Source organism: Streptomyces sp. AgN23 (assembly GCF_001598115.1).
In the GTDB taxonomy this organism is placed as follows: domain Bacteria; phylum Actinomycetota; class Actinomycetes; order Streptomycetales; family Streptomycetaceae; genus Streptomyces; species Streptomyces antimycoticus.
Map to the genome: position 1 here is coordinate 2,983,227 of NZ_CP007153.1, position 114,068 is coordinate 3,097,294.

Genomic DNA, 114,068 nt, shown 5'->3' on the forward strand with positions numbered 1-114,068 from the left:
GAACAGGACCTCAAGCAGCTGGACGCACAGCTGGACCGGCGCGAGCGGGCCTGGGAGGCGGGCGATCCGGACGCGTTCGTCGAGGCGGACGCCACCTTGCACATGGCGGTCGTCGCCGCCTCGCACAACGATGTGCTGGCGGAGCTGTACGCGGATCTGGGCGCGGTCGTACGGGACTTCCTGCGCGCGGACGTGGGCAGCGGGATGGGCCCGGACACGTATGTGGACCACGGACGGCTGGTGGAGGCGATCCGGAAGGGCGACGGGGAACAGGCGGCGGCCGAGGCCAGCACCCACCCGTTCGGCTGCCGCTTCCGCGCGCGCTGAGCGACCGGCAGCCGCTGAGCGACCGGCGGCCACTGACGGCCGGCAGCCGCTGAGCGACCGGCGGCCACTGACGACCGGCAGCCGCCAAGGCGCCCGCCAAAGGCAGGCGGCAGCCTTGGGGTGTGGGGCCCGGCGCTCAGCGGTGGTGGCTCACCCACGCCTTCCGTATCTCCTTCCAGCAGCGCTCGGCGAGGTCCACGTGCTGGGCCGGGCCGACCTCCACCGGGCGGGCGTCCATGTCCGGGTCCCACCAGCGGGCGCATTCGACATGCAGCTGCACCCGGTCCGCGTTGGGGTTGGGGTTGAAACAGCTGGCCGTGGCGTGCGAGCCGCGCACCGAGGTGCTGCAGGCGGCCTCGCGCCTCTTGGGCCGTTCCTGCGCGGCGGAGCTGGAGGCGGCTATGACCAGACCCACCGTGGCCAGGAGCAGCAGCGCGGCCGCGACACGGCGGGTCGTACGCATGCGGGACCTCCTCGGCCGTGCCGCTGGCGCTGGCGCTCCGGTGAGTCGGTTCGTCGTATGACTCCACAGTGCCGGTGCCCACCACCCGGACGCGCGTCCTGTTCCCCCGGACGGGTGAACGCGCACGCGGAACGGCCGCCGCCCCGGCCCCCCGGTGCACGGGGGCAGGACGGCGGCCGTCGCGCGGAAACGCCGTGGGCTCAGGCACCCATCATGTGCACACCGCCGTCGACATGCACGATCTCGCCCGTGGTGCGCGGGAACCAGTCGGACAGCAGGGCGACGACGCCGCGCCCGGCCGGCTCCGGGTCGGTCAGGTCCCAGCCGATCGGGGCCCGGTGGTTCCACACGTCCGCGAGTTCCTCGAAGCCGGGGATGGACTTCGCGGCCATGGACTTGATCGGCCCGGCGGAGACCAGGTTGCAGCGCACGTTCTTCTCGCCGAGGTCGCGGGCGAGGTAGCGGCTGGTGGACTCCAGCGCGGCCTTGGCCACGCCCATCCAGTCGTACTTCGGCCAGGCGAACTGGGCGTCGAAGGTCAGGCCGACGATCGAGCCGCCGCGCGGCATCACCGGCAGGCACGCCATGGTGAGCGCCTTGAGGGAGTAGGCCGAGACGTGCACGGCGGTGCCGACGTCCTCCCAGCTGCCCTCGAGGAAGTTGAACGCGCCCTGCGGGCCGAAGGCGATGGAGTGCACCACGCCGTCGAGGTCGACACCCTCGCCCAGGTGCTCGCGCACCTTGTCGGCCAGGCCGTCCAGCTGCTCCTGGTTCTGCACGTCCAGCTCGATGACCGGGGCGGGCTTGGGCAGCCGCTTGGCGATCCGCTCGACGAGGGAGACCCGGCCGAAGCCGGTGAGGATGACCTCGGCGCCCTCCTCCTGGGCCAGCCTGGCGGTGTGGAAGGCGATGGAGGCCTCGGTGATGACGCCCGTGACCAGGATGCGCTTGCCGGCGAGAATTCCACTCATGACGTTCAGTGACCCATGCCCAATCCGCCGTCGACAGGGATGACGGCTCCAGTGATGTACGCGGCCTCGTCGGAGGCCAGGAAGCGGACCGAGGCGGCGATCTCCTCGGGCTGCGCGTAACGCGCGAGCGGTACCTGCTTCACGATGTTCTCGCGCTGGTCGTCGCTGAGCGCGCGCGTCATGTCCGTGTCGACGAAACCGGGCGCGACCACATTGACGGTGATGTTGCGCGAGCCCAGCTCACGGGCGAGGGAGCGGGCGAAGCCCACCAGGCCCGCCTTGGACGCGGCATAGTTCGCCTGACCGGCCGACCCCATCAGCCCGACGACCGACGAGATCAGCACCACGCGCCCCTTACGGGCCCGCAGCATCCCCCGGTTGGCCCGCTTGACCACGCGGAACGTGCCGGTGAGGTTGGTCTCGAGGACGGTGGCGAAGTCCTCCTCGGACATCCGCATCAGCAGCTGGTCGCGGGTGACCCCGGCGTTGGCCACCAGGACCTCGACCGCGCCGTGCTTCTCCTCGATCTCCTTGTACGCCTGCTCGACCTGCTCCGGCTCGGTGATGTCGCATTTGACCGCGAGCAGGTCGGCCGGCGGCTCGCCGGACCGGTAGGTGATGGCGACCTTGTCGCCAGCGTCGGCGAAGGCACGGGCGATGGCGAGGCCGATGCCGCGGTTGCCTCCGGTGACGAGAACCGAGCGGCTCAAGGGACCACCTTCTCTTGTCGATCTCTGTCGATTGTTCCTGCGGGACTGTTCCTGCGGGACGTCACAGCGCGTGCCGACCCCTACCCCCGCAAACTATCGGTCCGAGGCCCTCGAGGAGGAATCGGGCACCCACAGGGGCGGGTGTCCCTCCCTGTCGACTTCCTACAGAAACCCAGTGGTCACCGTCCTGCGGAGACGCGGTGGTCACCGACCCCCGCCGGGCTCGATCCCGGCCTCTCCCCCAGCCGGGCCCGCCCTCACCACCGGACGGCCGTGAAGTCGATCGGCCGGGGGCGCAGCAGCCCCGTGCGCTCCGCCAGCGCCCGCAGCCGCCGGGACATCTCCTCGGCGTCCAGATGGCACCGGTCCCCATGGCCCGGCAGGATCCACTCGAACCGCAGCCGTCCGGCCACCCTCGCGAGTGAGGCGGCCAGCTCCTCGATGGAGTGCCAGGTCACGCTCTCCGCCACGGCCAGATCTCCGAGCGCGCGCGACCAGTAGACGCTGTCACCGCTGAAGCAGTACCGGTCGTCCGCGAGGTAGAGCACGCTGCCCAGGGTGTGACCCGGCAGCGGATGGGCGGTGACTCCCGGGCCGATCTCCACGGGCTCCAGGCCCCGGATCACCTGGTCCGCGTCGGGCGCCGCGTCCAGGTCACCCTCGTGGATCCACAGCCGGGCGCCGAAGTGATCGGCGTAACGGCGGCCGTGTGCGGCGTGGTCGCGGTGGGTCAGCAGCACATCGGTGACGGGGCCCGAGGCCACGTAACGCCCGGCCAGCTCCCGGCTCCAGCGCGGTGTGTCGATCATCATCGCCGTGCCGGACGGCCGCGGCAGCAGATAGGAGTTGGCCCCAGCGGTGTGTTGGGAGTTGTGGCCGCAGATCAGTACACCGTCGTCCAGGGCCATGGGGAACGGGTCGAGCGCCCGGTCCGGCTGCCCGGACGCGGGGCGGATCGAGCGGGTGGGGCAGGCGAACGCGGCGGCGTGCAGGCGCCGCGCCTCCGCCTCGTCGCGCGGCTGGCGCACGACCTCCGACCGCCCGCCGACCTCGCTGATCAGCTCGGGCGCCAACTGCCGGGCGACATCGCAGTTGGTACAGCGGTCGTCCACGTACCAGTCGTCCATGACCGGACTCCTTCCGAGAATGCGGCCCCGACCAGGACCGCCCTTTCAGGGATAGCCAGCCGCGGACAAAACCGGTAGGCCCTGCCGATCTTGTACTTTCGGGCCCGAGCCTCTCTCACAGGCCCGAAAGCTCCCGAGCGACCTGTCATCACGCCGTGTCGCGTGGCGGTCACCAATGGTGTCAGTCACCTGTGCGAAGATGGCCCGCATGTTTGGGGGAGGGGACAGCAGACCGCCTGGTCAGGCTGGCAGAACGACGCTGGCGGACCTCATCCACCAGGAGACCGCCTCGCGGATGCCGGAGCGGGAGAAGTGGGCGGCGCTGCGGAAGGCGCGGCTGTACTTCCAGCGCCCGGAGGAGCCCGGCTTCCTGGTCTCGGAGACCGCCGAAGGCGGCCCGCTCGTGCCGGTCTTCACCTCGGTCGAGGGGCTCGCGCGCTTCGCGGGGGCGTGCGGATGGGCGTCCACGACCGTCGAGGACCTGGTGGGCCTGTTGCCCGAGGGTGTACGGGCGCTGGTGGACCCGCTGGGTGAGCGCCCGTTCCTGCTGGACGCGCGGACGCTGCGCGACGCGGACGGCCAGGGCGCGGAAAGCCAGGAGGCGGACGGCCAGGAAGCGGACGGCCAGGAAGCGGACGGCCGCGAGGAGAGGGCTGACGGTGGCTGATCCCGACGCGCGGAATGTGAACCGGGCCCCCAGCGAGGGCGGCGAACACGGCAAGTACGGCGGCAACGAGGGTGCCGACGGCTACAAGATCGAGATCGAGTCGGTCAAGGGTCTGATCAGACCTCTGGAGGAGTCGGTCGTCGGTGCCCGCTCGGTGAAGAACGGCCAGGAGAAGCTCGCGGCCTACCTCCAGCACTGCGGCGCGCCCGAACTCCTGGAATCCGGCAAGGGATTCCTCAAGGAGTGGGGCTTCGGCATGGGGGAACTGGCCGATCACGCGGACGCGGTGGTGGAGCGGCTGTACGAGGCGATAGCCGGGTACATGCTGGCGGATCTGATGCGGATCAAGGACTTCTGGCCCTCGGACGAGAACATGGCCAAGCTCCCCTCGGGCGCGGCGGCCAAGTGGTCCTGGGAGCACGTGGGCGCGCCGGAGATGGAGAAGCGCCCGGAGGACACGGCGTTGTCGAAGTTCGCGCGCAAACTGCAGAGTGAGTACGGGGACGAGTCCTGATGGGCGATCCGGACGCGGGGCGGGCCCCGCAGATACGGATTCCGGTGGACGCGGTGCCCAAGGACCTGATCCCCGGCAATCCGGATGACATCGACGACCTGGTGCTGGAGCTGCGCGCGTACGCGGGCGCCTTCCAGGACGGCAAGGACAAGCTGCGGCCGCTGGAGCTGGCGGACTGGTCGGGCAAGGGCGCGAGCGAGTTCCGGAAGTCGGTCGACCGGCTGCCGAAGGAACTGACCTCGGGACACGACCAGTTCACCCATGCGGCGAGCGCACTGGCGGCGTACGCCACCAAGCTGCGGTCGGTGCAGAAGCGGTGTGAGGCGATCATCGAGGACGCGGACGCGGCGCGGGCGGCGTCCAAGGCGTACGGCAAGAAGGTCGAGTCGTACAACGACGCGGTGACGCGCGGCGACGAGCAGTTGCCGGAGAAGCCCTCGGAGACCGATCCGGGCATCGCCGCGATGGAGGGGTGTGTCGGTCGGCTGGACAAGCTGATCGAGGAGTTGCAGCTCGTCGTCGACGCGTCGAAGAAGAAGATCGACAAGGCGGCGGAGAAGGCCCCGAACAAGCCGAGCAACTGGCACAAGCTCGGCGACAGCTTCAAGGACGGGCTGTGGAAGGTCCACCACGGCATCCTGGGCCTGGGCGAGATCCCCGCCTCGATCGCCAAGGGCGACGGCAAGGGCCTGGCGATGCAGCTGGCCGGTATGGCGGACGGCGCGGCGTACGCGGCCCAGCACCCCAAGGAGTTCGCCAAGGCGGTCACGAACTGGGACCTGTGGTCCAAGGATCCGCTGCGCGCGGCGGGCGAGATCACCCCGTCGCTGCTGCTGGCCCTGGCCACGGGCGGCGCGAGCGCGCTGCGCAAGGAGCTCCGGACGGGCCAGACCGCCGCCCAGCGGCTGGCGCTCCGCAAGAGGGCCCTGGGCCGGGACGGCGAGGCATCCGGCCGGGCGGACAGCGAGGGGACGCACGACCGGCATACGCACGACAGGGACTGCGAGGACGACCCGGTCGACGTCGCCACCGGCGAGATGGTCATGTCGGCCACGGACGTGTCCCTGCCCGGGGCGCTCCCCCTGGTCCTGGAGCGCACCTTCGTCTCCGGGCACACCTGCGGAGGCTGGTTCGGCCGCACCTGGGCGGCCACGCTCGACCAGCGGCTGGAGCTGGACGCGGACGGGATCGTGTTCGTCACGGCCGACGGCATGGTGCTGCGCTACGGGGTGCCGACGCCCGGGGAGGACACGTTTCCGGCACGGGGCCCGCGCTGGCCACTGCGCTGGGACGGCGCGGCGGGCGGCACGATGCGGATCGAGATACCGGAGCAGGGCCGCACACTGCACTTCGACCCGTTGATGGGCAACGAACTCCCCCTGACGGTGATCGAAGACCGCAACGGCCGGTCGATCACCTTCACTTATGAAGAGGACGGCACCCCGAGCGAGGTGGCGCACTCCGGCGGGTACCGCATCGCGATCGACACCGATCCGGAGCTGATGCGCGTCACCGGGCTGCGACTGCTGGGCGTGGGTGACGCCGAGGAAGGGACCTTACTGGTCTCCTTCGGCTACAACGGCGCGGGCGACCTGACCGAGGTCTTCAACTCCACGGGCGAGCCGATGCGGTTCACCTACGACGACCAGCACCGCGTCACGTCGTGGACCGACCGCAACGGCACCAGCTTCGGGTACGTCTACGACCACCGGGGCCGGGTGCTGCGCACCATCGGCTCGGACGACATGATGACCGGCCGCTTCCACTACGACGAGGCGTCCCGCACCACCGTCTACACGGACTCGCTCGGCCACCGCGTCACGTACGTCTTCGACGAGGCGTACCGGGCGGTGTCCCGTACCGATGCCCTGGGCCACACCACGCACACCGAGTGGGACCCGGAGACGCGCCGCTTACCGCTGTCGGTGACGGACCCGCTGGGCCACACCACACGCTACGCGTACGACGACTCCGGCAACCTGATACGCGTCGACCGCCCGGACGGCACGGCGGCCATGGCCACGTACGACGCGTACGGCAGGCCGCTGGAGGTCCGGGAGCCGGACGGGGCCGTGTGGCGCCACGCCTACGACGACCGGGGCAACCGCGTCCGGACGACGGACCCCGCAGGCGCGGAGACGCGCTACACGTACGACGAGTCGGGGAACCTGACCTCGGTCACGGACGCGCTGGGCCACACCACGCATGTCGTATGCGACGCGGCGGGCCTGCCGGTGGAAATCACCGACGCCTTGGGCAACACGACACGGGTCCGCCGGGGCACCCACGGCCGCATCACCCGCGTCACCGATCCCCTGGGCCATGTCACCCGCCAAGGCTGGACGATCGAGGGCAAGCCCGCCTGGCGCACCCGGCCGGACGGCAGCCGCGAGACCTGGGCCTGGGACGCCGAGGGCAACCTCACCGAGCACACTGATCCGGCGGGCAACACCACCCGCCACACCCACACCCACTTCGACCTCCCGGCGACGCGCACGGAGCCGGACGGGGCGACGTACGCCTTCCGTTACGACACCGAGCTGCGCCTGACCGGGGTCACGAACCCGCAGGGCCTGACGTGGACGTACACGTACGACGGGGCGGGGCAGGTCGTCTCGGAAACAGACTTCAACGGCCGCACCCTCAGCTACCAGCACGACGCGGCGGGCCGCCTGATATCCCGGGAGAACGGCGCGGGCGAGGCACTGGCCTACGCGCGTGACGCGCTGGGCCGCACGGTCGCCACGCACACGGCGGACGGCACGGAGACGACGTTCGCGTACGACGCGGCGAGCCGCCTGACGCGGGCGGCGAACCCGGACACGGATCTGAGCCGCACGTATGACGTGCGGGGCCGGGTTCTGACGGAGACGGTGGGCGGTCGTACGACGTCGTACGCGTACGACGCGGCGGGCAACCGCACCGAGCGGATCACCCCGAGCGGCCTGCGGTCGGCATGGACGTACGACGCGGCAGGCCGCCCGCTGTCCCTCACCACGGCGGACAACGCGCTGCACTTCGCGTACGACGCGGCGGGCCGGGAGACGGCACGCACGTTCGGCGACGATGTGACCCTGACCCAGGCGTGGGACGCCCTGGACCGCATGACGGGCCAGACCGTCACCGGCCCGGCCAACGCCCTAATCCAGCACCGGGCGTACGCCTACCGCCCGGACGACCACCTCACGGAGATCCGCGAGCTGACGTCCGGCACCCGCCGCTTCGACCTCGACCCGGTCGGCCGCGTGACGGCGGTCCACGCCCATGGCTGGACCGAGACCTACGCCTACGACGCGGCGGGCAACCTGACCCATGCCACGGCCCCGGGCCATGAGGCCACCGGGGACCGCGAGTTCACCGGCACGGTGATCCATCGCGCGGGCCGCACGACGTACGAACACGACGCCCAGGGCCGCCTGACCCGCCGCACCCGCAAACTCCTGAACGGCCAGACCCGCACCTGGACCTACACCTGGAACGCGGAAGACCGCCTGACGGACGCGACAACCCCGGACGGCGACCACTGGCACTACACCTACGACCCGCTGGGCCGCCGCACCGCGAAACAACGCGTCGCGAAGGATGGCACGGCCGCCGACCGAATCGACTTCACCTGGGACGGCACTCGCCTGGCGGAGCAGACGACGGCCGAGGGCACGACGCTGACGTGGGACTACGCCCCGGACACCCACCGCCCGCTGACCCAGACCGAGCACCACACGCCGCGTGAGCCGGCGGCGGAAACATCACCGGTCCTCCGTCGCCTGACCGATACGACCCCGCAATCGGAATACGACGTCCGCTTTCACGCCATCATCACCGACCTGGTCGGCACCCCCACCGAACTGGTCACCCCCGACGGGGATGTGGCCTGGCAACACCGAACCACCCTCTGGGGCACTCCCCTCCCCGCCCCACCCGGCTCGGCCGACTGCCCCCTCCGCTTCCCCGGCCAATACGCCGACCCGGAAACCGGTCTCCACTACAACTACTTCCGCCACTACGACCCGGAAACGGCGCGGTACGCCTCACCCGACCCTCTGGGTCTAGAACCTGCTCCCAACCACCACAGCTACGTCCGCAGCCCTCACCATTGGACAGACCCTCTGGGGCTAAACGCCTGCGAGGACGCAAGTAAGATCGATGTCGACAACCTCAAGATGACGCGCACAGTGGAACGTCACCTTGACGATGTCCACGAGATAAAGAACGACAAGGACGGCGGCAGAGCATTCGTCCAATCCCGTCCGTTCACAGATTCAACCCTGACGGTTCGGGAAGTGATGGAGGGAAGCGAACCCTACGCCGATCCGCGTGGCACTGAAGGAGCGGTCCGGTGGGACACTCCCGGTAAATTCCACGGACGAGAAGGAAAATGGGAGCTGGTGATTGACACGAATACCAACACCATCCTGCATTTCAACTTCACGAGAGAGTGATGATAATCAAGGCGCTGTGGCAACCTTCCGACTCCCTCCCGGGTGAACTTCTGTACAGCAGGTCAGAGTACGGCTTCCGTTTCCGGACCGCAGATGCGAAAAATCTCGCGGCAAGCGAGGGCGACAAAGGATTTGCCAGCGTGTCGATTGACACCCTGCAAATCGAAGTCAGCGTACAAACAGGCCGTGCCCTCTACGTATGGGGATACGAGCCCTACACTAGCTGGCGCAACGAAAATTTCAATGAACCCGAGGCGCAACCCGGATTGGTTCTTCTGCAGCCAAGCGAACCATTCGAAGAGGGCATCTCTCTGTCAATCTCGGCCCAGCACTGGGGTCGGCGATATGACCAATCCACTGGCTGGTTCGTGACGAGCCCACTTGATCGCGATGGTGCCGAGTGGCATGTCGAAATCGCCAAGGGCATTGTGCTGGGTGGATCGATACAGGGAATTCAGTCAGTCTATCTGAGGCCGACTTTCGAAGATTGAAACACGGCAGGGCGCTCGCCGACGCGGCGCTCGCGCGCTCGGGGCTGGGCATGCCGACTTCCGGTTCGAGCGGGTGCGCACTGCGGCCTGGCGGTTGCGGGATGGCAGGCCGTCCGGGGCCCGGACACCACCGAGGTCAACCCCTTCGATGTGGCCGACTCCGGCAAGAACCGACTGCTCGCCGAGTGGAGCGAGCGGCTGCTGGCCGCCGACGGCGGTCAGCGGTCCTCGGGATAGGTCCGCAGGTCCGTGGTGGCGAGGGTCCAGTCACCGATGGTCACCTCGTCACCGAAGGCGTAATCGCTGCGGGTGCGGTAACGGGGGCCCTCACCGCCGAGCCCGGGGCCCGGATCGGACAGGGCCGCGATGGTGCCCTTCCGTGGATCGACGAGAAGGTAGAGAGGGATGCCCATCGCCGGGTAGTCGTGCATCTTCTCGACGTAGTCGGTGGAGTGATTCGACGGCGAGACGACCTCGGCGACCAGGGCGACATCACGAGGATGGAACGGCGCCATCGTATTCTCGGCGAACACCGCGTCTGGAACGACGATCAGATCAGGGCGCCGAAGTTTCCCGAGAGAGGCATCCTCCACCTCACCGCCCGTGTGAGCGACCAGAAAAGACGGGATTTGCCGGTCAAGCTGCTGGCGGATACGCAGAGCGATGAACTCGTGCGGACGCGAGGGCGACATCATCATGACGATCTCGTCACCACTGATCTCATAGCCCCGGAACGGGTCCGGCGCATGCTCGGCGAGCCGCTCCGCGATTTCCCGTAGACGCCCGTACTCCACGGCCGACGCTCCTTCACCACGGTGAACCTGCTCGTCTGTGCCTCCATCATCGCGCATCGCCGACTCCGGTGTCTCCCGTGACCTGCTGCGACCCGCACCCCTCGGGAGCGATGGCGTATTCGCACCACACCGTCTTGCCGACGCCCCGCTCCGCCACCCCCCACTTCGACGCGAGCGCGTCCACGAGCAGCAGCCCGCGCCCGCACTCCGCCTCGTCGTCCCGGTCCCGGAGCACCGGGCGCCGCTCGTCGCGGGCGTCGGACACCTCGATACGAGCCGAGGCAGGGGCCCGACGGCCATCGGGACCGGGCGGCGGCTGCACGCTGAGCCGCAGATGGAAGCGGCGGCCGGGCACGTGCCCGTGGCTCACGGCGTTCGCCGCGAGTTCGCCCGCGATCAGCGCGAGGCTCTGCGAGGCTCCGCTGTCCCGGGGGATGCCCCACTCCTCCAGTCTGCGGACGACGATGCGCCGGGCGAGCCGGGCACCGCGCCGCGAAGAGGTGAAGAACATCTCGAACGTACCGCTAGGGGGATTTTCGCCAGTCACGTCACCGAGCGTGGCGAAGCGCGCCTAGCCTGACCAGACGGGCGGCGGGTACGCAGGGTCGCGGTACGGGCACGGGCAGTGCCCGTACGGGAGGACTGCCGTGACGCCGAGGGGAAGCGGGGCGTTCTCGCGCAAGGAGGTGGGTGGGCCATGGCGGGTGACATCGTCAAATGCATCGGCAGGCAGGTGAAGCTCTTCCGCGAACGGGCGGGGCTCACGCAGGCACAGTTGGGTGAGGCGATCGGATACAGCGAGGAGCAGGTCTCATCGGTCGAGCAGGGACGCCGGGTGCCACAGCCGGACTTCCTGGACGCGGCGGACGAGGCACTGGAGGCGTTCGGGGTGCTGCGCGCGGCCAGGGAGGAAGTCGCCAACGTACAGCTCCCGGCGTTCTTCCGGGGCGCGGCACGGCTGGAGGCGCAGGCGGTCGAGTTCCACGCGTACGAGAACCAGGTGATCAACGGGTTGCTCCAGACCGGCGATTACGCCCGAGCTGTCTTCACGATGCAACGCCCGATGCTGGGCGAGGAAACCATCGAGCAGCGGGTCACCGCCCGGTTGGCCCGGCAGGAACTCATCACTCGGCAACCCCCGCCCATCATGAGCTTCGTGACCGAGGAGGCGGTGTTGCGCCGACCATGCGGCGGAACACCGGTGATGCGTGCGCAGTTGGAACACCTGCTACACGTCGGCCAGATGCGGAACGTGGACCTTCAGGTCATGCCGACGAGGGTGGACGAACATGCCGGAGCGGGCGGCCCATTTGCCTTGCTGGAGCCCAAGGGGCGCCAGATGATGGCTTACGTAGAGGTCCAGGACATCAGCAGATTGCTGACGGATCGCAAAGCGGTCCGCACGCTGGAACAGCGCTACGGGATCATCAGAGCCCAGGCTCTCACTCCACGGGAGTCGCTGGCTTTCATCGAGAAACTGCGGGGAGAAACGTGAACAACAACGACATCGAACTGTCGTGGTTCAAGAGCAGCTACAGCAGCGGTGAGGGCGGCATGTGCGTCGAGGTGGCCGCCACCGCCGACACCGTCCACGTACGGGACTCCAAGAACCGCCACGGATCACGACTCGCCTTCTCCATACGCCAGTGGGACGCGTTCATCGGCCGTCTCACGGCTGAAGAGTTCGGCGCGTAACCAGACCGTTCGGCCGCCCTGGGCAACCGGGGCGGCCGTTGTTCGCCGGTCCGTGCGCGCCGATGCCGGACCTGAGCGGCGAGCGGCGCGGCCGGAGAGGCCGAGGGTGGCGACCCCAGGCCCGGTGGTCCAGCGGCAATTACCGCGCCCCACCCCCCAGCCGCATGGTTCACTGCCGACGGACAACACCATCGACAGAACCGACGAAGGGGACTCGCCCGTGGCGCACGAGATCGATCCATCCTTCCTCGCGCTGCCCCTGAGGGCGCTCGCCGACGCGGCGCTCGCGCGGGCCCGCGCGCTCGGGGCCGCGCATGCCGACTTCCGGTTCGAGCGGGTGCGGAGTGCCGCCTGGCGGTTGCGGGATGGCAGGCCGTCCGGGGCCTCCGACATCACCGACCTGGGGTACGCCGTAAGGGTGGTGCACGGCGGGGCGTGGGGGTTCGCGTCAGGGGTGGATCTGACCATGGACGCCGCCGCCCGCGTCGCCTCGCAGGCGGTGGCGATGGCGAAGCTGTCGGCCAAGGTGATCGAGGCCGCGGGGTCCGATGAGCGGGTGGAGCTCGCGCCGGAGCCGGTGCATGCCGACAAGACCTGGGTGTCCTCGTACGAGGTCAACCCGTTCGAGGTGCCGGACGCCGAGAAGACCGGGCTGCTCGCCGAGTGGAGCGAGCGGCTGCTGCGGGCCGAGGGGGTCGCGCACGCGGACGCGTCGCTCCTCACCGTCCACGAGAACAAGTTCTACGCGGACACGGCGGGCACCACGACCACCCAGCAGCGCATCCGACTCCATCCGCAGCTGACCGCCGTGGCCGTGGATCCGGCGAGCGGGGAGTTCGACTCGATGCGCACCCTGGCCCCGCCGGTCGGGCGCGGCTGGGAGTATCTGACCGGCGGGCCCGGGGCGGGCGGCTGGGACTGGGACGCGGAGCTGGCGGAGATCCCGGAACTGCTGGCCGAGAAGATGCGGGCGCCATCCGTCGAGGCCGGGTCGTACGACCTGGTGGTGGACCCGTCCAATCTGTGGCTGACCATCCATGAGTCGATCGGCCACGCCACCGAGCTGGACCGCGCGCTCGGCTACGAGGCGGCGTACGCGGGCACGTCCTTCGCCACCTTCGACCAGCTCGGAAAGCTGAAGTACGGCTCCGAGGTGATGAATGTGACCGGGGACCGGACGGCCGAGCACGGGCTGGCCACCATCGGGTACGACGACGAGGGGGTGGCCGCGCAGTCCTGGGATCTGGTGAAGGACGGCACGCTCGTCGGGTATCAGCTGGACCGCAGGATCGCCCGGCTGACCGGTTTCGAGCGGTCGAACGGCTGCGCGTTCGCCGACTCGCCGGGCCATGTGCCGGTGCAGCGGATGGCGAACGTATCGCTCCAGCCCGCCCCCGGCGGCCCCTCGACGGAGGCGCTGATCGGGGACGTCGAGAACGGTCTGTATCTGGTCGGCGACCGCTCCTGGTCGATCGATATGCAGCGGTACAACTTCCAGTTCACGGCACAAAGGGCGTTCCGCATCAGGAACGGCGCTCTCGCCGGGCAGGTGCGCGACTTCGCCTACCAGGCCACCACCACCGACTTCTGGGGTTCGATGGCGGCCGTCGGCGGCCCGCGGACGTATGTCCTGGGCGGCGCCTTCAACTGCGGCAAGGCCCAGCCCGGGCAGATCGCGGCCGTCTCGCACGGCTGCCCGTCGGCGCTGTTCCGCGGCGTCAACATCCTCAACACCACCCAGGAGGCGGGACGATGAGCAGCAAGCCGCATGAAATCGTCGAGCGCGCCCTGGAGCTGTCCCGTGCGGACGGCTGTGTGGTGATCGCGAACGAGAACTCGACGGCCAATCTGCGCTGGGCGGGCAACGCCCTGACGACCAACGGGGTCACCCGCGGCCGCACCCTGACCGTCGTGGCCACCGTGAACGGCGGGCAGGGCACCGCCTCGGGTGTGGTGTCCCGGTCCGCGGTCACCGCCGACGAGCTGGAGCCGCTGGTCCGGGCCGCCGAGGCCGCCGCGCGGGAGGCGGAGCCGGCCGAGGACGCCCAGCCGCTGGTGGAGCGGGACGCGGGTGGGGCGGTCTCCCCCGGGTTCACCGACTCCCCCGCCGTGACCTCCTCCGAGGTGTTCGCCGACTTCGCCCCCGCCCTCGGCGAGTCCTTCGCCGCCGCCCGCGCGGGCGGCCGGGAGCTGTACGGCTTCGCCCACCATGAGCTGGTCTCCAGCTATCTGGGCACTTCCACCGGGCTGCGGCTGCGCCATGACCAGCCGACCGGCACGCTCGAGGTCAACGCCAAGTCCGCTGGTACCGGCAAGGCCGCACCGCGTTCGGCCTGGGCCGGGCGGGCCACCCGCGACTTCACCGATGTGGACCCGGCCGCGATCGACGCCGAACTCGCCCAGCGGCTCGGCTGGGCCGAGCGGAGGGTCGAGCTGCCGGCCGGCCGCTATGAGACGCTGCTGCCCCCGAGCGCCGTGGCCGATCTGCTGATCGACCAGCTGTGGTCGTCCTCGGCGCGGGACGCGGCGGAGGGCCGTACGGTCTTCAGCAAGCCGGGCGGCGGCACCCGGGTCGGCGAGAAACTGTCCGAGCTGCCCTTCACGCTGCGCAGCGACCCGGCCGAGCCGGGTCTCGAGGCGGCGCCGTTCGTGATCACGCACTCGTCCGGGGACGACGCGTCGGTCTTCGACAACGGTCTGCCGCTGTCCGCCACCGACTGGATCCGCGACGGCGTACTCCAGCAGCTGATCACCACCCGGCACACGGCCAGTCTCACCGGGCTGCCCCTCGCTCCCCCCGTCGACAACCTGATCGCGGACGCGGGCGGCACCCGCTCGCTGGCGGAGATGGTCGCCTCGACCGAGCGGGGGCTGCTGCTGACCTGCCTGTGGTACATCCGCGAGGTCGACCCGGCGACGCTGCTGCTGACCGGGCTGACCAGGGACGGCGTCTATCTCGTGGAGAACGGCGAGGTGGTCGGCGAGGTGAACAATTTCCGGTTCAACGAATCACCGGTGGATCTGCTCGCCCGCGCCACCGAGGCGGGCCGCACCGAGCGGACGCTGGCGCGGGAGTGGAGCGACTACTTCAACCGCGCCGCGGTGCCCGCGCTGCGCATCCCGGACTTCAATATGAGCTCGGTCAGCAAGGGGGTGTGAACGAGCCGAATAGACTGGTCCACGCCCGATCTGATCCGTATCCGTTTCGTCTATCCCCAGGAACGCCATGACACGCCTCGGCGAATCCGTCGCCCGCGCCACCGAGCTCCTCACCCAGGACCTCTCCTCCGACAAGACCGTCGAGCGGCTGCTCGAGGAGACGGGCTCGCGGCGCTCCATCGATCTGGCGGACCTGTCGCCGACGGAGCAGGCCGAGCTGATCGCGTCCCGTACGGTCGAGATCCTGCCCGGTGTGGCGGAGCTGGCCAAGCGGATCGAGGAGCGCCGCGGCGCGGGCCGGGGCCTGGCCATCAAGCTGGGCATCGACCCGACGGCCGCCGATGTGCATCTGGGCCATGTGGTGCCGATGATCATCCTCAGCCGCTTCCAGCGCATGGGGCATGACGTCACCCTGCTGATCGGCGACTTCACGGCCAAGATCGGCGACCCATCGGGCCGCACCGCGGAGCGCCCGCCGCTGACCGACGAGGACATCGCCCGGAACCTCGCGGGCTACCAGGACCAGGTCCGGCCCTTCTTCGACTTCGAGAAGGTCAGCTTCCGGCAGAACAGCGAGTGGCTGGCGCCGTACACCTTCCCCGAGCTGCTGGGGCTGCTCTCCCAGGTGCCGGTCTCCCAGTTGCTCCAGCGCGAGGACTTCCGCAACCGGCTGGCCGCCGGCTCGGGGCTCACCATGTCCGAGCTGCTCTACCCGATCGCGCAGGCCCTCGACTCGGTGGCGCTGGAGTGCGATGTGGAGCTGGGCGGCGCGGATCAGCTGCTCAATCTGCAGATGGGCCGCAAGCTGATGGAGCTGCGCGGGCAGCGGCCGCAACTGGTGGTCACGATGCCGCTGATCGAGGGCACGGACGGCACCGGCGCCAAGATGTCCAAGTCCAAGGGCAACTACGTCGCGCTGTCCGCGACCGCCGACGATGTCTTCGGCAAGATCATGTCGATTCCGGACCGGCTGATGAAGCCGTACCTGGAGGCATGGACCGAATGGACGGACGCGGAGATCGCCGCCGCGACCGCCCGGGTGGAGGACCGCTCGCTGCACCCGATGGATCTGAAGAAGGTCCTGGCCGGTGAGGTCGTGGCGGCGCTGTACGGCGTCGAGAAGGCGATGGCGGCCCGTGCGGGCTTCGTCGCCCAGTTCTCCAAGAAGAGCTTCACCGACGTCGAGACGCTGCCGGTGGTCGACGCCGGGGAGCACGGCGCCGAGTCCATCGCGACCGTGCTGAGCAAGGTGCTGGAGTTCCAGCCCAGCGCCTCGGCCGCCCGCCGGGTCGCCAAGCAGAACGGTCTGCGGCTGGTGATCGAGACCGAGGGCGGCCAGGAGTCGGTGGTGCTGCCCGAGGCCCAGGCGGTGCGCCCGCTGGCCGAGGTGGTCGCGGAGACCCTGGAGGCGGCCGGGGTGACGGCGGGCTCCGGCACGGTCTACCTCAAGGCCGGGCGGAAGATCGCCCAGGTGAGCGGGGTGTAACGCGCGCGCCCCGGTGGGCGGGGGGGGTGGTAACCCGCCCACCTCACCGCTGGACGCCGGCCGAAAGCGGCGGCCGGTGCGCGTCCACCACACGCACCGACCGCCGCCGTCGCATCGGCACCCGGGCGGCCCGCCATCGGCGCCGTATCGGCACCCCGGAACCCGGGCACCCGGGCACCGCCGTCGCGTCGGCGCCCCCGGGCGCGGCCCGCCGCGTTCCCGGGGGCCACCGCTCATGGTCCGCTCAGGTACGCGTCACACCACGTCTGTGCCCGCCGCCGCGGATGGAGTGCCACAGCGGGGTGCCCAGGGCCACGATCGCCACCGCGAACCCCAGCTGCAGCAGATGCCGGATCCAGTCGAAGCCCCCGGTGGTCCTGACCCCGATCCAGCCGGCCACCGCGTTCCCCAGCATGCCGCCGAGGATGCCGTAGATGCAGGTCAGCCAGAGCGGAATGGCCTGTTTGCCGGGCAGAATCGCCCTGGCGATCACACCCAGGATCAAACCCACGACGATCGCCCATAGCCAGTTCATGTCGCCTCCCTGACACGCGGCGAAGGGATGCACGGGAGATGCACATCCCCTCCAGTGTTCGGCCACTGCGGGTACGGCGCACGCCGGAGGGGCGGTACGCCTTCTGGCGCACCCCGGACGGCACCCGTCAGGGCGCCCCGGTCTCGAACCGACAGCAGACGCGGCGTAACGTTGAGTACGTCCCAGAGCGGGGGAAGCCTGCTCGGCGATCAGGTGGTGGAACGTGATGCGGAAGCATGGCGATGCGGAGGTCTTCCGGATCACCGGAGCCCGGCAGGGGCTGGCCGATGACGTCCGCGGCCGACAGCGCCGCTATGTGATCTCGATGTCGGTGCGGACCCTCGCGGTCGTGCTGGCGGCGGTGCTGTGGAACGTGGAGCGCCATGTGGCCATCGTCGCCCTGGTACTGGGCGTGGTGCTGCCCTACGTCGCGGTGGTGATCGCCAACGCGGGCCGGGAGAACACCACTTCGCTGCCCACCACCTTCATCCCGACCCCGCCCCGCCCGATGCTGATCGCCGGGCGCGGTGAGGAGCCGACCGATTCCCACCGGGCGGAATCCGTCCCGGAGGACGTCGGACATATCAGCGAGCCTGGACGGGGCGAGCGTGGCTGACCTGCCACGTTTCCGTAAGCTCAAGAAAACCTCAGATCAATAGTGCAGTACCGGTGCACCGGGCCCTATCCCTCGTGACATACTGCGTACGCGCTCCGCATCCCCCGTCGGAGCGACGGACCGACGCCGGGCGGCTCCCCCCGTGGCTGCCCGGCGTCGCCATGTCCGCCGGGCCTTCCGTAGAGTCTGCGGTGTGAACACCCGCGAGACCACCGCCGAGACCGACACCGTGATCTGCTCCGCCAAGGGCTGCCGCGCCCCCGCCGTATGGGTGCTGGCCTGGAACAATCCCAAGCTTCACACCCCGGAGCGGCGCAAGACCTGGCTGGCCTGCGAGGAACACCGCGAGTATCTGTCGGAGTTCCTCGGGATGCGGGGCTTCCTCAAGGACGTGGTGACGCTGGCGGAGTGGTCGGCCACCGAAGACTGATCACGACCCCTCGCCCCCTCGCCCCCACGACCCACGACCCCCGCGAACCGTCAGCCGCCGATCGCCGACATGGGGCGGTCGGGCTGGAGGAACGACGGGTCGTCGAGCCCGGATCCGGCCTTCTTGCCCCACATCGCCAGCCGCCACAGCCGGGCGATCTCCTCGTCCGGGGCGCCGGAGCGCAGCGCTCCGCGCAGATCCGACTCCTCGCGTGCGAACAGACAGGTGCGCACCTGTCCGTCGGCGGTCAGCCGGGTGCGGTCGCAGGCGCGGCAGAAGGGGCGGGTGACCGAAGCGATGACGCCGACCCGGGCCGGGCCGCCGTCGACCAGCCAGCGCTCGGCGGGAGCGGAGCCGCGCTCGTCGTCGCCTTCGGCGGTGAGGGTGAAGCGGGTGCGCAGGCTGGTCAGGATGTCCCCGGCGGTGATCATGCCGTCGCGCTTCCAGCCGTGCTGGGCGTCGAGCGGCATCTGCTCGATGAAGCGGAGCTCATAGTCGTTTTCCAGGGCCCAGGCGAGCAGATCGGGCGCCTCGTCGTCGTTGAGCCCGGGCATCAGCACGGTGTTGACCTTCACCGGGGTCAGCCCGGCGGTGCGCGCCGCGTCGAGGCCGCGCAGCACATCGTCATGGCGCTTGCGCCGGGTCAGGGCCTGGAAGACCTCCGGGCGCAGGGTGTCGAGCGAGACATTGACCCGGTCCAGGCCCGCGTCGCGCAGGGCCTGGGCGGTGCGCTCCAGCCCGATGCCGTTGGTGGTGAGCGACATCTGGGGGCGCGGGGTGAGGGCCGCGCAGCGCTCGACGATGCCGACCAGACCGGGGCGCAGCAGTGGCTCACCGCCCGTGAAGCGGACCTCGGTGACCCCGAGGTCGGTGACGGCGATCCCGATCAGCCGGACTATCTCGTCGTCGGTGAGCAGATCGGGTTTGGCGAGCCACTGCAGGCCCTCTTCCGGCATGCAATAGGTGCAGCGCAGATTGCAGCGGTCGGTCAGGGAGACCCGAAGGTCGGTGGCTACGCGACCATAGGTATCGATCAGCATGGTGGCGGCCCCTCCACGGTTGATGTCGCGTGCACTGTGGTCAATTGTCCCGCAGCGTACGCGACGGGTGTGACAGGGAGGGGCCGCACGGGTGGTCGGGGCAGGTCAGTGGGCGCCGTGGCCGGTGAGCGAGCGGACCTCCAGCTCGGCGTACTTGTCCTTGTCCGGCTGCTCCTTGGAGACGAGCGTGCCCAGCCAGCCGAGCAGGAAGCCCAGCGGGATGGAGATCAGTCCGGGGTTCTCCAGCGGGAACCAGTGGAAGTCCACGTCCGGGAACATCGAGGTCTCCTTGCCCGAGACGACGGGCGAGAAGAGCACCAGGAAGACCGAGGAGATCAGTCCGCCGTAGATGGACCACAGCGCGCCCTGGGTGGTGAAGCGCTTCCAGAACAGGCTGTAGAGGATGGTCGGGAGGTTGGCGGAGGCGGCGACCGCGAAGGCGAGCGCCACGAGTCCGGCGACGTTGAGATCTCGTGCGAACACCCCGAGCACGACGGCGACGGTGCCGATGCCGACGGTGGCCCAGCGCGCCGCCGAGATCTCCTCCTTCTGCGTCGCCTTGCCCTTACGGATGACATTGGCGTACAGGTCGTGGGCGAAGGAGGACGAGGAGGCGAGGGTGAGCCCGGCGACCACGGCGAGGATCGTCGCGAACGCCACCGCGGAGATCACCGCGAGCAGGATGGCGCCGCCCGTGGAGTCCGGTCCGCCGCCGATCTCCTCGGCGAGCAGCGGGGCCGCGGTGTTGCCGGATTTGTTGGAGGCGATGATGGCGTCGCGGTCGAGCAGGGCGGCGGCGCCGAAGCCCAGCGCGATGGTCATCAGGTAGAAGACGCCGATGATGCCGATGGCCCAGTTGACCGACTTACGGGCGGCCTGGGCAGTGGGCACGGTGTAGAAGCGGATCAGGATGTGCGGCAGCCCCGCGGTGCCCAGGACCAGGGCGATGCCCAGGGAGATGAAGTCGAGCTTGGTGGTGGCGTTGAGCCCGTACTTCAGCCCCGGCTCCAGGAACGACTCTCCGATGCCGCTGTTCTTGGCCGCCTCGCCCAGCAGGTCGGAGATGTTGAAGTTGAACTTCAGCAGCACCAGGAAGGTGATCAGCAGGGTGCCCGCGATCAGCAGCACGGCCTTGACCATCTGTACCCAGGTGGTGCCCTTCATGCCGCCGATGGTGACGTAGAGCATCATCACGACGCCCACGAGGACGACGATGAGGATCTTCCCGGCCTCGCTGGTGATGCCCAGCAGCAGGGAGACCAGCACACCGGCGCCCGCCATCTGGGCCAGCAGATAGAAGATGGAGACGACGATGGTGGAGACGCCCGCGGCGGTGCGCACCGGGCGCTGGCGCATCCGGTAGGCGAGGACGTCGCCCATGGTGTAGCGCCCGGAGTTGCGCAGCGGCTCGGCGACCAGCAGCAGGGCGACCAGCCAGGCGACGAGGAATCCGATCGAGTACAGGAAGCCGTCGTAGCCGGAGAGCGCGATGGCGCCGGCGATGCCGAGGAAGGACGCGGCGGACATGTAGTCGCCGGAGATGGCGAGGCCGTTCTGGAAGCCGGAGAACTGGCGGCCGCCGGCGTAGAAGTCGTTGGCGTCCTTGGTCTGCCGGCCCGCCCAGATGGTGATGCCGAGGGTCGCCAGGACGAAGACCGCGAAGAGCGTGATGATCAGCGGCCGGTTGTCCGAGGCGCTCTCGGCCGCGAGCAGATGGGGGCTCATGAACGCTCCTCCATACGGGACTTGATCGCCTCGGCGCGGGGGTCGAGCTTGGCGGCGGCGTGCCGGGAGTACCACCAGGCGATGAGGAAGGTCGTCAGGAACTGGGCGAGCCCGAACACCAGGGCCACGTTGACATGGCCGACGACCTTGGTGCCCATGAAGTCGCCCGCGTAGTTGGACAGCAGCACATAGAGCAGGTACCAGCTGACGAAGGCGATGGTGAGCGGGAAGGCGAACGAGCGGTGGGCACCGCGCAGTTCGCCGAACTCCGCGCTCGCTTGCACCTCGGCGTAGGAAGAACGGTCTCGTTGCCGCTGATCGTCGGGGCGATCATTGGCCGGTGCGGTATCCACGGTCTCTCCTGGTGAGTGGGTCCGACGGGGATGAACACGGCGGCGGAGGTGATCCAGATCACGCATGGTAGGGCGACGCCGACCCGCTACGACAGGGGCAGGTTGGTTGAGAGACGGATACGACTTCGAAGGAAGGATCGACTCCGGGTACTGTGACGGGTTTTCTTCCGGAATGCATTGATGCCCGACCTTGATCAGCGATAGCTTCCTTCGTCATGTACCCGCCCAGACGCTGACGGCGTTCGGGCGGCCCGTACGGATGAAGTGGAGACCCCATGGCTCATCTGAGATCGGCTGCTCCAAGACCCGGACGGCGGGCTGTTGACGGTCCGTCGGCTTCGCAGCACCCCATCGCCACTCCCCGCCGCCTCTGCCCCGGTCCCGCGGCGTCCCGGGGCATCGAGGCGGCGTGCGGGATCCGCGCCCCGAGGGCGCGCACATTCGCTGGTGCGGATGACTCCGGCCGTACCGCGGCCGTTGACGCGGCCCACCGGGCCGCCGCCCTCGCCCGGGGGCTCCGCGTCCCCCGAGTGGCGCGCTGAGCGCGCGTCCGCGCCCCCGGTCCGGAACGCTGTCCATCCAGCCCGGTCCGCCCGCACAGAGCCTCCTCACCCATTCGAGAGAACCGGAGTACCCATGACGCCGCGCCGCACCTCCCTGCCGCTGCGCACCGCCGCGATACCCGCCGCCATGGCGCTCACCACCGCGCTGGCCTTCCTGCCCACCACCGCCACCGCTCTCGGACGGGACGGCCACGCCTCCGCGGCCACCGCGGCCGACGGTCCGTCCCTGAGCTATGTCGTCAACACCCGCCCGGGGCAGGACCCGTCCCGGATCCGCAAGGCCATCGCTCAGGCCGGCGGCACGGTCGTCGTGTCGTACGACCGGATCGGCGTCATCGTCGTCCACTCCGCCAACGCGGACTTCGCCGAGAGCATCCGTAAGGTCCGCGGCGTCTCCTCCGCCGGCAACACCCGCACCGCACCGCTGCCCGCCCAGTCCACCGACGACATCGACACGCCGAAGCTGCTGAGCGAGAAGGAGCGGCAGGCGGTGGCGGCGAAGGCCAAGGCCGGGCAGGACCCGCTGGAGCCGCTGCAGTGGGATCTGCCGGCGATCAAGGCGGACAAGGCGCATGAGAAGAGCCTGGGCAGCCGGAATGTCACCGTCGGGGTCATCGACACCGGTGTCGACGACACCCACCCCGACCTGGCGCCGAACTTCGACCGTAAGGCGTCCGTCAACTGTGTGACGGGCAAGCCGGACACCGCCGACGGCGCCTGGCGGCCGACCGCGGAGGAGTCCCCGCACGGCACCCATGTCGCGGGGGAGATCGCCGCCGCGAAGAACGGCATCGGCGTCACCGGCGTGGCCCCGGGCGTCAAGGTCTCCGGTATCAAGGTGTCCACGACGGCCGGGTTCTTCTACACCGAGGCGGTCGTCTGCGGCTTCATCTGGGCCGCCGAGCACGGCGTGGACGTCACCAACAACAGCTATTACACCGACCCGTGGTACTTCAACTGCACCACCGACCCGGACCAGAAGGCCCTGGTCGAGGCGGTGCGCCGGGCCTCGTCGTACGCGGAGCGCAAGGGCGTGGTCAATGTGGCCGCGGCGGGCAACGAGAACTACGACCTGACCTCGGACACCATCACCGACCCCTCCAGCCCCAACGACACCACCCCCGGTGAGCGGGAGGTGGACCCGAGCGTCTGCCTGGACATCCCGACCCAGCTGCCGGGCGTCGTCACGGTCGCCTCGACCGGCGCCAAGACCCTCAAGTCCTCGTTCTCCAACTACGGCCTGGGGGTCATCGACATCGCGGCCCCCGGCGGCGACAGCACCGCCTACCAGAAGCCGGAGCCCCCGGCCACCAGCGGCCTGATCTACAACACGCTGCCGGGCGGGCAGTACGGCTACATGGCGGGCACCTCGATGGCCTCGCCGCATGTCGCCGGTGTCGCGGCGCTCATCAAGAGCACCCATCCGCACGCCTCCGCCGGGCAGGTGAAGGCGCTGCTCAAGGCCGAGGCCGATGACCTCGCCTGCCCGACGCCGTATGACATCGACGGCGACGGCACGGTCGACGCGGTGTGCGAGGGCGGCAAGCGCTACAACGGCTTCTACGGCGCCGGGCTCGCGGACGCCCTGGACGCCGTCGAGAAGTGACCGGCTGACACAATGCACGGGCCGCCGGGGCGGAACAGCCCTCGGCGGCCCGTACGCGTTCCCGCATGCAGCGGCGAGAGGACCCCATTCCCGTGCACCACGACGCCTCCTGGGGACCGCTGCCCCCGCGGTCGGCCTTCTGGCTGCTGATCCGGTTCGTGCTGACCGTGCTGCTGCTGCCGCTGTGGTGGGCGCTGATCGTGGTGATCTTCCTCGGCTTCATCGCCTTCGGGATCGTGGCCGAAATCCTTACGGTCATCCCCGGGTTCGAGAAGGGCTTCCTCGGCCTGATCGACAAGTTCGGGGACAGCGTGGCGGTGTGGCCCGCCTGGTGCGTGACGCTCCCGGAGCTGCGGCACGAGGGCGACGCGGCCTTCTACCGGGCCCGGGTCGACAACCGCATCGCCGCCTGGACCAGCAAGGAACTGGCGGCCCAGAAGGCGAAGAAGGCCCCGCCGCCGGGCCCGTACGACGTCTGCGTGCGCGTGTACCGCGGGGTGGGCGCGGGCTATGTCCTGGAGGCGGCGCGGGCCCGGGGCTGGGAGCTGAGCCATGACCGCCCCTCGGACCCGCTGCGGGTGGTCCGGCTGAGGCGGCTGCCCGTCACGTTCTGACGAGCGCCGGTTCCGGCCCGGGGCGCGGGGCCGCCTCGCGTGTCGCTCCCGCCATCAGGAGCCACTGGGCGGCGATATAGGTGGCCATGATCCAGAACTGGGGCACCGGCGGCCGTGGCCAGTCGGCGAGCCCGGCGGCGATCAGGGTGTCGGAGAGCATGAACAGCGCCCCGCCGAGCCCGGTCCGCGGGCCCGCCCCGAGCGCGGCCAGCGCCATGACCGTCAGCAGCAGGCTGTAGCCCGCGACGGGAAGCCGCAGATCCGTTTCGAGGCCGGGCCACAGCAGCGCCACCGTGCCCAGCCACGCGGCCCCGTACCCGGCGGCCACCCAGGGCGCCGTACGAGGCCACCCGTCGCGGGTGAGCAGGACGCCCCGCCCGGTGCGGGTGAACAGCGCCAGATAGCAGAGGTGCCCGGCCGCGAAGCACCCCATTCCGGCCAGGAAGGCGGTCTCGCCGCCGATCTGCAGCAGCACGTCGCCGCCACAGCCGCACACCAGCGCGGCGGGGAGCGGCCACGGCCCGCCGCGCACCAGGGCCCAGGCGGCGAGGGCGGGCATCAGGGCGGGCTTGGTGAGGTGGACGACGGTGGTGGCGTCCGCGAGCAGCGCGCCCAGGTGAACGGCGGTCAGCAGCGCGAAGAGGGCGGGCAAGGCCCTCGTCGCGCGCCCGGCGGCGGCCGTCACCGCGCGCTCTCGCCGACCGGCTCCCGCGGCCCGGCCTCCGTAGCCGACCCGGGCTCCGCAGCCGACCCGGCCTCCGGCGCCGACCCGGCCTCCGTAGCCGACCCGAGCTCCGCAGCCGACCCGGGCTCCGGGCCCGGCCCCGCCTCCGGCGCCGGGCCGGGCTGCCAGCCCGGCCCCATGAAGACCCGGCCGGCCCGCTCGCGCCAGCCCCGCGCCGCCGCGATGTCGCGGGCGATGGCCGCGTACTCGTGGGTGGCCACCCGCAGCGGGTTGTAGGTGCCGATGTTCTTCGTCAGGCCGTAGACGGGCCGCTCGATCTCGGGGACGAAGGACCCGAAGAGCCGGTCCCAGACGATGAGGATCCCCCCGAAGTTGCGGTCCAGATAGCCGCCTTGGGAGGCGTGGTGGACGCGGTGGTGCGAGGGAGTGTTGAAGACGAACTCGATGGGGCGCGGCAGGGTGCCGATCCGCTCGGTGTGGATCCAGAACTGGTAGACGAGGTTCACCGACGAGCAGAACGCCACCGCCGCGGGGTGCACCCCGAGCGCGATCATCGGCACATAGAACGGCCACACGGTCCAGGTGGTCCAGGGTTGCCGCAGGGCGGTGGTGAGGTTGAACTTCTCGCTGGAGTGGTGCACCACATGGCACGCCCACAGGATGCGGATGACATGGTGCCCGCGGTGCGACCAGTAGTAGAAGAAGTCCTGGGCGAGCAGCATCAGCGGCAGTGTCCACCACAGCACCGGGACGCGCAGCGGGGTGAGTTCGTAGATGGCGGCGTAGATCGCCACAATCGGGATCTTCCACACCAGGTCGAAGACGAGGCTCCCGAGTCCCATGGTGACGCTGGTCGCGGCGTCCTTCGCCGCGTAGCCCTCGGCACCGTCGTCGGGATGGAAGCGGTAGCTCACCATCTCCACGACGGTGAGCAGGACAAAGGCCGGTATCGACCACAGCACGGCGTTGGGCAGGTGCGGCATGTCCGCAACATAGAACCGCCCGTAAGGCCGTCGCTAGGGGTAGTTACCAACAAGTATGGTAGAGAAGATGTCAACAACAGGGGTCGCCCAGGAGCGCATGGCCGATTAAGCTCCCCGCCTGTGCGCAGAGCCAAGGAACGGTTCCGGACCGGCGGCATAGCCCTCGCCTGCTTGCTGTCGGCGCTGACCACGGGGTGTTCCTCCGGGTCGAGCGGCGATGACTCCCCCTCACCCCTGATGGCCGCGGTCGGGCAGGTATCGGTCGCGGGCGCGACGGGGGCCCAGGTCTCCTATCTCGACGCCGATCGGGTGCGCTCGCTGGAGAAGGGCGGCTCCCAGCGGTTCCGTACCATCGGCCGGCCGGGCAACCCGCTGTTGAGCGGCTACCGCTTCAACGCCCATGCCTACGGACTCGATCCGGCCATGATCGACACCGATGTGACCAATGGCTACGCCGGGCACTGGGACGGCTCCTTCGACGCGGACCGCATCGTCGCCAAGCTCAAGGCGGGCGGATTCGCCCGGAGCACCTGGCACGGCGAGACCATCTGGAAGAAGGAGGGCATAACCCTCCGGGTCAGCCAGGACGAACTCTCCTTCGGCTTCGCCGGCAAGGACCTGTCCTCGGTGCGCCCGGCCAAGGGCAAGTCCCTGGCGGACGACCCGGATTACCAGGCCCTGGACCGCTGCCTGGGCGATGTCTACCGCGTCGATTTCGGCGGGAAGAACGCCAAGAGCGCGGTGCGCCTGTCGGCCACCGGACAGCTCGCGAAGTCCGCGAAGGAGACATCCGGGGTCATCTGCGCCCTCACCGACGGCAAGCGGACGGCCGAGCGCGCCGCCGACCGGCTGAAGTCCGTCATCAAGCAGCGGGCCCCGCGCTTCGACGGCGCCAAGGTGACCGTTCTCACCGGAAATTCGCCCGGGGTGAAGGTGACGGTGCCCGACCGCCCGGAGGACAAGCGCGCCGGCCGCCTCCTCACCAGCAACATCGACCTGCAGCTGGCCCTCTCCGACCTCTGACCCGCCGCCCGGCCCCGACGCCCCGTCAACCCCGGGGCTCCGCCTGTCCCGACCGGCCCACCGGTCAGGGTTGTCGGCGGCGGCCCGTATCCTCATTGACCATGCTCGAAGACCCGACGACAGCCGCACCGCACCCCGCACCGCCGTCCTCCTGGCCGGCCACCTATCCGCAGGGTTACGCGGTCGTCGACGTGGAGACCACCGGCCTCGCCCGCGACGACCGGATCGTCTCCGCGGCGGTCTATCAGCTCGACGCCCAAGGCGCGGTGCAGGACCACTGGTACACGCTGGTCAATCCGCAGCGCGACCCGGGCCCGGTGTGGATCCACGGCCTCACCGAGGAGGTGCTCGAGGGCGCCCCGCGCTTCCCCGAGATCGCCGGGGAGCTCGCCGAGCGCCTGGCCGACCGCGTCCTGGTCGCGCACAACGCCGCCTTCGACTGGTCGATGCTCGCCCGGGAGTACGCCCGCTCCAAGAGCGCCGCGCCGGTGCGGCAGCGGCTGTGCACCATCGCCCTCTCCAAGGAGCTGGGCCTGCCGCTGCCCAACCACAAGCTGGAGACCCTCGCCGCGCACTACGGAGTGGTCCAGCGGCGCGCCCACCACGCCCTGGACGACGCGCGGGTGCTCGCCGAGACCTTCCGGCCCAGCCTCCACCGGGCCGCCGAGACCGGGCTGCGCCTGCCGCTGCTGGCCTGCCAGCCGCTCACCGAGTGGTCCGACGGCCCGTCGATCGGCCGCCAGCGGTCGTACCGGCAGACCTGGCGCCCCAGCCGCAAGCGCCCCGCCTGCCCCTACCCCAACCCCGGGCGGTACGAGCCGGGCGGGCAGCTCGTCCAGGGCATGCGGGTGGCGTTCTCCGGGGACACCTCCGTCGACCGCGAGCTGCTGGAGGACCGGGCGATCGAGGCCGGGCTGCACGTGGCCACCAGCGTCTCCCGGCTCACCAGCGTGCTGGTCACCAATGACCCCGACTCGCCCACGTCCAAGACCGCCAAGGCCCGCTCCTTCGGCACGCCCGTCATCGACGAGGCGGCCTTCATGCAGCTCCTCCAGGACGTCACCCCCGCGCCGCCGACAAACAGGTGAAGTCGGCGCGACGCGCCCGCCCGCCGCTCGCCCGCCACCGCGCGGGCCCGCAATCTGAGGCGCATGGCACGTTGCGAGGTATGCGGAAACGATTACCGGATGACATTCGAAGTGCACGCACAGGGCAATGTGCACGTCTTCGACTGTTTCCAGTGCGCCATCCACCGCATGGCGCCCATCTGCGAACACTGCCGCGCCCAGATCATCGGGCAGGGCGTGGAGGCGGACGGCCAGTTCTACTGCTGTGCGCACTGCGCGCGGGCGGAAGGGAAGGTGGGCATCGTCGACCGTGTGTGAACCCGGCCACCTGCGTGGATTGTGCCTGGGCCGCCCCCAGCGGCCGAGGGACAATCCACGCCGAGTAGGGTCAAGGACGTGTACCGCTTCCTGTTGACCCGGCAGTGGGTGATCCTCACACTTGTCGCCCTGGCGCTGATCCCGACGATGATCAGGCTGGGCTTCTGGCAGCTGCACCGCCATGAGCACCGGGTCGCGCAGAACCAGCTGATCGGGGACAGCCTCGACGCCCCGGCCGTGGCCGTCGACAAGCTCACCTCCCCCGGCCGTACGGTGGCCCGCGACGACACCTGGCGCACGGTGACCGCCACCGGCACCTATGACACCGCCCATGAGGTCGTCGTCCGCCAGCGCACCGGCTCCGACGAGCAGTCCATCGGCTACTTCGTGCTCACCCCGCTGCTGCTCCCGGACGACCGTGCGGTCCTGGTCAACCGGGGCTGGATCCCGGCCGGTGCCGACCTCACCGCGTTCCCCAAGGTTCCCGCCGCCCCCTCCGGCAAGGTCACCGTCACCGGCCGGCTCAAGGCCGACGAGACCACCGGCAACAGCGGCATCAAGGACAAACAGGGGCTGCCGCCCCGCCAGGTCTCGCTGATCAACAGCGAGCAGCAGGCGAAGGCGCTGTCCCGGCCCGTCCTCGGCGGCTACATCGAGCTCACCTCCTCCTCCCCCAAGGGCGACAAGCAGCCCCAGCCGGTCCCCGAGCCCAACCACAGCGACATCGGCCCGCATATGGCATACGCCGTCCAGTGGTGGCTGTTCTCCGCCGGTGTGCCCATCGGCTGGGTGGTCCTGGCCCGCCGCGAGCGCCGGGACCGCGCCGCCGAGGCGGCGAAGGCGGCGGCCACCCCGGAGAAGGTCCCCGCCGCGGCCACGGCGGACTGAGCGCCGTCCGGGCCTAGGATCCGGCTTCCGGGGGAAGGCGCCCGGACATGGCCCAGCACATCGACGACTACGCCCTCATCGGTGACCACCAGACGGCGGCCCTGATCAGCCGCCATGGCTCGATCGACTGGCTGTGCCTGCCCCGCTTCGACTCACCGGCCTGTTTCGCCGCGCTCCTCGGCGGCCCTGACAACGGCCACTGGCGGCTCGCCCCCAAGGGCGCGGGCGCCTGCACCCGCCGCGGCTACCTCGACGACTCCCTCGTCCTGGAGTCGGTCTGGGAGACGGAGACCGGCACCGTCAAGGTCATCGACTTCATGCCGCAGCGTGATCGCGCTCCCGACGTCGTCCGCATCGTCGAGGGCGTCTCCGGCAGCGTCGAGATGCTCGGCGTCCTCCGGCTGCGCTTCGACTACGGCCGGATCGTCCCCTGGATGCGCCGCACCGACGGCCACCGGATCGCGGTCGCCGGGCCGGACTCCGTATGGCTGCGCTCGGAACCCGAGGTCCGCACCTACGGCAAGGACTTCAGCACCCGCTCCGAGTTCACCGTCTCGGCCGGGGACCGGGTGGCCTTCGTGCTCACCTGGCACCCCTCCCACGAGCCCCGCCCCCGGCTCGTCGACCCGTACGACTCCCTCCGCTCCAGCCTCGCGGACTGGCGCGACTGGGCCGCCCGCTGCCGCTACGAGGGCCCCCACCGGGACGCCGTCATCCGCTCCCTGATCACCCTCAAGGCGCTCACCTACGCCCCGAGCGGCGGCATCGTCGCGGCCCCCACCGCCTCATTGCCCGAACAGCTCGGCGGGGTCCGCAACTGGGACTACCGCTACTGCTGGCTCCGCGACTCCACCCTCACCCTGAACTCCCTGCTCCGCGCCGGCTACCACGAGGAGGCCGCCGCCTGGCGCGACTGGCTGCTGCGCGCGATCGCCGGCGACCCGGCCGAGCTGCAGATCATGTACGGCCTCAGGGGCGAGCGCCGGCTCCCTGAGCACGAGCTGCCCTGGCTGGAGGGGTACGAGCACTCCGCCCCCGTCCGGGTCGGCAACGGCGCGGTCGACCAGCGCCAGCTCGACGTCTACGGCGAGGTGCTCGACACCCTCCACCTCGCCCGCTCCGCGGGGCTGCCCGCCGAACCGCACACCTGGAAGATCCAGACCTCGCTCATGGACTTCCTGGAGTCCGCCTGGCGCGACCCCGACGAGGGGCTGTGGGAGGTCCGCGGACCCCGCCGCCACTTCGTCCACTCCAAGGTCATGGCCTGGGTGGCCGCCGACCGCGCCGTCCGCGCCATGGAGGCCGCCCCCGAGCTGAGCGGCGACGTGAACCGCTGGCGGACCATGCGCGACGCCGTCCACCGCGAGGTCTGCGAAAAGGGCTACGACCCCGAGCGGTCCACCTTCACCCAGTCCTACGGCTCCTCCGAGCTGGACGCCGCGACCCTGCTCATCCCCCGCGTCGGCTTCCTCCCCGCCACCGACCCCCGCGTCATCGGCACCATCGACGCCGTGCGCCGCGAACTCTGCGAGGACGGCCTGATCCGCCGCTACACCGCCGTCGACCGCGTGGACGGCCTCCCCGGCTCCGAGGGCGCCTTCCTCGCCTGCTCCTTCTGGCTCGCCGACGCCCTCCACCTGGCCGGCCGCCACAAGGACGCCCGCGCGCTCTTCGAACGCCTCCTCGCGCTCCGCAACGACGTCGGGCTGCTCGCCGAGGAGTACGATCCGGCGACCGGCCGGCAGCTCGGCAACTTCCCCCAGGCGTTCAGCCATATCGGCCTCGTGGGGACCGCCCTCACCCTCGCGGAGCGGCCCAGGGCAGACTGACTCCATGGATCTTGGACTCAAAGACCGGGTGTACATCGTCACCGGAGCCACCCGCGGGCTGGGCCTCGCCGCCGCCCGTGAGCTGATCAGCGACGGTGCGAAGGCCGTCATCACCGGCCGCGACGCCGATACGGCGGCCGCCGTCGCCGCCGACCTCGGCCCGAACGCCATAGGCGTCGCCGCCGACAACGCCGACCCCGAGACCGCGGCCCGGCTCGTCGCCGCCGCCCGCGAGCGCTTCGGCGGCTTCGACGGCGTCCTCATCAGCGTCGGCGGCCCGCCGGCCGGGCTGACGGCCGACATCACCGACGCCCAGTGGCAGGCCGCCTTCGACTCCGTCTTCCTCGGCGCCGTCCGCTTCGCCCGTACGGCCGCCGAGCAGCTCCCCTCCGGCGGCGTGATCGGCTTCGTCCTCTCCGGCTCCGTCCGCGAGCCGATCCCCGGCCTCACCGTCTCCAACGGCCTGCGGCCCGGCCTCGCCGGTTTCGCCAAGTCCCTCTCCCTCGAGGTCGGCCCCCGCGGCATCCGCGTCGTGGGCCTCCTCCCGGCCCGCATCGACACCGACCGCGTCCGCGAACTCGACGCCCTCTCCGGCGACGCGGAGGCCTCGCGGGAGCGGAACGCGGCCGCGATTCCGCTGCGGCGGTACGGGACGCCCGAGGAATTCGGCAAGGCCGCCGCGTTTCTGCTGTCGCCGGCGGCGTCGTACCTCACGGGGCTGATGCTGCCGGTGGATGGCGGGGCTCTGCACAACTTCTGAGGGGGTTTGGGCGGGGCGTCCGGCGGCAGCCCGCGCCACACCGATGTGCGGCTCCCCCGCGCGGGGTGGGGCTCCGGCCCCTCGACCCCGCCGGGCTCCGCCCGGACCTGGGCCCGGCCGCACACCGAGTGCGGACCGTGGACGCCTCCGGCGGACAGCTCCCCCCGCCCCTTCCCGAAACAATGGGGCCCCACCCCTGGACCCCCACCGGGGCTCCGCCCCCGGACCCCGCTCCTCAAACGCCGGAGAAACGCCGGAGGGGCTGAAATCACGCCCCCCGGGCCGAACGCCAGACGGGCAGGCGCCCCGCGCCACCGGGGCGCGGACGCCGGCGAGACGGGAGGGGGCGGGGCCGGAGGGGTTCTGGACGCTTACGTGTAGGTGTGGCGCCGATCTCCGGCTCACCCACGTTCCCGGTCAAGGGCGCCGTGAACATACGGTCCAGGGCCCCGCCCCGGAGGCCCCGCACCCGGCACCCACCACACAACCCCACCGCGCCCCAGGGGCGCCTCCGCACCCCCCGCAGACCTACCGCGCCCGCTCCGCCCCGTGCCGGGCCACCCGCAGGCGCACCTCCGCCGGGAGTTGTTCCAGGCCCGCCGAGCTCCGTGCACGCTCCAGAGCCTCCGCCCGCAGCGCGTCCAGTGTCAGCGTCGGTTCCGCGCGCGGCTCCAGTACCAGACCCATCCGCGCCTCCGGCGTGGTCCGTCGGCCTCGTAGCAGGACGTGGGCCCGCTCCACGCCGTCCAGGGACTCCGCGTCCGCCAGGAGCACCGCCTCCAGGGCCCGTCCCCGCAGCAGGGCGCCCTCGCCGTCGCCCGTCTCCACCAGCACCTCCTGCAGCCGGCGCCGCCGCAGCTGGGCCAGGAACCAGCACAGCGCGAGCACGAACAGCACCGCCAGCGCCGCGATGACGGCCGGCCACCACCACCCGGCATCCCGCCACCGCGTCCGATCCGCCCGGCTCAGCAGCACATCACCCCGCCCGCCGAACGGCGGCCACCCGGCCAGGACCACCGCGCCCACCCCGGCCAGCACCAGACCGACGACCCCCAGCAGCACCCGGTTGACGACACTCAGCATGGCGCGCTCACCCCTTCGGCTTCGCCGACCGCCGGACACGGACGGACAGGGCGGGCCGCCGGGCCAGGCCCAGTTGCCGGATGCCCTCGTGGAGGGCGGCGTCCAGATCCGCCCGTACCTCGTCGAGATCACGGAAGTGGGCCAGCGCACGGGCCCTGACCCGCCGACGGCCGACATTCACGCGGGCGGACCGCACACCGGGCACCTCCATCGCCCGGTCCCGCAGCACCAGACCCGCCGAGGTCCGGTCGATCCCCGCCCGTACGGCGACCCCGGCTCCCGCTCCGGCCCCGGCGCCCGCCTCCACGCCCTTCCCCGGCCCCGGCTCAGCGCCCGGCCCAGCCTCCGGCGGACGCATCGGGAGCAGCCCACGAAGCCCCGGCGCCAACGCGAGGACCACCATCCACACCCCCAGCGCGGCCAACAGCGCCGCCCCGCCCATGACCCACGCGTCGTCCAGCGGCCGCGAGGCGAGTTCGTCGGCGAGCCATTCCCGCCATCGCATGGCGGGCCGACCCGAGCGCACGGCCGCCACGTCGTACAGCAGCAGCCCGCCGATGGCGGCGATGACCAGGGCGACGATCCCGGCCGGTACCCGCCGCACGGACCAGAATCTCCTGATGCGCCCGGGCGGCGGATCGCCGTCCCCGGCACCCGTCCGAGCCCTCCCGCCGTACGCCGACGCCGAGGTGGACTGACGCATCTTCTGGTCCGCGTTCATCGCACCCTGTCCCTCCCCCGACGCACCCTCCGCTCCGGGTGCTCCCACTGCGGCACATGCAGCCGTTCGACGGTCACCACGACCTCGGGCACCTCCATGCCCGTCAACTCGCCTACCCGTTCGATCACATGACGACGCACCGCACCGCAGTGCGCGCCGATGTCCGAGGGATAGCCCAGCTCGACGGCGACCCGGACGCGCGCGACGTCCCCGCGCACCACGGCGACCGCGTGCGGCCGCGCGGCGGCGAGACCGGTAAGGCCGACATCCGCGGCATCCGTGACATCCGCGTCCGCGGTATCCACGACGCCCGCCACGTCCGCCGCGCCCGCCCCGGCCGCTGCATCCGCCGCGGCGGCACCCGCGTCCACCCGCAGTGCCTCCCGCGCCGCCTGTGAGGCGATCTTCGCGACGACCCGGTCCGCGATCCGCGTCGCACCCCGCTCACCCGGCTCGACCACGGCGCGTCCTTACTGTCGTCATGGCCTTTACTGCCGCCATGGCCCCTGCCGTCGCCATGGCCCCTGCCGTCGCCATCACTCGTGTCGTCGTCACAGTGTTCACCGTGGCCGTCCGTCACCACGGCCACGGGAACGGAAGAAGTCGCCCGGTTCCAGATCCCCGTCCAGGAACCGGCCGACGATAAACCCGACGGCGCCCAACGCCGCCACCAGCAGAAAGGCCCCGAAACCACCGAAGTAACCGGCGAACGCCAGCGCCATCCCCGCGATCATCCCGACCACGGCCATGCTCATCGTGTGCTCCCCTACTGGAGCCAACCGGAACCACTGCCGGCCTACTGGAGCCGCGGCTCCGGCGATTCCTCTTCCTCGTCCGGCAACTTCACATCGCTGACCGCGATATTGACCTCGACCACTTCGAGGCCGGTCATCCGCTCGACCGCCGCGATCACGTTCTCTCGCACGGCCCGTGCGACATCGGCGATGGAGACGCCGTAGTCCACCACGATCTCCAGGTCGAGGGCCGTCTGTACCTCTCCCACCTCCGCCTTCACCCCACGGGCCACCGACCGGCTGCCGGGCACCCGGTCGCGTACGACTCCGAAGGTGCGCGCGAGGCCGCCGCCCATCGCATGGACGCCGACCACATCGCGGGCCGCCATACCCGCGATCTTCTCGACGACCCCATCGGCGATGGTGGTGCGCCCCCGTGCGCCGGGGTCGCCTCCGCCGCGCCGGGGCCGGTCGGTGGCGGCCGGGGCGCCCAGCGTCCTGGGGGTGCCCGCGGCGGGCTCTGTGGCGGGGTTCTCGGGTCGGTTCCGTGGTGCGGTCTCGGACATCACCGATCGTCCCTTCCGAGGCGAAGAGCGGTCGAAGAGGTTTCCGCTCGCTCTACTGCCAACCTTAATGGGGCCTTCCCCGAACCGCCTCGGAGATGCGGCACTCGCGCGACCTATACGGCAGGCTGTGAGCACACGGCAGGCCGAGACCAGGAGGGCTCGGTCCCGTCCGGCGCCAAGGAGTGACACGGTGGTCACAGACCGGCTCGCGCAGACCGTAAGGGAGCAGCTTCTGCTCGGACGGCTGCTGCCCCTGGGCGGGCGGGAGGACGGCTCCTGGATCACCGAACGCGCGGCGGGCGAGGTGCTCCGGCGGGCCGCCGACGAGATCCCCGACGCGCACCTGGGAGCGCTTCGGATCGCGCCCGCCGACCCCGACACCGCCGCGACGCCCGCGGTACCGCCCCCGCCGAGCGCGCTGCCGCCGGGAACGCTGCGCATCGCGGCGGAGTGCGGGGCGACGCTGGAGGAACCGCTTCCGGTGACGGCGGACCGGCTGCGCGGCGTACTCCTCGACGCGGCGACGGACCGGCTGGGCCTCTTGGTGGAGGCGGTGGACGTACGGGTGACGGACGTGCTGGACGAAATCCCGCCACCGCCCCCAGCGGCCCCACGTCCCCACCGACCCCAACCACCACCACGGCCGACGTCGGTGGAACGCCCCGACTCGGACCCCGCCGCGACTGCCGCCCGCACCGCCGCCTCCGTCCCCGGCGTCGCCCGGCTCGCACCGGTGCTGGGATCGCCCCGGCCCGTGCGGATCGAGGGTGCGCACATCCGGATCGAACTGGCCGTGGCGGCGGATCACCGCGCCATAGATGTGGCGCGGGCGGTGCGAACGGCGGTGGCACACGCCGTCTCGTTCCCGGCTCCCGGAGACCAGCCGCCTACCGTGGCCGTCCTGGTCACCGCCGTGGACCCCTGACCACAGCCCTGGTCGGCCCGGGCCGGCAACCGCCACCACCGGCCGGCCGGGGCGGATCAGCCCTCGGCGCCGTACTTCCGCAGCGCCTCAACCGTGCGCTCCAGCTCCGCGACCCGGTCGGCCAGCCGCTCGGCCCGCGCCTCGAGCTGACAGTTCTTGCGGTGCACCTCCAGGAACACATTGACCTTCGTCCGCAGCAGCCAGGGATCGAAGGGTTTGGTGAGGAAGTCGGCGGCGCCGATCGCATAGCCCCGGTAGGCGTAGTCGGAGTCGGCGTCGGTCCCGGTCAGCAGGATGATCGGGACGTCCTTGGTCTGGTCGAGCCGTTTGATGTTGGCGGCGGTCTCGAAGCCGTCCATGCCCGGCATCAGCACATCGAGCAGAACGACGGCGAAGTCCTGCCGCAGCATCGCCTTCAGGGCCTCCTCGCCGGAGCGAGCGCGAACGAGGTCCTGATCGAGCGGGCCGAGGACGGCCTCCAGCGCGATCAGGTTCTCTTCCATGTCGTCGACGATGAGGATTCCGGCCTTCTCGCATGCGCTCGTCATCACTCCCCCTGCCTCGGCCTCGGCGGACCGATCTCGTCGGGCGTGCTCCCGTCCCGGCCGGCGCCCTCACCGTCCTCCCCAGGGCCGTTGTCGACACCGCCCGGCACTCCGAGCGACGCATCGTCAAAGGCGTCACGACCAGACGTGACGGCGTCATCCCCACCCACGGGAGGGTCACCACCGGACTCGGCAGCCTCACCACCGGACTCGGCAGCGTCACCACCGGAAGCGGCAGCGTCGCCGCCCTCGCTCCCCGCCTCCCCCACCGGACTGAGCAGCTCGATGATCGCCGACATCAGCCGGTCGACGTCCACGGGTTTGGGGACATAGCCGTTCGCGCCGCTGTCGATGGCCTTCTCCCGGTCGCCGGGCATGACCTTGGCGGTCAGGGCGAGGATCGGCATATCGGCGAGGCGGGGTGTGCTCCGGATGGCCCGAATCGTCTCGTACCCGTCCATCTCGGGCATCATCACGTCCATCAGGACCAGCGAGACATCGGGGTTGCGATGGAGGACCTCCAGCCCCTCGCGGCCGTTCTCCGCGTACTTCACCGTCATGCCGACCCGGCCCAGCACATGGGTGAGCGCGAAGACGTTCCGTATGTCGTCGTCGACGATCAGGATGCGGCGGCCGTCCAGCACCCGGCCGGGGCGTCCGCGCTGCCACTCCTTGAGCTGGGTGGCCCCCGGCCAGCCGTCGTCGTGGTCCCCGGCCTCGTCGCCGCCCCCGGTCTCGGCCCCGCCGCTCGGGGCCCGGGCGGCGAACAGGCTGTCCGCCTCGCCGAAGACCCCGCTGGGGGCGTGGTCGGTGGTGTCCGGCAGCGTCTCGTCCGGGGCGGGGGCCGCCGCCGGGACGGTCGAGCCGGTGGCCCTGGGGTCCGAGGGGTCGGGCACCGGGGCGACGCCGCTGTAGTGCACGGGGACGTAGAGGGTGAAGCGGGAGCCGACACCCAGTTCGCTCTTGGCCACGATCCGGCCGCCGAGCATTCCGGCGATCTCCCGGCTGATGGACAGGCCGAGGCCGGTGCCGCCGTACTTGCGGCTGGTCGTGCCGTCGGACTGCTGGAACGCCTCGAAGATCACCGGCAGCTTCTCCGGCGGGATGCCGATACCGGTGTCGGTGACAGCGAAGGCGATCACGGCGTCCGCGGACCGCAGCGCCTCCTGCTCGAACTCCGCTCCCGGGGTGCGCTCGACGCGCAGCGTCACCCCGCCCGAGGAGGTGAACTTCAGGGCGTTGGAGAGCAGATTGCGCAGAATCTGCTGGAGCCGCTGCTCATCGGAGAACATCTCGCGCGGTACGTCCTCGCCCACCGTGATCTCGAACGACAGCCCGCGGTCGACGGCCAGCGGCCGGAACGTGGCGTTCACATAGTCCAGGATCTTGACCAGCGGCAGCTTCTTCGGACGGACGTCCATCCGGCCCGCCTCGATCTTCGACAGATCCAGGACATCGTTGATCAGTTGGAGCAGATCGGAGCCGGAGCGGTGGATGGTGGCGGCGAACTGCACCTCCTGGGGGGACAGCCGCCCTTCGGGGTTGTCGGCGAGCAGCCGGGCCAGGATGAGCAGCGAGTTCAGCGGGGTGCGCAGCTCATGCGACATATTGGCGAGGAACTCGGACTTGTACTGGGAGGCGGTCGCCAGCAGCGCGGCCTTCTCCTCCATCTCCGCGTTGGAGCGCTGCAGCTCGTTCGAGCGCTGGCGCAGCTCGGTGGTGAGCCGCTGGGACTCGGAGAGCAGCGACTCGGTGCGGGCGTTGGCGATGATGGTGTTGATCGAGACGCCGATGGTGTTCACGAACTGGTCGACGAAGGCCAGGTGGACCTCGCTGAACCGGCTGAACGAGGCCAGTTCGATCACTCCGAGCACCTGGTCCTCGTAGAGGATCGGCAGGATGACCACGCTGGCCGGGAGCGCGGAGCCCAGCCCGGAGTTGATGGCGAGGTAGTCGGGCGGGACGTCGTTGATGAGGATCCGCTTCTTCCCGACCGCCGCCTGGGCGACCAGCCCGCGGCCCGGGGGGCCGGTCCGCGGGGTCTGGCCGTCGCCCCCGATCGCGTCCTGATCGGTGCCGTATCCGGCGATGAACTCGAGCCCCTCACCGGGCTTGGCACCGGCCGCGCTGAGGAAGAACGCCCCGAACTGCGCGTTGACCAGCGGGGTCAGCTCGCTCAGGATCAGATCGGCGACCTCGACCAGATCGCGGTGGCCCTGCATCAGGGAGGCGATACGGGCCAGGTTGGACTCCAGCCAATCCTTGGCGCGAGTGGTCTCGCGGAGGTTGGCGACCATCAGGTTGACGTTGTTCTTCAGCTCGGCGACCTCGCCCTGTGCCTCGACCGAGATGGACCCGGACATATCGCCCTGGGCGACGGCGGAGGCGACCTCGGCGATCGCGCGCACCTGGGTGGTCAGGTTGAGAGCGAGTTCATTGACGCCGGTGGTCAGCCGCTTCCAGGTGCCGTAGACGCCCTCGACCCGGGCCTGGCCGCCCAGCCGGCCCTCGCTGCCGACCTCGCGGGCCACCCGGGTCACCTCGTCGGAGAACGAGGAGAGCGTGTCGACCATGGTGTTGATGGTGGTCTTCAGCTCGAGGATCTCGCCGCGCGCGTCCACGTCGATCTTCTTGCTCAGATCGCCCTCGGCCACGGCGGTGGCGACCTGGGCGATGTTGCGGACCTGCGAGGTCAGGTTGGACGCCATGAAATTGACGTTGTCCGTAAGGTCCTTCCAGACCCCGGAGACGCCCGGCACTCCGGCCCGGCCGCCCAGCTGGCCCTCGGTGCCGACGTCGCGGGCCACCCGGGTGACCTCGTTGGCGAACGAGCGCAGCTGCTGGACCATGGTGTTCACGGTCTCCTTGAGCTCCAGGATCTCGCCCCGGGCATCGACCGTGATCTGCTTCGACAGATCGCCGTTGGCGACCGCCGTGGTGACCTGGGCGATGTTGCGGACCTGGGAGGTCAGGTTCAGGGCCATGGAGTTGACGTTCTCCGTCAGGTCCTTCCAGACCCCGGACACGTCGCGGACCTGGGCCTGGCCGCCGAGGTTGCCCTCGGTGCCCACCTCGCGCGCCACCCGCGTCACCTCGTCGGCGAAGGACGACAGCCGGTCCACCATGGTGTTGATCGTCGACTTCAGCTCCAGGATCTCGCCCTTCGCCTCCACCGTGATCGTCTTGCTCAGATCGCCCTCCGCCACGGCGGTGGCGACCTGGGCGATATTGCGGACCTGCGAGGTCAGGTTGTCGGCCATGAAATTGACGTTCTCCGTCAGGTCCTTCCAGACCCCGGACACGCCCCTGACCTGGGCCCGGCCACCCAGCTCACCCTCGGTGCCCACCTCGCGCGCCACCCGCGTCACCTCGTCGGCGAAGGCGGAGAGCTGGTCGACCATGGTGTTGATCGTCGACTTGAGCTGCAGGATCTCGCCCCTGGCATCCACGGTGATCTTCTGCGAGAGATCGCCGTTGGCGACGGCGGTGGTGACCTGGGCGATATTGCGGACCTGCGAGGTCAGGTTGGAGGCCATGAAGTTGACGCTGTCCGTCAGGTCCTTCCAGACCCCGGACACGCCCCTGACCTGGGCCCGGCCACCCAGCTCACCCTCGGTGCCCACCTCGCGCGCCACCCGCGTCACCTCGTCGGCGAACGCCCCGAGCTGGTCGACCATGGTGTTCACGGTGAGCTTGAGTTCCAGCAGCTCACCGGTGGCCTCGACGGTGACCTGGCGGGTGAGGTCACCGCGGGCGACCGCGGTGGTCACCTCGGCGATGTCGCGGACCTGCGCGGTCAGCCGGGAGGCCATGGTGTTGACGGCCTCCGTCACCATGCGCCAGTCGCCGGAGAGTCCCTGCACCTTGGCGCGGCCACCCAGCCGGCCCTCGGTGCCTACCTCGCGGGCGATCCGGGTCAGCTCGCCGGTGAACAGCGACAGCTGGTCCACCGTGCGGTTCACCCCGCGCCCCAGCCGCCGCAGATCGCCGCGGAGCTGGCGGTTGCCGTCGTGCAGATCCACCCGCTGGGTCAGGTCGCCCGACGCGATCGCGTCGAGCACCCGCGTGGCATTGGACACCGGGCCGACCAGGGCGTCCAACAGGTGATTGGCCGCGTCCACGCTGGTCGTCCAGGCCCCCGGACCGGGGCTCGCGCTGATCCGCTCGTCCAGCCTGCCCTGGCGCACCACCTCTCGGCGCACCCGCTGCAGTTCCCCGGCCAGATGCGCATTGCGCAGCACGAGCTGGTTGAAGACCCCGGCCATCTCGCCGACCACACCCTCGGCCGATGGGTCGGCACGGACGGTGAAGTCACCGTCGCACAGCGCGTTCATCGCCGCGAGCAGACAGCGCAGCCCGGACGCGGCCTCCGCACCGCCCGCCGGGCCGGGCGACCCAGCAGGATCCGCACGTTCCGCGGGCCGCGCCGGGGAAGTGTCGGTCGTGATCGGGTCGAGTGCCATGGCGTCGTCCCTTAAAGATCATTCAATTCCCCCTGTCTGTCATAATATGGCACCTAGATGGCCTAAACCGCCCATATCGCCCTGGAGTCGCACGTGGGAGCTTTGTTTCCCCTCGCGCGTGAGTCCGTCTCACGGACAACGCTGCCCGGAAGCGTGCGCGCACCCGGCGCAGCGCGCACCTTCGTCCGTACGGCACTGACGGGACAAAGCGCCGCGGAGGCGTTCGCACCGGTCGCCCTCGACGAGCGGTCGATCGACGACGCGGTGCTGCTGGTGAGCGAGCTGGTCACCAATGCGGTCCTGCACGCGGGCACCCGGGTCGAGGTGGTCTGCCGGCTCCAGTCCGGTGACGGCAGCGCCGACGAGGGCGACACCATGGGCCAGCCCGACGAGCCGTCCCTCCCGGCCGATGCGCCCAGGCGGCCGGGGATCGTCGTGGAGGTGGCGGACCTCCACCCCGCCAGCACCGTGTACGGAGGGCCCGAGACCCAGCGCCGGGGCCGAGGCCGCGGGCTCCAGCTGATCGGGGCGCTCGCCGAATCCTGGGGCGTGACCTATCACCGCACCCGTAAGGAGGTCTGGTTCCGGCTGGACGCCGAGCGGGCGGTGCCCGAGTCCGACGCCATCCCCACCAGCGCGCTCGGGCGTGAGCTGCGGTTCGCCGAGACCCTCGCCCCCGTGACGCCGCGCGAGCAGCGCGATCCGACCGCCGATTGGGTCGACCGCGGCGGGCCGTCCTTCCTCGCCGAGGCCAGCGAACTGCTCACCGGCCAGCTCGACGAGAACATGGTCGCCGCCCTCGCCGGACAGCTTCTGGTGCCCCGGCTGGCCGACTGGTGCGCGGTCTGGCTGACCACTCCGAGCGGCGGGCTGCAGCTCGCCCGCGTCTGGCACAGCGATGAGCACCGTATCGGCGCGCTCCGCCTGTCGCTGGAGCGGCATCCGCCGCCCACCGGGCTCGGCTCGGCGGGCACCTCCTGGCCCTGGCCCGGGATCGCGGACAGCCAGGGCGGATCGGCGGTGTGCTTCCCGCTGATCGCACACGGCCGCAGCCACGGCGCGCTGCTCATCGGCCGGGCGGGCGTGCCGCGGATGGCACAGGGCGTGGTGCGGCTCTCGGAGGACATGGCGCGGCGGGTGGCCCAGGCGGTGGCCACGGCCCGGCAGTACACCCGGCAGGCGACGATCAGCCGGGCGCTGCAGCGTCGGCAGCTGCCCATGTCGCTCGCCCACATCCCGGGGGTGGATTCGGCGATCGTCTACGAGCCGCACGGCGAGGGACAGACCGTCGGCGGCGACTTCTACGACCTGTTCCCCATGGGCGACCGCCGCTGGTGCTTCCTGCTGGGCGACGTCCAGGGCAGCGATCCGGAGGCGATGTCGGTCACGGGGCTGGCCCGCCATCTGGTCCGGCTGCTGGCCCGCGAGGGCCATGGTGTCGAGTCGGTGCTCAACCGGCTGAACCAGGCGCTGGTGGAGGAGGACACGGAGGCAGCGGAGATCGACGGCGAGCAGTCCCGGCCGCGCTTCCTGAGCCTGCTCTACGGGGAGCTGGAACCCGACCCGGAAGGCGGCAGCGCCCGCTGCACCCTGGCGAGCGCCGGCCATCCGCTGCCGCTGCGGCTGACCACCGACGGTGCGGTGACGCCCGCCGCCAGCCCCCAGATGCTGCTCGGCATCGACCAGAACCCGGACTTCCACGCCGACACGCTGGACCTGGCGCCCGGCGAGACGCTGCTGTGCGTCACCGACGGGGTCACCGAGCGGCGCAACGGCGTCCGTCAGCTCGATGACGACGACGGCCTCTCGGACATCCTGCGGGACTGCGTCGGGCTCGGTGCCAAGGCGGTCGCGGAGCGGGTGCGGCGCGCCACGTATGACTTCAGCCCCGATCCGATCGACGACGACCTCGCGGTGCTGGTGCTGGAGGCGGTACCGACGGTGGAGTCGCCGCGGGTGCCGTGACGGCGCGTACGCCGTGGCGGCGCGGGCGGCCCCACCGGGAAGCCGCGCCGGCGGTCCACACCGGCGCAAGGTTGGTCGTCACAGCGTCGGCTAGTCCGTCAGCCCCGCCAGGTCGCGCAGCCGGCGGGCCTGGGCGGCGCGCTCGGCGACGCGCTGGTCCTCGTAGGTGCGGTCCACGGCCCCCCGCAGCAGCGCCTTGGTCTCGATCACGGCGTCGCGGGGCGCGGCGAGAAGGGCCGCCGCCAGGTCCTGTACCGCGCCGTCGAGTTCGGCGGCGGGCACCACGAGATTGGCGAGCCCGGTCCGCACGGCCTCGTCGGCATGGACGAAGCGCCCGGTCGCGCAGATCTCCAGCGCCCGGGCGTATCCCACGAGCCCGACCAGCGGATGGGTGCCGGTGAGGTCCGGCACCAGCCCGAGGCTGGTCTCGCGCATGGCGAACTGTGCGTCCTCCGCGCAGACCCGCAGATCACAGGCGAGCGCGAGCTGGAAACCGGCCCCGATGGCATGACCCTGGACGGCGGCGATCGACACGATGTCGTTCCGCCGCCACCAGGTGAACGCCTCCTGGTACTCGGCAATGGCGGCATCCAGTTCACTGTCGGAGCCGCGCCCCAGCTCGAGGAACGACGGCTCGCCGTCGAATCCCTCGGGCGTGAACGCCTGACGGTCCAGGCCCGCCGAGAAGGACTTGCCCTCGGCGCGCAGCACCACGATGCGCACGGTGCCCGGCACCAGCTTCCCCGCCTCGGCCAGCGCCCGCCACAAGGCGGGCGACTGGGCGTTGCGCTTGGCCGGGTTGGTCAGGGTCACCGTGGCGACCGTGTCATCGACGGCGAGCTGAACGCCGTCCTTGTCGAGCAGGGTCACAGAGGCCTCCGGTCGAGTGCGGTCAGTACAAGTGACTGCACAGTAACCACCCGGCCGAACCGACGATCAGCCGGGTGGCACCCCTGTCCGTACCTGCTGATGATGACGGAGCACAGCGCGTGCGATCAGGCCGTGGCGGCCTTCTTGCCTCGCGTCGCGCCGCCGCGTCCCCGGAGGGAAACTCCGGATTCACTGAGCATCCGGTGCACGAATCCGTAGGAACGGCCGGTCTCCTCGGCCAGCGCCCGGATGCTCGCCCCGGAGTCGTACTTCTTCTTCAGGTCTGCCGCGAGCTTTTCGCGCGCGGCGCCGGTCACCCGGCTGCCCTTCTTCAGAGTCTCGGCCACCCGTGCCTCCTCATGGGAAGTGCGCTCTGGACTCTCATGATCACCCCTACAGAGCTTCCTGGCCACCCATTCGGCAAGGTCTGTGGATGAAGGATTGCGGGAGATCGCGGCGCGACGGCCTTCGGAATCAAGGATTCCGGCGCTGTTCAACCTGACACTCTTTCGTGTTCATCGACGAAGAGGCAGGTCAGGGCATACGTGAGCAACGTCGCAGAGGTCCGGACCGGCGCGCGGCACGTCGCGTGCGCCGGTGGCCCGCGACGCGCCGCGATACCAGCCGCTCTCACTCAGATGATGGATCACGCCTAGGCCGAATGATCTATGAGAAGGGCGTCGGAGCGGAGGAACCGGACTCTTGGGGCGGCGGGCGGAGCACCGCCCCGGCGCCGCCATCGGCCCTCGTCAGGCGAGCGCGACGAGGTCGGCGTAGGCCTCGCCCCACAGATCCTCGACACCGTCCGGAAGCAGAATGATCCGCTCCGGCTGCAGTGCGTCGACGGCGCCCTCGTCGTGGGTCACCAGCACCACCGCACCGGCGAAGGTGCGCAGCGCGCCGAGGATCTCCTCGCGGCTGGCCGGGTCCAGGTTGTTGGTGGGCTCGTCAAGGAGCAGCACATTGGCCGAGGAGACCACCAGGGTGGCCAGCGCGAGCCGGGTCTTCTCACCGCCGGAGAGCACTCCGGCCGGCTTGTCCACGTCGTCGCCGGAGAACAGGAACGAGCCGAGCGTCTTACGGATGTCGACCAGGTCGAGATCCGGGGCGGCGGAGCGCATGTTCTCCAGGACGGTGCGGTCCGGGTCGAGCGTCTCGTGCTCCTGCGCGTAGTAGCCCAGCTTGAGCCCGTGGCCGGGGGTGACCTCGCCGGTGTCGGGCTTCTCGACCCCGGCCAGCAGCCGCAGCAGGGTCGTCTTACCGGCGCCGTTCAGCCCCAGGATGACGACCCGGGACCCCTTGTCGACGGCCAGGTTCACATCGGTGAAGATCTCCAGCGAGCCGTACGACTTCGACAGCCCCTCCGCGGTCAGCGGGGTCTTGCCGCACGGGGCCGGGTCGGGGAAGCGGAGCTTGGCGACCTTGTCGCTCTGCCGGACCTCGTCCAGTCCGGCCAGCAGCCGCTCGGCGCGGCGGGCCATGTTCTGCGCGGCCACGGTCTTGGTCGCCTTGGCGCGCATCTTGTCGGCCTGCGAGTTGAGCGCCGCGGCCTTCTTCTCGGCATTGGCGCGCTCGCGCTTGCGGCGCTTCTCGTCCGCCTCGCGCTGGGCCTGGTAGAGCTTCCAGCCCATGTTGTAGATGTCGATCACCGAGCGGTTGGCGTCCAGATAGAAGACCTTGTTGACGACCGTCTCGACGAGGTCGACATCGTGGGAGATCACGATGAAGCCGCCGCTGTAGGTCTTGAGGTAGTCCCGCAGCCAGGTGATCGAGTCGGCGTCGAGGTGGTTGGTGGGCTCGTCCAGCAGCATGATGTCGGAGTCCGAGAAGAGGATCCGGGCCAGCTCGACCCGGCGCCGCTGACCGCCGGAGAGCGTGTGGAGCGGCTGGCCGAGCACCCGGTCGGGCAGACCGAGGCTGGCGGCGAAGGTCGCGGCCTCCGCCTCGGCGGCGTATCCGCCCTTGGTGAGGAACTCGGTCTCCAGGCGCTCGTACTTCTTCATCGCGCGCTCGCGGGTGGCGCCCTTGCCGTTGGCCATCCGGTCCTCGTTCTCGCGCATCTTGCGGAGCACGGAGTCCAGGTCGCGGGCCGAGAGGATGCGGTCGCGGGCGAGGACGTCGAGATCGCCGGTGCGCGGGTCCTGCGGGAGGTAGCCGACCTGACCGGAGCGGGTGATGGTGCCGGCGGTCGGGATGCCCTCACCGGCCAGGCACTTGGTGAGCGTGGTCTTGCCCGCGCCGTTACGGCCGACCAGGCCGATGCGGTCGCCCTTGGCGATGCGGAAGGAAGCGGACTCGATGAGGACGCGAGCGCCGGCACGCAGCTCGACGCCGGAGGCGGTGATCACGGGAATTACTCCTGGGCAGGGTGGACGGCGGACGGGACGGACGAGAGCGGCCGACGCCGTCTAATGCACGAGGAGAATTGCCATGCGGCCAGTTTAGCGGTGCGGGCAAGTCGTTTTCCCCCGGCCTTACGGCCCTCGCCGCGACCTTACGGCCTCCCCCATGGTCTCGCGCGGCGGCCGCTCTCCTCTCCCCCGCGGCCGCTCCCCCTCGGGCCCGGCCGGTGTGCACCTGTCAAGCCCCGCCCGTGTGCACCTGGAAGGCCGCCCGGCGCACCGCCTTGGCAAGGGCCGGATCGGGGTGGGCTGCGGCCAGCGCCACCAGGACCTGCACGGTGCGGGGGTGCCCCACGGCCTGTACCTCCTCCAGCAGCGCGGGCACGGTGCCCTGCACGGCGGACTCCAGGTGGCGGACGAGCAGCGGGCTCTCCCCGTGGTCGGAGATGGCCGCTGCGGTGTCCACCCACAGCCAGGTGGCCTCCTCGCGGGTGAGCGCGTCCAGTGCCTCGTCCGGGTCGGCGCCCTCGTGCTCGGCGAGCCACAAAAGCGCGTACGGCCGCAGGCACGATTCGTCGACGACGGCCCGTACGGCGGGCTCGGCGGGCGCTCCGACGACGCGCAGCGCCTCGAAGGCGAGCCCGCGCAGCAGCGCGTCGTCGCCACGCGCCGCCTCGATCAGCTCGGTGACGGCGCTGCCGACGGGGCGGGCGGCCAGCCAGGCCCGGTACTCGGCGCGGGCGGGGCCCGGGGTCAGGCCCGCGCAGCCGCGCAGCATGTCGGGGGCGGGCTGCTCGATGTTCCCGGCCGGGCTCTGGGCGGCGACGCAGATCTGCTCCAGCTTGACCCACACCGCCCAGTTGCCGAGCGCGGACAGCTCGGCCTCCCGGCTGTCGCCCTTGGCCTCGTCGGCCGCGCTCCCGGCGCCCTGCGGCCCGTCCGGCCCCTCTTGGGGCTCCTCCCGCACCGTGAGCGCCCCGACGGACGAGAGGGCGTCCAGGACCCAGTCGAGCAGCCCCTCCAGCGTCGCGGTGTCCTCGGCGTCGTCGGGGCTCCCCGCACTCCCGGCGCCCTGCGCGGTCTCCTGGGGCTCCGTGGCGTCCTGGAGCCGCGCGGCGTCCTGGGGGACCTCGCACCGCTCGGTGCGCAGCTCGGCGACCCGCTGCCGGAGCATGTCCAGCAGGGCGGAGATCTGCATGGGGCCGGCCGAGAGCTGCAGCAGGGAGAGCAACTGCGGTACGGCCTCGACGACCTCCGCGACCGCCGTCGGCTCGGCCGCCGCCGGGGCGGGGCAGGCCAGGGACCATGCGTCGAGGAGCGCGACCCAGCCCCGCAGCACGGCGCTGTCGTCCCGGTCCCACGCCTGCAGCCGCCAGCCGGGGCGGGTGGTACCCGCGTGGTGCTCGATGAGGCCGATGAGGCGGGCGCGGTCCCAGTCGCTCCGCACCTCCGGTTCGCTCAGCCCGAGCGCGGCGGCGGCGCGGGCGGCGGCCTCGTCGGACAGCGCGCCGGGGGCTCCGTGCTCGGCCGCGGCCCAGTGGGCGATCGCCACGGCCCCGGTGAGCCCCGCCCTGGCCCGCCGGGCCAGCTCCGCCGGGGGCGGAGTGCCCTCCGGCGGGCGGGGCGCCGGTCTTGAGCCGCGGTTCACCGCGGGCCGGCGGGCGGTGGCCATCGGCCGGTTGCGGACGAGTCGGAGCCGGGAGTCGCGCGGAGTACGGGACGTCACGGAAGCAGTCTCGCCGCTGACGGCCCGAAAGCCCAATCGGCACCCGTCCGGCGGTCGCCGCGAACGGTTCGCGCCATCTTACGGACGCTTGCGCCACCGCCCCGCGAACGCTTCCCGCGCCGTCTCGCACGCGCTTCCGCGACCGCCTTGGGGGCGCTACAGGAGCGGTACCAGAAAGCGCCGCAGAGCCTCCTCGTACGCCTTGGGGTCCGCGTTCCACATGGCCGCATGGGGGGCCCGCCGCACCGTGTGAAGGGTGACCAGGTCGCGTCTGCGGTCGGCGAATTCGCGCGAGACGTGCCAGGGCGCGAGAGTGTCGTCGGGGCCGTGGGCGACGAGCGTGGGCACCGACAACCGCTCGGGATCGGCCACCTCCGGAAGCACGCTGTCGTGGAGCCCGGTGCGCCCCTCGGCAGCCCGCAGGGCGAGGGGGATCAGCGGCGCGGGGATGCCGCGGGCCGCGGCGAGGGCGCGCAGGGTGGCCTGCCAGTCGAGCACCGGGGAGTCCAGGACGAGGCCGAGGACGCGGTGGCGCAGCGCGGAGTTCGCGGCGGTGTGGAGGGCCATCGAGGCGCCGATGGACCAGCCGTGGAGGACGATCCCGGTCGCCCCGTACGCCATCGCGTAGCGGAGGGCCGCGTCCAGGTCGCGCCATTCGGTGTCGCCCAGGTGGGATATGCCGTCCTTGGGCCGGGGGGCGCCGGGGTCCCCGCGGTAGCCGAGGTCGAGCACCGGCACCCGCAGCTGCCGCAGGAAGGGCATGACGACCATAGGGTGCTCACGGGTGGTGCCGAGGCCATGGGTGGTGATCACCCATGTGGAGCGTTCGCCGGGGACGAACCAGGCGGGCAGCGGGCCGAGTTCGCCGGGCACGTCGACCTCTGCGTGCTCGATGCCGAGCGCGTCCCGCGGATTGCCGATGTGCACCTGGGGGGTCAGCCGTACCCGGGTGCCGGGGGTGAGGTCGCCGTGGGTGACCCGCTCCAGGCGGCGCACCACGCAGTCGGCGGGGTGCGGGGCGTCCTCGATGACGGGGCCGACGACGGCGTGACAGGAGCGGCCGGTGAGGCCGTAGACGCCGGGGCGCAGCGAGGCGAGCGAGCGGGTCAGGGTGATCTGGCCGGCCGCGGTCGCGTGCACGGTGAGCGGGGGCTCGTTCGGCAGCGGACGGTCGGGGGCCGGTTTCAGCGCAGCGCCGGTGGCGTACCGTCCGGCCGCCACCGCGGCCACGCCGGCACCGAGCAAGGTGGTGGCGGCCGCGGCCGCCGTTGTCCGCAGGCGCATCTCTCCCAGTGTGGGCGGGGAAGCGGCCCCCGGCCAGCGGGCGTGCCCGGCCGGGTGACCGTCCGGCCGGGCCCGGGCGCGTGCGGTGCGGGTTGGGGCGCGTGCCCGGCGGGCTCAGCCCGGCTGGCCGTAGCCGCTGAGCTTGTCCGCCGCGCGCCGCAGCTCGTCCGGCGGGATCAGGGTGGGGGTGCGGCCGGGGACGGAGACCGCGGTGAGCCAGACCCGGCACATCCATTCGAGCTGGGCGGTGCGGTCGAACGCCTGGTCCAGGGTGGCGCCGTGGACGACGGTGCCGTGGTTGCGCAGCAGACAGCCGCTGCGGTCGCGCAGCGCCTCGATCATGGCGTCGGCCAGTTCGTCCGTTCCGTAGAGCGCGTAGGCCGCGACGCGGACCGGCCCGCCGAGGGCGGCGGTCATGTAGTGGATCGCGGGGAGTTCGTCGACGAGCGTGGAGACGGCCGTGGCGTGGACGGCGTGGGTATGGACCACGGCCTCGGCGTCGGTCTCCCGGTAGACGGCCAGGTGCATGGGCAGCTCGCTGGTGGGCTTGAGCGTGCCGAGGACCTGTTGCCCGTCGAGGTCGACGGCGACGGCGTCCCGCGGGCCGAGCCGGTCGTAGGGGACGCCGCTCGGGGTCACCAGGACGGTGTCGCCCACCCGGGCCGAGACATTGCCCGAGGTGCCGACGACCAGGCCGTCGGCGGTGGTTCTGCGGGCCGTTCTCACCACCTGCGTCCATGCCTGGCGCAGGGGGTGGGTCAGCCGCGGCTGCGGCTGCCGCGTGGATCGCGACCGGGTCACCTGCCCTCACCTCCGGGGCCCGATCCTTCCAGGCGTCCGCCGGCCGGGCGATGGCGGGACCGGAACGGGCGCGGCCTACGTCTACGACCGCGCCTCGTGGGCAGCCGCCCCGGTGCGGGTGAACGAGGGTGAACGGCGGGCGGCCGCGGGGCCCGTCCCGTGGCCCCCTCCTGCAGTCCTCGACCGAGGCCCAACCCCCGTACGACATAGGAAAGTAGGCTTGAATTCATCAGGCTGTGGCACTCCCGCAACCACGTCACCCTGACGCCCTGCTCAGTTCACCTTCCGTTCACCCTGTTTCCTTACGTTCACCGTGCCACTAACGACCTTCGAACTGATTGACCGGGTGTATGGAACACATCACGCTTCTCATCGGGATCGTGATCGTCACGGCCTTGGTGTTCGACTTCACGAACGGCTTCCACGACACGGCTAACGCCATGGCCACCACCATCTCCACGGGAGCACTCGGTCCCAGGGTGGCGGTGGCGATGTCGGCCGTCCTCAATCTCGTCGGCGCGTTCCTGTCCGTGGAGGTGGCCAAGACCATCTCCGGCGGGATCATCGACGAGGACTCCGGTATCCGACCAGAAGTGATCTTCGCGGGGCTGGTCGGCGCGATCCTGTGGAATCTGGTGACCTGGCTCGCCGGGCTCCCGTCCAGTTCCTCGCACGCCCTGTTCGGCGGCCTGATCGGCGCCACCGTGGTCTCCGTCGGGCTGGACGGGGTCAACGGCGACGCGATCGTCATGAAGGTCCTGATCCCCGCCGTCGCCGCGCCGGTCGTGGCCGGCATCGCCACGGTGGCCGCCACCCGGCTCACCTACCGGCTCGGCCGCGGCCGAGCCGCGGAGGACACCGCGAAGGGCTACCGCGCGGGGCAGATCGCCTCGGCCGCCCTCGTCTCCCTGGCCCACGGCACCAACGACGCCCAGAAGACGATGGGCGTGATCACCCTGGCGCTGGTCACCGGGGGCGTGGTGGCACCCGACTCCGACCCGCCGCTGTGGGTCATCGTCTCGGCGGGCCTGGCCATCGCGCTCGGCACCTACCTGGGCGGCTGGCGCATCATCCGCACCATGGGCAAGGGCATCACCGACATCCAGCCGCCGCAGGGCTTCGCCGCCCAGACCGGCGCCGCGACCGTCATCCTCGCCTCCTCCCACATCGGCTTCGCGCTGTCCACCACCCAGGTCTGCTCCGGCGCCGTCATGGGTGCGGGTGTCGGCCGTAAGGGCGCGGTGGTGCGCTGGTCGACCGCCGGCCGCATGGTGGTCGCCTGGGTGCTGACCCTCCCGGCCGCGGGCCTGGTGGCGGGCGCCGCCGCGCTGCTGGCCGACCAGGGGAACGCGGGGATCACCGCGGTGGCCGTGCTCGCCGTCCTGGCCTGCGGGGCGATCTGGGCGCTGTCGCGCCGTAAGCCCGTGGACCACACCAACGTCAACGAGGTCGACGCACACGAGCCGGTGGGCGTCGTCACGGCCGCCCTGCGGTCCGTGGCCCCGCCGCCCGCGGGTGCGAAGCCCTCCGCCCCCGAGAGCGCGGTCGAGGCCGCCCCCGAGAGCGGCATCGCCGAGCACACACGCGAGCAGACCCCCACCCCCGCCGCCGCGAGCAGCACCATCCGTTAAGGAGCCACGGAACATGAGCATCGACTGGGCGGCACTCGGCCAGGTCTTCGGCGTCAGCCTCGTGGTGACGGTCGGCATGGTGGGCGTCTTCACCCTGGGCATCCTCGGTACGTCCCGTAAGGCGGCGCCGGAGCAGGGCGGCACGGCCGCCGCGTCCGGTGGCGCGGCCGGCGCCTCGGCGCTCGCGCGCACCGGCGCGTACACCTGTTTCGCGCTGTGCGCCGCGGCCGTGGCGTACGGCATCTATCTGATCGTCGCCTGAGGCTCGCGTCCTCATCGACCCACCGGCCGCCGGATGGTGGTGCTGACCAGCGCCGACCGTCCGGCGGCCGCCTCGTGTGCGGCCGCCGTCTGTGGGGCTCGGCACACTCGGGCGACTTGGGTCATATGCGAGTTGACGGCCATTCGCGGCCCATGGTGGACTTCCCGAGCCAAACGGCGGCAGGAGAGGAAGCCGGTGAGAATCCGGCGCGGTCCCGCCACTGTCACCGGGGAGCACTCTCCCATCGCCTGTATGGGGTCACGGCTCGACCGTACGGTTCGCTTCGTACGCGGGGCTGGAAGACCGGGAGGGGCGCGGATCCGGGAGCCAGGAGACTTTCACCGCCGGTCAGTCGAACCAGGGCGCGGACCCTGAGTGAGGACATACCGCCATGCCCGGCACCGCCACGTCGTCAGCCTCCTCTGTCCCCACTGGCTCTTCCGGCCCCTTCGGCCCCCCTGGCCCCTTTGGTTATGTGTCGTCGCGCCGAGGCGTGACGGCGGCCTGACGGATGCGTGCCGATCACGCCTCGTTCGCGTGCGGTGCGGCCCTCGGCTTCCTCGGCGATCTCGCCACGGGCGATCCGCGCCGCGGCCATCCGGTCGCCGCGTTCGGGCGCGCCGCCGCGGCCGCCGAGCGCCGGCTGTGGCGTGACCACCGCGGATACGGGGCCCTGCACACCGTGTTGTGCGCGGGCGGCGCGGCCGCCGGTGCCGCGCTGCTGACCCGTGTCGTACGGGCCCTCGGCGGGCGCGGCGGCGCGGAGGCCGCCCTGACCGCCGCCGCCACCTGGGCCGTGCTGGGCGGCACGACGCTGGGCCGTGAGGCACGGGCCGTCGGCGGGGCCCTCGCCGCGGGTGACCTCGACCTCGCCCGGGAGTGGCTGCCGCATCTGTGCGGCCGCGATCCGCAGGCGCTGGACGGGCCGCAGATCGCCCGCGCGGTCGTCGAATCGGTCGCCGAGAACACCTCCGACGCCGTCGTGGGCGCGCTGGTGTGGGGCGCCGTGGGCGGCGTGCCGGGGCTCATCGGCTTCCGCGCCATCAACACCCTGGACGCCATGGTGGGCCACAAGTCGCCGCGCTACCGGCGGTTCGGCTGGGCGGCGGCCCGTCTGGACGATGTGGCCGGCTGGCCCGGTGCGCGCCTTACGGCGGCCCTGGCGACACTCGCGGGCCCCGATCCGCGCGGTGCGCGGCGCGCCTGGCGGCGCGACGGCCGGCGCCATCCGAGCCCGAACGCGGGCCCTGTGGAAGCGTCGTTCGCGGGCGCGCTGGGGATACGGCTGGGCGGCACCCTCACGTACGGCGGCCGGGTCGAGCACCGGCCGGTGCTCAACTCCGGCGGGCGGCCGGTGGAGTCGGCCGACATCCAGCGGGCGATACGGCTGTCGCGGCGCGTCGGCGTCCTGGCGCTCGGGGTGTCCGTGGCGGCCCGGCCGGTCCTGAGGGCGTTGACGGGGCGGCCCCGGGCCGCTGGAAGGGGCGGTGGATGAGCGGGATACGCGGTAAGGGCGGCACGGACGGTTCCGGGGCGCGGGGCGGGGGCCTGCTCGTCGCGGGCACCACCTCCGACGCGGGCAAGAGCGTCGTGACGGCCGGGATCTGCCGGTGGCTCGCCCGTAAGGGCGTCAGCGTGGCCCCCTTCAAGGCGCAGAACATGTCGCTCAACTCCTTCGTCACCCGGGAGGGGGCGGAGATCGGGCGGGCCCAGGCCATGCAGGCCGCCGCCGCGCGCGTCGAGCCGAGCGCGCTGATGAACCCGGTCCTGCTGAAGCCGGGCAGCGACCGCAGCAGCCAAGTGGTGCTGCTGGGCAAGCCGGTGGGCGAGCTGAGCGCGCGCGGGTACTTCGGGCGATCGGGGCCCGCGGCGAACCCGCCGTCGGACGCGGACTCCCCCGGGCGGACGCGGGTCTCGGGGCGGGAGGCGCTGCTGGGGACCGTCACGGAGTGCCTGGAGGAGCTGCGACGCACCCATGACGCGGTGATCTGCGAGGGCGCGGGCAGTCCGGCCGAGATCAATCTGCGCCGCACCGACATCGTCAACATGGGGCTGGCGCGCGCCGCCGGGCTTCCGGTCGTGGTGGTCGGGGACATCGACCGCGGTGGCGTCTTCGCGTCCTTCTTCGGCACCACCGCGCTGCTGTCGGCGGCGGACCAACGGCATGTGGCCGCCTATCTGGTGAACAAGTTCCGCGGCGATGTGAGCCTTCTGGAGCCCGGTCTGGACATGCTGCGCGACCTCACCGGGCGCCCGACCGTCGGTGTGCTCCCGTTCGCCCACGGGCTGGGGATCGACGAGGAGGACGGGCTGCGGGTGTCGCTGCGCGGCACGGTGCGGGAGAGCGTCGTGGCGCCCCCTTACGGCGCGGACGTCCTGCGGATCGCGGTGGCCGCCGTGCCGCTGATGTCCAACTTCACGGACGTGGACGCGCTGGCGGCCGAACCGGGCGTGGTCGTGCGGTTCGTGGACCGGCCCGAGGAGCTGGCCGACGCCGATCTGGTGGTGCTGCCGGGCACCCGGGGCACCATAAGGGCGCTGGAGTGGTTGCGCGAGCGCGGGCTCGCCGACGCGATCGCCCGGCGGGCCGCCGAGGGCCGCCCGGTGCTGGGCGTCTGCGGCGGCTTCCAGGTGCTCGGGGAGCGCATCGAGGACGAGATCGAGTCGAAGGCCGGGACAGTCGCCGGGCTCGGGCTGCTGCCGGTGCGGGTACGGTTCGCGGCGGAGAAGACCCTGGCCCGGCCGGTGGGCGAGGCGCTCGGTGAGCGAGTTGGGGGATACGAGATCCACCACGGGGTCGCCGAGCTGCTCGACGGGGCCGAGGAGCCCTTCCTGGACGGCTGCCGGGTGGGCTCGGTGTGGGGCACCCACTGGCACGGCTCGCTGGAGAGCGACGGCTTCCGGCGGGCGTTTCTGCGCCGGGTGGCCGCCGCGGCGGGCCGGGCGTTCGTACCGGCGCCGGACACCCGCTTCGGCGAGCTGCGCGAGGAGCAACTGGACCGCCTCGGCGACCTGATCGAGGAGCACGCCGACACCGACGCACTGCTGCGGCTCATCGAGAAGGGCGTCCCGGAGGGGCTGCCGTTCGTCCCTCCGGGGGCGCCAGGGGGGACGTCGTGATGAACCCCGGCACCCACACCGACACCGGACCGCGACGCCCACGCACACCAGGAGGTACCGCCGCGTGACCACCACCTACCCCTTCAGCGCGATCGTCGGCATGGACGGTCTGCGGCTCGCCCTGCTCCTCAACGCCGTCTCACCCGCCGTGGGCGGTGTCCTGGTGCGCGGGGAGAAGGGCACGGCCAAGAGCACCGCCGTAAGAGCGATCGCGGCGCTGCTGCCGCCGGTCGACGTGGTGGCCGGGTGCCGGTTCTCCTGCGATCCGGCCGCGCCCGACCCGTCCTGCCCGGACGGGCCCCATGAGCCGGACACCGGCGAGGCGCGCCCCGCGCGGATGGTCGAACTGCCCGTGGGCGCCTCCGAGGACCGCCTGGTCGGCGCCCTCGACATCGAGCGGGCGCTGTCGGACGGGGTGAAGGCGTTCGAGCCCGGACTGCTCGCGGACGCCCACCGCGGGGTGCTCTACGTCGACGAGGTCAACCTGCTCCACGACCATCTGATCGACCTGCTGCTCGACGCGGCCGCCATGGGCGCCTCCTACGTGGAGCGCGAGGGGGTCTCCGTACGGCATGCCGCGCGCTTCCTCCTTGTCGGCACCATGAACCCGGAAGAGGGCGAGCTGCGGCCGCAGTTGCTGGACCGCTTCGGTCTCACCGTGGAGGTCGCGGCGTCCCGGGACACCGATGAGCGGGTCGAGGTGGTGCGGCGGCGACTGGCGTACGACGAGGACCCCGAGGGGTTCGCGGCGCGCTGGGCGGCGGACGAGGACGCCCTGCGGGAGCGCATCGCGGCGGCGCGCGCCCGGCTGCCACGGGTGGTGCTGGGCGACCGCGCGCTGCGGCAGATCGCGGCGGTGTGCGCCGGGTTCGAGGTGGACGGGATGCGCGCGGACATCGTGACCGCCCGTACGGCGACCGCGCTGGCCGCCTGGGCCGGGCGCACCGACGTACGGACCGAGGACGTCCGGGGGGCGGCGCTGCTGTCGCTCCCCCACCGCCGACGGCGGGCCCCGTTCGACGCGCCGGGGCTCGACGAGGACAAACTCGACGAGATCCTGCGGCAGTTCGAGGAGGACGAGCCGGAGCCGGATCCGGACCAGGGCCCGGAGGGCCCCGACAGCTCCGACGACGGGCCGGACGGCCCGGGCGGCCCCGAGAACCCCGGCGGCGGGCCCCAGGAGGACCCGGGCGACGGAGCGGGGGAGCAGGCACCGCCCACCGCACCCGAGCCGTCCGTCCCCGACCGGCGCACGGGTGAGCACGAGACGGCCGACCGCGAGACCGACTCTCCCCAGGCCGATGGCGACGGCGGGGCGGGAGAAGCGGACGGCGGTAGTGGTGGAGCCGGCGGTGACCGGGCGGCCGGGGGCGCCGCCGAACCGTTCCGGACCCGGCGGCTCGACGTCCCCGGTCTGGGCCAGGGCGCGGCCGGACGTCGGTCGCGCGCCCGCAGCGAGCACGGCCGCACCACCGGGGCGCGCCGCCCGCGAGGGACGCTCTCCGCACTGCATCTGACGGCGACCGTCCGGGCCGCCGCCCCGCACCAGCGGTCGCGCGGGCGGCGCGGTCCCGGGCTCCTGGTGCGCCGGGACGATCTGCGCGAGGCGGTGCGCGAGGGCCGGGAGGGCAATCTCGTGCTGTTCGTGGTGGACGCGTCGGGCTCGATGGCCGCGCGGACGCGGATGAGTGCGATCAAGGGCGCGGTGCTGTCGCTGCTGCTGGACGCCTACCAGCGGCGGGACAAGGTCGGGCTGATCACCTTCCGGGGGGCGGACGCCGAGTTGGCGCTGCCGCCCACCTCGTCGGTGGACGCGGCGGCCGTGCGGCTGGAACGGCTGCCGACGGGCGGCCGTACACCGCTGGCGGCCGGGCTGTTGAAGGCGCGGGAGGTGCTGCGGGTGGAGCGGCTGCGGGATCCCTCACGCCGTCCGCTGCTGGTCGTGGTGACCGACGGACGGGCCACGGAGGCGCGGCGGTCCGGCGGGCCCACGCCGGTCGAGCGGGCCGGGCGCGCGGCGCGGATGCTCGCGGGCGACGGGGTCGCCTCGGTGGTGGTGGACTGCGAGTCCGGGCTGGTGCGGCTGGGGCTGGCGGGCGCGCTCGCCCGCGAACTGCGCGCCACGCCGGTGACACTCGACGAGCTGCGCGCGGACAGCGTGACCGCGCTGGTGCGCGGTGTACGAACCGTATCGAACCCTCGGAGGGCCGCCTGATGCCGCAAGGACAACCGACCGTCGTCCCGGACGACGGGCTGACCACCCGCCAGCGCCGCAACCGCCCGCTCGTCTTCGTCCACACAGGTCAGGGCAAGGGCAAGTCGACCGCGGCGTTCGGGCTGGCGCTGCGGGCATGGAACCAAAACTGGCCGGTCGGTGTATTCCAATTTGTAAAGTCCGCGAAATGGCGGGTCGGTGAGGAGCGTGCGCTGCGCGTCCTCGGCGACTCGGGCGAAGGGGGGACCGTCGCATGGCACAAGATGGGCGAGGGCTGGTCGTGGGTCCAGCGCGACATGGCTTCCAGCGAGGAGGCCGCACGCGAGGGCTGGGAGCAGGTCAAGCGCGATCTCGCGGCGGAGACATACCGGCTCTATGTGCTGGACGAATTCGCGTATCCGATGCACTGGGGCTGGGTGGACCCCGACGAGGTGGTGTCGGTGCTGCGGGACCGGCCCGGGACGCAGCACGTCGTCATCACGGGGCGTAACGCACCGGCGCAGTTGGTGGACTTCGCCGACCTGGTCACCGACATGTCCAAGGTCAAGCATCCGATGGACACCGGTCAGAAGGGCCAGCGAGGCATCGAGTGGTGAGTGTCCCGCGTCTGGTGATCGCGGCGCCTGCCTCGGGCAGCGGGAAGACGACGGTCACCGCGGGGCTCATGGCCGCCTTCGCGGAGCGCGGTCTGGACGTGTCCCCGCACAAGGTCGGCCCGGACTACATCGACCCTGGCTATCACGCGCTCGCGATCTCCTCGGCCGCCTCCTCGGCCGGGCGATCCCGGGCCGGGGGCGCGCGCCCGGGCCGGAATCTGGATGCCTATCTGTGCGGTCCGCAGCGGATCGCCCCGCTGTTCCTGCATGGGGCGGCGGGCTGCGATCTGGCCCTGGTCGAAGGGGTGATGGGGCTGTTCGACGGGGCGGCCGGGCAGGGCGAGCTGGCCTCGACGGCGCATGTGGCCAAGCTGCTGCGGGCGCCGGTGGTGCTGGTGGTGGACGCGTCGTCGCAGTCACGGTCGGTGGCCGCGCTGGTGCATGGCTTCGCCTCCTGGGACCCCGAGGTGCGGGTCGCGGGGGTGATCCTCAACAAGGTCGGTTCGGACCGTCACGAGGCGATGCTGCGCGAGGCGCTGGAGGGGTGCGGAGTGCCGGTGTTCGGCGCGCTGCGCCGGACGCGGGAGGTGCGGGCACCGAGCCGCCATCTGGGTCTGGTGCCGGTGGCCGAGCGCCAGGCCGAGGCGGTCGATGCGGCGGCCGCGCTGGCAGCGCGGGTGCGGGAGGGCTGCGATCTCGAGGGGCTGCTGGCGCTGGCGCGCAGCGCACCGCCCCTGTCCGAGACGGCCTGGGATCCGGAGGAGGAGATGCGCCGGGCGGTGGAGGCCGTCCCCGGTGCCGCGGGCCGGGGAGACCGCGCGGCACGGCCGGTGGTCGCCGTGGCGGGCGGGGCCGCGTTCACCTTCTCGTACGCGGAGCACACCGAGCTGCTCACGGCGGCCGGGGCGCGGGTCGTCCCCTTCGATCCGCTGCGGGACGAGCGCCTCCCGGAAGGCACCGGCGGTCTGGTGATCGGCGGCGGGTTCCCGGAGGTGTACGCCCCCGAGCTGTCCGCGAACGAGCCGCTGCGGGAAGCCGTCGCCGAGCTCGCCGCGTCCGGCGCGCCCATCGCCGCCGAATGTGCCGGACTGCTGTATCTGGCGCGCTCGCTGGACGGGGAGCCGATGTGCGGGGTGCTGACCGCCGAGGCACGGATGTCGGAACGTCTGACGCTGGGCTACCGTGAGGCCGTGGCCATCTCCGACACCGCACTCGCCGCCGCGGGGACGCGGGTGCGCGGCCATGAGTTCCACCGCACGACCATCGTGCCCGGAGCGGGGGCGGAGCCCGCCTGGGGGCTCGTCCACCCGGAGCGTCGTACCGAAGGGTTCGCACAGGGAAATGTGCATGCCTCCTATCTGCATGTGCACTGGGCCTCGGTCCCAGGCGCGGCGTCCCGGTTCGCCGACAGATGTGTGTCCCCTGCCCGTTGAGCCGAGGCGGTGAGCTGACGTGGAGGTCATCGGCCGGGGCATGGTGTGTCCCCTGCCCGAGACACCGCTTGTCGTCGGGGTCGGGGCCAGCCGGGGGGTGTCCGTCGGCGAGGTGATCGGGCTGGTCGAGACGGTCCTGGCGGAGGCGGGCCTTTCACCGAGCGGCGTGGCCGAGTTGGCGACCGTGGAGGCCAAGGCCGGGGAGACCGGACTGCTGATGGCGGCCGAGCGGCTGGGGGTGCCGCTGTGCGGATACCCGGCGGCGGCGCTGGCCGCGGTGGAGGTGCCGAACCCGTCCGCGGTGCCGCTCGCGGCCGTGGGCACGGCGGGGGTCGCCGAGGCGGCCGCGCTGCTGGCCGCCGGACCTGGCGGCGAACTGCTGGTCGCCAAGCGGAAGTCCGCGCCGCGCGGCCGCCCCGGAATGGCCACCTGCGCCGTCGCTCGCCGCCCGGTTGCGGCCAAATCCGGGCAGGCCGGGCAGCGAAGACCTGCCGTCGACCGTCCCGACGCAGGTCAGTAACGTCTCGGGGCGGAACAGCCCGCCGCCCCCTGCTGACCGTGACACCCGCACCACCTGCACCAAGGAGACCTCGTGACGACCCCGCCCGCCCTGCTCCTCGCAGGCATCGGCACTCGAGACGAAGGGCATGCCACCGCCTTTCACGCATTCGTAAGGGAGTTGGCCACACGCCACCCGGACCTGCCCGTGGCGGGTGGCCTCACCGGACCGGGCAGCCACCCGCTGTCCGATGCGGTCACCCGGCTCGTCGGCGAGGGGGTGAGCCGCTTCGCGGTCGTCCCGCTGACGCTGATCCCGGCAGCTCCCCCGAGAGACGGCATCGCGGCCACGCTGGCCCAGGAGGCGGAGCGGCATGCCGACGCCTCGTTCGCCTCCGCCCGGCCGCTCGGCCCGCACCGCACACTGCTCAGCGTGCTGGAGCGGCGGCTCGACGAGGCGCTGGGCAACCGGCCCCGGCTGCCCTCGGACCGTGCGGAGACCACCGTGCTGCTGGTGGGCGACGGTTCGCCGCTCCCGGAGGCCAACGCCGAGGTGCACCGCGCCGCCCGGCTGCTGTGGGAGGGCCGTGGCTTCGCGGGCGTCGAGGTGGCCTTCTCCTCGCTCGCCGCACCGGATGTGGCCTCGGGCCTGGACCGCTGCGCCAAGCTGGGGGCCAGCCGGGTCGTGGTGCTGCCGTACTTCCTGTTCGCCGGTGACGCCCTGGAGCGGGTGCGGCAGCAGGCGGAGGGCTGGGGGCTCGCCTACCCCGAGGTCGAGGTGGTCTCCGCCGACGTCATCGGCCCGGCAAAGGAGTTGGCCGACCTCGTCATGGAGCGCTATGAGGAGGTGGCCGACACCGCCGGGCGCGCCGGATTCGGCGATGAGGCCCATGCGTTCGCGCATCCCGATACCCACGCCGATGCCCACTGATCCATCGGCGGGCCTGCCCACGAGCGGGTCCGCCACCCCGGCCGCCGATGGCGTCTCCACCGGGTTCGATCTGCGGCATCACGGGGACGCGGAGGTGCGGGGAGCCGATGCCGACCTGACGGACCTCGCGGTCAATGTCCGGGCCGGTACGCCACCGGACTGGCTCAAGGCCCGAATCGCCGACTCCCTCGACGGGCTGGCCGCCTATCCGGACGGGCGGACGGCGCGGGAGGCGGTCGCCGCGCGCCATGGGCTTCCGGTCGGCCGGGTGCTGCTGACGGCGGGCGCCGCGGAGGCGTTCGTCCTGCTCGCCCGTGCCATCCCGGCTCAGCGGCCGGTGGTGGTGCATCCGCAGTTCACCGAACCGGAGGCGGCGCTGCGGGACGCGGGGCACACCGTGGAGCGAGTGATCCTCGATGAGCGGAACGGCTTCCGGCTGACCCCGGACGCGGTGCCGGAGGACGCCGATCTGGTGGTGATCGGCAACCCGACCAACCCCACATCCGTACTGCACCCGGCCGATGCCCTGGCCGGTCTCGCCCGGCCGGGACGGACGCTGGTGGTGGACGAGGCGTTCATGGACGCCGTCCCGGGCGAGCGCGAGTCGCTGGCGGACCGCACCGATGTGCCCGGGCTCGTGGTGCTGCGCAGCCTCACCAAGACCTGGGGTCTGGCGGGGCTGCGGATCGGCTATGTGCTGGCGGAGCCGGACACCGTCACAGCGCTGGAGCGGGTCCAGCCGCTGTGGCCGGTGTCCAGCCCGGCCCTGACGGCGGCCGAGGCGTGCTGCGCCCCGCCCGCCCTCGCCGAGGCCGCGCGGGCCGCCGACCGTACGGCCGCCGACCGGGCTCATCTGGCCGACCGGCTGGCCCAGCTGGCGGAGGTGCGGGTATGCGGCCCGGCTGCAGGACCCTTTCTGCTGATCCAGCTGCCGGGCGCGGTCGCGATCCGTACCCGGCTGCGCGAGCTGGGCTTCGCCGTCCGCCGCGGTGACACGTTCCCGGGCCTCGGCCCGGACTGGCTCCGGCTCGCCGTCCGCGACCGCGCCACGACGGACCGCTTCGTCATCGCCCTGGCGAAGGTCATCGCCGAATCGGACGCCTGACCGCGCTGCCACACCGCGCACCGCGCAGCCAGATGGCGCACCGCGCTGCCTGATCGCGCCGCCAGACCGCGCACCGCGTGGAGCGGTGCGCGGTCACGCACGGCTTGCCCGAGCCCGGGCGCGGGCCCAGCGCTCGCGCCCGATGCCGAGCCCCGGCCCAACGCCCGAGCCCCGGCCCGGCATCGGAGCCCCAGCCCCTATGCCGTACCCCGGCCCGGCACCCGTGGCCGAGCCCGACGGCACGCCCCGGCCCAGCACCCGCGGCCCGGCCCTATGCCGCACCCCGGGCACCGCCCCGGGTCCGGCACCCGACACCGTTGGGCACGGCACGGGCACCGGACCCAATCGGCCGGGCCAGGTCAGGCGTCAGGCCCAACCGCCAGGCGTCAGGCGTCAGGCCCAACCGCCAGGCGTCAGGCGTCAGGCCCAACCGTCAGCCGTCAGGCGGCGTCGCCGTTGGCGGCGGCGCGCCGGCGGCGGGCCAGGACGACGGCTCCGCCGCCCACGGCGAGCAGCAGGGCTCCACCGCCCACCAGATACGGCGTGGCCGAGCTGCCACCGGTCTCGGCCAGGTGCTCCGGCTTCGGCTCGGGCGTGGTCTGCGGGCCCACGCTCGGGCTGGGCTGGACCGCCGCGGCGACGGGCGCCTCGCAGGTCGCCCGGGCGAGGGTGACCTGCCCCTCGACCTCGGAGACGTTCAGCTTGAGCGGGTTCACGGAGACCTTCAGGTTGAGGGCCGTGGCCGCCGCCGTGCGCGAGGTGGTGGCCGTCCGCGACAGATCGAGCCGGACCTGGCCGAGTGTCGGCACATCGACCGTGGTGGTGCCGCTCGTGCTCAAGGTGACCTTCCTGCCGAGCACGCTGACGCTGCCGAGCAGGTTGGACTGGGCGGTCGGCCGCTTCCCGGCGGCACACACCGCCTTCGAGGTCACCTGCTCGACCGAGATCAGCGGGACCCCGGCCAGACCCGGGACGTGGACCTTGGCGTTGACGAGGTTGGAGTACCCCTCGGCGCGCTGCTTGTCCGCGGCGGCCCGGGCGGTGGCCACATCGGCCCGCAGCACACTGAACGGCCGGCCCCCGTCCACGCCGTCCAGGGTCGCGGTGAGTGCCGTCTTGCTGGCCGTCGCGGGTGCGTGCACCTCGTTCAGCACCACCGAGAGCGGAGCCGTGACGGTCTTGTTGAGCAGGGAGACATCGAGATCGGTGCGGAGCACGACCGCACCCGCCTTACCGGCGGTGGCACCGGTGTCGGCCTGCGCGGTCGCCGCGGGCAGCAGGCCCAGGACGGAGACCGCGGCAGCGGCAGTGGCGCCCGCCAGACGGCGGGTGGGCATGCCGAAGTAGGTGTTACTGGAACAGGACACGTGAGTTGACCCCCACAGGAGACATGGAGCCGCCGGCGCCTGCCGCGGGGGACTCCACGGGCGCCGACGGCATCGACCACGCCATATTTGCGCACTGAGGGTAAACAGGCAGACACATGATGTCCGTTCACCCCAAAGGGTGTGGTTCGCCGCCGCGTTCGAGCCGTGTTCCCTTCAGGAGCCCCCTCAGGACCCCCTGCCCCACCGTCCCCGCGCCCAATCAGCCCGCGCCCGCACCCAATCAGCCCGCGCCCGCACCCAATCAGCCTGCGCCCGCGCCCAGTCAGCCTGCGTCCCGTGCCGGTCAGCCCCGTCCCCGCGCCCCGTCAGCCGACCACGCGGCCTCGCAGCACCACCCGCCGCGGCGTCGTCAGCACCCGCACATCGGCGCGCGGATCCGCGTCGTAGACGACGAGATCGGCGGAGGCCCCCTCGGTGAGCCCCGGCCGTCCGAGCCAGGACCGCGCCCCCCAGGTCGCCGCCGAGAGCGCGTCCCGCGCCGGGATGCCCGCCTTCACCAGCTCGGCGACCTCCTGCCCGACCAGCCCATGGGCCAGGCCGCCGCCCGCGTCGGTGCCGGTGTAGATCGGGATGCCCGCGTCGTAGGCCGCCCGCACCGTCTCGTACCGGCGCGCGTGCAGCCGCCGCATATGGTCGGCCCAGCGCGGGAACCTCACCTCGCCGCTCAGCGCCAGCCGGGGGAAGGTGGCGATGTTGACCAGGGTCGGGACGATCGCCACGCCCCGCTCGGCGAACAGCGGGATGGTCTCCTCGGTGAGCCCGGTGGCGTGCTCGATACAGTCGATCCCCGCCTCGACCAGCGGCGCGAGGCTCTCCTCGGCGAAACAGTGGGCCGTGACCCGCGCGCCCAGCCGGTGCGCCTCGGCGATGGCCGCCTCGACCGCGCCGCGCGGCCAGCAAGCCCCCAGGTCGCCGGTCTCCCGGTCGATCCAGTCGCCGACCAGCTTCACCCAGCCATCGCCCCGCCGCGCCTCCGCGGCCACGTAGGCGACCAGGTCCTCCGGCTCGATCTCATGCGCGTAGTTGCGGATGTACCGCTTGGTGCGGGCGATATGGCGGCCGGCCCGGATGATGCGGGGCAGATCCTCGCGGTCGTCGATCCAGCGGGTGTCGGCCGGCGATCCGGCGTCCCGCAGCAGCAGCGCCCCGGCGTCGCGGTCGGTCAGCGCCTGTTTCTCGCTCGTCGAATCGTCCACCGCCCCATGGGCGTCGAGCCCGACATGGCAGTGGGCGTCGACGAGGCCGGGCAGCACCCAGCCCTCGACCAGCCGGATGTCCCTGGCCCCGGCCGGCCGCTCGAACGTGATCCTGCCGTCGACCACCCACAGCTCGTCCCGGACGTCCCCGGCAGCGTCGCCGGTGTCCGGTCCGACCAGGACCCGGCCCTTGATGTGGAGCACCGCGCTATCCCTCATGCATCGCACTGTACGAGACCGGGGCAGGGCGTTGACCGGCCAATTCCCAGGAGCTGGAACGGCGCCACTCGAACAACATGCGCAGCGCTGCTACGCTCACGCAACCCACCGGAGGAGCGGCAGTGAGGAGGTCCTCGTGAACGCTCCCGCCGATGACGCGGCCGCCGCGGGCACCGCGCGAGCGCCCGGCACACCGGAGGACCCCGACGGCTTATCGGCCGACGCGCACGCCGTCGCCGACGCGCACACCGGCCCACAGCCCAACCCGCACACCGCCGACCCACAGGCCGAATTCCGGGACTTCTTCGAGCGGCACCACGCCGAACTGGCCCGCCTCGCCCATCTGTTGCTCGGCAGCTCCGACGGGGCGGACGACCTGGCGGCCGACGCGCTGGTGGCGGTCTGGCACCAGTGGGACCGGGTGCGGGCCGCCGACCATCCGGCCGCGTACGCCAGGGGCGTGGTCGCCAACCTGGCCCGCTCCCGGATCCGCAGTCTGGTGCGCGAGCGGCGGCGGGTGGCGCTCTTCTCCTCGCAGCGCTCCGACCATGTGGACGACCCGGATGTGTCCGCCGTGGTGGATGTGCAGGCCGCGCTGGTCCGGCTGCCGTTCCGCAAGCGCGCATGCGTCGTGCTGCGGCACGCCTTCGACCTCTCCGAGCGGGAGACGGCCCGTACGCTGGGCATTTCGGTGGGCACGGTCAAGAGTCAGACCTCCCGCGGAATCGCCGAGCTGGAGCGCCTGCTGGGCCCTCCGGACGGCGAGGGCGAGCTGCCCGGGGCGACGGACGCCGAGCAGACGGTACGCACGCTTCGCTCTGGGAACACAGGCCACACGGGCCACACTGGGCCCGCTCGCCACTCGGGTCACATGGGCCACGCCGGGCATGCAGGAGGGGGCAGTTGATGATCGAGCATCGCGAGCGCCCCGAGGGCCGCGATGTCGTCGCCGAGCTGCGTACGGCCGCCGCCTGCCATGAGCCGGACCGGATCCGGATGCTGGCCCGGGTCACGGCGGGCATGGCGGCCGACGGCCGGAGCCGGGGCGCGTGGACGAGCCCGCGCCGGACCTGGGCGCCGCGGCTGGTGGGCCCGGTCGCCGGGCTGGCCGCGGCGGTCGCGGCGACGGGGATCGCGGTGGTGGCCACGGACGGTGCCGAGCGGCCGCAGACGGTGCGCACCTCGAGCGAGCCTGCCGCGCCTCCGGCAGGCGCGGGCGTGGACAGGCGGCCCGGGGAGAGGCCGGGCGCCGGATCGCAGAGCGATGCTGAGCGGCACACGCCGAGCGCCTATCCCACCGCGGCCGGTCCAAACCATCTCGCCGAGCCGACCGTTCGGTCCAAGGGCGCCATCAACGCCCATTCCAATCCATACTGGGCGCAGAGTGACATCACGCTCACCATCGGCAGGCCACTGACCTCGCTGACGGTGGAGCTGCGAGTCGCGGACACCGGGGATGTGCTGTCCACCGGGTCCTGGAGCTCGCTGCCGACCGGCGATGTGACCACCGCCACCCGCGTCGAGGATGGTGTGCTGGTCTACCGCTGGACGCTCCGGAAGGGCGCGACCGCGCCCGCGGGCCGGTATGTCTTCGCGGGGCAGTACAACCACGCCGAGGGGGACCGGGACACCGGCCGGGACGCGTACTCGGCCTCGGGCAACGGCGCCTCCGGGGCCTTCGCGGTGCGGGGCGACTTCCCCCGGTTCACCGCGGGGGATTGAATTCATGGCAGCGTGGCCAGAAATTCTTTGCATTTTTCCGCTACTGCTTCCACATTCGTCTGCCCGCCATCGCGATTCCTAAACAAAAAATTTTTCACGGGTTCCTGATCCCGTAATTCAAGACGGTCATCGGCCGGTTACATATATGTGACAGACCCCACACGCGATCCGCTTTGCCCGAGTAACTCCCCTACAAATTACCGCCTTTCGGCCAACGGCCGCGCGCACGCGCGCTCCCGCGTGATAACACATGGACCCCCCTCCACGTAACCCCCCACCGCGATGCATTTTCTGATTCTGCTGGGTAAATTGAATTTGCATGACCGCCGCACAAGCAGACCTAGTCCGTAGCGAATTGGATTTGCCGGAGGGCCTCACCCTCGACACACCGCGCGTCGAGGATGGAGCCGCGATCTGGCGAATCGCCCGCGACTCCAAAACCCTGGACCTCAACTCCTCCTACAGCTACCTCCTGTGGTGCCGCGACTTCGCCGCCACATCCGTAGTGGCGCGCGACGCCGACGGCGGACCGGTCGGCTTCATCACCGGCTACGTCCGTCCCGAGCGCCCCGAGACCCTCGTCGTCTGGCAGGTCGCCGTCGACCACGCCTGGCGTGGCCGCAAGCTGGCCGCCACCCTGCTGGACGGGCTGGTCGCCCGGGTCGCCACGGCGGGCGTCCGCGGCATCGAGACGACGATCACCCCTGACAACACCGCCTCGAACCGGCTGTTCACCTCGTTCGCCGAGCGGCATGAAGCGCCGGTCGAGCGTGAGGTGCTCTTCCACGGCGGTCTCTTCCCCGACGGTGGGCACGAGCCCGAGGTGCTCTACCGCATCGGCCCGCTCGGGCCGCGCGCGGACCGGACCTGATCTCCCCTGATCACCCCCCGATCCTGATCACCCCCCGATCCTGATCACACCCACGATCACCCCGATCCTCCCCCTCACCCCCCTCACACCCCTCTCCCAGGAGAACGCTGTGACCATCACCCCGCCCGCCCTGAGCGTCTTCGAGGCCCTGGAGTCGGAGGTGCGCAGCTACTGCCGTGGCTGGCCCGCCGTCTTCGACCGGGCGCAGGGCAGCCACATGTTCGACGAGGACGGCCACACCTACCTCGACTTCTTCGCCGGAGCCGGGTCGCTCAACTACGGCCACAACAACCCGGTACTGAAACGGGCGCTGATCGACTACATCGAGCGTGACGGCGTCACTCACGGCCTGGACATGTCCACCACGGCCAAGCGCGCGTTCCTCGAGTCGTTCCAGAACAACATCCTGCGCCCGCGCGATCTGCCCTACAAGGTCATGTTCCCGGGCCCGACCGGCACCAACGCCGTCGAGGCCGCGCTGAAGCTGGCCCGTAAGGTCAAGGGCCGCGAGTCCATCGTGTCCTTCACCAATGCCTTCCACGGCATGTCGCTGGGCTCGCTGGCCGTGACCGGCAACGCCTTCAAGCGCGCCGGCGCGGGCATCCCGCTGGTCCACGGCACCCCCATGCCGTTCGACAACTACTTCGACGGCACGATCCCGGACTTCCTGTGGTTCGAGCGGCTGCTGGAGGACCAGGGTTCCGGCCTCAACCAGCCCGCCGCCGTGATCGTCGAGACCGTGCAGGGCGAGGGCGGTATCAACGTGGCCCGGCCCGAGTGGCTGCGCGCCCTGGCCGAGCTGTGCGAGCGCCAGGACATGCTGCTGATCGTCGACGACATCCAGATGGGCTGCGGCCGCACCGGCGCCTTCTTCTCCTTCGAGGAGTCGGGCATCACCCCGGACATCGTGACCGTGTCGAAGTCCATCAGCGGCTACGGCATGCCGATGTCGCTCGCGCTCTTCAAGCCCGAGCTGGACGTCTGGGAGCCCGGCGAGCACAACGGCACCTTCCGCGGCAACAACCCCGCCTTCGTCACCGCCGCCGCGACCCTGGACACCTACTGGGCCGACGGCCAGATGGAGAAGCAGACCCTGGCCCGCGGCGAGCAGGTCGAGCGGGCCCTGCGCGCGATCTGCGAGGAGCAGTCCGGCACCCACTTCCGCGGCCGCGGCCTGGTGTGGGGTCTGGAGTTCGAGGACAAGCCGCGCGCCTCGGCGGTCTGCAAGCGCGCCTTCGAACTCGGCCTGCTGGTCGAGACCTCCGGCCCCGAGAGCGAGGTCGTCAAGCTGCTGCCCGCGCTGACCATCTCCCCCGATGACCTGGACGAGGGGCTGCGGACCCTCGCCCGCGCGGTCCGCGAGACCGCATAACCCTCCCGTACCGCAGAGAAGAGAGAGGCAAGAACTCACCGTGATCGTCCGATCCTTCAAGGACATCGAGGACACCGAGAGGCATGTGAAGGCCAAGACCGGCACCTGGGAGAGCAAGCGCATCGTGCTCGCCCGTGAAGGCGTCGGCTTCTCGCTGCACGAGACCATCCTCTACGCGGGCACCGAGACGTCGATGTGGTACGCCAACCACATCGAGGCGGTGCTGTGCGTCGAGGGTGAGGCCGAGCTCACCAACGACGAGACCGGTGAGAAGCACTGGATCACGCCCGGCACCATGTACCTGCTGAACGGGCATGAGAAGCACACGATGCGCCCCAAAACCGACTTCCGATGCGTCTGCGTATTCAACCCGCCGATCACGGGACGGGAGGACCATGATGAGAACGGCGTATACCCGCTGATCACCGAGACCGAGGAGGCATGATCCGATGACCGCGGTCACTGACCTGTACCCGACCCGTGGGGCCATGGAGGTCGCTACGCCGCGCGTGGACCCCGTGGTGTGGTCCGAGCCCGGCGCCCCCGGGCCGCTGCAACCGTCCGAGCTGAGCGATTTCGATCGCGACGGCTTCCTGGCAATTGACGAGCTGATCACTCCGGACGAGGTCGCGGCCTACCGCGCCGAGCTGGACCGGCTGGTCGCCGACCCGGACGTGCGCGCCGACGAACGCTCGATCATCGAGCCGAAGTCGCAGGACGTACGGTCGGTGTTCGAGGTGCACCGGATCAGCGAGGTCTTCGCGAACCTGGTGCGCGACCCGCGTGTGGTGGGCCGCGCTCGTCAGATCCTCGGCTCGGACGTCTACGTCCACCAGAGCCGGATCAACGTCAAACCGGGTTTCGGCGCCTCGGGCTTTTACTGGCACTCGGACTTCGAGACCTGGCACGCCGAGGACGGACTGCCGAACATGCGGACCGTGTCGGTCTCGATCGCGCTGACCGAGAACTACGACACCAACGGCGGCCTCATGATCATGCCGGGGTCGCACCGTACGTTCCTCGGCTGCTCGGGCGAGACACCGAAGGACAACTACAAGAAGTCGCTGCAGATGCAGGACGCGGGCACCCCGTCCGACGAGGCGCTCACCGGTTTCGCCGACAAGCACGGCATCAAGCTGTTCACCGGCAAGGCCGGTTCGGCGACGTGGTTCGACTGCAACTGCATGCACGGCTCGGGAGACAACATCACGCCCTACTCGCGCAGCAACGTCTTCATCGTGTTCAACAGCGTGGAGAACACTGCGGTGGAGCCGTTCGCGGCACCGGCCCCCCGGCCGGATTTCATCGGGGCCAGGGACTTCACGCCCGTACGGTGATCGCCGCCGTGCGCTGAGCTGACGTCCGTGATCTGAGGGAAGCCGGGGTGCCCCGGCTTCCCTCAGATTTTCCATGGCCCCGGTCCGGCCCCGGTCCGACCCCGGTCCGGCCCCGGGTCCGGTCCCGCGCTGCCCCGTTCCGGCCCCGGTCTCAGCGGGACAGCTCCTCCAGCAGCCGGTCCACATCGGCCGCCGTGTTGTACAGGTGGAAGGAGGCGCGGAGGTTGCCGGCCCGCGCCGAGACATGCACATCCGCCTCCGCCAGCCGGGACGCGGCGTCCCCCAGCCCCGGTACGGAGACGATGGCCGAGCCCGGGGCGGCGACGGGCTGGTGGCCGAGCCCGATGACCCCGGCCCGGAAGCGGTCGGCGAGCGCGCGGTCGTGGGCGGCGATGGCCTCGGTGCCCAGCTCCTCGATCAGCGCGAGGGAGTGCCGGGCCGCCACGTAGGAGTACACGCTCGGGCTCTCGTCGAAGCGGCGGGCGGAGTGGGCGAGTTCCGCCACCGGTCCGTAGCAGCTGTCCCAGGGCTTCTCGCCGGCGACCCAGCCCGCGAAGACGGGGGTGAGCTCGCCGAGGTCCTCGGGGACGGTCAGGAAGGCGGCCCCGCGCGGGCACATCAGCCACTTGTACGCCACGCAGACGGTGTAGTCGGCCCCGTCGGCGTTCACCGGGAACCAGCCGGCCGCCTGGCTGGTGTCCACCAGGGTGCGGGCCCCGTGGGTCCGGGCCGCCTCCGCGATGGCGTCGAGATCGGCGATCCGCCCGTCCGCGGACTGGACCGCGCTCACGGCCACCAGCGCCGTGCCGGGCCGTACCGCCTCCGCGATCTCCTCCAGCGGCACGATGCGCAGCTTGAGGTCGCCGCGGACGGCGAAGGGGTTGACCAGGGAGCTGAAGTCGCCGTCGGCGACGATGACTTCGGCTCCGGGCGGCAGCGAGGTGGCGATCATCCCCGCGTAGACGGCGACCGAGCTGCCGGCCGCGACCCGCCGCGCCGGTACGCCGACGAGCCGGGCATAGGCGGCCCGGCTCTCCTCGACCGCCTCGAAGGCCACGTCGACGATGGGCCGACCGGCGGCCGATCCGTCGAGGACCGCCTTCACGGCGGCCACGGAGCGTGCGGGGATCAGACCGCTGGACGCGGTGGTGAGATACGTCGTGTGTGGCGCGAATTCGGCGCCCGCCAGGCTCTCCATGTCCATCCACTATGGAACCGGCCCAGCCCGGCGTCCATCGCGTTTCCCTGTCGAATGCCTTCAAGGGAACCTTATGGATCCCCGCTGACCTGCGGCGATCCCCATGCCTGGCGCGGCGCCCGGGTGAAAGCGCCGGCGGATCGGCCGAAAAAGACCCCCGGGGCCGCCGACGGCCGCGGGCATGCCGACACGGCCGCCGGAACCGCGGGTCCGGTCCGCGGGTCCGGCGGCCGCGCCGTCGGTCCGGGACTTCAGCGGTGCTGCTCCCGGAGGGCCTTCCGGGGGTTCAGTCGCGCTGCTCCCGGACACCGTTGATCCGCCGGGGCAGCTCCAGCGGGTTCTCGTCCCGCAGCTCCGGCGGCAGCAGGGCGGCCGGGGTGTCCTGGTAGGCGACCGGCCGCAGCCAGCGCTCGATGGCGGTGCCGCCGACCGAGGTGGAGGTGGAGGTGGTGGCCGGGTAGGGGCCGCCGTGGTGCTGGGCCGGGGCGACGGCGACACCGGTCGGCCAGCCGTTGACCAGGACCCGGCCGGCCAGCGGGGTGAGCTCGGCGATCAGCGCACCGGCCCGGCCCTCGGTGCCCTCGCCCTCGGCGGCGGAGAGCTGGACGGTGGCGGTGAGGTTGCCCGGAAGCCGGCCGAGCACCGCGCTGATCTCCTCGTCGCTCTCATAGCGCGCCACGACGGTCACCGGGCCGAAGCACTCCTCCAGCAGCACATCGTGCGGGCCGTCCTCGGTGAGCCGCCGCGCCGGGACGGTCAGGAAGCCCGCGCTGACCGTGTGCTCACCGCCGGAGCCGGGGGTGACCGGGGCCTCCACGTCGGCCAGTTCGGCGCGCTCCTTGACCCCGGCGACGAAGTTGTCCCGCATCCGGTGGTCGAGCAGGACGCCCGCGTCGGTGTTGCTGACCGCGTCGGTGAGGGACTTCACCAGGCCGTCGCCCGCCGGTCCTGCCGGGGCCAGCACAAAGCCGGGCTTGGTGCAGAACTGCCCCACGCCCAGCGTCATGGAGCCCGCGAGCCCCGCGCCGATCTGGTCGCCGCGCTCGGCGGCCGCGGCCTCGGTGACCACGACCGGGTTGAGACTGCCCAGCTCGCCGTGGAAGGGGATCGGCACCGGCCGGGAGGCCGCCGCGTCGTGCAGGGCGCGGCCGCCGCGGACCGATCCGGTGAAGCCGGCGGCGGCGATCAGCGGATGCTTGACCAGCTCGATACCCGCGTCGAAGCCGTGCACCACCGCGATCACCTCGGCGGGCACCCCGACCCGCTCGGCGGCGCGGCGCAGCGCGGAGGCGGCGACCTCGGAGGTGGCGGGGTGGTCGGGGTGGGCCTTGACGACGACCGGGCAGCCCGCGGCGAGTGCGCTCGCGGTGTCGCCGCCGGGCACGGAGAAAGCGAGCGGGAAGTTGCTGGCGGCGTAGACGGCGACGACGCCGAGCGGCAGCTTGTAGCGGCGCAGATCGGGCCAGGGCGGGGTCTGGGTGGCGTCGGCGTGGTCGATGCGGACGTCGAGGAAGGCACCCTCGTCCACGATGGTCGCGAAGGCCCGTAGCTGGTAGGTGGTGCGGGCGAGTTCGCCGGTGAGCCGGGCGGGGCCGAGCGCGGTCTCCGCGTCGGCGGCCTCGACCAGCTGGTCACGGGCCTCGTCGAGGAGATCGGCGGCGGTGCGCAGCAGTGCGGCGCGCACCGTACGGTCGGCCAGGGAGCCGCGGGCGGCGTGGGCCGCGCGCACCACGCGGTCGACCTCCTCCGCCGTGGCTTCGACCGCTACCTGCTCCCGCTGCTTTCCGGTTCGGGGGTCGACGCTCCACACTGGTGCTGACACCGCGGATTCCTCCTGCTGTGGTGTTACCGCTGCTTGCGTCCCACACATCGACGGTGTTCGATATGCTGAACGCTGTCCCGGGTGATGAATTTCCCTCGGGACTCTATGGCTGGTCGAACAGAGGGGTCAAGGCGATGTCAGCTGCCGAGACGGGCGGGGCCCAGGTCAAATCGGCTGTCCGCACGGTCGAACTGCTGGAGTTCTTCGCCGGGCGGCCCGGCATGCACAGCCTCGCCGCTGTCCAGGAGGCCGTGGGCTATCCCAAGTCGAGCCTCTACATGCTGCTGCGCACCCTGGTGGAGCTCGGCTGGGTGGAGACGGACGCCACCGGCACCCGCTACGGCATCGGGGTGCGCGCCCTGCTCGTCGGCACCTCCTACATCGACGGCGACGAGGTCGTGGCCGCCGCCCGCCCCACCCTGGACCGGCTCTCGGACGACACCACCGAGACCATCCACCTCGCCCGACTCGACGGCACCAACATCGTCTATCTCGCCACCCGGCAGTCGCAGCACTATCTGCGCCCCTTCACCCGCGTCGGCCGCCGGCTGCCCGCCCACTCCACCTCACTGGGCAAGGCGCTGCTGGCCACGTACTCCGACGAGCAGGTGCGCAAGCTGCTGCCGGAGACGCTGGGCCGGCTCACCGAGCACACCATCACCGACCGCGAGAAGCTGATCGAGGAGCTGCACCTGATCCGGGAGCAGGGGTACGCGGTGGACCGCGAGGAGAACACCCTGGGCCTGCGCTGCTTCGGCATCGCCATCCCGTACCGCACCCCCTCGCGCGACGCCATCAGCTGCTCGGTGCCGGTAGCCCGGCTCACCCCCGCCCATGAGCAAATGATCAAGGACGCCCTGTTCGACGCCCGGGACCGGCTCACCCTCGCGACGCGACGTCTTTGACCCACGGGAGGACGGCCCCTCCGCCGCGCGGCGGAGGCGGATCGTCGGGCAGGGTGAGGCGCGGCGCCCGCCGCGCCGCGAGGCTGGTCCCCGTGACCCACACCCTTTCCGGCTCCCGGACGCGTCCCGCACCCGCCCGCTCCCCCGGTGACGCCGCCGGGCGGATCCTGCGGGCCGTCGCGATCCTGGCCTGTCTCCCGTACATCGGCCTCAAGATCGCCTGGATGTCGGGCGGTCACGTCGGCATACCCGAGGGCAGCGAGCTGCGCGACCCCGGTCGGCAGACGGTGATGGTCGTCGTCAACGGCCTGTCGGTGCTCATGGACGCCGCCGTGGTCGTCCTCGCCCTGCTGCTCACCCGCCCCTGGGGGCTGCGGGCGCCGGCCTGGCTGACGGTCCTGCCCGTATGGGTGGCCTGCGGGCTGCTCGCGCCCATCATGGCCGGGTTCCCGGCCCAGTTGGCGGCCAGGGCGCTCGGCTTCGGCGGCGGGGACGGGGGCCGGTCCTCCGGGTCGAGCGGGACGTTCCTGGCCGAGTGGGTCTTCGGGATGGTCTACGGCGGGTTCATCGTGCAGGGGCTGGCCCTGGGCGGCCTGTTCGTGCTGTACGCGCGCCGCCGCTGGGGCCATCTGTGGCGCGGCCGGATCGCCGATCTGCCCGCCCACGGGGCGGCCCCTGCCACCCGGCGCCCGGTCGCCGTCGTCATCGCCCTGCTCACCGCGGTGCCCGCCGCCGTCCATCTGCTGTGGGCCGCGGGGTCGGACGCCGGGCTGAGCCACGACCGGTCCCAGGACCGCGGCAGCGACTTCTCCGTCCTCGAGGGCGCGTACGTCGTGTTCGCGCTCATCACCGCGCTCGGCGTGCTCATGGTCGCCTTCCGCGCCGGGCGTCCGGTGCGCCTCGCCCTGCCGCTGAGCCTGGCCTGCGTCGGCTCCGCGGCGCTCGCCTGCTGGGGCGGCTGGCTCCTGCTGACCGGGCTGACCGCCCAGAACGCCGCCCAGGAGCCGACCGCGCTGATGTATCTGACCTACGCTGTGCAGATGACCGTCGGATTGCTCGTCCTCACGGCCGGCGGGCGCTTCTTCCGCGAGCGCGGCTCCGCCGGGGGCGCGGCAGCGTACCGAGCTTCGTGACCGGGGCGTGGTGGCGGCGGGCGGTCCGTGCGGTGGCCGGCCGCCGGGCCCAGCTGCGCTGGGTCCATCTGGTGCTCGGCGGCGCCCTGTTGATGCCGTATTACCTGCTGACCGGCGTCGTCTTCTCGATGCTCCTCCAGGACGCCGTGCCCTTCACCTCCCTGCCGTGGCAGCTTGGCACCTTCGCCACGGCCCTGCCGCTGGCCGTGCCGACCGCGCTGCTCCCGCTGGTACGGCCCCTGGAGGCCACCGCCGCCCGCTCACTGTGCGGGCTTCCGGAGTCCGCGGAGCTCGCGGCCGGGCCCGCCGGGTCGTGGGACGCGCGCGCCCGCACCTTGCTCTGGTACGGCCTGCATCTGGCCATCGGCGGGCTGGTCAGCGGGCTCACCCTGTCCCTGCTGCCCGCCTCGGCGCTGCTGGTCGCCCTGCCGTTCACCGACGGTTCGTACGCCGACGAGGGCTGGCCGCACGCCTTCGCCTCGGCCCCCCACGCCCTGGCGCCCCTGGCCGGGGTGCTGCTGCTGGGCGTGATCATGGGGATCGCCGCGGCCGCCGGGGCGCTGCTGGCCCGCTGTGCGCCCGGGCTGCTCGGCCCGGCCCCCGCCGAGCGGCTCGCCGCCGCCGAGCAGCGGGCCACCCGGCTGGCCGCCCGCAACCGGCTCGCCCGCGAGCTGCACGACTCGGTCGGCCATGCGCTGAGCGCGGTGACCCTCCAGGCGAGCGCGGCCCGTAAGGTCCTCGACACCGATCCGGACTTCGCCCGGGAGGCGCTGGCGGCCATCGAGGAGACCACCCGGGACGCGGTCGGCGAACTCGACAGCGTGCTCGGCCTGCTACGCGAAGGGGAGGACCGTCCGGCCCCGGCCCCCTCCCCCACCCTGATGGATCTGGACGGGCTGCTGGCCCGCACCCGGGCCGCGGGCGTCGCCGTCGAGCTGACGGCCCCGGGCTCGCTGGACCGGCTGCCGCCCGTCGTCTCCCGCGAGGCGTACCGCATCGTCCAGGAGGGGCTCAGCAACGCGCTGCGCCACGCGGGCCGGGTGCCGGTGCGGCTCCGGATCGCCGAGGACCCGAAGAAGGTGGAGATCACGATGGAGAACCCGGTGAATGGAGCCGCCCGGGCACGGCCCACCGGCGGCGGCCGCGGGCTGCGCGGCATCGCCGAGCGGGCCACCCTGCTGCGCGGCACCTGTGCGTGGGACACCGTGGACGGCGTCTGGCGGCTGACGGTCCGGCTCCCGCTGGAGGCGTCCCGATGAGCACCCCGCCGTCCCCGGTGAACGCCCCGCCGTCCCCGCTGCGCATCGTGCTCGTCGACGACGAGCGGATGGTGCGCACCGCGCTGCGCGCGATCCTCTCCAGCGAACCGGACCTTCAGGTCGTCGGCGAGGCCGGAAGCGGCGCCGAGGCCGTACCGGTGGTCCGTGAACTGCGCCCGGACGTGGTGCTGATGGACGTCCGGATGCCCGATGTCGACGGCATCCGGGCCACCGAGCGGATCCTGAGCACCATGGCGGACCCGCCGCGCGTCATCGTGGTGACGACGTTCGAGAACGACAGCTATGTGTACGACGCGCTGCGCGCCGGGGCCAGCGGCTTTCTGCTCAAGCGGGCGCGGGCGGAGGATCTGGTGCAGGCGGTGCGGCTGGTGGCGCGCAGCGATTCGCTGCTGTTCCCGGCCGCGGTGCGGGCGCTGGCCGCCGAGCACGCCGCCGCCCGGGGCCCGGACCGTGAGGCGAGCGCGCGGGCGCTGAGCGAGCGGCTCTCCGAGCGGGAGGCCGTGGTGCTGCGGCTGATGACCGACGGGCTGTCCAACTCCGAGATCGCGACCCGGATGGCGGTGGGACCGGCCACGGTCAAGACGCATGTGGGGGCGGTGCTCACCAAGTTGGGGGTGCGGGACCGCACTCAGGCGGTGATCGCCGCGTACGAGAGCGGTTTCGTCACGCCGGGCTGACATCCGGCGGCCGGGGTGGTGTGCTGTGACGGGTCGGCCGAACGGGCGGATGGGCGGGAGGAGCAGGCGCATGGAGTACGCACGGCTGGGCGCGTCGGGCATCAAGGTGTCGCGGATCTGCCTGGGCATGATGAGCTACGGCAGTCCCGAACACCGGCCCTGGCAGCTGGACATCGACGACGCGCGGCCGATCGTGCGACGTGCGGTCGAGGAGGGGGTGACCTTCTTCGACACCGCCGACATGTACGCGTTGGGCCGGAGCGAGGAGATCACCGGCGAGCTGCTGCGGGAGCTCTTCCCCAGCCGCGACGACTATGTCCTCGCGACGAAGGTCTACTCCCCGATGGGAGAGGGCCCCAACGACCGCGGGCTGTCCCGTAAGCACATCCTGGCGGGCATCGACGCCTCGCTGCGGCGGCTGGGCACCGACCATGTGGATCTCTACCAGATCCACCGCTTCGACCCCGGAACACCCATCGAGGAGACGATGGAGGCGCTCCACGATGTGGTGCGGGCCGGAAAGGCCCGGTACATCGGCGCCTCCTCCATGTACGCCTGGCAGTTCGCCAAGGCCCAGCACACGGCCGAGGCGCACGGCTGGACCCGGTTCGTCTCCATGCAGAACCACTACAACCTGCTCTACCGGGAGGAGGAGCGGGAGATGAACCCGTTCTGCCTGGACCAGGGCGTCGGCGTCATCCCCTGGAGCCCGCTGGCGCGCGGGCTGCTGGCGGGCACCCGCGACCGGGACCGCACCGGGACCACCGTCCGGGCGGCCAACGATCCGCTGGTGGAGAAGTGGTACGCGGACGCGGAGTTCTCCATAGTGGACGCCACCCGCGAGATCGCCGAGAAGCGCGGGGTGGCTCCGGCGCAGGTGGCGCTGGCGTGGCTGCTCGGCAGGCCCGCGGTCACCGCGCCGATCGTCGGGGCCACGAAGATCGGCCATCTGGAGGACGCGGTGGCTGCGGTCGGGCTGACGCTCGAGGAGGCGGAGGTGGCCCGCCTGGAGGACCCCTACCGCCCGCGCCCCATCATGGGCCATAGCTGACGGGACGGCTCCCGGGGGAGCCCCGGATCTCCCGGGGCTTCAGTTCATCGTCGAACCGATCTCGGTGCGGTCCATGACGACGAGGAAGCCGGTGACCGGAAGGGAGCCGTCCTGCCGCCGGGGGGCGAGTGCCGTGGTGGGGTCGGTGGTGACCAGCGGCGGGGTGGCCGGGCCGCCCGGCGTCCAGCTGTTCTCCCGGGCGACGGCGAGGCGTCCGGTGTCGGCGCTGCCGCGGCCGTTGGAGACCGCGAGGTTGCGGGTCAGGAGGGCGCGGGAGCCGGCGAAGGAGTAGCCCTTGCCCCAGTTGTCGAAGGCGGTGGTGCGCTGGAGTTGGAGGGCTCCGGTGTTGCCGCCCGCCTCGAAGCCGCTCTTGGTGTTGGCCCAGGCGGCGGAGGTCCGTACGACATGGGCGGGCGAGGGGGCACCGGGGCGCTCGGCGCCGAGCTGGAAGCCGCTGCCGTCACCCTTGAAGTAGGGGATGTGCCAGCGGTTCCGGCCGTTTTCGAAGGCCCAGGAGTGCTCGATGGTGACGGGGCTCGCCCACATCCACAGGTCGAGGCCGTCGTCGCTGTTGCGGAACAGCCGGGATCCGGTGACCACGTTGCCGCTGCCGGAGCCGTGGGTGAGGGCCATGCCGTCGGCTCTCTGCCCGCCGGTGGCGTCGTCGTGGTTGCCGTAGGAGTCCAGGTTCCGGATGACGTTGCCGTTGGTGTGGTCGCCGCGGAGGGTGAGGCCGGTGTCGCCGTTGCCGTGGGTGCTGAGGTTCTGGAAGACGTTCTTCGCACAGGAGGTGCAGACCAGACCGCCGCCCGGGGCGTTGCGCAGCTCGATCCCGGAGACCGTCCAGTAGTCGGCGCTGAGGGAGACCAGCGAGGAGCCCTCGCCCAGTCGGGAGCCGTCGAGCCGGACCTTCTCCGCCCGGTAGGGCCGGAGTCGGACGCGCTCGCGGGGAGTGCCGCTGACGGAGCTGCGCAGCGTCCTGGCGGGGTAGTACGTGCCGCCGCGCACCTCGATGGTGGTGCCCGCCTTGGCGGTCGATATCGCCTTTTCGAGGCTTCGGAAGGGGGACTTGAGGGTGCCGCTGTCGCCGTCGCTGCCGTTGGTGGCCACGTACACGGTGGTGGGCACGGCGCTCGCGCCCTCCGGCGAAGCCGTCAGATACACCCCGGCCACGGCCGACGCCACGATCACGGCGCTGCCCAACGGCAGCGTGCGGTCCTTACGGCGGCGGTGGCGGCCCCGCTTGCGCCTCAGCCTCATGGCAACTCCTGTTCCGCGTCGAGAGAACGGGCCGGAGGATCCGGACCGGCCCGTCCCATGTCGTAGTTGCCGCCAGTCCAGATTAGGTTGCCGGGCACCCGAGGATTCTTAGATTACGAAATTCCGATCGCCTCGCGATAGCTTGCGACAAGACTTGATCGTTTTGTGGCCAAGGATGTTCGGAACCGGAAGGTCCTGTTGGTCTGTTGCCTCATGGGCGATAGACCTTGCCCGGTTCCGGGGCGGCCGGGGCCATCAGCTGGGAGACCGTCACCACCGTATAGCCGTCCTTCTTCAGCTTCGCCAGGATCCCCGGCACCGCCGGCACCGTGCCCTTGTAGATGTCGTGCAGCAGGATGACCCCGTCGCGGTCCGTCTGCTCCAGCACCCGCTTCTCGATCAGCGCGGAGTCGGTCGTCTGGTAGTCCTTCGCCGTCACGCTCCACAGCACCTGCGCCACGCCCAGCTTCCGGCAGATCTTGGAGACCCGCTCGTCGGTACGTCCCTGCGGCGGCCGCATCAGCAGCGGCGTACGGCCGGTGAGCTTCTTGACGGCGCTCTGGACCCGGTTGATCTCCGAGCGGACCTCGTCGTCGTCGCTCTTGGTCAGGATCTTGTGCGACCAGGTGTGGTTGGCCAGCTCATGCCCCTCGTCCGCGATGCGACGCACCAGGTCGGGGTGTTTGTCGATGTGCTTCTTGCCGAGCATGAAGAAGGTCGCGTGGACCTTCTCGCGCTGGAGGATCTTCAGCAGCCGGGGCGTGTTCTCACTGGGGCCCGCGTCGAAGGTGAGGGCGACGCATTTGGCGCGGGAGCAGTCGACCGAGCCGTTCGTCCCGTCGCCCTTCTTCAGCACGTCCGGCTTCGAGGCGGCCGGTGTCGCGTGCCCGGCGTCCTTCAGCGCGCGCTCCCGCGCGCTGCGCGGTGAGGTGGTGTCGTAGGACGCGCCGCAGGCGGTGAGGCCCAGCGTCAGACAGACGGCACTCACGAGCAGTCCGGATATTCGACCTTTTCGCCCCATTGATACCCCCGAAGTTTTTTTGTTGCCAGTAGTGGTCGCATTGCCGCCAACAGGCACACAAATGGGTACTGTTGGCGGCATAACTGTGAGCACTATACACGCGACGTATACATGGGGTTTATAGAGCCCCCGGTCCGGGCCCGTGGAGCGACGTGATGATCGAGCGCGGCTAACCCTGGTGCTTCTGCCAGTCCGCCTGTGCCGCGTTGAGCTCGTCCGCGACCTTGTCGCAGAACGCCTTGGCGGTCATCTTGCCGAGCAGCACCTTCTGGAAGCCGGGCTCGTTGTCGGCCTTGCTGATGTTGTTCCAGTCCGGGAGGTAGTACGGCAGCTGGACGACCTTGGTCCGCGGGTCGTTGAGCGACTCCAGCGCGGCCTTGGTCGGCGGGGCCTCGGCGATCCAGTCGTCGTCCGCGGCGCCGACGTTGGCGGGGATCGCGCCGACGTCCTCGTTCCAGAGGCTGTTCATCTCCGGGGAGGCCGCGAACGCGATGAACTTCCAGGCCGCCGCCTTGTTCTTGCTCGCCTTGAACAGCCCGAGGCCGTCGACCGGGTTGGAGACGATGGTGCGCGGTGCCCCGGTCCGGGAGGGCGGCAGCGGTATGCCCGCGATCTTCTCCTTGCCGAGCAGCCGTACGTGGTCGACATAGCTGCCGAGGTTGTGCTGCAGCATCCCGATGTCGCCCTGGTCGAACTGGGCGACCATCTTGGCGAAGTCGTTGTTGAGGTCCGCGGCGGGGGTGACCTTCTTGAAGAGGGCGATGTACTTCTCGAGCGCCGCGACGTTCCTGGGGTCGTTGAGAGTGGTCCTGTCGCCGTCCCAGAAGGACGCGATGCCGGACTGGGCGTACATCATGTCCAGCGCCTGGGCGATCGAGCCCGCGCCGCCGCGCAGGGTGAAGCCGAACTCGTTCCCGCCCTTGTCGGTCAGCTCGTCGGCGGCCTTGTAGAACCTCTCCCAACTGTCCGGCGCCGGCAGCTTCGCCGCCGCGAAGAGGTCGGTGCGGTACCAGAGGGTGCCCTGGTTGGCGGAGGTCGGGACGGAGTACAGCTCCTGGTCCGCACCGCCGGCCGCGCGGACGCTGTCGACCATGTTCTTGATCAGCTTGCCCTTGAGGGCACTGTCGTCGATGCGGTCCGTCACGGGATCGAGGGCGCCCTGGGCGACCAGATTGGCCAGATACGCGGTGCCCACGCCGCCGACGTCGGGCAGGCTGTCGCCGCCGCTCTGGATGGCGGTGTCGTACTTCGACTGCACATTGGTGATCGGGATCGGGACGTACTTGACCGTGATGTCGGGGTACTTGTCCTCGAACTTGGCGATGATCCGCTTCCAGACATTGGTGCGGGGGCCGCCGTTGTTGTCCCAGAAGGTGATGGTGCCCTTGCCGGAGCCCTCCTCACCGGTGGTCGAGCCGTCGTCGCCGCAGGCGGTGGCGGTGAGTGCGAGGGTCAGCAGGGCGGCCAGCGCGGTTGCGGTGTGGGGTGCTCTGCGGCGCCTGGATTTCACGTGTTCGTCTCCTTGTGGGTTACGTGCGCTTGCGGTTGCTGGTCGTCGAGGGGTGCGCCGTCCGGGCTGGGGGCCGAGGCCGTCTGCGGGTCGGTGTGCCCACCCGCCCCGCCAGGGGGCACCTCCCAGCGGTAGCTGGGGCACGGGACGATTGCCCACGACCTGCGACTCATACGGCCGCGCCCCTGTCGGAGAGTTGGGCTGCCAGGCGGGCCGCGGTTTCGGGGGTCGAGCGGCCGTCGGTTATCGCGGTGACGATGCGTCGGGTGACCGTGTCCGCCGGGGCCAGGGGCAGCGGGCGATCCGAGGCGAGGGCCGAGCCGACGCCCGGGTGTTCCCCGGTGCGCACCCACCACGGGTCGGCCCGGGTGTCGCCGGTCGCGCCGGCGAAGACCAGCGTCCACTCGTCGGTGGCCAGTGCCAGCCAGTCCGCGGGCCGTCCGTGCACCGCCGCCGCGCCCTCGCCCTCGGCGCTGAAGACCTGCGCGGGCTCGGGGCGCCGCGGGACACGCCAGAAGAAGCCGCCTCCATGGCCCGCCCCGCCGAGGGCGAGCTCCTGGCCCGTCACATTGGTGAGGGCGGAGGTGAAGTCCAGCGCCCAGCACGCCGTTCCCAGGGACCGTACGGCCACCGTGCGGCGCTCCAGCAGCAGTCGCCGCCCGCCGGCCGCCCACGACAGCTCCTCCACGAACCCGTCGGGGTCGCGCAGCAGCCAGCTGAGATGGCGCTGGCTCCCCTGGTGGTCCAGGCTCCCCCGGCCGCCCCGGAAGTCGTGTCCCGCCACCTCCGGGATGGCCATGGACACCCCCAGGTGGGCCGGATCCTCGGCCGGCCGCAGCCCGGTGACGGTGACGCCGCCGAGGGTGCGCACAGGGTGCAGATACGGCCGCGGCGCGACCGTGCCGGGCAGTCGGGGGCGGTGCGCATACGACCCGACGACCCGGTTCTCATGGCGCAGCACGGTGCCGGGGGGACGGCGGGTGAGGGAGGGGGTCAGCGGGTTCGAGGGGGTCGGGGGTGTCATGGGTGCGGGACCTCCGCGGGGCGTGCGGCCCAGGGGGCGCGCAGTTCCGAGTACAGGGCGAGGCGCTCGGCGCCGGCGGTGACCAGTCGGTCGATGCCGGTCACCACACGCCGGTTGGCGGCTCGCGAGGTGACGCCCGCACCGGGCTCGGTGCGCCAGGCGTCGGCGGGCAGCGGGACCGGGGCGGGGGCGGTGCGGACCGCCTCGACGACGCGCATGAACGCGCCCGTGCGGTCCGGTGGGGCGAGCAGTTCGGTGCCGTCGCGCAGATGCGATACGAGGTTGTCCAGCAGATCGGTGCGCGCGTGGTCGGTGGTCTCGGGCGGCGCTCCGTCGCGTTCGACGCGGACCCGGTCCAGCTTGTACCAGAAGGTGATCCGGCCCCGGTCGCCGTGGACGACGACATACGGTTCACCGGGCTCCTCCGCGCACAGGGTGACGGCGGCGGCGACGGTGGTGCCGCGGCTGGTGCGGATCCGTACGCAGGAGGTGTCGTCGGACTCGATGGCGTTGGCCCGGTACAGCTCCAGCTCGATAACGGCCACGTCCTCGGCCCGGTCGGCGCCGGCGAGGTGCAGGGCGGTGGCGACGGCGTGGGCGAGGGGGTTGGTGAGGACGCCGTCGACGACGTCGCGGCCGTCGAGGGTGCGGTGTCCGGCCCAGGGGGCGCGGGCGTAGTAGTCCTCGTCGCGGACCCACGCCCCGGCCGCGCCGATGCCGCGGATCGCCCCTATGCGGCCGTCGGCGACGAGGTTCCGGATGGCGGGCAGGGCGTGGGAGCCGTGCGACTGGAAGCCGATCTGGCAGGCGGTTCCGTAGCCGCGCAGTCCTTCGCTCATCCGGGCGAATTCGGCGTACGAGGGGGTGGGCGGCTTCTCCAGCAGAAGGTGCGCACCGCGTTCGGCGGCGGCGAGGGCGAGATCGGCGTGGGTGTGGATCGGGGTGCAGATGACGGCGATCCGGGCGCCGGTCCGGGCCACGAGTCCGGCCAGGTCGCCGGACTGCTCGGGCGCGCCGAGCCCGTCGCCCAGCTCCTTACGGGTGAGCGGCCGAAGTTCGCACACCCCGGCGAGCCGGACCGTCCCCTCGGCGGCCAGTCGGCGGATGTTGTCCAGATGCCAGCGCCCATGCCCTCGGGCGCCCGCGAGGACGACGGGTATCGGTTCCTCGGCCGGGGCTTCCCCTCGTCCCCGGGGGTGCGCCATGCCCATGCTCGGACCTCCTTGTCCGCATACGTTGTGCCGCCGCATACGTTGTGCCGCCGCATACGTTGTGCCGCCGGCCGTTTCGGTCAGCCCTTGACCGCGCCCGCGCTGAAGCCGGTGATCAGCCATTTCTGGATGAAGGCGAAGACGATGACGACGGGCACCGCGGCGATCACCCCGCCCGCCGCGAGCGCGCCCAGGTCGACGCTGTCCGCGCCGATGAGGGTGTTGAGGCCGACCGGAATGGTCTGTTTGTCCTGGGAGCTGAGGAACATCAGCGCGAACAGGAAGTGGTTCCAGCTGTGCACGAAGGCGAAGGAGCCGACCGCGATCAGCCCGGGGCGCAGCAGCGGCAGCACCACCGCGCAGAAGGCCCGGAAGCGGCCGCAGCCGTCGACCCACGCCTGTTCCTCGAGCGACACCGGCACGTTCTTGATGAAGCCGCTGATGAGGATGATCGACAGGGGGAGTTGGAACACCGTCTCCGCGATGACCACGCTCCCCAGCGAGTTGATCATCTGCAGGTTCTTGAAGATCTCGAAGAGCGGCACCAGCATCAGCGCGCCCGGGATGAACTGCGAGGCCAGCAGCGCCAGCATGAAGCCCTTTTTGATCCGGAAGTCGAAGCGCGCGAGGGCATAGCCGCCGGCCAGCGCGACCGCCGTCGTCATCACCAGCGAGGCGACGCCGACGATCATGCTGTTCTGGAAGAAGATCCCGAAGCTGCGCTCGTTCCACACCTTCTGGAAGTGCTCACCGGTGATCGGCCAGGGCACCAGCGCGTTCGAGCCCGCGGGGCGCAGCGCGAACAGCAGCATCCAGTAGAAGGGGACGAGGGTGAACAGCAGATACAGGCACAGCGGCAGATAGATCTGCCAGCGCGGTACGCCCTGGTCGAGCCCGCGCCGGCGCCTCCCGCGGGCGGCGGGCGGCGGGGTGGCCGCGGGGGCGGGCCGGGTGCCCTGCTCGGCGAGTGCGGCGGTCACTTGGCGTCGCCTCCGAACTTGCTCAGGCGCAGATAGAGGATCGAGCAGAAGAGGAGGATCACGAAGGCGACGGTGGTCAGCGCGGAGGCGTAGCCGAAGTCATGGCCGTTGATCCCGGTGTTGGCGACGTACAGCGGAAGGGTGGTGGTCTGCCCGGCCGGTCCGCCGCCGGTGAGGGTGTAGAGCAGATCGACGTTGTTGAACTCCCAGACACCGCGCAGCAGCGTGGAGAGGATGATCGCGTCCTTCAGATGCGGCAGGGTGATGTGGAAGAACCGCCGCGCCCGGCCCGCTCCGTCGACCGAGGCCGCCTCGTAGAGGTCCTGGGGGATGGACTGGAGATCGGCGAGGATGAGGATCGCGAAGAACGGGACGCCGCGCCAGAGTTCGGCGACGACGGCGGCCCAGAAGACGGTGCCGGTGTCGGAGAGTACCGAGGTGCCGTAGCTGCCGATCCCGGCGTCCGCGAGATAGCGGCTGATGCCGGTCGAGGGGTTGTAGAGCAGCATCCAGATGGTGGTGGTCAGTACCCCGGACACGGCCCAGGGCGAGAAGACCAGGGCGCGGGCGAGGCCGCGCCCGAGGAAGGTCTGGTGGACCAGCAGGGCGAGCGCGAGGCCGAGCAGGAGCTGCAGCAGCACCTCGGTGACGACCCACTTGCCGCTGAAGACGAGCGTGTCCCAGAACTGCGGGTCGTCGGTGAGGATCCGGGTGAAGTTGTCGAAGCCCGCGTAGCCGTTCCGCCAGGGCTTGGTGACGTTGTAGTTCCGCAGGCTGTAGTAGAGGACGCTGAGCATCGGATAGGCGATGAAGCCCAGCATCAGCAGCCCGGCGGGGGCGATCAGCAGATACGGGAGGCGGCGGGCCGGTCCTCCGGTACGGCGCCGGGTGACCCGGGGCGGTTTCGCCACGGCGTCGGCCATGACTGCTTCTCCGTTCTCGGAGTCGACGGGGTACGGGTCGGTGAAGCGCTTCCGTGAAGCGCTTACCGAATGTCGTTCGGCATCTCGTACAAGAAAATTCGGCGCCGAAGAGGAGGCTCAGCCCGCGTAGGGTTCGGGCACCGCCCCGGGGCGGGCCAGGAAGCGGAAGTCGCAGCCGGTGTCGGCCTGGGTCATCTGCTCCTGGTAGAGCGCGCCGTAGCCGCGCTCGTAGCGGGGCGGCGGGGCCGTCCACCGCGCCCGGCGCCGCGCCAGTTCGGCGTCGTCCACCTCCAGCCGCAGCACCCGCGCCGCCACGTCGAGGGTGATCTGATCGCCGTCGCGGACGAGCGCGAGCGGGCCGCCCACATACGACTCGGGCGCGATGTGCAGCACACAGGCCCCGTAACTGGTGCCGCTCATCCGGGCGTCGGAGATCCGCACCATGTCCCGCACCCCCCGCTTGAGCAGATGGTCGGGGATCGGCAGCATCCCGTACTCGGGCATGCCGGGGCCGCCGAGCGGACCGGCGTTGCGCAGCACCAGCACACTGTCCTCGGTGATGCCGAGGGCGGGGTCGTTGATGGTGGCCTGCATCGTCCGGTAGTCGTCGAAGACCACGGCGGGGCCGGTGTGCTTGAGCAGCCGGGGCTCGGCCGCGATGTGCTTGATGACCGCGCCGTCGGGGCACAGATTGCCGCGCAGCACCGCCACTCCGCCCTCCCCGGCCAGCGGGTGGTCGCGGGGCCGAATCACCTCGGGGTTGTGCACCAGGGCGCCGTCGAGCTGTTCGCGCAGTGTGGGGTGGGCGACGGTGGGGCGGTCCAGGTGCAGGACGTCCGTCAGCCGGGAGAGGAAGCCCGGGAGCCCGCCGGCGAAGTGGAAGTCCTCCATCAGATACCGGCCGCCGGGCCGCAGATCGGCGAGCACGGGGACGGTACGGGCGATGCGGTCGAAGTCGTCGAGGGTGAGCCGCACCCCGGACCGGCCCGCCATGGCGATCAGATGGATCACCGCGTTGGTGGAGCCGCCGAGGGCGAGCACGGTCGCGACCGCGTCCTCGTACGCCTCCCGGGTGAGGATCTCCGAGGGCCTGAGGTCCTGCCAGACCAGCTCGACCACGCGTAACCCGGAGGCGGCGGCCATCCGGTCGTGCCCGGAGTCGACGGCCGGGATGGACGAGGCGCCGGGCACGGTCACACCCAGCGCCTCGGCGGCGGCCGTCAGCGTGGAGGCGGTGCCCATCGTCATGCAGTGGCCGGGCGAACGGGCCAGCCCCCGCTCCAGCTCGGACAGCTCGCAGTCGCCGATCAGCCCGGCCCGCTTGTCGTCCCAGTACTTCCACATGTCGGTGCCCGAGCCCAGCACCTCATTGCGCCAGTGCCCCGGCAGCATCGGCCCGGCCGGGACGAAGACCGCCGGAAGGTCGGCGCTGGCCGCGCCCATCAGCAGCGCCGGGGTGGACTTGTCGCAGCCGCCCAGCAGCACGGCGCCGTCGACCGGATAGGAGCGGCAGAGCTCCTCGGTCTCCATGGCGAGGAGGTTGCGGTAGAGCATGGGGGTGGGTTTCTGGAAGGTCTCGGAGAGCGTGGAGACCGGGAATTCCAGGGGGAAGCCGCCCGCCTGCCAGACCCCGCGCTTGACCGCCTGGGCGCGGTCGCGCAGGTGCACATGGCAGGGGTTGATATCGCTCCAGGTGTTGAGGATCGCGATGACCGGCTTGCCCAGGTGCTCCTCGGGGAGATAGCCGAGCTGGCGGGTGCGGGCCCGGTGGCTGAAGGAGCGCAGGCCCTCGGTGCCGTACCACTGGTGGCTGCGCAGCTCCTCGGGGCGCTTGCGCGGTCTCGGCGGGGTGCCCCCATCGATGGGACGGGCGCTCATGCCGACTCGCGGGGCACTCATACCGACCACCCCTCGACGATCGCGGCGACTTCCGCGCGCCTCGGCTCGGGCAGCGGCTTGCTCGGGGCACGGACATCGCGGCGACACAGACCCATCGCGGCCAGTGCTTCCTTGACGACCGTGACGTTGTTGGCGGACTGCCGCTCGGCTCTGAGGTCCTCGAACCGCCGGATCTGTTCCCACACCTTCATCGCGCCCGGATAGTCCCCCGCGCGCAGCGCGCCCAGCATGTTGAGCGAGACGTTGGGGGCCACGTTGACCAGGCCCGAGGTGAAGCCGGTGGCGCCGACCGCCCAGTACGAGGGCGCGTACAGCTCGGCGAGCCCGGCGACCCAGACGAACCGGTCCAGCCCGGCGTCGCGCGCCACGGCGGCGAAGCGGGTGGCGTCGTGGACCGCGTACTTGACCCCGATGACCTGGGGGCACTCCTCGCCGAGCCGGGCAATGGCCGCGCCCTCGATGAGCGGATTGCGTAGATACGGCACCACGCCCAGTTCGGGGACGGCCTCGGCGATGGTGCGGTGGTAGTCGATCCAGCCGTCCTGGGCGACGTAGGGATGCACCGGCTGATGGACCATCACCATGTCGGCCCCGGCCGCGCGGGCATGGCGGGCGGCCTCGACCGCGGTGGCCGCGTCATGGCCGACGCCGACGAGAACGGCGGCCCGGCCGGCGGCCTCCTCGACGGTCAACTCGGTGACCAGCCGCCGCTCTTCGAGGGTGAGGGCGTAGAACTCCCCGGTGTTGCCGTTCGGGGTGACGGTCTTGACCCCGCCGTCGAGGAGCCGGCGCAGCAGGGCGCGATAGGCGGCGCGGTCCACGGCGCCGTCGGCGTCGTACGGAGTCACCGGGATCGCCACGACATCCGCGAGCGCCGTCCTCAGCGGTGAGTAGTCCATACGAACCCTTTCTCTCGATGTTCGGCATCGGGTGAGCTGTTCGGATGGTGCTGGGGTCGGCGACCGGAGCCGCCGGGCGCTACTCCCGGACCGGGGACTCCCCGCCGGGGGACTCCCCGCCCGGAGACTCCCGATCCGGAGACTCCCGATCCGGGAAGGCGCGCCGGACGAAGGAGGCGATGTGGTCGTGCAGGGCGCGGCCCGCCCCGTCGGCGTCGCCGTCGAGCGCGCGGGCCAGGATCTCCCGGTGCTCAAGCGCCTCCTGCTCCCAGGAGGGCACCGCCTGCCAGGCGACGGCGGACACCAGCGCGGCCTGGTCCCGCAGTTCGTCGAGCATCCGGGTCAGCAGGGGGTTGCCGCAGGGCAGATAGAGCGCCCGGTGGAAGTCGCGGTTGGCCAGCGACCGCCCGGCCGGATCGTCGGCCGCGTCCGACCGCTCCAGCGCGGCACCGGCGGCCTCCAGCCCGGCCCGCGCGGTGACGGTCCGGCGCAGCGCCTCGGGCTCCAGGAGCAGCCGCACATCGTAGACGGCGTGCGCCATCGCGGTGTCGACGGTCCTGACGGTGGCCCCCTTGTACTCGCTCATCACCACGAGCCCCCGCCCCGCGAGAGTCTTGAGCGCCTCCCTCACGGGCGTCTTGGAGACCCCGAACTGCGCGGCCAACTCGGCTTCCACCAGCGCCTGTCCGGGACGCAGCCGCCCGGTGAGGATCGCGTGCTTGACCGCCTCCTGCACGTACTGGGTGCGGGAGGGGATCGGGCTCGGGGCGATGTCCATGGCTGCTCTCAGATCTCACATAGCGCGTCTCATATATGACGTATGAAGTACGACGCGATGAAGTTAGGGCGGTCCCAGGGGTTCGTCAACGGTTCCGGCAGAAATTCGCACACGGCGGGCAATCGCCCGCACACGCCCCGCGACTCGCCGCCGACGCCGACGCGCCGACGCGCCGACGCCGCTAGCGTGGCCCGGATGAGGGTGGGTTCCGCGACGACGCGGCTGATCGTGCTGCGCGGCAACTCCGCGTCCGGCAAGTCCTCCGTCGCCGCCGGGCTGCGCGCCCGCTACGGACGCGGCCTCGCGCTGGTGGGCCAGGACAATCTGCGCCGGGTCGTGCTGCGGGAGCGGGACACCCCGGAGGCGGCGAACATCGGCCTCATCGACACCGTGGCCCGCTATGCCCTCGACCACGGCTTCCACGTCGTCGTCGAGGGCATCCTCTGCGCCGCGCACTACGGCCCGATGCTGGACGCCCTGTGCCACGACCACCTGGGCCGTACCCACGGCTACTACCTCGACGTCCCGTTCGCCGAGACGCTGCGGCGGCATGCCACGAAGCCGCAGGCGGACGAGTACGGCGAGCCGGAGATGCGCGGCTGGTACCGGCCGCTTGACCTGCTGCCGGGCGGGGGCGAGACGGTGATCCCGGCGACGAGCGCGCTGGCCGAGACGGTGGAACGGGTGATGCGGGACGCGGGGTGGGCGGCGCCGCCGGAGACCGACGGCGCCGAGGTCCGAGGACCGTCTGCCGCCCCTAGGCCCGCTCGGGCGCCTCGGCTTCCGCCGGGTGAGGGCGGCCGGTGAGGGCTTCGGGGAGGGCGGGCTCGTGCAGGGTGCGCAGGAGCAGCCGGCCGAGGGCGGGGAGGGCGATCAGGGGGGCGAGGGCGGTGCGCAGGGTCGTGGCGTCGGCGAGGGCGCCGATGAGGGGGCTCGCGAGGCCGCCGACGCTGACGGTGAGCCCCAGGGTGACGCCGCTCGCGGTGCCCACGCGGCGGGGCAGATAGTCCTGGCCGAGCGTGATGTGCAGGGAGAAGGGCACGTACAGCCCGGCCGAGGCGAGCGCCACACAGAGGTAGAGCGCCGGGCCGGGAACGAGGACGACGCCCGCGACGGCGAGGACGGTCAGGGCGTACGACCACTGGACGACCGGGATACGGCCGTAGCGGGCGGCGAGTCCGCCCCCGGCCACCGTGCCCGCCGCGCCGCCGGCGTAGAGCACGAACAGGGCGGCCGTGCCGGTCAGTTCGCCCCCGCCGATGCGCTCGCGCACATACAGCGAGATGAACGCGCTCAGCCCGACGAAGACGATCGAGCGGCACACGATGGCCCCGGACAACCGGAGGAAGGAGGGCCAGTCGTCCCTTCCCTCTCCCCCACGGCCGGCCCGCGCGGCCCCGATTGCCGCGCCCGGGGCCCTGAGCGCCCGTAGCGTGGCCGCGCACAGGGCGGCTCCGGCGACGGCGGGGACGGCCAGCAGCGGGGAGGCGCGCAGACCGCCGGTGGCGATGACGGCGGCGACCGCGAGCGGTGCGGCGGCGAAGCCGATGTTGCCGCCGAGGGAGAACCAGCTCATCGCGGTGTGGCTGCCCCGGCCAGCGAGCCGGGCCACCCGGGCGGCCTCGGGGTGGTACGCGGCGACGCCGATACCGGAGACGGCGACCACCGCCAGGGTCAGCGCGTAGGAGCCGGTGACTCCGCTCAGCGCCACGCCCGCACCGCCCACCAGCGCGCTCACCGGCAGCAGCCACGGCATGGCCCACCGGTCGGTGAGCGCCCCGAACAGCGGCTGCACCACGGACGACAGCAGCGAGGCCGCCAGCACGACACCGGAGGCGGCGGCGTAGCTGTAGGCCCGCTCGGAAACGAAGAACGGCACCAGCGCGGCCACCGCTCCCTGGTAGATGTCCACGCAGGCGTGGCCCAGGGACATCAGCGTGATGGCTCTGCGGTGTGGGGTGGTCCGTCGCGTCGACACCCTTCGATCGTGGCGGTGCCAGCGGGTCTCGCGCTTCCGATAATCCGCCGACCCGTCCCGGAAACCCGCCACCTGGGCGGGCACCGGGCCGGGTCACAGCTCAGCTCGGTTCAGTGCTCGGTTCAGTGCTCGGTTCAGGGCAGCTCGGGCCCCGGCTCAGCCCCGGCTCAGCTCAGCTCGGCAAGCGCCGTGCGGACGGCCGCGAGGTCCTGGTCCGAGGCCAGACCCGCGTGATACAGGCGGAGTTCGTCGGCGCCCAGCTCCACCGCGTGGGCCGCGTCCTGGGCCAACGTCCCCGGGCTGCCGCCCATCCCCGCCACCACCGTGAAGTTGGCGGCGAGCACGGTCCGTTCGGTCCGGTGCGGGACGAATGGCGGCAGGACCGCGGAGCGCGCTGCCTCGCCCCCTGCGCAGGGCAGCACGACCCCGTCGGCCTGGGCCAGCACATCGGCCGGGTCCACGCCGACGTTGGCGCCGAGCCGGTGCGGGGCCGGGTCGGCGTGCAGCAGAACCCGGAAGTCCGCTTCCGCCGCGCTCCTTACGGCGGCCACGGCCTCACCCCGCAGACTGCTGGCGACCCGGTTGCGCCAGGTCGCGAAGACGGCGGCGTGGTCGGCACCGAGCAGCTTCTCGACCTCGGCCCACTCCCCCGCGCGGTCACCGCCGTCCGCGGTCGTCTCGCCCGTCCACACCGGCCGCAGGGCGCGCACGACCGCCTGGCGCAGTTCCTCGGCGTCGGCCCCGAGTTCCGCATAGCCCGCGCCGCAGCTCTCGCAGAAACACAGGGACATCAGATACTGGCCGGCGCCGCCCAGCGGCACCCCGCCGATCTTGTCGTGGGCGTGCAGATGGGCCAGCCCGTACCAACCGCAGGACTCCAGCTCGGTGCCGCGGGTGCCCGGCCGTACGGCCGCCTCGGCGGCCAGGTCCACCAGATAGGCGCGCACCTCGGGGCGGGCGATGCACGGCGCCCACGGGTAGCGGTCGCCATAGGCGTTGCGTACGGAGATCCGCGGATGCTCCTCGCCCAGCCGGGTGTTGTGCGCGAGCACCACCCAGGCGTGGACCTCGAGACCGGCGTCGGCCAGCGCGGCTGCCGCCTCACCGTACGGGTCGTCGCCCGGCACCCACGACTGCTCGTACGGGCGCAGCTCGCGCCCCTGCCAGCGCTCGGCGTCCGGCGGGTAGAGCACGGCCGCGTGGCGGGCGGTGACGATGCGGTGGTCGGGGTGGCGCGGGGTGAGGGCCCGGGTGGAGTGGTAGGCGGAGGCCAGCGTCACCTGCTGGACGCCGAGATCGGCGATGCGGCGCGCGGCGTCCGGGTCTTTGACGACGTCCCAGGGGTAGACGAAGGCGGAGGCCCTCACCGCACCGCCCCGTCCCCGTCCCCGTCCCCGTCCCCGACCAGCGCCATGCCCCGCTCGATCAGGTCGGCCAGCTCCTTGACATGGGCGGGGCTGGGCTCGCTCAGCGGCGGGCGCACCTCGCCCACGTCCAGCCCGCGCAGCCGGACGCCCGCCTTGACCAGCGACACCGCATAGCCGCGGCCCTGGTTGCGGAGCTCGACCAGCGGTCGGTAGAAGCCGTCGAGCAGCTTGTTGACGGTCTCGTCGTCGCCCGTCATGAGCGCCTTGTGGAAGGCGAGGGCGAGCTCGGGAACGAAGCAGAAGACGGCGGAGGAGTAGAGCGTCACGCCGATGCCGCGGTAGGCGAGGCCGGTCAGCTCGGCCGTCGGCAGCCCGTTGAAGTAGCGGAAACCCTCGTCGGGGGCGCCCGCCCGCACCGCGCTGACGATGCGCTGCATCAGGTCGAGGTCGCCGAGGCCGTCCTTGAGGCCGATGATGCCGGGCACCTTGGCGAGCCGGACCACGGACTCGGGGGCCAGCACGGCGTTGTCCCGCTGATACACGATGATGTCGAGGTCGGTCGCGCCGGCGAGGGCGCTGTAGTGGCGGATCAGCCCCTCCTGATCGGCCACGACCAGATACGGCGGCATGGCGAGCAGCCCGTCCGCACCGGCTCGCTCGGCCAGCTTGGCGTACTGGATCGCCAGCGCGGTCCCGTACCCGGCGCCCGCGACCACCGGGACCCGCCCGGCGGTCTCCTCCACGGCGGCCACGACGCAGTCGTGGAACTCCTCGGGCGTCAGGGCGTGGAACTCGCCCGTGCCGCAGCACGCGAAGACGGCGCCCGCCCCCGCTTCGATCCCGGCGCGGATATGCGCGCGGTAGATCTCCAGGTCCAGGGCGCCATCGGGACCGTAGGCGGTCACGGGGAAGAACAGCAGTCCGTCAAGGCGCTCGGCGAGTGAAGCTGAGGTCACGGGGCTTCTCCCTGTCGTGTACACCGACCCGCCGTCACCCACCGACGCAGTGTGCACGTTTCTGATTGTCATCTACATTCGTGAACACGCTCACCGTAAGGCAGCCATCGGTCACCGGTCAAGGGCGCCAACGGGGTGACACCCCTCACCCGGCAGTGAATTCCGCGGCGTCACCCCACCCTTGACGACTCCTGCGCCGATCCTTACGGTGGCCATGCATCTGAATCGCATACATGAATAAAAACCACATATAAAAACCCCATATGTGATTCCCCCACGGAGGAGATCCGCCCATGCCCGCTCCCCGCACCGTCCTCCTCACCGGCGCCGCAGGCGGCATGGGCACATTGATGCGCGAGCTGCTGCCGCCGTACGGATACCAGCTGCGGCTCCTCGACCAGCTCCCCATCGAGGGCGAGCCGGACGCGATCACCGCGGATCTGTCCGACCGGGACGCGCTGCGCGAGGCCGCGCGGGGCGTCGATGCGATCATCCATCTCGCGGGCATCTCCCTGGAAGCCTCATTCGAGAAGATCCTGCGGGCCAACATCGAGGGCACGTACAACCTGTACGAGGCGGCCCGCGAGGCGGGCGTCCGCCGCGTCGTCTTCGCCTCCAGCAACCACGCCGTGGGCTTCACCCCGCGTCCGGTCGGTGACGACCCGCTCATCCCGCTCGACACCCCGCGCCGCCCCGACACCTTCTACGGGCTGTCGAAGTCGTTCGGTGAGGACCTGGCCTCGTTCTACTGGGACAAGTACGGCATCGAGACGGTCGCCATCCGCATCGGCTCCTGCTTTCCCGAGCCGACGACGGTCCGCATGCTGTCGATCTGGATGAGCCCGGCGGACGGCGCCCGGCTGCTCCACGCCGCCCTTACGGCGGAGAACGTGGGCTACGCCGCGGTCTACGGCAGCTCGGCCAACACCCGCCTGTGGTGGGACCTCTCCTCGGCCCGCGCCCTGGGGTACGAGCCCCAGGACGACTCCGAGCCGTACGCCGCGAAGCTGATCGCCGAACAGGGCGAGCTGGAGCCGGGCAACCCCGACCACGAGAACCTCGGCGGCGCGTTCTGCACCAACCCACCGATCTGGCCGCGTTGAGGGTTTCTGGTGCCGCGTTGAGGGTTTCGGGCCGGCCCGTGTGCGTAGGGGTGCCGCTTACCGAGGCCAGGTGGCCGGCTCCCGCCCTCACCGGCCCGCCGCCCGGCGACGAGGGCCGGACCGGGCACCCCCTGCGCCGAAGGCGCGAAACGGCGCCGCACCCGGCCGAACGGCCCAGCCCGAGCTGCCCAGCCCGAGCAGCTCAACCCGGGTTGCTCAGCCCGAGCAGCTCAACCCGGGTTGCTCAGCCCACCGCCTTGGCCCACTCCTCCACCGTCGTGACCTCCGCCTGCCGGGGGAACACCTTCTCGGTGAGCACCCGGTGGACCTCCTCGTCGGAGTCGGCGCAGCCGTCGGCCAGCACGGTGAGCCGGTAGTCCAGGTCGGCGGCCTGGCGCAGCGTGGACAGGACGACACCGCTGGTCGCGATCCCGGCCAGGACGAGGTGGGAGATACCGCCGGAACGCAGCACCAGCTCCAGGTCGCTTCCGGCGAACGCGCTGACCCGCTTCTTGGTGATCACGGCCTCGTCGGGCCGGGGCGCGACATCGGAGTGGATGGCCGCGTTCGGGTCCCCAGGGCGGAACACGCCCTCGGGCAGGCCGCCGAACGCCTTGTTGCGGTCGGAGATGTCGGAACGACCGGACCGGAAGCCCACCACGACGTGCAGAACCGGAATCCCGGCGGTGCGGGCGGCGTCGATCGCGCGGCGCACGCGCGGCAGGTAGTCCTCGTCCTGGATGTGGCTCACCATGGCCGCCTGGAGGTCCATCGCGAGCAGAGCGGTGTGGTGCGTGGTCATGTTCATCGAGCCTTTCGCTGTTGGGGTTCGTGCGGAGAAGAGGAGTCGGACGGGGGATCGGACGAGTCACCGTCGGGACCGATGCGCCCCAGCGAGCGGTCCACGACCGTCACCGTCAGGAACAGACCGGCGACGGCGAGCATGAACCAGGCCAGGCCGTGCAGCCCGCCGGTGTCGGCGCGGGCACCGAAGAAAGCCCCGTTGGCGCTGGAGGCGACCATCGCCCCGAGGTAGAAGAACGTACGGAGCAACCCCGCCGAGGAGCCCATCCGTTCCGGATCGGCCTGGTGGTACACCGCGTTCTGCAAGGCGAGGTTGTTCAGCCCCTGCGGTACGCCGAAGACGAGCGCGACCGCGATCAGCAACCACACCGCACTGTGCGGCTGGAGCTGGAGCAGCAGGCCGCACGCGACGAGCTGCGCCACGCCGCCCACCAGCAGCTTGCCGCGCACGGCGGCACGGCGGCCGGTCACGGAGGAGACCGCGATACCGGTCAGGAAGAGCGGCAGTTGGGCCAGCCCCGCCTGGGAGGCCGTCAGCCCCCGGCCGTCCTGGAGCCACTGGGTATAGCCGTACAGAAAGACGTAGGAGACGACGGCGGTGAGGACGGCACGGCCGTAAGTGAGCAGCAGGGGCGCGTTGCCGCCGAACACCCGCAGATCGATGAACGGCTCGGCCGCCCGCAGCTCCCGCACCGCGAACCCGGCCGCCGCCAGTGCCATCAGGACGGGCAGGTACCAGCGGTCGGCCCGGGGCGCCATCAGGAACAGCAGCAGCGGGACGAGCATGGCGGCGAAGAGCGCCATACCGGGCAGGTCCAGCCGGACGCGCTCGCCGCCGCGTTCCGCCGGGGGCCCTTCCTTCGGCAGCCGCCGGGCGCCGAGGATCAGACCGGCCACCGCGAGGGGGATGTTGACGGCGAACGTGGTGCGCCAGCCGCCGAGCCCGATCAGCAGCCCGCCCAGGGGCGGGCCGACGACGGCGACGGTCTGGTTGGCCACCGCGAGCGCCGCGAGGATTCCGGCGGGGCTGTCCCGGCCGGTCCGCCGGGCCTCGCTGCGGATGAGGTACATCGAGGCCGGATAGCCCGCACAGGTGCCGAATCCGAGCACCACGCGGGAGACGATCAGCATGCCCAGGTTCGGGGCCAGCAGCCCGATCAGCCCGGCGATCCCGGTCAGCGTCGTCCCGAGGAGGAAGAGGCGGCGCGGTCCGTAGAGGTCGATCATCCGGCCCACGACCGGCTGACCTATCGCGGTGGCCAGGTAGAGCGCGGACACCAGCCAGGCCGTCCGCGACGGCGGCGCCCCGAACGCGGCGCCGATCGGCACCAACGACACCGAGATGATTGAGGAGTTGACCGGGTTCAGCACCGAACCCAGCATCATCGGGGCCAAGAGCCTCCGGTCGAAGGCGCTCCCCTTGTCCGCGTCCGCCTTGTCGGCAGCCGGCTTGTCCGCGTCCGCCGTGGTCCGTCGCCGCATGAGGCGGGCGAAGCGGTCCAGCCGGGCGCTCATACGCGGGTGAGCCGGTCCAGCAGGGCCAGCGCCTCGAGGATGGTCCGCCGTTCCGCTTCCGTGTAGCCGCTCTCCAGCGCCCGGGTGAGCCACTCCTCGCCCGCCCGCCGCTTGTCGTCCAGGAACGCGCCGCCGGTCTCGCTCACCGAGACCAGCTGCCGCCGCCCGTCATCGGGGTCGGGACGCCGCTGGATCAGCCCGCGTTCGTCCAGCGCGGCGAGCGTGGCCGCCATCGACTGCGGCCGGACCCGCTCGGCCGCCGCCAGGGCACTGGCCGAGGCGGGGCCCTCCTTGCTGAGCCTGCTCAGCACGGACGTCTGGGAGGGGGTGAGTTCCTCGTTGTCGTACGTCTCCTTGATCCGCCGCCGCAGCCGGCCGATCACCACACGGATCTCGTGTGCGGCGCGCACGGCGGACGCGGACATGCCACCAGGGGTCTCTGTCATGCCCGTCACGGTAATTTATTCAGTCCAGGCTGTCCAGTTCAAACTGAGCAGACTGGACTGTGCGATTCGACCGCGTCATCACCTGGCCCGCTCCAGCGCCCGCACGGCCAGCCGCCGCGCGATGCCGACCGCGTCCGCGACCACCGACAGTCCGTTCAGCACCGTGGCACCCTCGTGGAGCAGCAGCAGTTCGTCCGCCAGCTCGCCGGGGGCCGTCACGCCCGCCTCCTCGCACAGCTGCCGCAGATATCCGCGCAGCCATCGCTTCTGGCCGGCGATCACCTGCCGGGCCGGATGCCCGGCGTCCGGCAGTTCGGCCGCCGCGTTCACGAAACCGCAGCCGCGGGGGTTCTCGCGGGCCACCCACAGCGCGAGCGCGTCGAACGTGGCCAGCGCGCGATCCGCCGGGGGTGACTTCTCGACCTCGGCGGTGAGCCACGCCCGCCACCGCTCGTCGCGCTCCCGTAGATACGCGGCGACCAGGGCCTCCTTGGAGCCGAAGCGGTCGTACAGCGTCTTCTTGGTGACGCCGGAGCGCTTGGCGATCAGATCCACGCCGACCGCGTTGATCCCCTGCCCGTAGAACAGCTCGGCCGCGGTGTCGAGGATGCGGCGCGCGGCGGGGGTGAGCACTCCCGTAGGCGCTTCCATGCCGTGATCACCTCCGGGTCGGGGTTGACGTGTATACCGATCTGTTTAGTCTAGTGGACGAAGGAGTAAACAGATCGGTATACCCGGTGCAGGCCCCAGACCCCACGCCCCAGGCCCCAGGCCCCAACCAGAACGAGGACATCCCATGCCCGTCAGCGCCGCCGTCACCTCCATCGGCCTCGTCGTGATGTGGAGTTCCGGCTTCATCGGAGCACAGCTCGGCACCCGGGAGGCCCCCGCCGACACCCTGCTGATGTGGCGCTTCCTCGCCGCGGCGGCGATCTTGGGGGGCGCCTGGGCGCTGTTCAGGCGCCGCCGACTGCGCCCACGCGCCCTGGCCGAGCAGGCGGCGATCGGGGCGCTCTCGCAGGGCGGCTATCTCGGCGGGATCGTCTGGGCGGTCGGGCTCGGCGTGCCGTCCGGCACCGCCGCGCTGATCGCCGCGCTGCAGCCGCTCGCGGCGGGCGCGCTGGCCGGGCGGCTGCTCGGGGAGACGGTCAGCCCGCGCCAGTGGGCGGGGCTGGCGATCGGGCTCGGCGGGGTCGCGCTCGTCGTCCAGGGCGATCTGTCGGCGGGTCCGGCCGCCGCGCCGGCCTGGGCGTACGGGCTGCCCTTCGCCGCCATGGCGGCACTGCTGGCCGCGAGCTTCCTCGAACGCAGGGCGCGGGCGCCGTTCGCCCCCGTGGACGCCATACCGCTCCACTGCCTCGTCAGCGCCGTCCTGTTCACCGGGGTCGCCCTCGTCGGGGGCCATGCCGCGCCACCGTCGGGCGGTGGCTTCTGGGCCGCGGTGGTCTGGACGGTGCTGCTCTCCACGGTCGGCGGCTACGGCTTCTACTGGCTGAGCCTGCGCCGCAACGGCGTCACCGGCACCAGCGCGCTGATCTACCTCACGCCCCCGACCACGCTGGTGTGGGCCTACGCGATGTTCGGGGACGCGCCCGGGTGGACCGCCCTCGCGGGCATGGCGGTGTGCGTGATCGGTGTGACGGCCGCCACCGCGCGCCGCCGCCCGGACCGGTCAGCGCAGCTCGCGGAGGATCCAGTCCGTGATCGAGCGGTGTCGCGGGTCCCAGCCGAGTAGGTCGCGGGCACGGCGCGCCCGTACGCGGCTGTTGGAGCCCAGGGCGTGCCGGGCGAACTGGGGGTCCCAGACGTTGTCCGGCGCGGCGGGGTCCCAGGGACGGGGGCCGGGCAGGCCGAGGGAGCGGGCGATGGCCTCGGCGATCGTGCCGAACGACTCCTCACCGTTCTCCACGAAGTAGAAGGTGCCCGGGGGCGTCTTCTCCAGCGCGAGGAGGTAGAGGTCGGCGACGTCGTCGACATGGACGGTGGACCAGATGTTCCGCCCGGGGCCGACATGGCGGACCACTCCACCGGCGCGGGCCTGCCGCACCAGTGCGGCGATCAGGACGCTGTCCCGGCCCGGGCCCCGCCCCTGCCCGTAGATCAGGCTGTCGCACAGCACCGCCGACCGCACCTCCCGCTCGGCCGCGCCGAGCACCAGGCGGTCGATGGCGACGCGGGCCGCCCGGACGGGGTGGTCGGGCTCCCAGGCCGATCCCGGGTCCAGGACGTCCTCGTCGTGAATCGCCTCCGACGCCTCGCCCTCCGTGCCGATGCCGACCGTGCTGGAGCCGCTGGTGTGGATCAGCGCCCTGCCCGATCCGGCCAGGGCGGCGATGAGCGTCTCCACGGCCGCGCGGTGGTCGCTGTCGGCCGCGTTGACCACGGCGTCGGCGCGGCGGGCCCGCGCGGCGAGGAGGTCCGCGTCGTCGAGCGAGCCCACCACCGGCTCGATGCCCAGCCGGGTGAGCTGCCGGGCCTTGGCCGGATCGCGGGTCAGCCCGCTGACGTGGTGGCCTGCCCGGAGCAGGCGGACGGCGACGGTGCCGCCGATGTAGCCGCTCGCGCCGGTGACGAAGACATGCATGGGCGGGTGCCTTTCTGACGGGTCGGCCTCCCTGACGGGATCAGTCCGCAGAATCGATCGGCACCCGACGGATCCCCAACGTGTTTTGCCGGGGCGGCAAAGGCCGTCAGCAGCACTGCCAGGTGAACATGGCCTTCTCGAAGCGGCCCGCGGCGAGGTCGTCGGGGCGGATCAGCCAGTACAGCGCCCCGCAGTCGCCCCACATCATGTCCACGTCCTCGTCGGAGTCGAACTGCGCGAGGAGCACCCAGCGTCCCGCCTCCTCCTCGAGCCGTGGGTCCTCCCACGACACGTCCCGCCCGCCCAGAGCGCCATGGGCCACCACGATCTCCACCGCGCCCTGAACGGCCTGGGCATGGCCGCCGATCTGATGGGCCACGCCGCTCTGGTGGTCCCATATCGCCCTCTCGAACGCGTCCGGAAACGCGTCCTCGCCACACGCGGCGGTCAGCGCGGGCAGATCGAAGTCGGGGGCGCTCGGGGCCATATGGACGGTCAGCGGCAGCTCCGGGTAGGGGGTGAGACCGGGCGGTGCGGGCCGTACGGGCGCGTCGGCGGACGCGGGCGGGAGGTGGAGCACGCGGGCACCGGCCCAGGTGTCCGGGTCGGCGGTGTCGACCAGCGCGTCGTCGTCCTCGTCGCCGTAGTAGAAGAAGGCCAGGCGGCCGTCGGCGGGCAGCGGTATGTCCAGCTCCTCGCCGGGCAGCGCGGCGCAGTCCAGTTCCGCGACGAAACCCAACGGCCCGCGCCCCTCCCACACCGGCCAGTCCGTGCCCTCGGGCAGCCGGGGCAGCCCACCGAGCCGGCCGACGACCGGATCGGCCGCCCCGGCCGGGCGGAGGTGGGCGGCCGGGCGCAGCAGCCCGGTCCAGCGGGCTGCGAGGTCGGCGGGCAGGTGGGTGCGGGCCAGGGTACGCAGCGCGTCGGGCTCGGTCGTCATGCGGACCATGATGGCGGGGGCCACCGACAGCCGGACCGGGGCGACCGGGGCCCGGCCGCGGCGGGGATACCGCCCGGCCGCGTCCAGACAGCTCACAGGCGGCCTCGGGCCGACCCGCGGGCGGGTCTTGACGGAAGTCAGACGCAGGTCAAGGAACCGTAAAGCGGGGACGTTCGTTACCCCGGGCATGACCGCTATGACACCCGGCTCGAACCTCCCCCTCTCCGTCGCGCGCGTGGCGGTTGACGTCACCGCTCCGGTGCGGCTCGACGTATCGGGCCTGCTGCTCACCGCCGACGGCAAGGTGCGCTCCGACGACGACTTCGTCTTCTACAACCAGCCCGCCGGACCCGGGGTGACGCATCGCGCCGGTGCTGCGGGCGCGGGCGACACCATCACCGTGGACACCGCCGCCGTCCCCGCCGATATCGAGAAGATCGTGGTGACCGCGAGTCTGGACGCGCCCGGGGCGACGTTCGCGGGCACCGAGCCGACCGCCACCGTGCGCGGCGCCGACGACGGCGCGGTGATCGCCTCCTTCACCCCGCCGCGGCTGGGCAGCGAGACCGCGCTGGTGATCGTGGAGGTCTACCGGCGCAATGGGGCATGGAAGGTGCGCGCGGTCGGGCAGGGGTATGCCAACGGTCTGGCCGGCATCGCCACCGACTTCGGGGTGTCGGTCGAGGAGCCCGCCGCACCGGCCGCCCCCGCCGCCCAGACGCCGGCCCCGCCGAGCGGACCGCCCGCCGGTTTCCAGCCCCCGCCGCCCATGCCGACCGCCCCGCCGGCCGCCGCCCCGGCCGCGCCGCCCGCCGCCGCACCGGCCCCGGCCGGCGGGAAGATCAACCTGGACAAGGGCCGCGTCAGCCTGCAGAAGAACCAGACGGTGTCGCTGGTCAAGGGCGGCCGCCCGTTCCTCAGCTCCGTGAAGATGGGCCTGGGCTGGGAGCCCGCCTTCCGCGGCAAGGACATCGACCTGGACGCGTCCGTGATCGCCTTCGGTGTCGACCGTAAGAAGATCGACGCCTGCTTCTTCGGCAAGCTGGCCATCCTCAACGGGGCCATTCAGCACTCGGGCGACAACCTCACCGGTGAGGGCGGAGGCGACGACGAGTCCATCACCGTCCACCTCGGCGGCCTCCCGCCCGAGGTCACCGGCCTGGTCTTCACGGTCAACTCCTTCTCCGGCCAGAAGTTCACCGATGTGGCCAAGGCTTACTGCCGCCTGCTCGACGCCCAGTCCGGCGAGGAGCTGGTCCGCTTCGACCTCACCCACGCCGAGCCGCGCACGGGTGTGATGATGGCGAAGCTGATCAAGCAGTTCTCGGGCGAGTGGGAGATGACCGCGATGGGTGAGTACGTGGACTCACGCACCGTGCGCGGCATGGCCAAGCCCGCCGGGAAGGCCCTCTGACACCCGGCCGGGGCCGGAGCCGGGGACAGACCCGGGGTCGAGGTCGCCCGACAGCCCCGCCACGCGGGCCAGGCGCCGGTACGAATCCAGCAGGGCCGCGCGGTCGTATGTGCTCGTGGTGACCAGCACCTCGTCGGCGTCGCTGCGCTCGATCAGCTCGTCGAGCGCGGCGGCGACCTCGTCCTCCGTGCCGTACAACTGGCCGCGCAGGCCCCGCTCGTAGAAGCCGCGCTCCTTCTCGGTCATCTCCCGGGCCTCGATCTCCGCAGCCGGGGCCAGCGGCGGGAAGACGCCGTGGGTGCGGGAGTAGGCCATCGCCCATGCCTCGGGGAGCAGCAGCCTGCGGGCCTCCTCCGCCGTGCCGGCGACCGCGATATTGCCCGAGACGACGACGTACGGGGCGGAGGACCACGCCGAGGGGCGGAAGGCCGCGCGGTAGCGGTCGATCGCGCGCAGCATCTCGTCCCGGCCGCGCAGATCGCCGATCACCAGGGACAGCCCGGCCTCCGCCGCCAGATCCGCGCCCGCGCCGGTGGCCAGGACGAAGACGGGCGGCCGGAGCCCCTCCGCCGGGTGGGCGTGGACCTGGGGGTAGGTGCCCTGCTCGCCGGTGAACCAGCCGAGCAGCTCGTCGAGTTGGGCGCCGAAGTCCTGCGCGGCGTCCTTCTCGGTGCCCAGGGCGCGGCGGATGCCGTCCGTGAAGCCGACGGAGCGGCCCAGGCCCATGTCGATCCGGCCCGGGAAGAGGGATTCGAGCACCCCGAACTGCTCCGCCACGACCAGCGGGCGGTGGTTCGGCAGCATCACCCCGCCCGTGCCCACCCGGATGCGGACCGTCGCCGCCGCGACGGCGGATGCCAGCACCGTGGGCGCCGAACCGGCGACGCCGGGCACGCTGTGGTGCTCGGAGACCCAGAAGCGGTGGTAGCCCAGGGCCTCGGCCTGCTGGGCGAACCGTACGGTGTCGCGCAGCGCCTGCGACCGCTCCCGGCCCTGGCGGGTACGGGAGCGGTCCAGGATGGAGAAGGGGGTGGTGCGCAGGCGTGAGGTCACCCTTGCGTCAACGCGTCCCTGGGCCGGGAGGATTCCCCCTCCCGGCCGATCGTCACTTCGGCCTGACCGACCTGCGTCAGCTCTGGCGGCGCCAGGGGCCGGTGATCGCGAGCATGATGCCCGGCACCTGGATGTTGGCGTAGAGCGTCGATCCGTCGGGAGAGAAGACCACGCCGGTGAACTCGCTGAACTCCGGCTCCTCCGCCGTGCCGATGTTCAGGTCGTTGCGCGCGATCGGGTACGTCCGGCCGTCCTCGGTGGCACCGAAGAGGTGCTGGATGCCCTCGCCGTCCTCGGCGATGACCAGACCGCCGTACGGCGAGACGGTGATGTTGTCCGGGCCGTCGAAGGCGCCGTCCTTCGACGGGTCGGGGTTGACGCCGAGCAGCACCTTGAGGGTGAGGGTGCGGCGCTTGGGGTCGTAGAACCAGACCTGGCCGTCGTGCTGGACCGGGCTCTCCCCACGGGCGAACGAGGAGACGATGTACGCGCCGCCGTCGGCCCACCACATGCCCTCGAGCTTGCGCGCCCGGGTGATCTGGCCGTCCTTGAACTGCTTGCGCACCGACACGGTCTTCGCGTCGCGGTCCGGCACCGGCTCCCAGTCCACGCCGTAGACCGTGCCGGTCCTGGTGGCGCGGGACAGGTCGTCCACGAAGTTGCCGCCCGAGTCGTAGCACTTGGGCGCCTGGAGCACGCCCGCGTCGTCCTTGAGCCGGTCGAGCTTGCCGCGGCCGTGCTCGAAGCCGTGCGGCGGCACCCAGCGGTAGAGGAGGCCGTTCGGGCCGGAGGCGTCCTCGGTGAGGTAGAGGTGACCGCGCTTGGGGTCCACGACGACGGCCTCGTGGGCGTACCGGCCCAGGGCCTTGATCGGCTTCGGGTCGCGGTTGGCGTTACGGTCGTGCGGGTCGACCTCGAAGACGTAGCCGTGGTCCTTGGTCATGCCGTTCTGGCCGGCCTTGTCCTCGGTCTCCTCGCAGGTCAGCCAGGTGCCCCAGGGGGTGCGGCCACCGGCGCAGTTGGTGGCGGTGCCCGCGATGCCGACCCACTCGGTGACATGGTCGCCGTGCTTGGAGACCTCGACGACGGTGCAGCCGCCGGAGGCCGCCGGGTCGTAGACCAGCCCCTCGATCAGCGGGACCGGGTGCGGCCAGCCGCTGCGGGGACCGGCCAGCTCGTGATTGTTGACCAGCAGCGTCGCACCGCGCGAGCCCTCGAAGGTGGCGGTGCCGTCGTGGTTGGACGGGGTGGACTCGCCGGACTCCAGCTTCGTCTCACCGGTGCGGGTGATGATCTTGTAGCGGAACCCCTTGGGCAGCGCCAGGATGCCCTTGGGGTCCTCGACGAGCGGACCGTAGCCGAGCGACGCGCCACCGTGGCCATGGTGGCCCGCGGCGCCCGCTTCGGTCGCCTCGGCGGCGAGCGCGCCGGGGGCGGTGGCGAGCACCCCCGCGCTTCCGACCAGGGCGACCCCGGCCCCCGTGTACGCGGAACGCTTCGCGAAGTCTCTTCGGCTGAGCGACATGTCTTCTCCTGAACGCAGGATGGTGTCCTCCGACTGCGGCCATACGTTCCCGTCCCAGGCCGAACGTCAGTTGAACGGAGCGCGACATCAACGGACGAATGACCGCCGACCCCTTATACGGAGCGTAGGCCGATACGGCTCTGGGCAGCGCTCAACTGTCCCGCCGGGGACACCGCGGGCCCCGCGCGTGGCCTCCGGCGCGGCGGAGGGGGCGTGCCGCCCGGCGGCACGGCCCGCCCCGGGGACGGACGTCCGCACCGGGCCGCGACACACGAGCGCCACACGGGCCCCGGGGCGGGGCCGGCCCCGGCCCCGCCAGGGGGTGCCCGACGGATCTTTCCCCTCCCCGCCCCTTCCCGATACCAGGGGCGGAGCCCCTGGACCCCGGGTCCAGGGCCAGACCCCCACCAGGCGGCGGAGCCGCACACCGACCCTGCGGCAACGCGCACGGACAGGAGCCGCCCCCGACCACACCCCCACCAGAGCCCCGGGGTCTGGGGCGGAGCCCCAGTTTCGGGAAGGGGCGGGGAGGGGAACAGCCCGTCGCAGGCGGCAAGATCCGGCGGCCGCGCCCACGGTGCTGAAGCCCCGCGCGGCTATGCCCTTGAGCGGGCCTTGAAGGCCGCCTTGCGGGCCTCCTTGGCCGCCTGCTTGTCCGGGTGCAGCCGACCCATCGCCTCCAGGACCTCCGCGGTCGCCGGGTGGTCCACCCGCCAGGCCGAGTCGAAGAAGCTCCCGGACTGGTCGACCAGGCCGCGCACCAGGTCCCGCAGTTCCGCCGAGTCGCCCTCGGTGGCGAGCTGGGCCGCGAGGGTGTCCACGGTCAGCCAGAAGACCATCGCCTCCGGCGGCTCCGGGACGCCCGCCACCCCGTGCTCGGCCAGCCAGACCCGGGCCAGCCCGCCCAGGTGGCGGTCGTCGAGCACCTCGCGCAGGGCGGGCTCGGCCTCGGTACCGACCAGCGAGAGCGTCTGCTGGCAGGTGAGGCGGCGCAGCGGTGCGCCCTCGTCGTCGCCGCGCGCGGCGGCGAGCAGCTCGCGGGCGGCCTCCTCGGGCGTACGGCGGGCCAGCCACTGCTCGGCCTCGGCCTGCGCGGCGGGCTCGGGGTGGCCGGGGAGGGCGTCGAGCAGGATGTCGGCGCCCTTGTCGGCCAGGTCGCCGACGGCCGGGGCGTCGATGCCCGCCTCGATCATCCGGGCCCGCACGGCGTAGATGCCGAGCGGGGTGAGCCGCACCATGCCGTAGCGGGAGACATCCTCGTCCTCCAGCTCCTCGGCGGTCTCGGGCTCCTGGATCCGGCCCTCGCCGTCGACCTCCTGGATCAGCGCCTCGTCCACCGGCTGGTAGTCGATGAGGCCGGTCGGGGCGAGCAGCCGGAACTGGTCGTCCAGCCGCACCATCGCCTCGGAGACCTCTTCGAGGATGTCGTCGGTGGGCTCGTCCATGTCCTCGGGGACGATCATGGAGGCGGCCAGCGCGGGCAGCGGTACCGAGGCCGCGGCGGCCTCCTCGTCCAGGGCGGTCAGCAGATAGAGGTTGCCCAGCACCCCGTCGAGGAACTCGGCCTCCTCCTCCGGGTTCCAGTCGATCGCGTCGAGATCGAGCTCACCGCCCTCGCTGATCTGGGAGGCGATGTCGCCCAGATCGGGGGCGGCGGCGTCGGCCAGCACCGTCTCGAAGCCGTCGAGCCAGATGTCCAGGATGTCGCGGGGGCCGCCCTCGGTGATCAGGCGCAGCTCCTCGCCGCTGATCGCGAGGGCGGAGAACTCGTCCCCGAGCGGCGCCGCGCCGTCCGCGCCGTCACCGTCACCCTTACCGTCGCCGTCGCCGTCGCCGTCGCCATCAGACCCCGCGGCCGCCGCGGCGCCCGACGCCTCCTCGGACTCGTCGATCTCGACCAGCCCGGTGTCGACGGCGAGCTGCCACGCCTGCGCCGTGTGCTCGGGCCCGTCCTCGTCCCCCGACAGCCCCAGCAGCTCGATCGCCGCCCGCAGCTCGCTCTCCGGCAGCACCCCGCCCGACGCCACCGGCTTCCCCGGCTCGGCCCAGCGGGCGAGCCGGACCGCGCGGGCGAGGAGCGGTGCGGCGAGTGCGTCCCGCGCGAGTTCCGCGTCGGTGCGTAGCCGCACGGGCGGCATGGTGGGGCGCTCTTCTGGCATGGGCGGACGTCACTCCTCGGGGCGCGGAAGTCGCGGGGGCTATGGGGCTGTGGGGGCTGTGGAGCTGTGCGGGGGTTGTGGAGCTATGAGGCTATGGGTCTCAGGACCCCGCTGTGGAGCCATGGGGATACGGATATGCGGGTGTACGGGCACGGGCGCCACGGCACGGCCCGGACCCCAGCGTAGACGGAACGGGACGGCACTTTCGTCCCGATGTGGTCCCGCGCCCGATCCCGCACCGCGACAGGCGGTGAATTCGGCCGACGGGCCGCGGGAACCGGCCGGGGCGAGGGGCGGGCGGCGCCCCCTCGTTCATGCTCCCGCCCCGCTTCCGCCATCCGCACGCCACCCGTCCTGCCTTGACAACTTCCGCGCCCAGGAAAGAGATTGACGCGCGTAGAGGCGATTTCCTCGCCGTTCACTCCTTTCCGGAGGCCACCACCATGTCCCTTCGCACACCGCGCGGACCCGTCGCCGTCACCGCCGTCGCCGCCTCCGCCCTCGCGGCCGGGCTGCTCGTCGTGCCCTCGTCGGCCTCCGCCGCCGAGATCCGCATCCATGACATCCAGGGCAGCACCCGGATATCCCCGCTCGCCGGACAGCGGGTGGCCGAGGTCCCCGGCACGGTCACGGCGATACGCGCCTTCGGCTCGTCCCGCGGCTTCTGGATCCAGGACACCGAACCCGACCGGGACCCGGCCACCAGCGAGGCGATCTTCGTCTTCACCGGATCGACCACGCCCTCGGTCGCCGTGGGCGACTCGGTGCTGGTCTCCGGGACGGTGTCCGAGTACTACCCGGGCGGCAAGGACGCCGGTCTGCAGTCGCTCACCGAGATCTCCAAGGCCACCTGGACGGTCCGGTCCTCCGGCAATGCGCTGCCCGCCGCCTACCGGCTCACCCCCTCCACGATCCCCGACCGCTACACCCCGGACGCGGGCGGCGACTCCATCGAGGGGCTGACGCTGCGGCCGCGCTCGTACGCCCTGGACCGCTACGAGTCGCTGGAAGGCATGCGGGTCTCGGTCGAGAACGCCCCCGTGGTCGGCGCGACCAACACCTACAAGGAGCTGTGGGTCACCGCCGAGCCCCGCCACCGGCGGACCGCGCGCGGCGGCGCCCTCTACGGCTCGTACCGCGACCCCAACGCGGGCCGGGTGAAGGTGGTCTCCCTCCTCCCCTACGCCGAGCACCCCTTCCCCGTCGCGGACGTCGGCGACGCGCTGACCGGCAGCACGGCCGGGCCGCTGGACTACGACAACTTCGGCGGCTACACGCTCGCGGCCACCACGATGGGCGACCTGGCCGACCACGGCCCGAAGCGGGAGAGCACCCGCAAGCAGAAGGCGGACGAACTCTCCATCGCCACCTACAACGTGGAGAACCTCTCCCCCAAGACCGCCCAGGCGAAGTTCGACCGGCTGGCCAACGGGCTGGTGGAGCACCTCGCCTCGCCGGACATCGTCGCGCTGGAGGAGGTCCAGGACGACAACGGCGCCACGAACGACTCGGTGGTGGGCGCCGACGCCACGCTGACGAAGCTCACCGACGCGATCAAGGCGGCGGGCGGCCCCTCGTACGAGTGGCGCCAGATCGACCCGGTTGACGACCAGGACGGCGGCGAGCCGGGCGGCAACATCCGTGTGGCGTTCCTCTACAACCCGGAGCGGGTCTCCTTCACCGACATCCCCGGCGGCGACTCCACCACCCCGGTGACGGTCGAGAAGAAGGGCGGCAAGGCCACGCTGTCGGCCTCCCCCGGCCGTATCGACCCGGCGAACGGCGTCTGGAAGGCCAGCCGCAAGCCGCTGGTCGGGCAGTTCTCCTTCCGCGGCCGACCGGTGTTCGTGGTCGCGAACCACTTCAACTCCAAGGGCGGCGACCAGGGTCTGGACAGTCGCTTCCAGCCTCCGGCCCGACCCTCGGAGACCCAGCGCACCGGACAGGCCACGGCGGTCAACACCTTCGTCAAGGCGCTGCTGAACGCCGACCCGAAGGCGGCCGTGGTCGTCGCGGGCGACCTCAACGACTACCAGTTCTCGCCCGCGCTGGCCGACCTCACCAAGGGCGGTGTGCTGACCGACCTGGTGACCCGGCTGCCGGGGGACGAGCGCTACGGCTATGTCTACAACGGCAATTCACAGGTGCTGGACCACATCCTGACCAGCCGCGCGCTGCGCCGTGCCGACTACGACATCGTGCACATCAACGCCGAGTTCGCGGACCAGTCCAGCGACCACGACCCGCAGGTGGTGCGGGTGCGCCCCGGAGGCGTCATCTGACGGACATGCAGCGGCCCGGTGGGGAAGGTGGTCCCCCACCGGGCCGCCGCCGTACCAGCGTTGATCAGTTGCGGCTGTCCGCCGTTGATCAGTTGCGGCTGTCCGCCGTTGATCAGTTGTGGCTGTGCAGCGCCTCGTTCAGCCCGCCCCAGGAACCGGTGCGGGGCAGCGCCTCGACCGCGCCGGTGATGGAGTTGCGGCGGAAGAGGAGGTTGTCCGCGCCGGAGAGCTCCAGGGCCTTGGCGATCTTGCCATCCGGCAGGGTGACGCGGGTGCCCGCCGTCACATACAGCCCCGCCTCGACGATGCAGTCGTCGCCGAGCGGAATGCCCAGGCCCGCCTCGGCGCCGAGCAGGCAGCGCTCGCCGATGGTGATCGTCTGCTTGCCGCCGCCGGAGAGGGTGCCCATGATCGAGGCGCCGCCGCCGATGTCGGAGCCGTCGCCGACCACGACGCCCGCGCTGATCCGGCCCTCGACCATGGAGGTGCCCAGCGTGCCGGCGTTGAAGTTGACGAAGCCCTCGTGCATGACCGTGGTCCCGGGGGCGAGGTGCGCGCCGAGGCGGACCCGGTCGGCGTCGCCGATGCGGACGCCGGCGGGGACGACGTAGTCGGTCATCCGGGGGAACTTGTCGACACTGGTCACCGACAGGTGCAGCCCCTCGGCGCGGGCGGCCAGCCGGGCCCGCTCCACCTGGTCGGCGGCGACGGGGCCGAGCGAGGTCCAGGCGACGTTGGCCAGCAGGCCGAACTGGCCGTCCAGGCTCAGGCCGTGCGGCTTGACCAGCCGGTGGCTGAGCAGATGCAGCCGCAGATAGACGTCGTGCGCGTCCAGCGGCTTCTCGTCCAGCGAGGCGATGACCGTGCGGACGGCGACGACCTCGACGCCGCGCCGGGGGTCCGGCCCGACCGCCTTGAGGGCGCTCTCGCCCAGCAGCTGCGCGGTCCGCTCGGCGTCGAGCCGCTCGGTTCCGGCCGGGCCGGGCTCGGCGGCCAGCTCGGGGGCCGGGAACCAGGTGTCCAGAACGGTGCCGTCCTCGGTGAGGGTGGCGAGACCGGCGGCGACGGCGCCGGTGGGGGCGGTGGTGGATGCATCGGTCATGGTCAGAACGCTAACCGGAGGCGGGGCCGGGAGGCGAACCGGTCTCAGCGGGCGAGCCCGGGGGGCTCGTCATGCGGCGTCGGCGAGCGGCCCCCGGCTCCCCGTCATCGCCGTCTCCACCCATGAGCCGCTCCAGCGCCGCGCGGGTGCCCTCCCGGTCGTACGGGCGGTCCGCCAGCAGCACCTGCAGGGTCAGTCCGTCGATCAGAGCCACCACGGCGCGCGCCGTGGCCGCTTCGGGCACCAGTCGTGTCAGCATCCGGGCCATCTCGTCCAGGCACTCGGCGGCGAGCGGACGCAGCCCCTCATGGCGCAACGCGGCGAAGTACAGCTCGTACTCCAGCTCCATCCGCGCCCGTTCGCCCGTGAGCTGATCCTCCAGCCACCGGGCCAGTTCGTCCGCCGGCGGCGCGGCCGGATCGACGCCCTCCACCCAGCTCTCCACCTCCGCCAGCCACTCCGCGTTGATCTGGCGGAGCGCCGCGATCAGCAGATCGTCGAGGGTCGCGAAATGGTAGGTCGTCGAGCCCAGCGGCACATCGGCCGCGGCGGCCACGGCCCGGTGGCCGAGCCCCGCGATGCCACGCTCGCGGACCACGGCGGCCGCGGCGTCGATGATCCGCTGCCGCCGGTCGGGGTCGTAGCGGCGCCCCATCAGTGGGCCCCGCCGAGGTTGAGCACGATCACCCCGGCGACCACCAGCAGCACCCCGATCACCTTGGCGGCGGTGGCCGCCTCCCCCAGGAAGAGCATGCCGATCACCGCGATGAGGGCCGTACCGGCTCCGGCCCATATGGCGTACGCGGTGCCGACGGACACCGTCTTGAGGGTCTGGGCGAGCAGGGCGAAGGCGATCAGATAGCCCGCTCCGGTGGCCAGCGAGGGCCATAGCTTGCTGAAGCCATCGCTGTACTTCATCGAGGTGGTGGCCAGGATCTCGGCCAGGATCGCTCCGGAGAGCATCACATATCCCATGCGTACAAGCGTACACAACGATGCGTACGGTCGTACGTAACGCGAGTCCCACCAGCCCCGGAACATGCGAAGGGCCCCCGCGCCGAAGCGCGGGGGCCGCTCACACAAGCCCAGGAGGCGAGACGTCAGACGTTGAAGCCAAGGGCGCGCAGCTGCTCACGTCCATCGTCAGTGATCTTGTCCGGGCCCCACGGCGGCATCCAGACCCAGTTGATCCGTAGCTCGTTGACGATGCCGTCGGTCGCGGACTTGGCCTGGTCCTCGATGACGTCGGTCAGCGGACACGCCGCCGAGGTCAGCGTCATGTCGATCGTCGCGATATTGGCGTCGTCGATGTGAATGCCGTAGATCAGCCCGAGGTTGACCACGTCGATGCCCAGCTCGGGGTCCACGACGTCGTACAGGGCCTCGCGGACCTCTTCCTCGCTGGCGGGCTTGGTGGTGGTCACGTTGTCACTCATGCGGTCTTCCCTCCGGCGGTCTCACCCAGTGCCTGTGCCGTGGCGTCCTTCCATGCCATCCAGCTCAGCAGGGCGCATTTCACACGGGCCGGGTACTTGGAGACACCGGCGAACGCGATCGCGTCCTCCAGCACCTCCTCCATGGCGTCGTCCGGCTCGGCCTTGCCCTTGGACTGCATCAGCTGCAGGAAGGTCTCCTGGATCCTGCGGGCCTCGGCCAGCTCCTTGCCCACCAGCAGCTCATTGAGCACGGAGGCGCTGGCCTGGCTGATGGAACAGCCCTGGCCCTCGTAGCTCACGTCCTCGATGGTCTCGCCGTCAAGCCGCACCCGGAGCGTGATCTCGTCACCGCAGGTCGGATTGACATGGTGTACCTCTGCGTCGCCGTCCCTCAGGCCCCGTCCATGGGGGTTCTTGTAGTGGTCCAGGATCACGTCCTGGTACATCGAATCCAGCTTCACGCGGCACGCCCCTACCCGAAGAAGTTCCGTACGTGCTCCAGGCCCTCCACCAAGGCGTCGACCTCGGCCGGAGTGGAGTACAGATAGAACGACGCTCGGGTGGTCGCCGGAATTCCATAGCGCAGGCATACGGGGCGGGCGCAGTGGTGGCCGACCCGGACCGCGATTCCCTGCTCGTCGAGCACCTGGCCCACATCGTGGGGGTGGATGTCGCCGAGCGTGAAGGAGATCGTGGCGCCGCGCTCCTCGGCCGTGGTGGGGCCGATGATGCGCAGGTCCGGCACCTCCAGGAGCCTGCCGACCGCGTAGTGCGTGAGGGCGTGCTCATGGCGGGTGATGTTGTCCATGCCGATCGAGGTGAGGTAGTCCACGGCCGCGCCGAGGCCGACGGCCTGGGCGATCGGGGGCGTACCGGCCTCGAACTTGTGCGGCGCCGGGGCGTAGGTGGACGAGTGCATCGAGACGGTCTCGATCATCTCGCCGCCGCCGAGGAACGGAGGCAGGTCCTCCAGCAGCTCCTGGCGGCCCCACAGCACACCGATGCCGGTCGGGCCGCACATCTTGTGGCCGGTGAAGGCCACGAAGTCGGCCTGGAGCGCCTGCACGTCCAGCAGCATGTGCGGGGCGGCCTGGGAGGCGTCGATCACCACCAGGGCGCCGACGTCCTGGGCGCGGCGGACGATCGCCTCGACCGGGTTGACCGTGCCGAGGATGTTGGAGACCAGCACGAACGAGACGACCTTGGTCTTCTCGGTGATGACCTGCTCTATCTCCGACAGGTCGAGCCGGCCGTCCTCGGTGAGGCCGAACCACTTCAGCTTCGCGCCGGTGCGCTGCGAGAGCAGCTGCCACGGAACGATGTTGGAGTGGTGCTCCATCTCGGTGATGACGATCTCGGTTTCCTGGTCCACGCGGTAGGGCTCGTCGGCCCAGCCGAGCATGTTGGCGACCAGGTTCAGCGACTCCGAGGCGTTCTTGGTGAAGATCACCTCGTCGCGGCTGGGAGCGTTGATGAAGGCGGCGACCTTGTCGCGGGCGCCCTCGTACAGCTCCGTGGCCTCCTCGGCGAGCATATGGACGCCGCGGTGCACATTGGCGTTGGAGCGCTCGTAGTAGTCGTTGAGCACGTCCAGCACCTGGCGCGGCTTCTGCGACGTCGCCGCGTTGTCCAGGTAGACGAGCTTCTTGCCGTCATGGACGACACGGTCCAGGATCGGGAAGTCCTTGCGGATCGCCTCGGTGTCGAGGAGGCCCGGCAGCTGCGTCACTCGGATGCGCCTCCCTTCACGTACGCCTCGTAGCCCTCTTCTTCCAGCTTGTCGGCCAGCTCCGGGCCGCCGGACTCGGCGATCCGGCCCGCCGCGAAGACGTGGACGTGGTCGGGCTTGATGTACCGCAGGATGCGGGTGTAGTGGGTGATCAGCAGGGTGCCGACCTGGCCCGCCTCACGGACCCGGTTGACGCCCTCGGAGACCACCCGCAGCGCGTCGACGTCGAGGCCGGAGTCGGTCTCGTCGAGGATCGCGATGGCCGGCTTCAGCAGCTCCAGCTGGAGGATCTCGTGGCGCTTCTT

Annotated in this window: 105 protein-coding genes, 2 pseudogenes and 1 riboswitch (2 of these 108 cut by a window edge); of the genes and pseudogenes, 49 read left to right on the forward strand and 58 right to left on the reverse strand. The window is 71.7% G+C overall.

Going from position 1 to position 114,068, the window contains the following annotated elements; genetic code table 11:
• Positions 1–327, forward strand: partial view of a FadR/GntR family transcriptional regulator gene (locus AS97_RS13030; RefSeq protein ID WP_086705664.1) — the 3' portion only. The gene continues 348 nt to the left of window position 1, outside the view; 327 of the gene's 675 nt are visible here — the last part of the coding sequence; the start codon falls outside the window, past its left edge; it ends in the stop codon at positions 325–327.
• Positions 328–463: 136 nt separating this feature from the next.
• Here the strand turns inward: AS97_RS13030 and AS97_RS13035 are convergent, their stop codons facing one another.
• The 4 genes from AS97_RS13035 to AS97_RS13050 all read right to left on the reverse strand — a co-directional run bounded on the left by AS97_RS13035 (position 464) and on the right by AS97_RS13050 (position 3,598).
• Positions 464–790 (reverse strand): hypothetical protein, encoded by a 327-nt coding sequence (locus AS97_RS13035; protein WP_059147103.1) that lies wholly within the window; start codon positions 788–790, stop codon positions 464–466.
• 200 nt (positions 791–990) lie between these two features.
• On the reverse strand, positions 991–1,761 hold the full coding sequence (fabI, locus tag AS97_RS13040; protein ID WP_059147102.1) for an enoyl-ACP reductase FabI: 771 nt from the start codon (positions 1,759–1,761) through the stop codon (positions 991–993).
• A gap of 5 nt (positions 1,762–1,766) precedes the next feature.
• On the reverse strand, positions 1,767–2,471 hold the full coding sequence (gene fabG, locus AS97_RS13045) for a 3-oxoacyl-[acyl-carrier-protein] reductase (RefSeq protein WP_059147101.1): 705 nt from the start codon (positions 2,469–2,471) through the stop codon (positions 1,767–1,769).
• A gap of 257 nt (positions 2,472–2,728) precedes the next feature.
• Positions 2,729–3,598 (reverse strand): ferredoxin, encoded by an 870-nt coding sequence (locus AS97_RS13050; protein WP_125760310.1) that lies wholly within the window; start codon positions 3,596–3,598, stop codon positions 2,729–2,731.
• A 295-nt stretch (positions 3,599–3,893) separates the two neighbouring features.
• Between AS97_RS13050 and AS97_RS13055 the strand changes: the two genes are divergently transcribed.
• The 5 genes and pseudogenes from AS97_RS13055 to AS97_RS47315 all read left to right on the forward strand — a co-directional run.
• On the forward strand, positions 3,894–4,265 hold the full coding sequence (locus AS97_RS13055; RefSeq protein ID WP_247204350.1) for an SseB family protein: 372 nt from the start codon (positions 3,894–3,896) through the stop codon (positions 4,263–4,265).
• Positions 4,258–4,779: a hypothetical protein gene (locus AS97_RS13060; protein ID WP_059147098.1), complete on the forward strand. Its 522-nt coding sequence runs from the start codon at positions 4,258–4,260 to the stop codon at positions 4,777–4,779. The genes AS97_RS13055 and AS97_RS13060 overlap by 8 nt, the downstream gene beginning before the upstream one ends.
• Positions 4,779–9,218: a putative T7SS-secreted protein gene (locus tag AS97_RS13065; RefSeq protein WP_247204351.1), complete on the forward strand. Its 4,440-nt coding sequence runs from the start codon at positions 4,779–4,781 to the stop codon at positions 9,216–9,218. The genes AS97_RS13060 and AS97_RS13065 overlap by 1 nt, the downstream gene beginning before the upstream one ends.
• Before the next feature lie 140 nt (positions 9,219–9,358).
• On the forward strand, positions 9,359–9,709 hold the full coding sequence (locus tag AS97_RS13070; RefSeq protein WP_210564919.1) for a hypothetical protein: 351 nt from the start codon (positions 9,359–9,361) through the stop codon (positions 9,707–9,709).
• Positions 9,706–9,925: pseudogene (locus AS97_RS47315) on the forward strand (hypothetical protein); the annotation flags it as partial. The gene AS97_RS13070 and the pseudogene AS97_RS47315, both read left to right, overlap by 4 nt.
• A 2-nt stretch (positions 9,926–9,927) precedes the next feature.
• Here the strand turns inward: AS97_RS47315 and AS97_RS13075 are convergent.
• Positions 9,928–10,503 (reverse strand): Uma2 family endonuclease, encoded by a 576-nt coding sequence (locus AS97_RS13075; protein WP_046088965.1) that lies wholly within the window; start codon positions 10,501–10,503, stop codon positions 9,928–9,930.
• Positions 10,504–10,549: 46 nt separating this feature from the next.
• Positions 10,550–11,050 carry an ATP-binding protein gene (locus AS97_RS13080; protein WP_338069295.1) on the reverse strand — a complete coding sequence of 167 codons (501 nt, stop codon included), beginning with the start codon at positions 11,048–11,050 and terminating at the stop codon, positions 10,550–10,552.
• Between the two features lie 150 nt (positions 11,051–11,200).
• Between AS97_RS13080 and AS97_RS13085 the strand changes: the two genes are divergently transcribed.
• The 5 genes from AS97_RS13085 (at position 11,201) to tyrS (ending at position 16,843) form a co-directional block, all read left to right on the forward strand.
• Entirely contained in the window at positions 11,201–11,998 is a 798-nt protein-coding gene (locus AS97_RS13085) for a helix-turn-helix transcriptional regulator (RefSeq protein WP_086711247.1), read from the forward strand.
• A complete protein-coding gene (locus AS97_RS13090; RefSeq protein ID WP_107420796.1) occupies positions 11,995–12,198 on the forward strand; it encodes a DUF397 domain-containing protein in 204 nt (67 codons plus the stop codon). Before AS97_RS13085 ends, AS97_RS13090 begins: the two co-directional genes overlap by 4 nt.
• Before the next feature lie 220 nt (positions 12,199–12,418).
• Entirely contained in the window at positions 12,419–13,954 is a 1,536-nt protein-coding gene (locus AS97_RS13095) for a TldD/PmbA family protein (RefSeq protein WP_125758967.1), read from the forward strand.
• The gene (locus AS97_RS13100) at positions 13,951–15,357 is read left to right on the forward strand and encodes a metallopeptidase TldD-related protein (protein ID WP_059147093.1); all 1,407 of its coding nucleotides are present in this window, start codon (positions 13,951–13,953) and stop codon (positions 15,355–15,357) included. Before AS97_RS13095 ends, AS97_RS13100 begins: the two co-directional genes overlap by 4 nt.
• A gap of 67 nt (positions 15,358–15,424) precedes the next feature.
• Entirely contained in the window at positions 15,425–16,843 is a 1,419-nt protein-coding gene (gene tyrS, locus AS97_RS13105) for a tyrosine--tRNA ligase (RefSeq protein ID WP_125758965.1), read from the forward strand.
• A gap of 244 nt (positions 16,844–17,087) precedes the next feature.
• On the opposite strand, the gene AS97_RS13110 is transcribed toward tyrS, so the two are convergent.
• Positions 17,088–17,378, reverse strand: coding sequence for a GlsB/YeaQ/YmgE family stress response membrane protein (locus AS97_RS13110; protein ID WP_125758963.1), 291 nt, complete (start codon positions 17,376–17,378; stop codon positions 17,088–17,090).
• 226 nt (positions 17,379–17,604) lie between these two features.
• Here AS97_RS13110 and AS97_RS13115 point away from each other — a divergent pair, with 226 nt between their 5' ends.
• The gene (locus AS97_RS13115; RefSeq protein WP_125758961.1) at positions 17,605–17,994 is read left to right on the forward strand and encodes a DUF3099 domain-containing protein; all 390 of its coding nucleotides are present in this window, start codon (positions 17,605–17,607) and stop codon (positions 17,992–17,994) included.
• 193 nt (positions 17,995–18,187) lie between these two features.
• Positions 18,188–18,424: a hypothetical protein gene (locus AS97_RS13120; RefSeq protein WP_059147089.1), complete on the forward strand. Its 237-nt coding sequence runs from the start codon at positions 18,188–18,190 to the stop codon at positions 18,422–18,424.
• Between the two features lie 50 nt (positions 18,425–18,474).
• Here the strand turns inward: AS97_RS13120 and moaA are convergent, their stop codons facing one another.
• The 3 genes from moaA to AS97_RS13135 all read right to left on the reverse strand — a co-directional run bounded on the left by moaA (position 18,475) and on the right by AS97_RS13135 (position 21,542).
• Complete coding sequence (moaA, locus tag AS97_RS13125) at positions 18,475–19,464, reverse strand: GTP 3',8-cyclase MoaA (RefSeq protein ID WP_125758959.1); 990 nt, start codon at positions 19,462–19,464, stop codon at positions 18,475–18,477.
• Positions 19,465–19,569: 105 nt separating this feature from the next.
• Positions 19,570–21,189, reverse strand: coding sequence for a cation acetate symporter (locus tag AS97_RS13130; protein WP_059147087.1), 1,620 nt, complete (start codon positions 21,187–21,189; stop codon positions 19,570–19,572).
• The gene (locus tag AS97_RS13135) at positions 21,186–21,542 is read right to left on the reverse strand and encodes a DUF485 domain-containing protein (protein WP_059147086.1); all 357 of its coding nucleotides are present in this window, start codon (positions 21,540–21,542) and stop codon (positions 21,186–21,188) included. Before AS97_RS13135 ends, AS97_RS13130 begins: the two co-directional genes overlap by 4 nt.
• A 636-nt stretch (positions 21,543–22,178) precedes the next feature.
• On the opposite strand from AS97_RS13135, the gene AS97_RS13140 reads away from it, so the two are divergent.
• Entirely contained in the window at positions 22,179–23,711 is a 1,533-nt protein-coding gene (locus AS97_RS13140; protein ID WP_059147085.1) for a S8 family serine peptidase, read from the forward strand.
• Positions 23,712–23,776: 65 nt separating this feature from the next.
• Positions 23,777–24,325 (forward strand): hypothetical protein, encoded by a 549-nt coding sequence (locus tag AS97_RS13145; RefSeq protein ID WP_236670321.1) that lies wholly within the window; start codon positions 23,777–23,779, stop codon positions 24,323–24,325.
• Here AS97_RS13145 and AS97_RS13150 read toward each other — a convergent pair.
• Both AS97_RS13150 and AS97_RS13155 read right to left on the reverse strand, forming a co-directional pair.
• Positions 24,315–24,977, reverse strand: coding sequence for a lysoplasmalogenase (locus AS97_RS13150; protein ID WP_247204352.1), 663 nt, complete (start codon positions 24,975–24,977; stop codon positions 24,315–24,317). The genes AS97_RS13145 and AS97_RS13150 overlap by 11 nt on opposite strands.
• A gap of 29 nt (positions 24,978–25,006) precedes the next feature.
• Positions 25,007–25,993, reverse strand: a complete 987-nt coding sequence (locus AS97_RS13155) for a sterol desaturase family protein (RefSeq protein WP_086711103.1) — start codon at positions 25,991–25,993, stop codon at positions 25,007–25,009.
• Between the two features lie 120 nt (positions 25,994–26,113).
• Here AS97_RS13155 and AS97_RS13160 point away from each other — a divergent pair, with 120 nt between their 5' ends.
• The 6 genes from AS97_RS13160 (at position 26,114) to AS97_RS13185 (ending at position 31,878) form a co-directional block, all read left to right on the forward strand.
• Positions 26,114–27,016 carry a hypothetical protein gene (locus tag AS97_RS13160; RefSeq protein ID WP_125758955.1) on the forward strand — a complete coding sequence of 301 codons (903 nt, stop codon included), beginning with the start codon at positions 26,114–26,116 and terminating at the stop codon, positions 27,014–27,016.
• Between the two features lie 101 nt (positions 27,017–27,117).
• Positions 27,118–28,104, forward strand: coding sequence for a DEDDh family exonuclease (locus AS97_RS13165; RefSeq protein WP_059147080.1), 987 nt, complete (start codon positions 27,118–27,120; stop codon positions 28,102–28,104).
• A gap of 63 nt (positions 28,105–28,167) precedes the next feature.
• Positions 28,168–28,401: a hypothetical protein gene (locus AS97_RS13170; RefSeq protein WP_059147079.1), complete on the forward strand. Its 234-nt coding sequence runs from the start codon at positions 28,168–28,170 to the stop codon at positions 28,399–28,401.
• Positions 28,402–28,479: 78 nt separating this feature from the next.
• A complete protein-coding gene (locus AS97_RS13175; protein WP_086711918.1) occupies positions 28,480–29,289 on the forward strand; it encodes an SURF1 family protein in 810 nt (269 codons plus the stop codon).
• A 47-nt stretch (positions 29,290–29,336) separates the two neighbouring features.
• Positions 29,337–31,118: a glycoside hydrolase family 15 protein gene (locus tag AS97_RS13180; RefSeq protein ID WP_059147077.1), complete on the forward strand. Its 1,782-nt coding sequence runs from the start codon at positions 29,337–29,339 to the stop codon at positions 31,116–31,118.
• 4 nt (positions 31,119–31,122) lie between these two features.
• A complete protein-coding gene (locus AS97_RS13185) occupies positions 31,123–31,878 on the forward strand; it encodes an SDR family oxidoreductase (RefSeq protein WP_125758952.1) in 756 nt (251 codons plus the stop codon).
• Between the two features lie 528 nt (positions 31,879–32,406).
• On the opposite strand, the gene amaP is transcribed toward AS97_RS13185, so the two are convergent.
• From amaP to AS97_RS13210, 5 genes are all read right to left on the reverse strand, one after another.
• Positions 32,407–32,961: an alkaline shock response membrane anchor protein AmaP gene (amaP, locus tag AS97_RS13190; RefSeq protein ID WP_059147075.1), complete on the reverse strand. Its 555-nt coding sequence runs from the start codon at positions 32,959–32,961 to the stop codon at positions 32,407–32,409.
• A 7-nt stretch (positions 32,962–32,968) separates the two neighbouring features.
• Positions 32,969–33,682, reverse strand: a complete 714-nt coding sequence (locus tag AS97_RS13195; RefSeq protein WP_236670144.1) for a DUF6286 domain-containing protein — start codon at positions 33,680–33,682, stop codon at positions 32,969–32,971.
• Complete coding sequence (locus tag AS97_RS13200; protein WP_247204353.1) at positions 33,679–34,143, reverse strand: hypothetical protein; 465 nt, start codon at positions 34,141–34,143, stop codon at positions 33,679–33,681. Before AS97_RS13200 ends, AS97_RS13195 begins: the two co-directional genes overlap by 4 nt.
• Positions 34,144–34,242: 99 nt before the next feature.
• Complete coding sequence (locus AS97_RS13205) at positions 34,243–34,437, reverse strand: hypothetical protein (RefSeq protein WP_059147072.1); 195 nt, start codon at positions 34,435–34,437, stop codon at positions 34,243–34,245.
• Positions 34,438–34,478: 41 nt separating this feature from the next.
• Positions 34,479–34,982 carry an Asp23/Gls24 family envelope stress response protein gene (locus AS97_RS13210; protein ID WP_086710340.1) on the reverse strand — a complete coding sequence of 168 codons (504 nt, stop codon included), beginning with the start codon at positions 34,980–34,982 and terminating at the stop codon, positions 34,479–34,481.
• Positions 34,983–35,172: 190 nt separating this feature from the next.
• On the opposite strand from AS97_RS13210, the gene AS97_RS13215 reads away from it, so the two are divergent.
• Complete coding sequence (locus AS97_RS13215; protein ID WP_210564923.1) at positions 35,173–35,907, forward strand: nucleopolyhedrovirus P10 family protein; 735 nt, start codon at positions 35,173–35,175, stop codon at positions 35,905–35,907.
• 56 nt (positions 35,908–35,963) lie between these two features.
• Here the strand turns inward: AS97_RS13215 and AS97_RS13220 are convergent, their stop codons facing one another.
• Together AS97_RS13220 and AS97_RS13225 are read right to left on the reverse strand one after the other, a co-directional pair.
• Positions 35,964–36,455 (reverse strand): response regulator, encoded by a 492-nt coding sequence (locus AS97_RS13220; protein ID WP_210564925.1) that lies wholly within the window; start codon positions 36,453–36,455, stop codon positions 35,964–35,966.
• The gene (locus AS97_RS13225; RefSeq protein ID WP_247204804.1) at positions 36,455–40,786 is read right to left on the reverse strand and encodes a HAMP domain-containing protein; all 4,332 of its coding nucleotides are present in this window, start codon (positions 40,784–40,786) and stop codon (positions 36,455–36,457) included. Before AS97_RS13225 ends, AS97_RS13220 begins: the two co-directional genes overlap by 1 nt.
• Positions 40,787–41,008: 222 nt before the next feature.
• On the opposite strand from AS97_RS13225, the gene AS97_RS13230 reads away from it, so the two are divergent.
• Positions 41,009–42,880 (forward strand): SpoIIE family protein phosphatase, encoded by a 1,872-nt coding sequence (locus AS97_RS13230; protein ID WP_059144862.1) that lies wholly within the window; start codon positions 41,009–41,011, stop codon positions 42,878–42,880.
• Between the two features lie 90 nt (positions 42,881–42,970).
• On the opposite strand, the gene AS97_RS13235 is transcribed toward AS97_RS13230, so the two are convergent.
• The 6 genes from AS97_RS13235 to AS97_RS13260 form a co-directional block, all read right to left on the reverse strand.
• The gene (locus tag AS97_RS13235) at positions 42,971–43,750 is read right to left on the reverse strand and encodes an enoyl-CoA hydratase/isomerase family protein (RefSeq protein ID WP_059144863.1); all 780 of its coding nucleotides are present in this window, start codon (positions 43,748–43,750) and stop codon (positions 42,971–42,973) included.
• 125 nt (positions 43,751–43,875) lie between these two features.
• A complete protein-coding gene (locus AS97_RS13240) occupies positions 43,876–44,097 on the reverse strand; it encodes a helix-turn-helix domain-containing protein (RefSeq protein ID WP_014059784.1) in 222 nt (73 codons plus the stop codon).
• A 402-nt stretch (positions 44,098–44,499) separates the two neighbouring features.
• Positions 44,500–46,098: an ABC-F family ATP-binding cassette domain-containing protein gene (locus tag AS97_RS13245; RefSeq protein ID WP_059144864.1), complete on the reverse strand. Its 1,599-nt coding sequence runs from the start codon at positions 46,096–46,098 to the stop codon at positions 44,500–44,502.
• Positions 46,099–46,330: 232 nt separating this feature from the next.
• Positions 46,331–47,764 (reverse strand): hypothetical protein, encoded by a 1,434-nt coding sequence (locus tag AS97_RS13250; RefSeq protein WP_210567204.1) that lies wholly within the window; start codon positions 47,762–47,764, stop codon positions 46,331–46,333.
• Between the two features lie 210 nt (positions 47,765–47,974).
• On the reverse strand, positions 47,975–49,102 hold the full coding sequence (locus tag AS97_RS13255; protein ID WP_059144865.1) for an alpha/beta fold hydrolase: 1,128 nt from the start codon (positions 49,100–49,102) through the stop codon (positions 47,975–47,977).
• 114 nt (positions 49,103–49,216) lie between these two features.
• Positions 49,217–49,903, reverse strand: a complete 687-nt coding sequence (locus AS97_RS13260; RefSeq protein WP_185929849.1) for a class II aldolase/adducin family protein — start codon at positions 49,901–49,903, stop codon at positions 49,217–49,219.
• 350 nt (positions 49,904–50,253) lie between these two features.
• Between AS97_RS13260 and AS97_RS13265 the strand changes: the two genes are divergently transcribed.
• The 10 genes and pseudogenes from AS97_RS13265 to cobC all read left to right on the forward strand — a co-directional run bounded on the left by AS97_RS13265 (position 50,254) and on the right by cobC (position 61,694).
• Positions 50,254–51,534: an inorganic phosphate transporter gene (locus AS97_RS13265; protein ID WP_059144866.1), complete on the forward strand. Its 1,281-nt coding sequence runs from the start codon at positions 50,254–50,256 to the stop codon at positions 51,532–51,534.
• Positions 51,535–51,547: 13 nt separating this feature from the next.
• The gene (locus tag AS97_RS13270) at positions 51,548–51,796 is read left to right on the forward strand and encodes a hypothetical protein (RefSeq protein ID WP_059144867.1); all 249 of its coding nucleotides are present in this window, start codon (positions 51,548–51,550) and stop codon (positions 51,794–51,796) included.
• A gap of 138 nt (positions 51,797–51,934) precedes the next feature.
• Positions 51,935–52,155, forward strand: a riboswitch (cobalamin riboswitch).
• 152 nt (positions 52,156–52,307) lie between these two features.
• Positions 52,308–53,291, forward strand: coding sequence for a cobalamin biosynthesis protein (locus AS97_RS13275; RefSeq protein WP_210564929.1), 984 nt, complete (start codon positions 52,308–52,310; stop codon positions 53,289–53,291).
• The gene (locus AS97_RS13280) at positions 53,288–54,916 is read left to right on the forward strand and encodes a cobyric acid synthase (protein WP_210564931.1); all 1,629 of its coding nucleotides are present in this window, start codon (positions 53,288–53,290) and stop codon (positions 54,914–54,916) included. The genes AS97_RS13275 and AS97_RS13280 overlap by 4 nt, the downstream gene beginning before the upstream one ends.
• 64 nt (positions 54,917–54,980) lie before the next feature.
• Positions 54,981–57,131: a putative cobaltochelatase gene (locus AS97_RS13285; protein WP_210564934.1), complete on the forward strand. Its 2,151-nt coding sequence runs from the start codon at positions 54,981–54,983 to the stop codon at positions 57,129–57,131.
• On the forward strand, positions 57,131–57,727 hold the full coding sequence (gene cobO, locus AS97_RS13290; protein WP_014059794.1) for a cob(I)yrinic acid a,c-diamide adenosyltransferase: 597 nt from the start codon (positions 57,131–57,133) through the stop codon (positions 57,725–57,727). Before AS97_RS13285 ends, cobO begins: the two co-directional genes overlap by 1 nt.
• A complete protein-coding gene (locus AS97_RS13295; protein WP_125758069.1) occupies positions 57,721–59,160 on the forward strand; it encodes a cobyrinate a,c-diamide synthase in 1,440 nt (479 codons plus the stop codon). The genes cobO and AS97_RS13295 overlap by 7 nt, the downstream gene beginning before the upstream one ends.
• 67 nt (positions 59,161–59,227) lie before the next feature.
• Positions 59,228–59,608, forward strand: a pseudogene (locus tag AS97_RS13300) (cobalamin biosynthesis protein); the annotation flags it as partial.
• Positions 59,609–59,752: 144 nt separating this feature from the next.
• Positions 59,753–60,589 carry a sirohydrochlorin chelatase gene (locus AS97_RS13305; RefSeq protein ID WP_210564936.1) on the forward strand — a complete coding sequence of 279 codons (837 nt, stop codon included), beginning with the start codon at positions 59,753–59,755 and terminating at the stop codon, positions 60,587–60,589.
• Positions 60,579–61,694 (forward strand): Rv2231c family pyridoxal phosphate-dependent protein CobC, encoded by a 1,116-nt coding sequence (gene cobC / locus AS97_RS13310; RefSeq protein WP_247204355.1) that lies wholly within the window; start codon positions 60,579–60,581, stop codon positions 61,692–61,694. The genes AS97_RS13305 and cobC overlap by 11 nt, the downstream gene beginning before the upstream one ends.
• Before the next feature lie 440 nt (positions 61,695–62,134).
• Here the strand turns inward: cobC and AS97_RS13315 are convergent, their stop codons facing one another.
• Both AS97_RS13315 and AS97_RS13320 read right to left on the reverse strand, forming a co-directional pair.
• The gene (locus tag AS97_RS13315) at positions 62,135–63,061 is read right to left on the reverse strand and encodes an SCO1860 family LAETG-anchored protein (protein ID WP_125758075.1); all 927 of its coding nucleotides are present in this window, start codon (positions 63,059–63,061) and stop codon (positions 62,135–62,137) included.
• A gap of 326 nt (positions 63,062–63,387) precedes the next feature.
• Positions 63,388–64,497 (reverse strand): amidohydrolase family protein, encoded by a 1,110-nt coding sequence (locus AS97_RS13320; protein WP_185929850.1) that lies wholly within the window; start codon positions 64,495–64,497, stop codon positions 63,388–63,390.
• 136 nt (positions 64,498–64,633) lie between these two features.
• On the opposite strand from AS97_RS13320, the gene AS97_RS13325 reads away from it, so the two are divergent.
• The 6 genes from AS97_RS13325 (at position 64,634) to thpD (ending at position 69,799) form a co-directional block, all read left to right on the forward strand.
• Positions 64,634–65,404 (forward strand): SigE family RNA polymerase sigma factor, encoded by a 771-nt coding sequence (locus AS97_RS13325; RefSeq protein ID WP_210564938.1) that lies wholly within the window; start codon positions 64,634–64,636, stop codon positions 65,402–65,404.
• On the forward strand, positions 65,404–66,219 hold the full coding sequence (locus tag AS97_RS13330; protein WP_210564940.1) for a hypothetical protein: 816 nt from the start codon (positions 65,404–65,406) through the stop codon (positions 66,217–66,219). The genes AS97_RS13325 and AS97_RS13330 overlap by 1 nt, the downstream gene beginning before the upstream one ends.
• 319 nt (positions 66,220–66,538) lie before the next feature.
• Positions 66,539–67,090 (forward strand): diaminobutyrate acetyltransferase, encoded by a 552-nt coding sequence (gene ectA, locus AS97_RS13335; RefSeq protein WP_059144875.1) that lies wholly within the window; start codon positions 66,539–66,541, stop codon positions 67,088–67,090.
• A gap of 109 nt (positions 67,091–67,199) precedes the next feature.
• Entirely contained in the window at positions 67,200–68,462 is a 1,263-nt protein-coding gene (gene ectB / locus AS97_RS13340) for a diaminobutyrate--2-oxoglutarate transaminase (protein WP_059144876.1), read from the forward strand.
• Positions 68,463–68,502: 40 nt separating this feature from the next.
• Positions 68,503–68,907, forward strand: coding sequence for an ectoine synthase (locus AS97_RS13345; protein WP_014059807.1), 405 nt, complete (start codon positions 68,503–68,505; stop codon positions 68,905–68,907).
• A 4-nt stretch (positions 68,908–68,911) separates the two neighbouring features.
• Positions 68,912–69,799, forward strand: a complete 888-nt coding sequence (gene thpD, locus AS97_RS13350) for an ectoine hydroxylase (RefSeq protein ID WP_086711630.1) — start codon at positions 68,912–68,914, stop codon at positions 69,797–69,799.
• Between the two features lie 151 nt (positions 69,800–69,950).
• On the opposite strand, the gene AS97_RS13355 is transcribed toward thpD, so the two are convergent.
• Positions 69,951–70,997, reverse strand: coding sequence for an aminotransferase class V-fold PLP-dependent enzyme (locus tag AS97_RS13355; RefSeq protein ID WP_079059446.1), 1,047 nt, complete (start codon positions 70,995–70,997; stop codon positions 69,951–69,953).
• 286 nt (positions 70,998–71,283) lie between these two features.
• The gene (locus tag AS97_RS13360; protein ID WP_247204356.1) at positions 71,284–72,819 is read right to left on the reverse strand and encodes an aldehyde dehydrogenase (NADP(+)); all 1,536 of its coding nucleotides are present in this window, start codon (positions 72,817–72,819) and stop codon (positions 71,284–71,286) included.
• Positions 72,820–72,953: 134 nt separating this feature from the next.
• Here AS97_RS13360 and AS97_RS13365 point away from each other — a divergent pair, with 134 nt between their 5' ends.
• From AS97_RS13365 to AS97_RS13385, 5 genes are all read left to right on the forward strand, one after another.
• A complete protein-coding gene (locus AS97_RS13365) occupies positions 72,954–73,724 on the forward strand; it encodes an IclR family transcriptional regulator (protein ID WP_059144880.1) in 771 nt (256 codons plus the stop codon).
• Positions 73,725–73,816: 92 nt separating this feature from the next.
• Positions 73,817–74,857, forward strand: a complete 1,041-nt coding sequence (locus tag AS97_RS13370; RefSeq protein ID WP_247204357.1) for a hypothetical protein — start codon at positions 73,817–73,819, stop codon at positions 74,855–74,857.
• Positions 74,854–76,116: a histidine kinase gene (locus AS97_RS13375; RefSeq protein ID WP_125760110.1), complete on the forward strand. Its 1,263-nt coding sequence runs from the start codon at positions 74,854–74,856 to the stop codon at positions 76,114–76,116. The genes AS97_RS13370 and AS97_RS13375 overlap by 4 nt, the downstream gene beginning before the upstream one ends.
• Positions 76,113–76,814, forward strand: coding sequence for a response regulator transcription factor (locus tag AS97_RS13380; RefSeq protein WP_059144882.1), 702 nt, complete (start codon positions 76,113–76,115; stop codon positions 76,812–76,814). Before AS97_RS13375 ends, AS97_RS13380 begins: the two co-directional genes overlap by 4 nt.
• Before the next feature lie 70 nt (positions 76,815–76,884).
• On the forward strand, positions 76,885–77,865 hold the full coding sequence (locus tag AS97_RS13385) for an aldo/keto reductase (RefSeq protein WP_086710193.1): 981 nt from the start codon (positions 76,885–76,887) through the stop codon (positions 77,863–77,865).
• Positions 77,866–77,904: 39 nt separating this feature from the next.
• Here AS97_RS13385 and AS97_RS13390 read toward each other — a convergent pair whose 3' ends face one another.
• The 10 genes from AS97_RS13390 to AS97_RS13435 all read right to left on the reverse strand — a co-directional run bounded on the left by AS97_RS13390 (position 77,905) and on the right by AS97_RS13435 (position 89,370).
• Positions 77,905–79,125: a right-handed parallel beta-helix repeat-containing protein gene (locus tag AS97_RS13390; protein ID WP_059144884.1), complete on the reverse strand. Its 1,221-nt coding sequence runs from the start codon at positions 79,123–79,125 to the stop codon at positions 77,905–77,907.
• Between the two features lie 211 nt (positions 79,126–79,336).
• Positions 79,337–80,146 (reverse strand): polysaccharide deacetylase family protein, encoded by an 810-nt coding sequence (locus AS97_RS13395; RefSeq protein WP_059144885.1) that lies wholly within the window; start codon positions 80,144–80,146, stop codon positions 79,337–79,339.
• A gap of 169 nt (positions 80,147–80,315) precedes the next feature.
• Positions 80,316–81,656 carry a sugar ABC transporter substrate-binding protein gene (locus tag AS97_RS13400; protein ID WP_125760112.1) on the reverse strand — a complete coding sequence of 447 codons (1,341 nt, stop codon included), beginning with the start codon at positions 81,654–81,656 and terminating at the stop codon, positions 80,316–80,318.
• A 169-nt stretch (positions 81,657–81,825) separates the two neighbouring features.
• Positions 81,826–82,680, reverse strand: coding sequence for a PmoA family protein (locus AS97_RS13405; RefSeq protein ID WP_210564942.1), 855 nt, complete (start codon positions 82,678–82,680; stop codon positions 81,826–81,828).
• On the reverse strand, positions 82,677–83,891 hold the full coding sequence (locus AS97_RS13410; protein WP_210564944.1) for a Gfo/Idh/MocA family oxidoreductase: 1,215 nt from the start codon (positions 83,889–83,891) through the stop codon (positions 82,677–82,679). The genes AS97_RS13405 and AS97_RS13410 overlap by 4 nt, the downstream gene beginning before the upstream one ends.
• An 80-nt stretch (positions 83,892–83,971) precedes the next feature.
• Positions 83,972–84,871 (reverse strand): carbohydrate ABC transporter permease, encoded by a 900-nt coding sequence (locus AS97_RS13415; protein WP_059144888.1) that lies wholly within the window; start codon positions 84,869–84,871, stop codon positions 83,972–83,974.
• On the reverse strand, positions 84,868–85,794 hold the full coding sequence (locus tag AS97_RS13420; RefSeq protein WP_059144889.1) for a sugar ABC transporter permease: 927 nt from the start codon (positions 85,792–85,794) through the stop codon (positions 84,868–84,870). The genes AS97_RS13415 and AS97_RS13420 overlap by 4 nt, the downstream gene beginning before the upstream one ends.
• A gap of 117 nt (positions 85,795–85,911) precedes the next feature.
• Positions 85,912–87,672 (reverse strand): L-arabinonate dehydratase, encoded by a 1,761-nt coding sequence (araD, locus tag AS97_RS13425; protein ID WP_086711078.1) that lies wholly within the window; start codon positions 87,670–87,672, stop codon positions 85,912–85,914.
• A gap of 17 nt (positions 87,673–87,689) precedes the next feature.
• Complete coding sequence (locus AS97_RS13430) at positions 87,690–88,592, reverse strand: dihydrodipicolinate synthase family protein (protein WP_059144891.1); 903 nt, start codon at positions 88,590–88,592, stop codon at positions 87,690–87,692.
• Between the two features lie 79 nt (positions 88,593–88,671).
• Positions 88,672–89,370, reverse strand: coding sequence for a GntR family transcriptional regulator (locus tag AS97_RS13435; RefSeq protein ID WP_059144892.1), 699 nt, complete (start codon positions 89,368–89,370; stop codon positions 88,672–88,674).
• Positions 89,371–89,565: 195 nt separating this feature from the next.
• On the opposite strand from AS97_RS13435, the gene AS97_RS13440 reads away from it, so the two are divergent.
• Complete coding sequence (locus AS97_RS13440; RefSeq protein WP_247204358.1) at positions 89,566–90,177, forward strand: kinase; 612 nt, start codon at positions 89,566–89,568, stop codon at positions 90,175–90,177.
• Here AS97_RS13440 and AS97_RS13445 read toward each other — a convergent pair.
• The 3 genes from AS97_RS13445 to AS97_RS13455 form a co-directional block, all read right to left on the reverse strand.
• Complete coding sequence (locus AS97_RS13445; protein WP_210567208.1) at positions 90,128–91,303, reverse strand: MFS transporter; 1,176 nt, start codon at positions 91,301–91,303, stop codon at positions 90,128–90,130. The genes AS97_RS13440 and AS97_RS13445 overlap by 50 nt on opposite strands.
• A 212-nt stretch (positions 91,304–91,515) precedes the next feature.
• Complete coding sequence (locus AS97_RS13450) at positions 91,516–92,715, reverse strand: hypothetical protein (protein WP_125762118.1); 1,200 nt, start codon at positions 92,713–92,715, stop codon at positions 91,516–91,518.
• A complete protein-coding gene (locus AS97_RS13455) occupies positions 92,712–93,671 on the reverse strand; it encodes a 5-dehydro-4-deoxyglucarate dehydratase (protein ID WP_210564946.1) in 960 nt (319 codons plus the stop codon). Before AS97_RS13455 ends, AS97_RS13450 begins: the two co-directional genes overlap by 4 nt.
• A 293-nt stretch (positions 93,672–93,964) precedes the next feature.
• On the opposite strand from AS97_RS13455, the gene AS97_RS13460 reads away from it, so the two are divergent.
• Positions 93,965–94,774, forward strand: coding sequence for an NAD(P)-dependent oxidoreductase (locus AS97_RS13460; protein ID WP_086711474.1), 810 nt, complete (start codon positions 93,965–93,967; stop codon positions 94,772–94,774).
• 244 nt (positions 94,775–95,018) lie between these two features.
• Here the strand turns inward: AS97_RS13460 and AS97_RS13465 are convergent, their stop codons facing one another.
• From AS97_RS13465 to AS97_RS13480, 4 genes are all read right to left on the reverse strand, one after another.
• Positions 95,019–95,576 (reverse strand): cysteine hydrolase, encoded by a 558-nt coding sequence (locus tag AS97_RS13465; RefSeq protein WP_059144898.1) that lies wholly within the window; start codon positions 95,574–95,576, stop codon positions 95,019–95,021.
• 2 nt (positions 95,577–95,578) lie between these two features.
• Positions 95,579–97,060 (reverse strand): MFS transporter, encoded by a 1,482-nt coding sequence (locus AS97_RS13470; protein WP_210567209.1) that lies wholly within the window; start codon positions 97,058–97,060, stop codon positions 95,579–95,581.
• Positions 97,061–97,089: 29 nt separating this feature from the next.
• Positions 97,090–97,518: a MarR family transcriptional regulator gene (locus AS97_RS13475; protein WP_086711477.1), complete on the reverse strand. Its 429-nt coding sequence runs from the start codon at positions 97,516–97,518 to the stop codon at positions 97,090–97,092.
• 99 nt (positions 97,519–97,617) lie between these two features.
• A complete protein-coding gene (locus AS97_RS13480; RefSeq protein WP_210564948.1) occupies positions 97,618–98,190 on the reverse strand; it encodes a TetR/AcrR family transcriptional regulator in 573 nt (190 codons plus the stop codon).
• Between the two features lie 145 nt (positions 98,191–98,335).
• Between AS97_RS13480 and AS97_RS13485 the strand changes: the two genes are divergently transcribed.
• A complete protein-coding gene (locus tag AS97_RS13485) occupies positions 98,336–99,274 on the forward strand; it encodes a DMT family transporter (RefSeq protein WP_210564950.1) in 939 nt (312 codons plus the stop codon).
• On the opposite strand, the gene AS97_RS13490 is transcribed toward AS97_RS13485, so the two are convergent.
• Both AS97_RS13490 and AS97_RS13495 read right to left on the reverse strand, forming a co-directional pair.
• Positions 99,212–100,123 carry an NAD-dependent epimerase/dehydratase family protein gene (locus AS97_RS13490; RefSeq protein ID WP_210564952.1) on the reverse strand — a complete coding sequence of 304 codons (912 nt, stop codon included), beginning with the start codon at positions 100,121–100,123 and terminating at the stop codon, positions 99,212–99,214. The two genes, AS97_RS13485 and AS97_RS13490, sit on opposite strands and share 63 nt — an antisense overlap.
• A 106-nt stretch (positions 100,124–100,229) precedes the next feature.
• Complete coding sequence (locus AS97_RS13495; protein ID WP_059145027.1) at positions 100,230–101,063, reverse strand: YwqG family protein; 834 nt, start codon at positions 101,061–101,063, stop codon at positions 100,230–100,232.
• Between the two features lie 196 nt (positions 101,064–101,259).
• Here AS97_RS13495 and AS97_RS13500 point away from each other — a divergent pair, with 196 nt between their 5' ends.
• The gene (locus tag AS97_RS13500; protein ID WP_059145028.1) at positions 101,260–102,477 is read left to right on the forward strand and encodes a TerD family protein; all 1,218 of its coding nucleotides are present in this window, start codon (positions 101,260–101,262) and stop codon (positions 102,475–102,477) included.
• Here AS97_RS13500 and AS97_RS13505 read toward each other — a convergent pair.
• The 3 genes from AS97_RS13505 to AS97_RS13515 all read right to left on the reverse strand — a co-directional run bounded on the left by AS97_RS13505 (position 102,430) and on the right by AS97_RS13515 (position 107,214).
• Positions 102,430–103,530 (reverse strand): LLM class flavin-dependent oxidoreductase, encoded by a 1,101-nt coding sequence (locus tag AS97_RS13505; RefSeq protein WP_247204359.1) that lies wholly within the window; start codon positions 103,528–103,530, stop codon positions 102,430–102,432. The two genes, AS97_RS13500 and AS97_RS13505, sit on opposite strands and share 48 nt — an antisense overlap.
• Positions 103,531–103,606: 76 nt before the next feature.
• Positions 103,607–105,055, reverse strand: coding sequence for an alkaline phosphatase PhoX (locus AS97_RS13510; RefSeq protein ID WP_059144903.1), 1,449 nt, complete (start codon positions 105,053–105,055; stop codon positions 103,607–103,609).
• 596 nt (positions 105,056–105,651) lie between these two features.
• Complete coding sequence (locus AS97_RS13515; RefSeq protein WP_210564954.1) at positions 105,652–107,214, reverse strand: hypothetical protein; 1,563 nt, start codon at positions 107,212–107,214, stop codon at positions 105,652–105,654.
• 443 nt (positions 107,215–107,657) lie between these two features.
• Between AS97_RS13515 and AS97_RS13520 the strand changes: the two genes are divergently transcribed.
• Positions 107,658–109,496 (forward strand): endonuclease/exonuclease/phosphatase family protein, encoded by a 1,839-nt coding sequence (locus AS97_RS13520; RefSeq protein WP_210564956.1) that lies wholly within the window; start codon positions 107,658–107,660, stop codon positions 109,494–109,496.
• A 112-nt stretch (positions 109,497–109,608) separates the two neighbouring features.
• Here AS97_RS13520 and dapD read toward each other — a convergent pair whose 3' ends face one another.
• The 7 genes from dapD to sufC form a co-directional block, all read right to left on the reverse strand.
• Positions 109,609–110,598, reverse strand: coding sequence for a 2,3,4,5-tetrahydropyridine-2,6-dicarboxylate N-succinyltransferase (gene dapD, locus AS97_RS13525; protein ID WP_059144906.1), 990 nt, complete (start codon positions 110,596–110,598; stop codon positions 109,609–109,611).
• A 10-nt stretch (positions 110,599–110,608) separates the two neighbouring features.
• Entirely contained in the window at positions 110,609–111,253 is a 645-nt protein-coding gene (locus AS97_RS13530; RefSeq protein WP_247204360.1) for a TetR family transcriptional regulator, read from the reverse strand.
• Entirely contained in the window at positions 111,253–111,573 is a 321-nt protein-coding gene (locus AS97_RS13535) for a multidrug efflux SMR transporter (RefSeq protein WP_059144907.1), read from the reverse strand. Before AS97_RS13535 ends, AS97_RS13530 begins: the two co-directional genes overlap by 1 nt.
• A 125-nt stretch (positions 111,574–111,698) precedes the next feature.
• Complete coding sequence (locus AS97_RS13540) at positions 111,699–112,034, reverse strand: metal-sulfur cluster assembly factor (protein WP_059144908.1); 336 nt, start codon at positions 112,032–112,034, stop codon at positions 111,699–111,701.
• On the reverse strand, positions 112,031–112,495 hold the full coding sequence (gene sufU, locus AS97_RS13545) for a Fe-S cluster assembly sulfur transfer protein SufU (RefSeq protein ID WP_059144909.1): 465 nt from the start codon (positions 112,493–112,495) through the stop codon (positions 112,031–112,033). Before sufU ends, AS97_RS13540 begins: the two co-directional genes overlap by 4 nt.
• An 11-nt stretch (positions 112,496–112,506) precedes the next feature.
• Positions 112,507–113,763 (reverse strand): cysteine desulfurase, encoded by a 1,257-nt coding sequence (locus tag AS97_RS13550; protein ID WP_059144910.1) that lies wholly within the window; start codon positions 113,761–113,763, stop codon positions 112,507–112,509.
• Positions 113,760–114,068, reverse strand: the 3' end of a protein-coding gene (gene sufC, locus AS97_RS13555) for a Fe-S cluster assembly ATPase SufC (protein ID WP_059144911.1). It continues 456 nt past the right edge of the window; the window shows 309 of its 765 coding nt (coding positions 457–765); its start codon lies off the right edge, out of view; the stop codon is at positions 113,760–113,762. The genes AS97_RS13550 and sufC overlap by 4 nt, the downstream gene beginning before the upstream one ends.

What these genes read in the sequence shown, in the direction of transcription:
- AS97_RS13155 (WP_086711103.1), bottom strand. Translation starts at nt 25,993, where the DNA reads ATGCCGCACCTGCCCAACGCCGTGCTGTGGTCGATACCGGCCTTTGTC.
- AS97_RS13115 (WP_125758961.1), top strand. Translation starts at nt 17,605, where the DNA reads ATGCGGAAGCATGGCGATGCGGAGGTCTTCCGGATCACCGGAGCCCGG.
- AS97_RS13255 (WP_059144865.1), bottom strand. Translation starts at nt 49,102, where the DNA reads ATGCGCCTGCGGACAACGGCGGCCGCGGCCGCCACCACCTTGCTCGGT.
- AS97_RS13145 (WP_236670321.1), top strand. Translation starts at nt 23,777, where the DNA reads ATGCAGCGGCGAGAGGACCCCATTCCCGTGCACCACGACGCCTCCTGG.
- AS97_RS13330 (WP_210564940.1), top strand. Translation starts at nt 65,404, where the DNA reads ATGATCGAGCATCGCGAGCGCCCCGAGGGCCGCGATGTCGTCGCCGAG.
- AS97_RS13520 (WP_210564956.1), top strand. Translation starts at nt 107,658, where the DNA reads ATGTCCCTTCGCACACCGCGCGGACCCGTCGCCGTCACCGCCGTCGCC.
- AS97_RS13085 (WP_086711247.1), top strand. Translation starts at nt 11,201, where the DNA reads ATGGCGGGTGACATCGTCAAATGCATCGGCAGGCAGGTGAAGCTCTTC.
- cobC (WP_247204355.1), top strand. Translation starts at nt 60,579, where the DNA reads ATGCCCACTGATCCATCGGCGGGCCTGCCCACGAGCGGGTCCGCCACC.
- AS97_RS13395 (WP_059144885.1), bottom strand. Translation starts at nt 80,146, where the DNA reads ATGGGGCGAAAAGGTCGAATATCCGGACTGCTCGTGAGTGCCGTCTGT.
- AS97_RS13500 (WP_059145028.1), top strand. Translation starts at nt 101,260, where the DNA reads ATGACACCCGGCTCGAACCTCCCCCTCTCCGTCGCGCGCGTGGCGGTT.
- AS97_RS13435 (WP_059144892.1), bottom strand. Translation starts at nt 89,370, where the DNA reads ATGGACATCGCCCCGAGCCCGATCCCCTCCCGCACCCAGTACGTGCAG.
- AS97_RS13170 (WP_059147079.1), top strand. Translation starts at nt 28,168, where the DNA reads ATGGCACGTTGCGAGGTATGCGGAAACGATTACCGGATGACATTCGAA.
- AS97_RS13065 (WP_247204351.1), top strand. Translation starts at nt 4,779, where the DNA reads ATGGGCGATCCGGACGCGGGGCGGGCCCCGCAGATACGGATTCCGGTG.
- AS97_RS13110 (WP_125758963.1), bottom strand. Translation starts at nt 17,378, where the DNA reads ATGAACTGGCTATGGGCGATCGTCGTGGGTTTGATCCTGGGTGTGATC.
- tyrS (WP_125758965.1), top strand. Translation starts at nt 15,425, where the DNA reads ATGACACGCCTCGGCGAATCCGTCGCCCGCGCCACCGAGCTCCTCACC.
- AS97_RS13055 (WP_247204350.1), top strand. Translation starts at nt 3,894, where the DNA reads ATGCCGGAGCGGGAGAAGTGGGCGGCGCTGCGGAAGGCGCGGCTGTAC.
- AS97_RS13050 (WP_125760310.1), bottom strand. Translation starts at nt 3,598, where the DNA reads ATGGACGACTGGTACGTGGACGACCGCTGTACCAACTGCGATGTCGCC.
- ectA (WP_059144875.1), top strand. Translation starts at nt 66,539, where the DNA reads ATGACCGCCGCACAAGCAGACCTAGTCCGTAGCGAATTGGATTTGCCG.
- dapD (WP_059144906.1), bottom strand. Translation starts at nt 110,598, where the DNA reads ATGACCGATGCATCCACCACCGCCCCCACCGGCGCCGTCGCCGCCGGT.
- AS97_RS13470 (WP_210567209.1), bottom strand. Translation starts at nt 97,060, where the DNA reads ATGCGGCGACGGACCACGGCGGACGCGGACAAGCCGGCTGCCGACAAG.
- AS97_RS13385 (WP_086710193.1), top strand. Translation starts at nt 76,885, where the DNA reads ATGGAGTACGCACGGCTGGGCGCGTCGGGCATCAAGGTGTCGCGGATC.
- AS97_RS13180 (WP_059147077.1), top strand. Translation starts at nt 29,337, where the DNA reads ATGGCCCAGCACATCGACGACTACGCCCTCATCGGTGACCACCAGACG.
- AS97_RS13210 (WP_086710340.1), bottom strand. Translation starts at nt 34,982, where the DNA reads ATGTCCGAGACCGCACCACGGAACCGACCCGAGAACCCCGCCACAGAG.
- thpD (WP_086711630.1), top strand. Translation starts at nt 68,912, where the DNA reads ATGACCGCGGTCACTGACCTGTACCCGACCCGTGGGGCCATGGAGGTC.
- AS97_RS13475 (WP_086711477.1), bottom strand. Translation starts at nt 97,518, where the DNA reads ATGTCCGCGTCCGCCGTGCGCGCCGCACACGAGATCCGTGTGGTGATC.
- AS97_RS13380 (WP_059144882.1), top strand. Translation starts at nt 76,113, where the DNA reads ATGAGCACCCCGCCGTCCCCGGTGAACGCCCCGCCGTCCCCGCTGCGC.
- AS97_RS13510 (WP_059144903.1), bottom strand. Translation starts at nt 105,055, where the DNA reads ATGTCGCTCAGCCGAAGAGACTTCGCGAAGCGTTCCGCGTACACGGGG.
- AS97_RS13430 (WP_059144891.1), bottom strand. Translation starts at nt 88,592, where the DNA reads ATGGACTACTCACCGCTGAGGACGGCGCTCGCGGATGTCGTGGCGATC.
- araD (WP_086711078.1), bottom strand. Translation starts at nt 87,672, where the DNA reads ATGAGCGCCCGTCCCATCGATGGGGGCACCCCGCCGAGACCGCGCAAG.
- AS97_RS13185 (WP_125758952.1), top strand. Translation starts at nt 31,123, where the DNA reads ATGGATCTTGGACTCAAAGACCGGGTGTACATCGTCACCGGAGCCACC.
- fabI (WP_059147102.1), bottom strand. Translation starts at nt 1,761, where the DNA reads ATGAGTGGAATTCTCGCCGGCAAGCGCATCCTGGTCACGGGCGTCATC.
- AS97_RS13220 (WP_210564925.1), bottom strand. Translation starts at nt 36,455, where the DNA reads ATGACGAGCGCATGCGAGAAGGCCGGAATCCTCATCGTCGACGACATG.
- AS97_RS13485 (WP_210564950.1), top strand. Translation starts at nt 98,336, where the DNA reads ATGCCCGTCAGCGCCGCCGTCACCTCCATCGGCCTCGTCGTGATGTGG.
- AS97_RS13490 (WP_210564952.1), bottom strand. Translation starts at nt 100,123, where the DNA reads ATGCATGTCTTCGTCACCGGCGCGAGCGGCTACATCGGCGGCACCGTC.
- AS97_RS13540 (WP_059144908.1), bottom strand. Translation starts at nt 112,034, where the DNA reads ATGAGTGACAACGTGACCACCACCAAGCCCGCCAGCGAGGAAGAGGTC.
- AS97_RS13130 (WP_059147087.1), bottom strand. Translation starts at nt 21,189, where the DNA reads ATGAGCCCCCATCTGCTCGCGGCCGAGAGCGCCTCGGACAACCGGCCG.
- AS97_RS13460 (WP_086711474.1), top strand. Translation starts at nt 93,965, where the DNA reads ATGCCCGCTCCCCGCACCGTCCTCCTCACCGGCGCCGCAGGCGGCATG.
- amaP (WP_059147075.1), bottom strand. Translation starts at nt 32,961, where the DNA reads ATGCTGAGTGTCGTCAACCGGGTGCTGCTGGGGGTCGTCGGTCTGGTG.
- AS97_RS13035 (WP_059147103.1), bottom strand. Translation starts at nt 790, where the DNA reads ATGCGTACGACCCGCCGTGTCGCGGCCGCGCTGCTGCTCCTGGCCACG.
- AS97_RS13495 (WP_059145027.1), bottom strand. Translation starts at nt 101,063, where the DNA reads ATGACGACCGAGCCCGACGCGCTGCGTACCCTGGCCCGCACCCACCTG.
- AS97_RS13250 (WP_210567204.1), bottom strand. Translation starts at nt 47,764, where the DNA reads ATGGCCACCGCCCGCCGGCCCGCGGTGAACCGCGGCTCAAGACCGGCG.
- AS97_RS13280 (WP_210564931.1), top strand. Translation starts at nt 53,288, where the DNA reads ATGAGCGGGATACGCGGTAAGGGCGGCACGGACGGTTCCGGGGCGCGG.
- cobO (WP_014059794.1), top strand. Translation starts at nt 57,131, where the DNA reads ATGCCGCAAGGACAACCGACCGTCGTCCCGGACGACGGGCTGACCACC.
- AS97_RS13275 (WP_210564929.1), top strand. Translation starts at nt 52,308, where the DNA reads ATGCGTGCCGATCACGCCTCGTTCGCGTGCGGTGCGGCCCTCGGCTTC.
- AS97_RS13420 (WP_059144889.1), bottom strand. Translation starts at nt 85,794, where the DNA reads ATGGCCGACGCCGTGGCGAAACCGCCCCGGGTCACCCGGCGCCGTACC.
- AS97_RS13140 (WP_059147085.1), top strand. Translation starts at nt 22,179, where the DNA reads ATGACGCCGCGCCGCACCTCCCTGCCGCTGCGCACCGCCGCGATACCC.
- AS97_RS13515 (WP_210564954.1), bottom strand. Translation starts at nt 107,214, where the DNA reads ATGCCAGAAGAGCGCCCCACCATGCCGCCCGTGCGGCTACGCACCGAC.
- AS97_RS13205 (WP_059147072.1), bottom strand. Translation starts at nt 34,437, where the DNA reads ATGAGCATGGCCGTGGTCGGGATGATCGCGGGGATGGCGCTGGCGTTC.
- AS97_RS13195 (WP_236670144.1), bottom strand. Translation starts at nt 33,682, where the DNA reads ATGAACGCGGACCAGAAGATGCGTCAGTCCACCTCGGCGTCGGCGTAC.
- AS97_RS13445 (WP_210567208.1), bottom strand. Translation starts at nt 91,303, where the DNA reads ATGTCCCTGGGCCACGCCTGCGTGGACATCTACCAGGGAGCGGTGGCC.
- AS97_RS13530 (WP_247204360.1), bottom strand. Translation starts at nt 111,253, where the DNA reads ATGGGGCGCCGCTACGACCCCGACCGGCGGCAGCGGATCATCGACGCC.
- AS97_RS13410 (WP_210564944.1), bottom strand. Translation starts at nt 83,891, where the DNA reads ATGGGCATGGCGCACCCCCGGGGACGAGGGGAAGCCCCGGCCGAGGAA.
- AS97_RS13355 (WP_079059446.1), bottom strand. Translation starts at nt 70,997, where the DNA reads ATGGAGAGCCTGGCGGGCGCCGAATTCGCGCCACACACGACGTATCTC.
- AS97_RS13320 (WP_185929850.1), bottom strand. Translation starts at nt 64,497, where the DNA reads ATGAGGGATAGCGCGGTGCTCCACATCAAGGGCCGGGTCCTGGTCGGA.
- AS97_RS13405 (WP_210564942.1), bottom strand. Translation starts at nt 82,680, where the DNA reads ATGACACCCCCGACCCCCTCGAACCCGCTGACCCCCTCCCTCACCCGC.
- AS97_RS13225 (WP_247204804.1), bottom strand. Translation starts at nt 40,786, where the DNA reads ATGAACGCGCTGTGCGACGGTGACTTCACCGTCCGTGCCGACCCATCG.
- AS97_RS13535 (WP_059144907.1), bottom strand. Translation starts at nt 111,573, where the DNA reads ATGGGATATGTGATGCTCTCCGGAGCGATCCTGGCCGAGATCCTGGCC.
- AS97_RS13480 (WP_210564948.1), bottom strand. Translation starts at nt 98,190, where the DNA reads ATGGAAGCGCCTACGGGAGTGCTCACCCCCGCCGCGCGCCGCATCCTC.
- AS97_RS13165 (WP_059147080.1), top strand. Translation starts at nt 27,118, where the DNA reads ATGCTCGAAGACCCGACGACAGCCGCACCGCACCCCGCACCGCCGTCC.
- AS97_RS13365 (WP_059144880.1), top strand. Translation starts at nt 72,954, where the DNA reads ATGTCAGCTGCCGAGACGGGCGGGGCCCAGGTCAAATCGGCTGTCCGC.
- AS97_RS13270 (WP_059144867.1), top strand. Translation starts at nt 51,548, where the DNA reads ATGAGCATCGACTGGGCGGCACTCGGCCAGGTCTTCGGCGTCAGCCTC.
- AS97_RS13100 (WP_059147093.1), top strand. Translation starts at nt 13,951, where the DNA reads ATGAGCAGCAAGCCGCATGAAATCGTCGAGCGCGCCCTGGAGCTGTCC.
- AS97_RS13390 (WP_059144884.1), bottom strand. Translation starts at nt 79,125, where the DNA reads ATGAGGCTGAGGCGCAAGCGGGGCCGCCACCGCCGCCGTAAGGACCGC.
- AS97_RS13440 (WP_247204358.1), top strand. Translation starts at nt 89,566, where the DNA reads ATGAGGGTGGGTTCCGCGACGACGCGGCTGATCGTGCTGCGCGGCAAC.
- moaA (WP_125758959.1), bottom strand. Translation starts at nt 19,464, where the DNA reads ATGCTGATCGATACCTATGGTCGCGTAGCCACCGACCTTCGGGTCTCC.
- AS97_RS13465 (WP_059144898.1), bottom strand. Translation starts at nt 95,576, where the DNA reads ATGACCACGCACCACACCGCTCTGCTCGCGATGGACCTCCAGGCGGCC.
- AS97_RS13265 (WP_059144866.1), top strand. Translation starts at nt 50,254, where the DNA reads ATGGAACACATCACGCTTCTCATCGGGATCGTGATCGTCACGGCCTTG.